This window comes from Streptomyces sp. NBC_01622, assembly GCF_045209635.1.
In the GTDB taxonomy this organism is placed as follows: Bacteria; Actinomycetota; Actinomycetes; order Streptomycetales; family Streptomycetaceae; genus Streptomyces.
On record NZ_CP109293.1, the window covers coordinates 4,695,159 to 4,810,501 of the forward strand.

Sequence of the window (115,343 nt, forward strand, 5' to 3'; positions counted from 1 at the left end):
TCAAGTAGTTGACGACGCCACAGTGCCATCTGCGCAATGCTCGGTGACGTTCCCCTCCCCCCGTTGACAGTGGCGAGGTCCTGCCCATACGTATCCAGTCCGCGCCGGGCGAACCAGACGACGAACTCGGCCCGGACCGCCACCCAGTCCGTCCAGCTGGGCGATCCCAAACCCCACACCAACACATCGACCGCCTCATCGGCCAGCCGCTCCAACTCCCCGTCGTCCACGCGCTCCCCCACACCCGAAACCGTCCCTGAGCCAACGGTACTGAGCCCAAGCCCCCTCCCCCGCACAACCCGTTACATCACACCCCGGCTCCGCCCCCCTCAGCCTCCCTGATCGCATCCCGATAAGCCCGCCCCGCCGCCCGCAAGGCCGCCTCCGGATCCACGCCGTCCGCCTCGGCACGCACCGCCAGCGCGAGCAGCTCGTAACCGATGCCGTCCCCCTCCGGCAGAGGCAGCGGCACCTCAAGTCCCGCCGTACGCACACGCGATGCCAGCTTCGCCGCGAGCGCCAGACCGGGCTGGCCCATCGGGATTCCCTCGGTGATGGAGGTTCGGCGCTTCTCCTCGGCCTTCGTGCGCAGCCAATGTGCCTTGACCTCCTCGGGAGTTGACGCGGTCTCGTCGCCGAAGACGTGCGGGTGGCGGTGGATCAGCTTGGTGACGATGCCGCCGGCCACGTCGTCGATCGAGAAGGGGGTGTCGGGGTCCTCCTCCGCGATGCGGGCGTGGAAGACGACCTGGAGGAGGACGTCGCCCAGTTCCTCGCGCAGTTCGTCGCGGTCGCCCTCCTCGATCGCCTCGACGAGTTCGTACGCCTCCTCGATGCCGTACTTCGCCAGGCCCTTGTGGGTCTGCTGGGAGGACCACGGGCACTCGGCGCGGATGCGGTCCATGACCTGGACGAGGTCGAGGAGGCGGGCGCCCGGCAGGTCGTAGGAGGCGGGGAGGAGTTCCAGCTCGGGCATGTGGACGCGGCCGGAGCCGGCGAGGCGGGCCAGGCCGTCGGTCAGCGCCGGTTCGCCCTCGCCCGTGGCCACGATCACCACCGTGTGGCCGCCGTCGCAGGCGGCGACCAGTTCCTCGGCGGTCGGGGACGCCTCGACGACGGTTATGCCGGCCTCGCTCAGATACGGCAGCTGCGGATGCGCAGCGTCCGCGCACAGCACGCGGTCGGCGGTGCGCAGCGCCTCCCAGGCGGGCCAGGACAGCAGGCCGGGGGCGACCCGGTGGCTGGTGGTGAGCAGGACGATGCGGCCAGGAGCGGGGGTGGGCGCGGGAGCGGGGGTGCTCTCGGGACCAGGCGTGGTTGCGTTCACACATCGAACGTAACCCACGCCGCCGACAGTCCCACGAGTTGTCCACAGGCCGGTGGGCAGCCCTGCGGATGCCGTTGTCCGCCGTACCCGGACCGGCCCCTCCGGAGAAGGCGCCGTACCGTTACGCCGACTCCTGCGTCTGCGCCGCCGTGACCTCGCGTACCCACGGCGTCTTCGCGTCGACGCGGCTGCTCTTCTCCACGTCCCAGGTGCCGAAGCGCGGGTTGAGGTCGACGTGGAGTTCCTTGGAGGCGGTCGACAGGGCCTTCCAGAAGGCGGGCTGGCTGGTGTCGGTGCCGAGTTTCGCGGCGAGTTTGCGGCCCTCGACCTGGAGGCGGAGGTTCTCGTCGAGGCGCTGCGGCGCGACGGCGTACTGTGCGAGCCAGGTCGCCTCCAGGGCCTTGGAGCCGCCCGCCTGCTGGGCGAGGGCGGCCCGCATGTCCTGGATGTCCTTGCGGGTGACCGTGACGTCGGCGTCCTGGGCGGCGCGGTGCACGACCTGGTCGAAGACCATGCCGTAGAGCGTCTCGCGGGTGAGGCCGCCGGTGGTGGCGATGGCCCGCACGTACTGTGCCTGGTCCTGGACGGCCGCCCGCTGTGCCACGCGCACCTCGTTGACCCGGCTCTGCAACTGCGCGACGGTGATGCGCTGCCCGCCGACGACGGCCGCCGCGCCGGGATGCGCTTCGCTTCCGCAGGCGGTCAGGGCGGGGGCCGCGGCGGCGATCACGGCGGTGAGGACGAGCGCGGTGCGACGGCGGCGGTGCAAGGGAGCCTCCCGTTGGAGATTGTGCGACGGTGCACAAAGTCTTGCGGTGATCGATGTTAGGCAGTGGGTCGCCTGTGGCCAACCCATTCGACCAACGATTCACCAGGACTTCGGGCACCGGCACGCACCGGCACGCACGCGTGCGCTAGTTCCGCGCGTCCACCGCTCGTTCCACGGCCGCGGTGACTGCCGCGCGGAGCCCGTCGCCGGTGGGTACCCAGGACACGTTCGTGGCGGTCTTGTCCGCGCTGCCGCTGCCGCCGCCCACGAGCACGAAACCGACCTTCGCGTAGCGCCCCGTCGTCTCCTGCGCCGCCTTCACCTCGACGCCGCCCACCGCGAGGACGACCTCGCAGGAACTCTGGAGCATGGCGTTGAGGAAGGGGCGCGCGTTCGCGGTGCTCTGTTCGCCGGTCACCGAGGAGTAACTCACGCGCGTGTGCGTCCTGAGTGAGGCGTCCTGCATGCCCCGCCAGACCGTGGCGGCGGTGGTGCCGTTGATGCCCTGGTGGTCGGTGAGCAGGCAGGCGTCGGTGTCGGTGTAGTGCCGGGCCCGGGTGGCGGGGATCGGCGGGCGGCTGTCGTGCCTGGAGAGGACGATTCCGGTCACGATCACCGCGAGGACGACGGCGAGCGCTGTCGCGATCATGGCGATGGTGCGACCGCCGAGCGCGCGCAGCCCGGCCACCGTGACACGCCCCACGCGCGTGAGCCGTCGCTGTCTCTCCGCCGGGACCGGACGCGCCTGCGTGACCTGCCGGACCTGCTTGCTCATGTACCGCTACTCCTCAGCCCGTTCGACCACCGGGCCTGCTGTCTGCTCGACCACCGGGCTGCCTGTCCGATCGACCACCAGGTCGCCTGCCGCCCGATCAGCCGCAAGGTCCCGCACCGGGTCGATCGCGAGGTCCTCCGCGCGGTCGACGGCCAGGCCTGCCGCCTCGTCGGCCACCGGGCCACCCGCGCGGCCGGCCGCAAGGTCCCCCGCCCGCCGCGGCCACGCCCGCCACGCGTGCGCCGAGGCGCCCGCCATGGACAGCGTGACCAGCAGCAGGTCCACGCCGAACAGCGCGCCGTGCGTGTCGACGGGCGTCAGCGCGAGTTCGGTGATCCAGGCCGCGAGGACCGCGGTGAACCCGGCGAAGGCCAGCCAGTCGGCGCGGGTGCGGCGGCGCAGGGCGAGGACGAGGGACGGGACGGGACAGAGCAGGCCCAGGCTGACGACCGGCAGCGCGGCGAACCCCACGCGCACGGCCGGCGTCCGCAGCACCGGAGCGGCAGACGCCCTCAGCACCCTCAACATCCTCATCGTCGCCCTCACCCCTCGCCCTTCAACACCCGGCGCTCAGCAGGTTCTCCGTGCTTCTGCTCAGCCGGTGATGGCCACCGGCGCGTCCCACGCGTCGCGGTCCACGGTGATCGTGTAACCGCCGCGGGTCTCCTTGCTGTTGACGAGGTACTGGTGGGCGCGGCTGTGGTTGGTGAACTGGGTGGAGCCCCACGGCCAGTCCGAGGTGGTCGTGTAGACCTTGTCCCACAGCGCGTACCAGAGGTTGCCCGGCAGGTCCGTCTTGTTGGTCGCCGTCGCGATCGCCTTGGCGCTGGAGCTGGAGAAGCCGTAGAGGCCGGTGCGGTAGATCTTGACGTGCAGTTCCTTGTCGAAGGCGCGCACGTAGGTCAGCACGGCGTTGTTGCACGACGTGTTCGTGATGTCGTACGACTCCATATCCAGGTAGATCGGGCTGCCGGCCTTGAAGCCGAGCGCCGAGGCCTTGGCGACCGCGTCGTCCGCCTCGCTCTTGCCGACGGCCGCGGCGGTGGTGGCGCTGATCTTCACCGAACCGCCGGAGCCGCAGGACGGCTGGGAGCCGACGTAGAGCGGGATGAACTTCCAGCCGACCGTGCTGAGGGACTTGACCCAGGAGGCGGTGAGGTTGGGCTGGCTGCAGCCGCGGTTCTTGCCGCCGATGTAGACGGCGGCGCCGCCGTAGAAGCCGTCGGTGTGCCAGGCCTTCATCGCCGCGAGGGAGGGGGCGGCGCAGGTGTCGAAGGCGTGGCCCGTGTAGGTCTTCTGCGCGGGCCAGGTGGTGGCGGCCATCGAGGTCTGCGCGGCGATACCGCCTCCGGCGACGACGGCGGCACCCGCGACGCCCCAAGCGATGTATCTGCGCTTCTTCGACTGCCGATGCTCGGACACGAAAAACCCCACCCCTGTTCATGACAAGCGGACGTGTACGACGTCCGCCGGAAAGTTGTCGGCCCCCTGAGGGCCCCGGAAGCTGCGCGGGTCCGGCGCGGCGACGCCGTAGGACTACGGTCGTACGGCCCTGGTACGGAACTGTCCGTGCGCGCGCGGGATTTGGGACCCCAGCGAATCGCACGATAATCGACGGTGTCCTTCGGCCTGGAAAACGGATCCTCTCGATCGCCACAAGATTCCCTCACGACACGGCAAAAACTCCCGTACCGGGGAACGCGGACCGGACAAACGCCGTACCAGTGCGCGGACATGGCGGGCGTCCGCCGGGTCGCGGGACGGTTCACATGGCCGTTCGTCCCCCGGGCGGCGCCCCGTGCCATAACCTTGGCCCGACCTTGGGGGGTTGACATGGCAAAACGGCTCGAAGCCGGCTGGGGACAGCGGATCGCCTGGGTGTTCCTCGCCTGGGGGTCGTGCGGCCTCCTGATGTGGGTGCCCTTCCTGTACGCGGCGATCCGTCGCGGGCGGGGTTCGGACTGGGGCGCGTTCGCGTCCTTCCTGCTCTACGAGGGCGTCACTCTGCCGTGGGCGGCATCCGGCGGCAGTTCCAGCGGCGACCCGTTCCTCGGCCTGGCGGTCGTACTGACCATGCTGATGGCCGCCGGACTGCTGCTGTTCGGGATGTTCGACACCCCGCCCCCGAAGCAGCAGCTGTATGTGGGCATGCCGGTGCCCCCGCAGCAGGGGAACCCGTACCTGAGGTAGATCCCGGACCTCCTGAGTCACGCCCGCCGGGTGCGCCGCAGGATCCGTACCGCGGGCCAGACGATCAGTCCGGTGACGGCCCACAGGAAGCCCGAGAGGCCGAGCCATTCGCCGGTGCTGCTGTCGGGGTCGTGGCCGAAGACTGTCGTCGCGAGCGCGATGAAGGCGAACAGCCCGCCCAGCAGGAAGAGGACGACCAGCGCGGCGGTCTGTCCGCCGGTGCGCCGGGCGGACGCGGCACCACCGCTCTCGGCGGCCGGCGCCGCCGCGGGCGCCTCCGCGCGCGGGGCAGTCTGCCGCGGCGGCAACTGCACGCGCGCGTGCGGCGGTACGGCCGCGTCGAGGACCGCCATCGTGTGCGCGTCGACTCCGTAGAGGCCGGGTTCTACGGCGACGGCGAGACCGTCGGTCCCGATGAGCCGCCGCCCGCCGTCGGGCCAGCTCAGCACGGCGGCGCAGGAACGGTACGGCACGGTCACCGCGAGGTCGCCGCCGTCGCGCCCGCGCACGGTCACGCTGACCCCGTCGTCCCCGACCACCAGCGCGGACCCGTCCTTGGCCACCGCCTCGAAGCGCCGCCCGGTGACGGCGTACGTCGAACGGACCGGCGCCTCCGCGTACCCCGCCCAGCTCGCACTGTGCCCCGAGGGCACCTGCAACAGCGCGGTCCCGGCGGCCTCCAGGGCCACCGCGTGCAGATGACCGGGCGTCACCGACCACAGCTCGTGCCGCAGTTCGTCGAGCCCGCGCGGCGCCCGTCCGGCGAGCAGGTCCTCCGCCGCCCCGGGCAGCCGCCGTACGGCCGCGTCGGCCGCCGTCAGTCCCGCGTCGGCCCGCGTGCGTACGGCCTCCAGGTCGGCCTGCGCGATACGGCCCGCCTGGAGCGCGGCGAGGACGTCGACGAAGCCGCCGAGCACCGCGTCCTGTTTGGCGGGCAGGGAGTCCGCGAAGGCGGTGAGGAGGGCGTGGCCGTCGCGGCGGGAGGCGTAGTCGGTGGCGGCGGTGTAGGAGTTGCCGTCCTCCTGACGCAGGGCGCGGGAGAGTTCGCGTTCCAGGACCCCGGCGTAGAGGCGGGCGGCGGCGGTGTCGGTGACGACGGCGTCGAGCAGGACTCCGCCCTGGCCGTCGGCGAAGTGGGCGGGTGTGGTGGGGAGCGCGGAGGTGACGGCGGGGAGCGGGTGGCGGGCGCCCGGGGGCAGCTTGAGCGCGAGTCCGGCGGGGAATCGCTCGCCGGCGATCCACAGCACGGCGTTGCCGCCGGTGAACCAGGTCTGCGTCCAGTGCCGCACGTCCTCCGGGCGCAGGTTCCTGACCCCCCACTCGGGGTAGCTGACCAGGCCGTAGCCCTGGGCGCCGTAGCGCCACAAGGGGAGTTGGCCGGGATCACGGCGGGACTCCTCCGTCCGGAGGATCTCCTTCTCCGTCTCCAGGCGCTCCATGGGGAGGTCGGCGAGGGAGGCGCAGACGCCGTGGAGGTAGTCGACGATCTCGTGTTCGGCGCCCTCCACGTGGAAGTGGGTGAAGGCGGCCTTGGTCGCGCCGTTGTAGTGGTAGTCGGCGAGGCCGTGGCGGTACAGGGCGAGGTGTTCGACGAGGTGGGTGACGCCGGCGCGGGCGAGGGTCTCGTCGGCGGTGCCGACGCGGAAGACGAGTCCGGCACGGAGGGGGCCCGGGGCGTAGGCGAAGAGGGTTGGTATGCCGTCGACTTCGGTGAGGTGGATGGCGTTCATGGTGGGGTCGGCGGCGGCGAACCGGCCGTCCTGGGAGGCCCGGTGGTCCTGGTGGTCCTGGGGGTTCATCTTCGGCCTCTCAGGGCGGTGTCGCGGTGCTGGACGTACATCTCGGCGGGCTTGCCGAGGTAACTCCACGGATATTCGGAGGCGAGATTGCCGAGGGCCTGGAAGTGCGCTGCGGCCTGCGCGGTGTCGCCGATCAGGGAGAACAGCGCGGCGAAACTCCCCTGGCCGGTGACCCAGCCGTACGGCCGCGCGAACTGCGGGTGGAACACGGACCGTTGGGCCGCCTCGACGAGCTCGGCGTGGACGTGGGGCTGCCGCAGATACTCGGAGCGCTTGTCATCGTCTCCTAGGTCGAGCCAGTGCTCGATGTGCGCCTCGGCAACGAGTCCGCCGTTCAACGCCCCCTGGGGCGCGGTGAGTAGACACTCCCGCGCGAACCCGTGGGCCTCCTCCCAGGTGCCGCCCCACTTGGGGCAGAGCTTCTGGAGGAGACGGGCCTGTCCGGTGAAGTGGTGCGGGTGGTAGCGGGCGAGGCGGTTGTAGCGGCGCCTGGACTCGTTCTGTCCGAGGGACAGGCCGCGGGCGGTGTTGAGACGGGCAGCCCAGGCGGCGTCGTAGGAAGGGTCCAAAGCCGTTGCCCGGATGAGGAGTTGCTCCGCCTCCCGCAGGTGTTCGTGGAACGCCTTGAACTGCTCACGGCTGACGTTCTTGGCCCGCGCGCCGGTCCGTATCTCCCACCCGACCTCGATGAGCCGGGTCCCGAGCACGGTGAGCGCGAGAACGTCGTGCGGTACGGCGGCCAGTTGCCGCCGCAGCGCGTGCTCGAAACCGTCGTCCTCGGCCAACACGCCCACGACGAAGGCCCGGTCGGTACCGGGCGGCAGACTGTCGTGGTACTGCCGGACGGCGGCCCAGTCGGCCGCGGCGGCGGCCTGACGCAACCAGGTGACCTCCGGGAAGGCGGAGGCGAGTTCGAAATCGGGGCCGGGATCGGCTCCCGGGGCGGATGACATGCGGCGGATCCTAGGCGAGGCCTGTGACATCGCGGGTGGCGGGGAATCGGCAGGTCAGAGATGGGGTGAGCGTGGGTTTGACTTGACCGTCGGCGAACCTTCCGTCCAACTCCCGTTCACCCGGGCCTCATAATGTCCGCACTTTTCCGTACGTACGTCCCTTAGGAGATCGCCATGTCCCTGAACGCCCGCCGCAACCGCCAACTACTCGAAGCGGCAGCCCCGTTGCTCCTCCAGGGCGAAGTCGTCGAGTTCACTTCCCTGGCCGCGATCGGCTCGGTCTCCGTCCGCAGGCAGGCCCTGACGGCTGCTGTGGTGGGGGTGTTGAGCGCGGGGACGGTGATGGCCACGGTCACGCCACGTCCCATGTACATAGCGCTCACCGACCAGAGAGTCCTGTTCTTCGACGGCAACAGAGGTGGAAAGCCAGGCAAGTTGGTGCTGAACCTGCCGCGTCCGTACATCTCGGCGGGCGGTTCGAAGAAGGCGTTCCTGGGGCTGCAGTTCACCACGAGGCTGTCGGTGGCGGGGCAGGAACAGGGGTTGAAGGTGACGTTTCCGGTGCAGCATCGGGGCGACGGGCCGAAGTTCGTGGGGGCGTTGCCGGTCACGCGGTGAGCAGTTCGCACCAGACGTATTTGCCGCGCGTGCCGTGTCTGGCCAACGGCTGCCAGCCCCAGAGGTCGGCGCAGGCGCGGACCAGTGCTAGCCCCCGACCGCCCTCGGCGTCCGTGACCAGCTCCAACGGCCGTGACGGGGGCGGGGGTTCAGGGTCGGCATCCCAGGCGCCGATCCGCAGCACTCCCGCCTCCCAGCGGACGCGCAGGTCAGCGGGCCCTTTCGTGTGCCGTACGGCGTTGGAGACCAGCTCGGCGGCGAGGAGTTCGGCGGTGTCGACGAGGCCGATGAGGCCGTGGACGGTGAGAATGAGACGGAGGGTGCGGCGGCTTACGGTGACGGCTCGGGGGTCGTTGGGGATGGAGAGGGAGTACTCCCAGGGGGCGGGGGGTTCGGTCTGGGATTGGACTGGGGCTTCGGTTTCGGGCATGGGTCAACTCCGTTCAGGTGAAGGGGAGTTCGCGCGGTGGCTCTGCCACGGCCGTCACGGCATGACGGAGTGGTGCACTTCCGCAGCGTGTGCGTTGCATCACCGACGGTAGGGGTAACCTGTAACCCCACGCAAGCCGATTGCGTAATCACCGCCGAACGAGGAGCAAGTGATGGTCCAGAGGCGCGAACCAACCGCACGTCAGATGCGCCTGGGGATTGAACTGCGCAGGCTCCGCGAGGCGGCAGGGCTCACCGCCGTCGAGGCAGCAGCACTGCTGGGGGCAAACCGCGTCCAGATGAGCCATATCGAATCCGGACTCGTGGGCGTGAGCGAGGAACGAGTACGCCGACTCGCATCCCACTACGCCTGTACGGACAAGGAGTTCATCGACGCGCTGGTCGCGATGGCAACCGATCGGACGCGGGGCTGGTGGGAGGAGTACCGGGGCCTACTGCCCACGTCGTTCCTGGACCTGTCCGAACTGAACCACCACGCCACGTTCCGGCGCGACGTCGCGATCCTGTACGTGCCCGGTCTGCTCCAGACGGAGGATTACGCCCGGGCGGTCTTCTCCGCGAGGGTGCCCGAACTGACGGATGACGAGCTTGAGTTGCGAGTCAGCCACCGACTGGCAGGCCAGAAGATCTCCATTCCCTACGAGTTGGTGATCCACGAGTCGGCCCTACGGATCAGAGTCAGCGACCGAGTCGCCTCCCGAGCCCAACTCACCAGGCTTCTGGAGCTCTCCGAGGCGAACAACATCACCGTACGTGTCATCCCCTACGACTTGGATGGCTTCGCCACAGCCGCCAGCACCATGACGTACGTGGGTGGACTCGTCCCCAAGCTGGACACGGTGGTACGTGACGTACCCCATGGCTCGGCCTTCATCGACTCCGAAGCACAGCTCGGCGCCTTTCGAACCCGTTTTCGTAAGGTAGAAGCCGCGTCACTCGACCCCGAACGGTCACGCGACTTCATCCACCGGCTGACGAAAGAGCTGTGAGGCACCCCATGGACAACTGGCGGAAGTCGTCCCACTCCGGCCCCGACGACGGCAACGAGTGCGTGGAGATCGCGACTTCCCCCACGCGCACACACATCTCCATACGCGACTCGAAGGCGCCGGCCCGCGCCATGCTCACCTTCCCCGGCGGAACCTTCCACGCCTTCATCGAGAGCCTCAAGACGGACACCGTGCAGGAGCACGTCACCCGAACCCGAACGATCGCGTGACTTCATCCGCGAACTGGCTCAGGAACTGTGAGGTACTCCGATGGACAACTGGCGGAAGTCGTCCTACTCGGGCCCGGACGACGGCAACAACTGCGTGGAGATCGCGACCTCCCCCACATGCACGCACGTGTCCGCACGCGATTCGAAGACGCCGGCCGGGGCCATGCTCACCTTCCCTGCGGGAGCCTTCGCCACCTTCTTGACGATCGCAGAGATCGACGGCCCGGCATGAACAGTCAACGGCGTGATCGAACTGTTCGGCCACAGTCACCCGCCTGGGAAGGGATGTCATGATCACCCATGCAGACCTTGCAGCTTGGGCTGGTCCGGGCAATGTCCACCGCGCGACGCGGCAGACCGTCGCCGAGTGGGACATCCCAGCCGAGGCGAAGCACATGCTGACCGGCGTCGGAATCCCGATCACCGAGCAGATCATCACCCACGTCCCCTACCAGAGCGAGCTGTCTCCGCAGCTGGTGGCCTCCGACGGTCGACGGTTCTACAAGCTCACGATCTCCCAGATACCCGGCTTGGACCACTGGCAGGCCTTCGGTGTCCAGCCGGTCACAGGCGAGGTCCACCGCATCGAGTGGACCGGTGAAGCCCGGTACACCAACGGTTCGGTCGAGCGGTGGCTCTTGTCTCTCCACCACTTCGGGCGTCACCTCAGCCAGTCCCAGGTGCTTGAGGATCCATTCGAGGACGAAGATGCCGCACTGAATGAGCTGAAGGCTCTGGCCGACGATCTCAAGGAGATCGATCCTGCGGCATTCGAGGGCTACGAGGCCTTCACCTGGCCGGCGTTCCTCGACCGGTGGCTTTGGTGATGCCGACTGCCCTCGTCGCACACGACCCAGGGGACACGACATGACCAAGCACTACTTTTAGCGGCAGTCCGATGAATCCACTTGGATTAGTCGAATCTTCCGAAGCCAGCACCACACCCTCCTCGTTCACCACATGACTTCCCTCTAGAGCGACCCTTCATAATAGTCGCCAATCGACACATCGTGAACGAATGACGGCCAGAATCCATCCGAAAACTCTAGGCACATGGGGTCAATTTTTCTGATCGAGTCAGCAACCATCTGACCAGCCTTGCGCTTTACCTCAATGGCGTCATCGAAGAAGTAGAATGGAAACTTCTCCTGAATCCACAAGATGCAAGCGACGAAAGACGTCAGGTTCTCGTTCGAAAAAACCGGACACTCGTCAGAATCGAGCCCAAAGAACACCGATCCCGTATCGATATCGACAAAGAATTGGAAATCTTCATCGAAGGCGCCGATCGAAATCAGACTCTGCCCAGAACCAGTCACAAATGGCCCAGTTCGAACCAGGTCAGCCTCAAACAGCAGAGTCTCCACAGGGAGGCCCTGGGTCATGAGATACGTCCTGGCATCACCGTTCACGACCGTCCGAGCTCGATCTTCATCCCATCGAATCGTCTCGATCATTTCCACGCTTTCTCATCTGAAAAGACCGTTGACGGCTGCATCCCTAGCTGCGGTTGAAGCTATCGCCAATGGCGTTCCCGACTTGTCCCAATCCCAACTCCATGACCTTCCCCGGAGATTTGGTAGATTATTAAGAATCTTGGAACACCGGGATATGCAGGGTTTAAATTCTGAGTACATCTCCGTTATATAGGTCTCGTCAACCCCAGGGAGCATACCGCCTCTGAGTGCCTGAACGATCCCCTGCTCCGCATGGGTCTTGCCCACGGATCGGCCTACGACAATGCCCATATCTTCGCCGGTTACCGGGTGGGTCAGTTGAGCGGCCGCATAGTTGTTACCTGTGTTCCCTTGGGCAACTCGCGCCCTTTGAACAGCCTGACTCAACTTGGTCGAACCGTAGTCGACCTGCCCACAATCAATGTTGTGTACGAGCACCGATGTGGTGCCAGCGAGAACATAGTAAGTGTGAAGGCTACCGATGGTCAGGTCGTACGTCGTGGTGTTCGCGTGGTACAGCCGAACCCCGGTGACCTCGGCCGTCCCGGTCGGAGTCTGGAGGACGTCGCCGGCCTTCAGGTCCTTGCCCTCGACGAACGCCGACTGGGTCTCGTCGTAGAAGGGGTGGTGGAAGGTCGTCGTCAGGTGCGCGCCCTGCGCATCTGACGTGGCCCCGGCGGGCTTGGCGCTCTGCTCGGGCGTTGCCGAGGAGACCGCCGCGACCGTCTTGGTCGCCGGCTCTTGCGCCGTGCCGTGGCCGTGGCTCGCACCCAGCGCTCCCAGTACCGCCGCCGACGCCGCCAGCCCGAACGCCGCCTTGCGGGCAACCTTCTTGGCCAGGGACTTTGCGCCGTCCTTCACTCCCTGCTTCGCAGCGGCTTCACCCGTTGCCTTGACTGTCAGGTCCACGAAGTCATGGTCCGTGTGCGTCACGATCACCGCGGTGACCTCGTGCGCCTGCGTACCCGCCACGCCCGGCACCGAGTTGGCGATCGTGTCACCCACCCGTACTCGGTCGATCGCCTTCGTAGAACCGTCGGCCATCAACACCCGCGTCGAACCAGTGAAACTGTGTGTCTCAGGTTTGCCGGTCTTGCAGGACGAGCCCGACTCGCTCTCGCCGGCTTCCTCCGACTGGGATTGCGACTTAGTCCCCGCCCCCTCGGACTCCGCCGCCGAAGCCGCCTCATCCGTAGCGTCCGCCGCCCCGGCCTCCCCGGCTTCACTCGCCCCCTTGCCGAACAGCCCCCCGACGACCTCCATCGCCTTCGGAGCCGCCTTGGCAAGGAGTTTTCCGCCCAGGGAACCGAGCGCACCGCCCAGCGCCCCAGTCACCGCACCCTCGACCGCCGACCCCGCGAACGCTCCCGCGCTGCAGTCCCCGCCGCCGTTCTGGGCGCACTTGAAGCCCTGCTCGACCAGTGAACCCGCCGCGCCCGCCAGCGCCGCGCAGCCGATCGTGCCCACGCCCCACGTCGCTGCCTCGCAGCCGGCGAAGACCGCCGTGGAGACCACGATGGACGTGATCGCCGCCGCGTGGTTCTTGATGAACTTGCCAGTCGTCTTCACCGCCTTGACCGTGGCGTGGTACGCGGTGCGGGTCGCATGCGCGACCGCCTTGGCCGCCTTCTTCACCGTGTGCGCGACCTTGTGCGCCGCCTTCTTCACCGCGTGGACGACGCGATGCGCGACCCTTGATGCCTTGTGATACGCCGTATGCACCGCATGGACCGCCGCGTGGTACACGCGTTTCACATGTCTGACTGTGTAGTGGTAGACGCGCCTTGTTACTCGTACCGTCGCCCGGTACACGTCCCGCACCTTGTGCACGACCTTGCGGGCCGCGTGCTTCACGGCGTGAACTACCTTGCGGGCCACGTGCTTTGCCGCGTGGTAGACCTTGTGGACCACGTGCTTGGCCTTCTTGGCCACGTGCTTGGCGGCCTTCACCTCGCACGAACCCGTCCACCAGGAACAGTGACCCGACTCGTCCGTGCCCACCATCGGGTTGTCGTCGACGTACGCGAAGGGGTTCGCCGCCACCGAGTCCGGGCTCGGGTCCAGGGACACGCTGTCCTTGTTCAGGAACTCGCCCGTGTTCGGGTTGTACCAGCGGGAAGCCGTGCCGACGTCGCCGGTGCCCGGTTCCGTCCAGCCCGACTGGAAGCCCAGGTGACCTATCAGCGACAGCGTCGCCGTCACCTTGCCGAGGGGGTCGTACGTCGCCGAGCCCGACAGGGACGTAGCACCCGACGTGAACGTGCCGACCACGTCGTCGTGCAGGTCTGTCAGGGCCAGGGCCCCGGCAGACGCGCCTGTTTGTTTGATACCTACCAGGCCGCCGCCCGGGTCGTATGTGTAAGCGTCGTCCCCGTCCGTCGCGATCGTGTTGTCCGCGCCCGAGTAGGCGAACGTACGGGTCGATGACGCGGCCGTGTTGGTGTCCGTGATGTTCCGGCCCAGGGCGTCCAGCGTGTAGGACTGCGGGCCGGCGACTATCTGGCCGCCGAAGGCGTCCGTCTTGAACGCGGCCGTGCCGTTCGCCGTCGACGACTCCTGGGTCATCGTGCCGCGGGCCGAGTAGGAGTACGAGTTGGTGCCGTCCGAGGTCAGCTGGTCGCGGGCGTCGTACGTGTAGACGTCCGCGCCGACCCGGACCCGGTTGCCCGAGGCGTCGTACTGGTACGCCGTCGTGGCCGTGCCGTTGTTCCAGGACGTCAGGCGGTCCGACCAGTCGTAGGTGTACGTGTTCGTCGACGCGCCCGTCACGCCCGCCGTCGTCTTCGACGTCAGGTTGCCGTTGTTGTCGTAGCCGTAGGTGAAGTTCGACAGCGTGGTCGCGCCCTGGACCATGACGTCGTTCGAGAGTTCGTGGGCGCTGTTGTAGGTGAACGTTCGCGTCTGGCCCGTGCTGCCGTACTTGATCGTCTTCAGGTCGTTCAACTGGTCGTACGTGTACGAGAGATGGGTGCCGGTCGCCGCGTCGTCCAGCGTGGACAGGCGGCCCGCCGTGTCGTAGCCGTAGGACTGGGTGCCTGCCGCGTCCGTGCGACTCAGCATCGAGCCGTCGTCGTTGTACGTGAAGCTCGACGCGCCCGCCGAACCCGAGGCTGACAGGACGTCGCCCCGGTCGTCGTACGTGAACGCGTCGTGTGTGGACGCCTGGTGGTCCGCGGCGCCGACCGTGCCTGCCTCGTCCGTGTCCGCCGAGGTGACTCGGCCGTCGGCGTCGTAGGAGAAGCTGTGCTTCGCCGAGGCCGCCTCCGCACCCGTGCCCGTCATCGTCTTGAGCTGGTTGTTGGAGTCGTACGTCATCGACGTCGTGACGCCGCCGGGGGCGGTGGCCGAGGTGACGTTGCCGTCCGCGTCGTAGGCGAAGGTCGTCGTGGAGTCGGCGGCCGAGGTGTATTGGCTCGTCGTCGGCTCGGTCACCGTCGCCTGCTGGCCCCAGGGGGTGTAGCCGTAGCGCCAGGAGTTGCCGCGGCCGTCGGTGAAGCGGGTGCGGTTGCCGGCCGCGTCGTAGCCGAAGGACGTGGTGATCGACGTTGTCGCGTCTACCGGCTCCACCTGCTGGGTGATCGTGCCGGCCGCGTCGTAGGTCCAGCGGGTGGTGTGCTGGTTGGCGTCGGTGGCCGCGGTCAGGTTGCCGTTGCCGTCGTACTGCTGCGAAGTGCCGTACAGATACGCGCCGATGGCGTCGTAGCTGCGGGTCGCCGTCGGGTCGTCGTTGACGTTGTAGTCGGTGGTCGTGTAACTGCCGTCCGCCAGCGTCGTCTTGGTGGGGTTGTCCTCGAAGTCGTAGGCGTACGAAGTGGAGTTGCCCGCGCCGTCCGTCGTTTTCGTGACGTCGCCCGCACGGTTGTAGGCGTACGTCGAGGTCACGCCGCCCGGGGTCGTCGTCGAGGAGACGTGGGCGCCGTAGGGGTTGCCGGTGGTGACGGCGTAGGAGTTCGTCGTGGTCAGCGTGCGGGTGGAGGGGTAGCGCTCCAGGGTGGTGGAGGTGACCTGGCGGCCCAGGTAGTCGAAGGTCGCCTGCGCCTGCGCGCCTGTGCCGTCGGTCGCCGTGCGCTGTTCGCCGTTGGTGTCGTAGGTGGCGTGCGTTTTCGTGCCGTCGGGCTCGGTTATCTGGGCCAGGTCGCCCAACTGGTCGTAGAGGTACGACGTCGTCCTGCCGCCCGGTGTGGTCTCGCCGGTCTGGTTGCCCTCGCTGTCGTAGGTCCAGACTGTCGTGCCCGCGTTGGGAGTTGAGGCTCCGGCGGGGGTGTACGACGGGAGGGTTTCGCTGACCTTGTTGCCCACGGCGTCGTAGGCGGTGGTGGTGACCAGGCCGGTCGGGTCCTTCTCCGCGACGGCCTCGCCGAAGGTGTTGAAGCCGCTGGCGGTGACCGGGTTGACGGGCGCGGCGTTCGCGGCGGTACCGTCCGGCTCCGACTGGACCGTCGGTGCGGTGGTGAGCGCGAGGTTGCCGGCCTGGTCGTAGGCGTAGTTGGTGGTGTGCTGTTCGGGGTCCGTCGTGGAGGTGGGCAGACCGCGCTTGTCGTACGTGTACTTGGTGGTCTGCTGGTCGGAGGAGCCGACCGTGCCGCCCGAACGGCCCTTGCCGTACAGGGAGGTGATCTCGCTCGTCGACAGGGCCCGCTGGTAGGTCTGGACGTTGCTGACCGCGCCGTTCACGGCGTTGCTGACCGCGCCCGAGGCGGTCTTCGCGCCGCCGATGGACAGCGGGCCCGCGCCGGTCCAGGGGGCGGGGTTGCTGGCGGTGCCCGCGAGGGTGCCGTTGACGTACAGGTTCATGGTGCCGGTCGACGCGTCGAAGGAGCCGACCAGTTGGGTCCACGTGTTGAGCGCGGGGGTGCTGGAGGCGTAGGCGTTGTAGTACGCCGACGGGGTGCCGGAGGAGTCCGTGCTCGGGGAGATGAGACGGAAGACGCCCTGGCTGGAGGCGTACTGGAGGTAGAAGGAGGAGCGGTTGGTGCCGCCCTGCGCGACGAAGGTGCGGAACGTCGAGGTGTCCGACAGCTTCACCCACGCCGAGACGGTGTAGGAGGAACTGGTGTCCAGGACCGGTCCGTTGGTGGCGGCGATGTCGCCGTTGCCGGAGGTGTCGCCGCTGAACTGGGCCGCGTCGTCCGACCAGGTCACGCCGGATCCGGCGGTGACGGTGTTGCCGGTGCCGGAGGCGTCGGTGACGGACCGGCCGGAGGTCTGGTTCAGCTTCCACCAGCCCGACGGGTGCCCTGAGGCGTCGCCGTACAGCGTCTCGCTGAGCAGGTTGCCCATGTCGTCGTAGGTGTCGGTGGTGGTGCGGTCGTAACCGGTCGCGTCGTGGTCGTTCTCCGACGCGACCTGGTCGTCCGGGGTGTACGAGACGGACGTGACCCGGTCGACACCGGTCGGGTCGACGGTCGTGGACGTGGTGCGGCTGGAGGCGTCGACCGTGAACTGGGTGACGTTCTCGCCGTTGTCGGTCGTCTGGGTCAGCAGGTTGCCGGCCGCGTCGTAGGCGTCCGACTCCAGGACATAGCTGCTGGTGCCGTCGGAGCTGGTCTTCTTCACCGTCGCGGTGAGGCCGTCGTCGGTGTAGGTGTACGACGTCGTGTTGCCCATCGCGTCGGTGACCGAGGCCAGCCGTCCGGCCGGGTCGTAGGCCCGCGAGGACTCGACCAGTTTCGCCGCGGTCTGCGGGGAGACCGGGTCGCCGGTGTACATCAGGCTCTGCGTGAGCAGGTTGCCGTTGTCGTCGTAGGTGTAGTCGGTCTCGTTGCCGGCGCTCGTCACCTCCTTGGTCTTGTTGCCGGAGGTGTCGTAGGTGTAGGTCGTCGTATTTCCGTAGGACGTGCCGGCCGCGACGTTGGCGTCGGACTCGGTCAGCAGCCGGTCGTAGGCGTCGTAGGTCTGGGTCTCGGTGCGCGGGGCGTCGCCGCCCTGGGCGTCGGAGACGGTCTGGGAGAGGACGTCGCCGTCGTCGTCGTAGACCGTGCTGGAGACAGCGGCGTGGTCGGCGCCCTGCACGCGGTCGGTGATCTTCGGGTCGTGCTCGGTGATCACCTGGCCGTTCTTGTCGTACTCGTAGCTCGTGGTCAGACCGGCCGGGTAGGTGTCGGAGACGACGTTCTGGCCCAGGACCTGGCCGACGTTGTCGTAGGTGTACGACGTGACCAGGCCGATGGCGTCGGTGGTGGAGGCGACGTCGCCGTTGGTGAAGTACGACACGGAGTTGACCGCGCCGCCGGGGCTGACCGTCTTGACCGGGAGGCCCTTGGGCACGACTCCGCCGTTGGCGGACGGGTAGGTGCTGGTGCCGTCGCTGTAGACGGTGGTCGTGGCGCGGCCGGCCGGGAAGCCGGCCACGGCCGGGCCGGTGACGGTGGTCTGGTTGCCCGCCGTGTCGTAGGTGTACGACGTCAGATAGGTGTTGTCCGTCGCGGACGTGGAACGGCCGTCGCGCTCGGTCAGCAGCTGGTCGTTGCGCGGGTCGGCGGTGGTCAGCTGGGCGGTCGTGTCGTCCGGGTAGTACGTGTAGTACTCGGTGTTGCACTTGTTGGCGACCTGGTCCTGGCAGGACGTGGACGAGACGATGTTGCCGCGGACGTCGTGACCGGTGGTGGTGACCGCGCCGTTGGGGTCGGTGACCGTGTGCTCGAAGCCGGCCGTGTCGTAGCCGAAGCTGGTCTTGTTGCCGAGGCCGTCGGTCTCGGTCAGGGCCCGGTTGCCGTTGTCGACGTCGTAGGTGTACGTCAGCGTGGACGTGGTCGGCGAGGTCACCTTGACCGTCTCGACCGGGAGCAGACCGCTGGAGTTCTTGCCCGCCTCGACATGTGCGGCGACGTCGGCCGCGCTGAGCGCCGTGTGGTAGAAGGCCGCGTCGGCGATCGAACCGGTGAAGTGGCTGACGTCTGCCGGGGAGTCGAGCCAGCTCTTGGCGAAACCGGCGCCGAGGTAGAGGTGGTTGTAGGTCTGGTCGGCCGGGGTGCCGGTGTAGCTGGACTGCTGGACACCGTCCAGGTACAGGGTCTGGGTGGCGCCGGAGGCCGTGAGGGCCACGTGGTGCCAGGTGTTGTCGGTGACCGTGCCGGTCGAGCCGAACGCCGTCGATGCGGAACCGCTGCCCGAGTAGTAGTGGCCGTGCAGTTTGTTGTCGCTGCCGACGTACAGCAGGGGCGCATAGGTGCCGGACACGGTGGTCGCGCCGGAGATCGCCGCCGACTGGGCGCCGGCGATGACGCCCTGCGAGGCGGTCTTGAACCAGAGTTCGAGGCTGCGGTCGCTGGTGCCGAACTGCACGGACGTCGGCAGTTCGACATACGAGGAACTGCCGTTGAAGGTCGCGGCCTTGGCGTCGCTGAACGGGCCGGTGGCGCCGAGCGTCACCCCGCTGTACGTGCCGTTGCCTCCGTGTACCTCGTTGAGGGCCGCGGTCGCGCCGGCCGCCTCGCCGAGCCGGTAGTAGCCGGCCGGTCCGCCGCCGAGGACCGCGCCCCGGTAGGTCTGGCTGGAGCCGGTGACGGTGGGCGCGGCGAGCTTCCAGACGCCGCCGTTCTCGTCGGTGAGCTGGGTGAGCGCCGTCGTCGCCGGGTCGTACGTCATCGTCGCGAAGGACTTGCCCGAGGGGCGCTTGATCGAGGTGAGCAGGGACGCCGAGTGAGTGCCGTACTGGTAGAGGGCGTTGACGTCGGCGGCGACCAACGGCCGTCCGTACCAGGCCGCGTCGGCGATCGAGCCGTTGAAGTACGTCGCGTACCCGGTGCCGTCGCTGGTGCTGCTGTTCGCCTCGTCGGGCCAACTGCCGCCCAGGAAGCCGGTGCCGAGGTAGTTGAAGACCTGGTTCTTGCCGAAGGCCACCGCGCTCTTGATGGAGACGGTGCCGGTGCGCGAGCCGACCTTCGTGTTGTCCAGGAACAGCGTCTGCGAGTTGCCCGCGGCGCTCAGCACCACGTGGTGCCACTTGCCGTCGGCCACGGACGCCGAGGACACGATCGGGTTGATACCGCCGCTGTACCAGAACTCGGCGTTCAGTTTGCCGTCCGAACCCACGTACACCGACGGCGTGTAGAAGCCGGCGGCCTTCCCCGAACCGATCGGCTGGGAGGCGTACGAGTAGAGCACGCCCGGTCCGGCCGAGGTCTTGAACCACAGGGACAGGGCGCCCGAGTCGGTGTCGTTGCCGGTGTTCTTCGGCAGGGCGACGTCGGAGGTGGTGCCGTTGAAGGAGGCCGCGGTGGAGGAGGAACCGGTGAGCGGGCCGGCCGCGCCCAGCGTCACGTTCTCGTAAGTCGCGTTCTTGGTGCCCTCGTTGGCGAGGACCGCGTCCTTGGCGGTGGTGCCCGAGCTCTCCGTGAGCGGCCAGGCCGCGCTCGGGTCGAGGTCGAGGGAGGCGTTCTGGTACTGCGAGCCCGTCGTGTAGCCGTACGTCGTGCACTTCGTCGTCGACAGCGGCGCGCACACGGTCGTCAACTGGTCGCCGGTGTAACCGTAGTTCCAGGTCAGTGCGGTCGTCGCGACGCCGGCGGTGACCGGGTCGGTGGTGACGGTCGCGACATGGGCGCCGAGGGCGCCGGACGGGGTGGACCAGGTGAGGGTCAGGGTGCGGCCGGACACGTTGGACTTCATCTGCGTGACGTGAGTGCCGGTCCAAGTGAGCGATATGGAGCGGCCGTTGGCGTCCGTGACGGAGGTGAGTCCGTAGTTGCCCGTGGTCAGCGGGGTGGTGAAGGCGTAGACCGTGTCGTCCTTGTCGGTCAGGCTGTAGCCGCCCGCGCTGACCGTGGTGAAGGTGGCCCAGCGGCCGGTGCCGGGCGCGAAGGTGCCGTCGCTGTTCTTGCCGTAGCCGACCTGTGAGCCGTCCGGATAGGTGACGTTGACGCTGGTGACCGCGCCGGCCGCGCTGTACTGCTCGGTGGCGCGCGCGTCGAAGATGGACGACCAGCCGGAACCGAAGGCTCCGGTCCAGCGCGGGTCACGGGAGTTGTAGTCGCGCTCGACGTCGAGGGACGGGCCGACGGTGGAGATCGAGGCGTCCGTGTCGGAGGTGGTGTAGTTGCCGATGGACGCGTCGAAGCCGTGGTCGCTGCTGTTCTGCGACAGCCCCGAGGTGATGACGGGCTGGGGCACCTGGACGGACAACTCGTAGGGATCGGCGGGCGAGTAGAGCCCGGTCGTCGCGTCGTACGCCTGCACTTCCCAGTTGTAGTTCTTGCCCCAGGCCAGCTTTCCGGTGGGGACCGTCCAGTCGCCGGTGGCGACCAGGCCGGAGTCGACGACCAGGGCGTTGTTCGCGTCGTAGACCTTGAACTGGTACTTGTTCGCGCTGCCGCTGGTGGAGTTGGCGCCGCCCGCCCAGGCGGTGAGCTCCGGGGTGGTGGTGCCGACGACCGCGTTGTCCGCGGGGAACTGCTCGTAGAGCTGCGGGGCGGTGTTCCCGGTGTAGGTGACGCTGAGCACCGGGCCGAGTCCCGGGTCGTTGAAGGAGCCGAACTGCTTCCAGTGCAGGGCGTCGGTCGTCGAGGCGTAGAGCGCGAGGCCGTAGTCGGCCGTCGTCCCGCTGAACCAGCCCTGGATCGCCGAGGTCGACAGCGTCACGGTCACCGTGTCGCCGACGGACCGGTCGGCCGCTTTGTTCGCGCAGGCGTTCGGCACGGTCGGGGTCGAGTTGCCGATGGAGGTGGTGCCGTAGGTCGGCCCGGGGTAGCTGGTGACCCCCTCGGGCGTCCAGGCCTGGGTGACGAGGGCGACGTCGAAACGCTCGGCGGTGCAGGTCGCGGCCCAGGTGTCGAACAGCTTCAACGAGGCCGCGGTGACCGTCAGACCGGTGTCGTCCCAGGCGGTGTCCCAGTGGTTGATGTAGCTCGCCGCGGAGTGCGTGCCCGAGTCGTACGAACCGACCTTGATCGTCTGCTCGTAGGAGTGGTCGCCCGTCGAGTCCGAGCCCGACTCGGCGTAGGTGGTGGTCCAGCCGTCGGTGACGGTCGGGTCGACGGTGACGGGGAAGACGCGGTGCGTGTCCTTCAGCCAGGTGTCGTCGAGGGTGATCCTCAGCGCGTAGCCGCTGCCGTCCCGCACGAGAGTGGTGGTGACGTCGTGGGTGGTGGTCGGGTCACCGGAGCGCGGATCGACCTTCGAGTCGTAGGCGTACGACGGAGGGACGCGCTCTACGGTCTTCCCGGCGGCGTCGCGCAGAACGATCGAGCCGTCCTTGTTCTGGACGGGGGTGAGTCCCTTGAGCTGGAGCGGGAAGGTCCAGGAGTTGCCGGCGTCCGCGGAGTGCAGGACGACCGCTTCCTTCACCCCGGTGGCGGTGGGGGCGACCTGGAGGTCGGTGTCGGTGAGGACACCCGGGTAGGTGACGCGTGAGCCGCCGTCGACCGTGCCCTTGACGGCCTGGGCGTCCTTCAGCCCGTAGGAGACGGTGTGCTGTGCGTCGGGGGCGAGGGAGACGAGCGCGGAGTCGTCAGCCTTGGGCGCGAAGTCGACGCCGACGGAGTTGGCCTTCTCGTGCCAGCGCCCGTCGGGTCCGGCCCGCACGTCCACGTCGATGGGCGCCCATGTGCCCTTGCCGACCTGGTAGTTGACGGGTGTCGGGGAGAGCTGTCTGGTGATCGACCCGTCGGCGTTGTCGAAGACGGTGTCGGTCCGCGAGGACTTGCCCGCGTCGCGCTTGCTCGTCTTGACGTCGAAACCGGCCTTGCCTGCGGCGCTCTTTCCCCGCTTCACGGACGCCGAGTGGGCGTGGTAGGCGGCGAGTTCGCCCTTGCCCTTCCCCGGCTTACGGCCCGCGCCCTGGTGTGCCTCGGTGGCGGCGGCGGAGACCCGGTGCCGCTTGCCGGCGGCCGTGCCGGACTTCTCCGACGGCAGCCGGCCCCAGTGCGGGTCCTTCAGCCAGGCGGTGAGCGAGGACAGGCTCGGCAACGAGACGTCCACGGCGTGCAGTTCGACCCCGTCGGCCATCGCCTGCTGCGTCGTCCACATCAGGGCGAGCGCGGTCAGCAGGAGCAGGGCGACACCACGGCGGGCGCGCCGCGTACGGCGGGGTGGGCGAACACGGCGAGCGAGCCGGATACGCACGACGAGGACTCCAACGGTCGACGGGCACGAAGCAGCCGTCGTCAGCCGATGCTTGACCGGGTCCTGACAGAACAGCCACAGAAACGCACAGATCTTGCCCATCACCAACAAAGACCGAACAGACCCTAGGAGAGATCATCGCCCGATCTTGACCATTACCCGGTGAACGCACCCGGAGTCACCCCGCATGCCCCTTTGTTCCTTGTGAACTCCTTTACCATTACAACGACTTGACCAGAACAGATCGTCATCTCCCGTGTATGTACTTCACGGGAAAGGGCTTGCCCTGACGGGCACTCAACTCACTTCGCGTGGAACCTGCTCGGCGCGCTCGTCGGGTTCCCGCCGGAGGGGAGCTTCTGGCCCGGACAGGTGGAGAGGACCTTCTTCATCGCGGCCTTCTCGGCGGCGGTGACCCACAGCCCGTACTTCTTCTTCACGGCGACCTGCGCGGCGACATACGTGCAGCGGTACGCCTTGTCGGGCGGCACCCAGGTCGCCGTGTCGCCGTCGCCCTTGCTGCGGTTGGCGCTCGCGCCGACGGTGAGGAGGTTGAGCGGATCGTTGGCGAGGGCTATTCGCTTGCCGGCGTCCCAGTACTTGGCGCCCTTCTGCCAGGCGTCGGAGAGGGCGACGAGGTGGTCTATGTCGACGAGGCTGGCTCCGCGACGGTAGGTCACCTCCTTGCCGGAGTACGGGTCGGATTCGAGGACGCCGTAGGACACCTTGCAGGTGCCGCCGGTGAACTTCACCTGCTTCAGGTCCCGTTTGAGGATGTCGTCCCTGGTGTCACAGCTGTTGGAGTCGGTGTCGGCCCAGGCGGTGCCGAACCGCTCGCGGGAGTAACCGGTCTTCGGCGCCCGCCCCTTGACGGTCAGGGACTCGGCGGCGGTGAGAGCCGCGCCCCCGCCGGTGCCTCCGCCGGTGCCTCCGCCGGAGTTCCCGCCGGAGTCACCGCCGGTCGTCGCTTCGGGCCCGGAGGCCCCTGTGGTGTCCTTGCATCCGGCGACGGACAACATGATCAGGACGGCTACGGCCGCCCCACCCCTCAGACGCATCACAGTGCGCCCCTCCCCTAGCTCACCCGGCCCCGCCCCTGCGGGGGCGGATATTGACCTGGTGCCCACGTTAGCGGCGGAGATGTCGCGAACATATGGGGCCCGGTGGCGCATGACGCGCAACTCGGGTGTATCGATACGACCTGGTCGGCGCGGGCGCCCTCACCTCGCACTCCCTCCCCACACTCTCTCCCCAAGCTCCTCTCAGACCTTGCCGATGCCCAGCGTCGACTCCGAGGGCAGCAGCCCGGAACCGAGCACGGCGACCCAGAACTCCCCCAGCAGATCGGCGAGTCGGCCGGTGTCGGCCCTGCCGAGGAACTGCCAGGGCTCGGCGGCCAGCCGGCCGGTGTGGCGCTCCACCTCCTGGCGCAGCTCGCGGCCCGCCCTCGTCGCCGTACCGAGGTCGTCCAACAGGCCGCGGGCGACCAGGCGTTCGCGGGCCGCCGCCCATTCCCGCGGGCTCCAGCCCCGGCTTTCGAAGCGTTCGACGGAGGCGGCTCCTATCGCGGCGAAGGAGACCAGGGACTCGACCGGGTCCAGGCCGGCGACGAGGAGGGCTGCGAGGTGGCCGTCGCCGCGGTGTTCGCGCAGGATCGTCGCCGCCTGCCACAGCTGGAGGTGGGGCTCCTCGGGCCAAGCCGACTCGGCGTTGGCAGCGGCGAGGGGGCGGCCGGCCGTGGTGACCGACTCGGCGGCGCGGCGGGCGAGGGCGGCGGCCTCCGCGAGTTCGGGGCTGTCGACACGGTCGCCGAATATCGCGCGGTAGGCCCGGTCCATTCCGCGCAGCCTCGCCTTCAGTACGGCGTCCGGGCTCGCGATGCGCCACGCGGGGTCGATGTGCTCGGCGACCATGCGGGGGTTGAAACTGTAGAAGGCGGAGGTCACCCGCTCGGCGCCGGCCGGTCCCAACGGGGCGGCGCGCAGCGGGAAGTAGCTCGGCCAGCGCTCCTCCGTGTCGTATCCGAGCGCGGCGGCCTCCTCGAAGACCTCCGGCGCGTAGTACAGCACCGCGTGGAGGGGTTCGAGCAGGTGCCAGAGCTGGCGCACCCGGCCCGGCTCAACGGTGGCGGGGTAGTTCGGGGTCTCCACTCCACGTACGTCTTCGGACATGGCGTAACTCCTCGTCGCGTCCCGGTCGTTCCACAACTTGACACTGACAAGATTGCCCCAGCCGCTCAAACTTGTCAATGCCTAGATTCGGCGTACGCTGCTGAGCATGAGTGCGACCAAGCCGACCAAGCCGACCAAGCCCGCCAAGCCGGCCAAGCCGGCCAAGAGCCCGTACCACCACGGCGATCTGCGCCGTGCCGTCCTCACCGCCGCGCTCGACGTCATCGCCGCCGACGGCCCGTCCGGGCTGAGCCTGCGGGACCTCGCCCGCCGTGCCGGTGTCTCGCATGCGGCGCCGGCGCATCACTTCAAGGACCGCACGGGCCTGTTGACGGCCATCGCGGCCGAGGGGTTCGGGCTGCTGGCCGCCACGATCGGGGAGGCGGCCGATCTCAAGGACGCGGGAGTGCGGTACGTGCGCTTCGCGCGCGAGCATCCGGCGCACTTCCAGGTGATGTTCGCGCCCGAGCTGCTGCGCGAGGGCGACCTCGAACTCGCCACGGCCCGCGCCCTCGCGAGCGACGCGCTGAGCGGCGCCGTCTCCGCCGTACCTCCCGAGGGCCGCGGCCCCGACGCCCGGCTCGCCGGAGTCGCCGCGTGGTCCTTGGCGCACGGCTTCGCGACGCTGCTGCTCGGCCACAATCTGGACGGGGCGGTGGGTGAGCGGGAGCCGGAGGAGGTGTTCCGGGTGCTGGCGGGGATGCTGTTCCGCGGCGCGGCCGGCTGATGCCGTGCGCGGTTGCCCCGCGCGATGGCCGGGCCGACCGCGCCGGGGCCACCCGGGCGGGGGGGGCGACCCGGGCGGGGGGCCACCTGGGCGGGGGCGACCTGGGCGGGCTCGCTGTCGCCGCTCAACTCGCCGTACGCGAAAGGCCGGTGGGCGCCTTCAGGCGGGCAGGCCCGAGCCCGCTCCGGACGTCAGGCCCGAGCCCGCTCCGGACATCAAGCCCGGGCCCGCCCCGGACATGCCGCCGGCCGATCCCGTCGGCGGACCGGGCGGCTGTACGCAACTGGAGAAGCGTGACACCTTCCCAAGAAGTGCCACGCTCTTCCCGAAGGGTGCCCCCGCCGCGCCGGACTCGCCAAGAGCGCGCCAGGCCTCCACACCGCCGCTACGACCCCAGGATCGTCGCCAGGAACTCTCCCACCCAACCCAGCAACTCCCGCCCCACCAACGGCTTTCCGCCCACCCTGGACGTCTTCGGGCGGGGGACGAGGATCTGGTGGGCGGCCGGCTTGATGACGGTGCCGGGGTAGAGGCGCTTGAGGCGCAGTTCCTGGGACTCACGCAACTCCACCGGTGCGAAGCGGATGTTGGTGCCCTGGAGGACGATGTCGGCGACGCCGCACGCGCGCGCGAGCATGCGCAGGCCCGCCACCAGGAGCAGGTTCTCCACCGGCTCGGGCAACTTGCCGTAGCGGTCCACGAGTTCCTCGCGTACGGCCTTGATGTCCTCCTCCGTGTTGGCGGAGGCGATGGAGCGGTAGGCCGACAGGCGCAGGCGCTCGCCGGGGGCGTAGTCGTGCGGGACGTGGGCGTCGACCGGGAGCTCGATCCTGACCTCCAGGGGCGGCTCCTCCTCGACCCCGCCCTCCAGAGAGGCGCGGTAGTCGGCGACGGCCTCGCCGACCATGCGGACGTACAGGTCGAAGCCGACGCCCGCGATGTGGCCGGACTGTTCGCCGCCCAGGAGGTTTCCGGCTCCGCGGATCTCCAGGTCCTTCATCGCCACATACATGCCCGCGCCCATCTCCGTGTGCTGGGCGATGGTGGCGAGGCGCTCGTGGGCCGTCTCCGTGAGGGGCTTCTCCGGGGGGTACAGGAAGTAGGCGTAGCCGCGTTCGCGGCCTCGGCCGACCCGGCCGCGGAGCTGGTGGAGCTGGGACAGGCCGAAGTTGTCGCCTCGTTCAACGATCAGCGTGTTCGCGTTGGAGATGTCGATGCCGGACTCGACGATCGTGGTCGACACCAGGACGTCGAACTTCTTCTCCCAGAAGTCGACGACGACCTGCTCCAGGGCCTGTTCCGACATCTGGCCGTGGGCGGTGGCGATGCGCGCCTCCGGGACGATCTCGCGCAGTCGCGCCGCCGCGCGGTCGATCGATTCCACCCGGTTGTGGATGTAGAAGACCTGGCCCTCGCGCAGGAGTTCGCGGCGGATCGCGGCGCCGATCTGCTTCTCCTCGTAGGGGCCGACGAACGTCAGCACGGGGTGACGCTCCTCCGGGGGCGTCGTGATCGTCGACATCTCGCGGATGCCGGTGACCGCCATCTCCAGGGTTCTGGGGATCGGGGTGGCGGACATCGTCAGTACGTCGACGTTGGCGCGCAGCTTCTTCAGCTGCTCCTTGTGCTCGACGCCGAAGCGCTGCTCCTCGTCGACGATGACCAGGCCGAGGTCCTTGAACTTGGTCTCGGAGGAGAACAGGCGGTGGGTGCCGATGACGAGGTCCACGGAGCCCTCGCGCAGGCCCTCCAGGGTCGCCTTCGCCTCCGTGTCGGTCTGGAAGCGGCTCAGCGCCCGTACGTTGACCGGGAATTGCGAGTACCGCTCGGTGAACGTCCCGATGTGCTGCTGCACAAGCAGCGTCGTCGGGACGAGGACGGCGACCTGCTTGCCGTCCTGGACGGCCTTGAAGGCGGCCCGTACCGCGATCTCGGTCTTGCCGTAGCCGACGTCGCCGCAGACCAGCCGGTCCATGGGGACCGACTTCTCCATGTCGTCCTTGACCTCGGCGATGGTGGTCAGCTGGTCGGGGGTCTCCGCGTACGGGAAGGCGTCCTCCAGCTCGCGCTGCCAGGGCGTGTCCGCGCCGAACGCGTGCCCCGGGGCCGCCATCCGGGCCGAGTACAGCTTGATGAGGTCGGCCGCGATCTCCTTGACGGCCTTCTTGGCGCGCGCCTTGGTCTTCGTCCAGTCGGCGCCGCCCAGGCGGTGGAGGGTGGGGGCCTCGCCGCCGACGTACTTGGTGATCTGTTCCAGCTGGTCGGTGGGGATGTAGAGGCGGTCGCCGGGCTGGCCGCGCTTGGCGGGGGCGTACTCGACGACCAGGTACTCGCGCGTGGCGCCCTGCACCGTGCGCTGCACCATCTCGATGTAGCGACCCACGCCGTGTTGCTCGTGGACGATGTAGTCACCCGTCTCCAGGGTGAGCGGGTCGATGGTCTTGCGGCGGCGGGCCGGCATGCGGGCGCCGTCCTTGCCGGCGGCCTTCTGCCCGGAGAGGTCGGTCTCGGTGAGGACGGCGAGCCTGAGCGCCGTATCGACGAAGCCGTAGTCGATCGAGCCGGTCGCCACGTGCACCACGGAGGGGGCGATTTCCCCGAGGTCGGTCTCCAGGCGGGCCGCGACGCCCTCGCTGCCGAGGACCTCGACGGTGCGGGCGGCGGGGCCGTGGGCCTCGGTGACGAAGACCGTGCGCCAGCCGTCGGCGAGCCAGCCCTTGGTGTCGGCGAGGGCCTTCGCGGTGTCGCCGCGGTAGGTCTCGGGGGCGTGCATGCCGAGCTTGAGAGTGTCCGCGTCCAGTTCTTCATCAGCGGCGAACGGCGAGACGGACCACCACATCATGTCCAGCTCGCGCGCCCGGTCCCGTACGTCCGCGATGGACCACAGGGAGGCCGCGTCGACGTCGATGGGCGCCTCGCCGCCGCCCGCGGTGGCCGCCCAGGAGGCCTGCAGGAACTCCTGTGAAGTGGCTACGAGATCGGCGGCACGCGTGCGTACCCGCTCCGGATCGCATACGACGGCCATCGCGCCCTTGGGCAGCACGTCGAGCAGCAGCTCCATGTCGTCGACGAGCACCGGGGCCAGCGACTCCATGCCTTCTACGGCGATGCCCTCGGCGATCTTGCCGAGCAGCTCGCCCAGTTCGGGGTGGGCCTCGGCGAGGGCACGCGCGCGCGTGCGGACGTCTTCCGTCAACAGGAGTTCACGGCAGGGGGGTGCCCACAGGCCGTGGTCGGCGACCTCCAGGGAGCGCTGGTCGGCGACCTTGAAGTAGCGGATCTCCTCGACGTCGTCGCCCCAGAACTCGACGCGCAGGGGGTGTTCCTCGGTGGGCGGGAACACGTCCAGGATGCCGCCGCGTACGGCGAACTCGCCGCGCCGCTCGACGAGCTCCACGCGCGCGTAGGCGGCGGCGCCGAGCGCGTCCACGACCGCGTTCAGGTCGGCGGACTGGCCGGACCTCAGGGCGACCGGCTCCAGGTCTCCGAGACCCTTGACCTGCGGCTGCAGCACGGACCGCACGGGCGCTACGACGACGGAGACCGGGCCCGTCTCCGGGTCGTCGTCCCTCGGGTGGGCCAGGCGGCGCAGCACGGCGAGGCGACGGCCCACGGTGTCGCTGCGCGGGCTCAGCCGCTCGTGCGGGAGGGTCTCCCAGGAGGGGTACTCCACGACGCCGTCCGCCGGGAGCAGCGAGCGCAGGGCTGCGGCCAGGTCCTCCGCCTCACGCCCTGTCGCGGTCACGGCGAGGACGGTGCGGCCGGCCTCACGCGCGAGTGCGGCGACGGCGAAGGGGCGGGTCGCCGGGGGGCCGACCAGGTCGACGTGCATGCGGTTGCCGTCGGCCGCCGCCCTGGTCGCTTCCGCGAGGGCGGGGTCCTTGACTACGGCGTCGAGCAGACCGTGCAGACTCATGGAGGGGCGCTTCCGTCCGGGGGGTGGGCAACACGAAGGGCCCGACGCGCGGTGTGGGGCCGGGGGGTTCCAGCGTACGACGACGGTGGCGTGGCCGGGGTTGGTGCTCGCGTACCAGGGGGCTCCGCCCCCTGGACCCCCGGAAAGCCTTTGCCCACCCACCACCCGTTTACCGCCAACCGAAAAGTCACCCTCAACAGACAACGAACAAACCCGGCGCCGAGAAGTCCCCCGTGACTTCTCGGCGCCGGGTTCCCCCGTGGGCGGTGGCTATTCGGTGGCGATCGCGTTGAGGACGTTCATCCGGCCCGCCCGGAACGCCGGGATCAGGGCGGCGAACAGGCCCACGAAGGCCGAGCCGACGAAGACGGCGATGATCGTGCCCCAGGGGATCTCCAGGACCTTCAGGCCCTCCAGGGCGAGGAGCTGCTGGGCGGTCGCGCCCCAGCCCATCCCCAGGCCCAGGCCGAGCAGCGCTCCGAAGAGGGCGATCACGACCGACTCCATGCGGATCATGCGGCGGAGCTGGCGGCGGGACATGCCGATCGCTCGCATGAGGCCGATCTCGCGGGTCCGCTCGACGACCGACAGGGCGAGGGTGTTCACCACACCCAGGACGGCCACGATGATCGCGAGGGCGAGCAAGCCGTAGACCATGTTCAGGAGCTGGCCGATCTGGTCCTTCAGTTCCTGCTTGTAGTCGGTCTGGTCGCGCACCTGGTACTGCGGATAAGGCTCCATGGCCTTCTTCAGGGCCGCGTACGCCTGCTTCTCCTGGCCGTCCTTGGCCTTGGCGAACATGATCTCGTTCGGCGGGATCTTGTTCGCGGGGAGGTACTTCTGCATCGTCGCGATGCTGGTGTAGCGGGCGCCCTGGTCGATGGCGACGTCGTCGTCCGTGATGGCCGCGACCTTGAGCTTCGCCGTGGAGCCGCCCTTGAAGGCGACGCCGATGGTGTCGCCGACGTGGACGCCGTGCTTCTTGGCGTACTTGGAGCCGACCGACATCGCGTTGGTGCCGTAGGCGGCGGACAGTTCGCCGGCCGTGGTGGCGCGGCGCAGGTCCTGGGCGTAGGACGGGTCGGCGGCGGTGATGCCGTCGGTGTCCTTCTGGCCGTCGGGCGAGGTGAGGGTGGCGTCGAGGTCCTTGTAGCGGGTGACGTGGACGAGGTCGGGTGCCTGTTCCATCGCCTTCTCCGCCTGCGGGACGATCCGCTGGTTGCCCTGGACGATGAAGTCGGCGCCGACGGACTTGTCCAACTCACTTGTCGCCGAGGCGACCATCGAGGAGCCGACCACCGAGAGGCAGGCGACCAGCGCGAGGCCGATCATCAGGGCCGCACCCGTAGCACCCGTACGCCTCGGGTTGCGGAGCGCGTTGCGCTCGGCCAGGCGCCCCACGGGCCCGAAGGCCCGCAGCAGGACCACGCTGATCACCCGGACGACACCGTTGGCCAGCAGCGGGCCGATGATGACGAAGCCGATCAGTGAGAGCACGACACCCGCGCCGAGGACCAGCGAACCGTCCGTCGCCTTCTTCGCGGTGGCCGCCGCGAACAGCGCGGCGACACCGGCGCCCGTCAGCACCAGGCCGATCAGGCCGCGTACCCAGCCGGCCTTGCCGTCGGCCGGCGTACCGGCGTCGCGCAGCGCGGCCATCGGGGAGACCTTGCCGGCCCGGCGGGCCGGGAGATAGGCGGCGAGGATGGTGACGATCACGCCGAGAAGCAGGCCGAGCACCGGGGTGGTCCACTTCACCGTCAGGTCCCGGGTCGACAGGTCCATGCCCGCCGCGCTCATCAGCTTCATCAGGCCCACGGCGATGCCGACTCCGGCGCCGACACCGAGGACCGAGCCGACGATCCCGAGCAGGGTCGCCTCGACCAGCACCGAACGGTTGACCTGGCCACGGGACGAACCGACCGCCCGCATCAGGCCGATCTCGCGGGTCCGTTGGGCGACCAGCATCGAGAAGGTGTTGATGATCAGGAAGATGCCCACCAGGAACGCGATCCCGGCGAAGCCGAGCATGGCGTACTTGATGACGTTCATGAACTGGCCGACGCCCTGACGGTTCTCGTCGGCGTTCTCCTTGGCCGTCTGGATCTTGTACGTCCCCGTCGACGCGAGGGTCTGCGCCACGTTCTGCTTGAGCCGCGCGTCGGTCACACCGCTCGCGGCGGTGACGCCGATCTGGGTGAACCGGCCGGTGGCGCCCAGGAGTTCGCGCTGCGCGGTGGCGGTGTCGAAGTAGACGACGGCCGCACCGGGGTTGGTCACCTTGAAGGTGGCGATGCCGACGATCCTCGCGGTGAAGTCGCCGGACTGCGAGATGGTGCGCAGCGAGTCGCCCAGCTTCAGGTGGTGCTTGTCGGCGGTGTCGGCGTCGACCATGGTCTCGGTCGGTCCGCGCGGGGCGTGTCCGGAGGTGATCTCCATCGAACGCAGGTCGTTCTTCGTCCAGTTGCCCGCGATGGTGGGCGCGCCGGTCGACGATCCCATGTTCTTGTTGGCGCTGTTGACGACGGTCACGTTCATCGAACTGACGGCGCCCTCAACAGACTTGACGCCCTGGGCCTTCGCGGTCAGCGCCAGCACCGAGGCCGGCAGCGACTCGGGCAGTCCGTTCTGCGGGGTGCCGCCGTCGGCCTTGGCCGCCTTCGGCAGGACCGTCACGTCGGACGCGGTGGCCGCGAAGAGTTTGTCGAACGTCGTGTTCATCGTGTCGGTGAACACCAGCGTGCCGCAGACGAACGCCACCGACAGCAGCACGGCTATCGCGGAGAGCGCCATCCGCCCTTTGTGCGCGAAGAAGTTGCGCATCGAGGTCTTGAGGACGGTCATGACGTGCGCCCCCGCGCGTCGAAGTCCTTCATGCGGTCGAGGACGGTGTCGGCGGTCGGCTTGAACATCTCGTCGACGATCCGGCCGTCCGCGAGATACAGCACACGGTCCGCGTACGAGGCGGCCACCGGGTCGTGCGTGACCATCACGATGGTCTGGCCGAGGTCGTCGACGGAGCGGCGCAGGAAGCCCAACACCTCTGCTCCCGCACGGGAGTCGAGGTTTCCGGTCGGCTCGTCACCGAAGATGATCTCGGGCCGGGCCGCCAACGCCCGTGCCACGGCGACGCGTTGCTGCTGGCCGCCGGAGAGCTGGTTGGGCCGGTGCTTGAGCCGGCTCGACAGCCCGACGGTCTCCACGACCTGCGCCAGCCACCCCTTGTCGGGCTTGCGGCCGGCTATGTCCATGGGGAGGGTGATGTTCTCCAGCGCGTTCAGCGTCGGCAGCAGGTTGTACGCCTGGAAGATGAACCCGATCCGGTCCCGGCGCAGTTGGGTGAGCTTCTTGTCCTTGAGGCCGGTGATCTCGGTCTCGTCCAGGTAGATCTGCCCGGAGGTCACGGTGTCGAGCCCGGCGAGGCAGTGCATGAGCGTGGACTTGCCGGAACCCGAGGGGCCCATGATCGCGGTGAACTGGCCGCGGGCGATGTCCACGTCGACATGGTCGAGGGCGACGACGCGGGTCTCCCCGGCCCCGTACGCCTTGACGACCTGCCGCGCTCGCGCGGCAACGGCCGTACGCCCTCCAGTGCCCCCGTGCCTGGGAATGGTCACAGCCGATGTCACGGTATGTCTCCTAAGTCGGTCGGCGAACGAGCGTGCCGGTGTCCGGTCGATGTGTTTCAACTGGTTACGACGATGAGTCTGGCTGCGGGAGGGGGTCCGGCGCGCTGGTGCTCAGCGCAGTCTTTCCCGGGGGAAAACCCCACCCTCCGCGGTTCGGTCTGCCGCCCCCCAGCGGCATAAAGCCAGGTTAAGGACGACCCCGGGCCCTTCTCCTCCTCCGCCGGGACGAACCGTCCCCGGGCCGTAGTGGGGAGGCACCCCTAGGGGCTCTCCACCGTCGGGTGGAGTCGATCTCGGGGTCCGGTCCACCCACCGGCCCGCTCAGCTTCCACCCTGCCGCTACGTGAGGCTCAAGTGGGAAGCTGGTGCGCGGCAGATAGGTGCAAGGGGAAAGGAATCCTGTGGACCAGGGGGACAGGGACACCGACAGCGACACCGAGATACGACCCGAGGCGGCCGAGCAGCCCACGCCGGCCCCTCCCGACCGGCGCCGGGGCGCCGTCGTAGCGGCCCTCATGCTCGCGATGGCGCTGGCCGCCCTCGACTCCACCATCGTCTCCACGGCCGTACCGCAGATCGTCGGCGACCTCGGCGGCTTCTCCGTCTTCTCCTGGCTGTTCTCCGGCTATCTGCTGGCCGTGACGGTCACCCTGCCCGTCTACGGCAAGCTCTCCGACACCTTCGGCCGCAAGCCGGTGCTGATCACGGGCGCGGCGGTCTTCCTCGCCGGTTCGCTGCTGTGCTCGGTGGCCTGGAGCATGGGCGCGCTGATCGCGTTCCGCGTCGTACAGGGCCTGGGCGGCGGGGCGTTGCAGGGCACGGTCCAGACGCTGGCCGCCGACCTGTACCCGCTCAAGGAACGCCCGAAGATCCAGTCCAAGCTCTCCACGGTGTGGGCGGTGTCGGCGGTCGCGGGTCCCGGTGTGGGCGGACTGCTCGCCGCGTACGCCGGCTGGCGCTGGATCTTCCTCGTCAACCTCCCTGTCGGAGCAGTGGCGTTGTGGCTGATCGTCCGCCACCTCCACGAGCCGCAACGCGCCCGCACCTCCCGCCCGCGCGTCGACTGGGCGGGCGCGCTGGCCGTGTTCGCCTGCGGAGGTGTCCTGATCACGGCACTCGTGCAGGGCGGGGTGGCCTGGCCCTGGCTGTCGGCCCCCTCAATCGCCTTGTTCGGCACGGGACTTGCGCTGGCCGGAGTCGTCGTCGCGATCGAACGCCGGGCGGCGGAACCGATCATCCCCGGGTGGGTGTGGCGGCGCCGTACGATCGCGGCCGTCAACCTGGCTCTGGGCGCACTGGGGTTGCTCATGGTGGCGCCGAGCGTGTTCCTGCCGACGTACGCCCAGTCGGTGCTGGGCCTGGCCCCGGTGGCGGCCGGATTCGTGCTCTCCGTATGGACGTTGAGCTGGCCGGTGTCGGCGGCACTCAGCCAGCACGTGTACCGGCGGATCGGTTTCCGCAACACCGCGATGCTCGGGATCGGGACGGCGACGCTGATCCTGTTCGCGTTCCCGTTCCTGCCGTATCCGGGCGCGGCCTGGCAGCCGATGGCGCTGATGCTGCTGCTCGGCGCGGCCCTGGGACTCTTCCAACTGCCGCTGATCGTAGGGGTGCAGTCCACGGTCGGGTGGGAGGAGCGGGGCGTGACGACCGCGTCCGTCCTGTTCTGCCGCCAGACCGGGCAGACGATCGGGGCGTCAGTGTTCGGGGCCGTGGCCAACGGCGTGTTGGCGTCCCGGTTGGGCGGGGCGAGCGATCTGGACTCGGTGACGCGGGGGTTGGACGGGGGTGCGGTGCCGGAAGCCACGCGGCGGGCGATCGCGGATGCGGTGCATGCGGTGTATGTCGGGGCGGGGTGTGCGGCGGGGGTGGCGTTTCTGGTGCTGCTGTTCTTGGCGCCTCGGCGGTTTCCGGTGCTCAAGGAGCAGTGAGGGCCGCCGGCCCGGCACGGCTCAGGAGACCGTGGCGGCGGGTGGGGTCCAACGGCCCTTCCGGGTAACCGTGTTGGAGACGCCGTAGTCCTTCTTGAGCTGTTCGGGGATGGCGTAGTGCATGACGCGTCCGCGGGTGAGGGAGGACAGTTCCAGGACGCTGGTGAGGTGGCCGAGGCGGTCCAGGGCCCAGGCGCCGAGCGGGGAGTGGTCCTCGATGGTCTCCAGGACGCCGAGGAGGTGTGGCACGGACTTGACGACGGTGTCCCACGGCGTGCGCGGCACCTGGAGCCAGTCTGCGCAGGTGTCGCCGACGAGATGGCGGATGAGGGCGGAGACGATCGGGTCGAAGAAGGTGCCGGGCACGACCTCCTCGTAGAGGTCGATGAGTTGGCGGGTCAGTAGCGCGCCCTCCTCGGACGGCCCCATGTGCCGGACCATGTACAGGTCGAGGAACTGGCGTGCCTCCTCAAGCGACTTGGGGACGGCGTCCTGGTCGACGCCGAGCATGGCGCCGACCACGCGCCAGGCGTAGTAGTAGGCCTCCGCGCCCTCCGTCGACATGTGGATGCCAAGGCGGTGCAGGCTGTCCAGCACGAGCAGCGAGAAGAACATCTGCCCGCCGATCATGTCCTCCTGGCAGATCGGTGTCCCCAACTCTCCCGCGTCCCAACGGTTTTCGCGGGCCAGGTGGTGGCGGATCGAGGCGTGCAGGAGGCGGACCTTCTGTGCGGCGGGGATGAAGCGGCTGCCGGCCTCGAAGGCGTCGGGCCGCATCAGGTAGACGGTGAACTGGCCCGTCTCCGCCATCCGTTTGGAGGGGTACTTCAGTCCGTGGGCGGCCGACAGGAGCTTCGCCACGGGAGGGACGACGTAGCAGGCGGGCATGGAGGCGAAGGACAGGGCGGTGGAGATGTGCACGTTGTTGTCGATGAAGAACAGCCGGGCCTTCTCCATCTCGCTCCAGTCGACCCAACTCGGCGGCGCGCTCGTGGCGTTGAGGTAGTCCCGGGCCACATCGGGCAGGCTGTCCGGCAGCGGGGCGCCCGCGACGGAGACGTAGCGCATGAGGGTGTTGAACTGGCCCACCTCCCCGCGGTCGAACAGGGCGGCGACGGTGGCGTCGGCGAGTTCGTCACCGGCTTCGCGCAGGCCGTCCATCGATGTCTCGGTGTACGTCACAGGGGGCTCCTCGTCGTTCACGGGTCAGGGCGTTCACGGGTCAGGAGTGGCGGACCGCCGCCGTGTGCGCCAGCGCGACCAGCGCTGCTTCGGCGGGGGCGGGAACATCCAGCTCGTGGAGAGCGTCGAGCGCCTCCTCCACCCGGGCGGTGATCATGCCCTCGACGCGGTCTGGCGCCTTCAGCCGGCGCATCACCTCACGCACCGCGTGCAGTCCCGCCCCGTCCGGGTCGCGGCGGCCCAGCAGGGCCCGCAGTTGCTCCCGGTCCTCGGCACCGGCTACCCGCCAGGTCTCGGCCAGGAGGGCCGTGGGGCGGTGGCCGCGCAGGTCGTCGGCGTTGGCCTTGCCGGTGTGTTCCTGGTTCCCGAACAGTCCGAGGACGTCGTCCCGCAACTGGAACGCCTCGCCCAGCGGCAGCCCGTACGCCGAGTAGCCCTCGCGCAGCCGTCCGCCGGCCCCGGCGAGGGCGCCACCGATCAACAGGGGTTGTTCCACCGTGTACTTGGCGGTCTTGTAGCGGATCACCTTCAGGGACGCGGCGGTGTCCGGCTCGGTCCCGGTCCGCAGGATCTCCAGGCACTCGCCCGCGATCAACTCCCTTGCCAGCACCGACCACAGCGGTCGGGCACGGGCGAGATAGGCCGCCGGCAGACCGCTGGTGGTGAACAGCTGCCCGGCCATGCCCATCAGCAGGTCTCCCACCAGCATGGCGAGGGACCTGGCCGCCGCGACGGCCCGCGGACGGCGGCGTACGGCACCGCGCAGCGCGATGTGCGCGGTGGGCCGCCCGTGCCGGAGCGGGCTGTCGTCGATGAGATCGTCGTGTACGACGGCTGCGGCATGCACCAGCTCCATCGAGGCCGCCGCCCGCACCAGCGCGTCGCTGTCGGGCTGCCCCACCGCGCGCCAGCCCCAGTAACAGAACGCCGCCCGCAGCCGCTTGCCGTCCGCGACCGCGGCCTCCAGCTGCCCGGCGACCGGCCCCAGCACCGGGTCGATCTCCGCGAACCGCTGGGCCTCCTCCGCCACGAACCGCTGGAGCACCCGGTCCACGCGGTCCTTGAAGACGGCCGGCTCCCACCGGTCAGACGTCATCGGTGGCGGCCTGCCGGGCGAGGGCGTGCCGGGCGAGGGTCTCCAGATGCGCCGGAGGCAGGGCCGTGTACCGGTCCAGCACCAGACGCCCGCGCGCCGTCAGATCCCGCTCGACGTCCGCCGCCAGCTCCGCGGCGTCCGAACGGCGCAGCAGCCCCCGTAACGCCCCCCATGCCGAACCCACGGCCGACCCCACCGTGGTCACCGCCAGCTCGGCCAGACCGGCCGCCAGCAGGACCGCCCGCTCGTCCAGGCCTTCGTACCGGCCGTCTTGTCGTTCCGCCGCTCGCGTCATACCGCTCCCCACCCACAGTGCGTCCGGGCGGCGCCGGTCACCCGCCCTCCTGTCAGGATCGCGACAGATCAGGCACGGAAGAGGCGGAACTCACGATCGGGTGATCACTTCGCTCGACCGTGCGGATCACGGTCGCCACCGGGGGAGTCTCGGGTCGCCGCGACGATCAGGTGCGCGATCCGGCGGACCGCGCGGTGGGGGTCCGCGTCTCCCGGCCAACACCCGAGGTCAGCCCCCCGTTGACACCGCAAGCGCATACCAACCGCCCAGTTCGGCGAAAAGCACCCACACCCCCCAACCGGCGAGTAACATACGTGACCCGCTCCGCCCAACTCCCTGCGGTCCGCCGCCACGGACCCGAGCCACGCAAGGAGCACGGGATGTCCTACGACCCGTACCCTCCGCATGATTCATCCGCCCCGCACGACCCGTACGACCCGTACCCCCCTCGTAGTTCGCACGCCCCGCACGACCCGTCCCCGCCCCGCCTCACCTACCCCTGGCAGCCACCCCCGCCCCCACCCGAACGCCGCCGTCCGCCCCGTCGTCCCGCCCTCGGCAACCACCGTGATCTGCGCGTCCTGCGCGGTGCGTACCGGCGGCAGCGGCGCGTGGCGTCGCTCACCGCACTCGGCTACTTCTGCCTGTTCCTGACCCTGTCCGCGTTCGCGCCCCCGCTGATGTCGAGCACCGTCGTCGCAGGCGTGCCCACCGGGCTGCTGCTCGCGCTGGCCCAACTGCCCGTCACCTGGCTGGCGATAGCGCTCTACGAGCACACGGCCCGGCGGCGCGTGGACCCTCTCGCGGACCGCATCCGCAAGCAGGCCGAACTGGACGCCAGACGGGAGGCGGCACGATGACCGGGTTCCGCGACTCCGCGTCGCAGACCATGTCGCTCGTCGCCTTCACCACCGTCGCCACCCTCACGCTCCTGCTGTGCGTGATGACCGGGCCCGACCGCGACGACCTCGACGAGTTCTACACGGGGTACGGCTCCCTCTCGCCACTGCGCAACGGCCTTGCCATAGCGGGTGATTACATCTCCGCGGCGAGTGTGCTGGGCACGGGCGGGGTGATCGCCCTGTACGGCTACGACGGGGTGGTGCTGGCGCTGAGCACGGCGCTGTCGCTGATGCTGCTGATGTTCCTGCTGGCCGAACCGCTGCGCAACGCGGGGCGGTTCACGATGGGCGACGCGTTCGCCCGCAGGATGCCGGGGCGGGCCGTGCGGATGGTCACGTGCGCGGTGACCATCACGGCGCTGATGCCGCTGATGCTGGTCCAACTCGCCGGCGCGGGGCAGTTGTTGGCGTTCATCCTCGGGTTCTCCGGCGAGTCCCTGCAGACCGGCTGCATCATCGGCCTGGGGATGCTGATGATCAGCTACGCGGCGATCGGCGGTATGAAGGGCACCGCCCTCATCCAGATCCTGAAGATCGTGATGCTGATCGGGTCGGGGGCCGTGATCGCCGTACTCGTACTGCACCGTTTTCACTGGGACTTGGGGCTGTTCTTCGATACGGCCGCGCGGCGGAGCGGGGTCGGAACGGCCTTTCTGCACTCGGGACTTGAGTTCGCGGGCGGGCCGAGTCCCCGGCTGGACATGATCAGTTCGCAGTTGACCGTCGTCCTCGGGGGCGCCTGCCTCCCGCACATCACGATGCGCATGTACACCGCGTCGAGCGCCCGGCAGGTGCGGCGGTCGATGTCGTGGGCGGTGTCGAGCGTGGCGCTGTTCGTGGTGATCGTGACGGTGGTCGGGTTCGGTGCCACGGCGCTGCTCGGGCGGGCGGCGATCGCGCGGGCCGACCCGCAGGGCAACACGGCGTATCTGCTGGGCTCGCGGGCGGTGTTCGGGGCGGACGTGTCGACGGCGGAGACTCTGCTGTTCACCGCCGTCACCACGGCCGTGTTCCTGACCCTGCTCGCCTCGGTCGCCGGGATGATCCTCGCCTGCGCCAACTCCCTTGCCCACGACGTCTTCGCGGCCCGCGTGGAGGAGATGCCGGTCCGCCGGGAGATGACGCTGGCCCGCTACTCGGCGCTGGCGGTGGGCGTTCCGGCGATCGTGCTGGCGACGCTGGTCCAGCACCGGGGCCTGCAGCCCCTGGTCACCCTGTCTTTCTGCCTGGGCGCCTCGGCCATAGCGCCCGCCCTCGTCTACAGCCTCTTCTGGCGCCGCTACACGCGAACGGGCCTGCTCGGCACGCTCATTGGCGGCACGCTCGGCGTGCTGCTGCTGATGCCGGGCACCAATCTGGTCTCCGGCTCGCCGGCCGCCGCCTTCCCGGGCGCCGACTTCAACTGGTTCCCGTTCACGACCACCGGGCTCGTCACCATCCCGCTCGGCTTCGCCTGCGGCTGGCTCGGCACGGTCGCCTCGGGACGGAAGAAGGAGGAGGAACAGCGCAGGCGGTACGAGGCGATGGAGGGCTGGATCCTGGCGGGCGCGGTACGCAGGGGCGAAGGATGACCAGTACGCGGGGGCGAAGGATGACCGACGGAAAAGACCCGCATGACCGGTGTCATAGCCGTGCATGACTCGTTCTTTGCCACACCACCACCTCGACTCCCGCTGTTCACCGCTCCTTTCCAGACTCTGCACGTCCGAGCGTGAAGGTCCCTGCATTTCAGCGGGAGTTGAACATGAGCCACGGCCACAGTCACGGCGACCACGGTCACCACCACCATCACCACCAGGGGGACGGGGACGCCACCTCGCTGCCGCCCGCCCTCGACACCTCTGTCCCCGACGAGGAGTTGACGCCCAGTCAGCTGTCGCGGCGGGGCATGCTGCGCCGAACCGGACTGCTGGGCGCTGGACTCGCGGCGGGCAGCGTGCTCGCCGGCGCGGGGGAGGCAGCCGCGTCGGTGCAGCAGAGCACGGCCAAGTCGTCGAAGGGCAACGGCGGTTACCTGTGGCTGGCCGGTGACCACCACATCCACACGCAGTACAGCAGCGACGCCAAGTACCGCGTCATCGACCACGTACGCCAGGCCAACGCGCACGGCCTGGACTGGATGGTCATCACCGACCACGGCAGCGTCACGCACGCCAAGATCGGTGTGGAGAAGGTCAATCCGGACATCGTCGACGCCCGCGACAAGACCGACGACACCCTCGTCTTCCAGGGCCTGGAGTGGAACATCCCGGGCGCCGAGCACGGCACGGTGTTCGTGCACCCCGGCTCCAACGAGGTCGCCGTACTGAAGGAGTTCGAGAACTCCTTCGACGGCAGCGTGAAGAACGCGAGCGGCAACTCCCCCGCCAACGAGGCCCTCGCCATCGCGGGCGTCAACTTCCTCGCCGACCAGGTCCGCCGCCGCAAGGTCAAGGACGCGCTCTTCCTCGCCAACCACCCGGCGCGCAAGGGCATCGACTCCCCGCACGAGATCCGCGGCTGGCGCGACGCGCAGCCCTCGATCGCGGTCGGCATGGAGGGCGCCCCCGGTCACCAGGCGGGCGGCATCCCGAAGCCGAACGGCCCGGGCGGCGGACGCGGCATCTACGACGGCAGCCCGAGCGCCGACTCCTTCCCCGGTTACCCGCTGGAGAGTTACCGCACCTGGGGCGGGTTCGACTGGATGACGGCCACGGTGGGCGGCCTGTGGGACAGCCTCCTCGCCGAGGGCAAGCCCTGGTGGATCACCGCCAACTCCGACTCCCACAACGTGTACGCGGACACCGCCGTACGCGGCCCGGGGGGCGACTTCAACGCCAACGGCCGCTACGAGGACCCCGTTTACGGCACCGGCATCAGCCTCACCGACACCGACTTCTGGCCCGGCCAGTACTCCCGCACGCACGTCGGCGCGGCCTCCTTCTCGTACAAGGCGGTCATGGACGGCATCCGCGCGGGCCGCGTCTGGGTCGACCACGGCGGCCTGATCAGCGGCCTCGACGCCCGTCTCTCGTCCGGTGGCCGCGAGGTCACCCTCGGCGGGGCGCTGCACGTCCGCCGCGGCGCCCAGGTCGACCTGGTCATCCGCATCAGCCTGTCCAACGGCCCCAACTGGGCGCAGTTCCAGCCCTCGTTGGCCCGCGTCGACGTCATCCAGGGCGATGTGAGCGGCCCGGCCAAGGACAAGGACGTGTTCTCCACCCCGGCGACGAAGGTCGTCAAGTCCTTCGAGGTGGACAAGTCCACCGGCACCGTCCGTCTCACGTACTCCCTCGGCCGCCTCGACAAGCCGGTCTACGTCCGCCTCCGCGGCACCGACGGCAACCGCTCCGCCGTGGGCGTGGGCGGCGCGGCCGTAGACCCCGTAGGCCCCGCGATGGACGTCCTCGGCGACGCCGACCCGTGGAAGGACCTCTGGTTCTACTCCAACCCGATGTGGGTCCTCCCCGCATGAGCACGTCCTACGACCCGTCCGGCGTCCACCCCGTCCTCGGGGTGGACGCCGGCACGACGACCCTCCGCGAGGCCGACCACCTGATCCGCGACCTGACGACCACCCTCGCGCTTCCGCCGGGGACGGTCGCCTGCACCCACCTGATCCGGACGGAGGCGCGCCGGGGGACGGCCGTGTCCCTGGAGTTGCCGGACGGCGCGTCGGCAGCGGACGCCTGGCGGCACCTCACGGAGTCCGAGGCTCCCCAGGGCGACCAGGAAGCCGCCGCCCAGGCAGCCGCCGAACACACCGCCCGTCGCTCGGGCCGGGCGGTCCTGTTCCCCGGCGCGGAACGCCTCACGGGGACGATCCCCCTGTCCGACCTCCTCACACTGTCGGCCATAGACCGGGTGATCGTGGTGGGCGCCACGTCGGGCGAGCCCCCGGCCCTCACAACACCCGTACACACTCAGGACCACGTACGACCCGAGTGGCGCGGGGGCGAGTTGGTACTGGCCTTGGTCCCGGCGGTGGGCAACACCCTGGCTCCGTTCGAGGTCCCCAACCCGACACCGTGCTGCGCAGACCATCCGTAACTTGGAACGCCGGGCAACTGTCCCCACTCAGGGGCGCGGAGCAGTGTCGATATGCGGCTCCGCCGCGTGGGCGCGACAAGCCCCCACCGGCCCGCGCACGACCACAACCGCGCCCCCCGTCACTCAGCCGTCGCCCGCCCGGTCAGCGCGGTCAAACTGCTCCGCACGTGATCCATATGCGCCTGCACGTCGTCCCACGTCTCTCCGTGCTCGCGCAGCACCCGTTCGGTATCCCGAGCGATGAGCTCCGCCCGCACCCGTGCATCCGCGATCACCTCGGCCGCCCGCTCCGCGGCCTCCTTCTGCCAGCGCCGGTCCGACAACTCGGCCTCGGCGTAAGCCTGTTCAGCCTCGGCCAGCGCGGCCTCCGCACGGGCCGCCCGCTCGGCGCACCGCGCGTCCACCGCGGCCAGCCGTTCCTCCGCGAAGCGCTCCGCCTCGGCCCACCGCTCGGCGTGCTCCCTGGCCTGCTCGCCCAGCATCCCGGCGGTGCGCTGCCGTACCTCGCGCAACGCGGCGAGCGCCTCCGTGCGCCCCTCCTTCACCTCGCGCCGGGCGCCGATCCGGAGGTCGTCGGCCTCGGCGCGGGCGACGAGGAGCCGCTGCCGGGCGCGTTCCTCCACCTCCGCGCGGAGCGCGTCCGCCTGTTCCCGTGCTTCTTGGAGTACGCCGGCGGCGCGTGCCTCGGCCCGCGCGACCTGTTCGCGCGCCGAACTCCGCGCGGACTCCCGTACGGCGGCGGCCTCCTCCTCGCCCAGCTGGAACAGCCGGCGCGCCCGCTCGCCGAGCGTCTCGTACGTCTGCGGGGCGAGCCGCGCCACTGTCTCCCGCAGCCGCTCGGCCTCCGCCTCCATGTCCCTGGCCAGTACGGTCAGCCGCGCGGCCCGCTCCCACGCGGCGTCCCGGTGCCGTGACAGCGCCGCCTCGTACGCGTCCACCTGGGCGGGGCGGTAGCCGCGCCCCCGTACTGCCACGAAGCCACGTGGCGACACCGATGCGCTGCTCATCCTGGAACCCCTCTCCACCCGACGGACACGAAATGATGATTTCGCGCACATCCTGATGTATCGGGCGTAAGGGTTCATAACGCGACACTCCGTGTGCAGGTCACGGGCATCACTCACGCAATAGGGGGCGGCCCCGGTCGTCCGACCGGGGCCGCCCCCTATCACTTCGCTCAGCGACCGGCTCCTACAGCAGCCCGTCCCACATCTGCTCCAGCAGCACCGACCACCAGCTCTCCGGCGAACCGAGCGCCGCCGGGTCCAGCGAGGCCAGCTGTGCCTGGAAGTCGACGGTCCAGCGGCCCGCCTGCTCCTGGTTGAGCCCGTACCGCAGTCGCCACATCCGGCCGAGCAGCGCCAGACAGCGCGCGAACTCGGGCAGCCCCGTGTTCACGAACTGCGGCGGTACGGAAGCACCGCCCGGCCCCGCCTCCACGGGCACCGCGACGATGTTCGCCGTGCCGTACTGGACGCAGATCGCCTTGCCGAAGTCGCTGCCCATGACGAGGTAGGAGCCCGCGTCGGCGGACGGCCGTACCCCGCGCTCCTGCGCGAGTTCGGCCAACGTCGGTACCGGGCGGCCCGGTTGGGCCTGCGCCCAGAAGAACGGGCCCATGTCCATCGGCAGCCCTGCCGCGACCAGCGTGTGCGCCACGACCGGCGGCACACCCTGCCGGGACACCGCCGCCTGCTCGAACCGGAACACTCCCGGCCCGAACGCGCCCGCCAGCTCCTGCGCGATCGCCTCCGGCGGGATCGGCGGCGTCGGCTGCACCGGCGGCAACGGCGCCCGCACCGGGGCGAGTCGGGCCGGTCCGTCCGCCACCTGGTGCAACTCGCCCTGGTGGGCGAGGAGTTCGCGCATCCCCTGCTGCCGGCTCGCGTGATCCGTGCCGTACGGCGCGATGCTGGCTATGCGGGCCTGGGGCCACTGTTCGCGGATCATCCGCGCGCAGTACGCGCCCGGCAGCTCGCAGGACTCCAACTCCGTGTGCAGTTCGAGGACTTGGTCCGGCGGGATGTTCATGCCGCGCAGCTCGTGGAAGATCTGCCACTCCGGGTGCGGCGTCCCCGGCGCGGACCGCCGGATCAGCTGCTGCTCGGAACCGTCCGGCGCGCGGTACCGCAACACGGCCTGATAGCCCGGTCCCACGGTCGGCTGCCCCTGCTGCGGATAGCCGTAGGCGGGCTGCTGCTGACCGGGGAACGGCTGACCGGGCCCGGGAGGCACGGGCGCCTGCTGCCCCGGGGGCGGCATCGCGCCGGGCGGCACGGCACCCGGCGGCATCAGCTGCGGCGGAGCCCCCGGAGGCATACCCGGGGCACCCAACGCACCGGGCGCGCCCGGGAATTGGGGCGCCGGAGGAGCGCCGGGTCCACCCGCCGGAGGCCCGGCAAGCATCGTCTCCGCGTGATGCACGGCACCGGGAGCACCGCCCTGGGAGGCGGAAGCGCCGGGGGTACCGGGGGTGTACGGCGGCGGTGGCGTGCCGGGGGCGCCAGGAGCACCCGGCGGCTGCGGGGCACCCGGCCCCGCGGGCCCACCCTGACCGGGGTCGGCGAACATCGTCGCGGCATGGTGAACCCCACCCGGAGGCGGACCCCCGGGAGTATTCGGCGCACCCGGCGCACCCGGAGCACCCGGACCGGCCAGCCCCTCCGGACCGAGCCCCGAAACCATCTGCGTCGGCACATACCCGCCCGCGGGCGGCGGAGGCGGCGGCCCGGCAGGCGCAGCGCCCGGTCGCGCGCCCGGCGTCCCCGGGGCACCCGGCGGAGGCGGCGGGTTCGAACCACCGCTCCGCGCCCGGCGCGGCGGAGGCGCCGCCTTGCTGGTGGCCGCGTCGGCGATGTCCCCGGCGTTGGGCGCGAGCGCCCGCCCCGGCGCACCGGGACTCCCAGGAGCGTGCGGCAGGTTGGCGGCACCGCCCGGCCCCTGGGGATACCCGTAGGCCGACGGGTCGGCCCCGGGCCCACCCTGCGGACCACCGGAGGGCGACGCGCCGGGAGCGCCAGGAGCACCCGGAGCACCGGGGCCACCCGCCCCCTGCGGGTACCCGTAAGCAGACGGACCCGCCCCGGGCCCACCCTGCGGACCACCGGGAGGCGGCGTACCGGGACCAATCGGAGCACCCGGCCCCTGCGGATACCCGTACGACGACGGAGGCGGCGCACCGCCGGAGCCACCGGAGCCACCGGAGCCGCCGGGTCCGCCGGGTCCGCCCCCCTGTCCCCGCGAACTCGCCGCTCCCCCACGGGCGTTGGCGTCCCCCAGCGCCGGTGCGACTGCCGTGGGCGGGAGTTGGCTGCCGCTGGACATCAACGCGGTCTCGGCGTCGGCCGGGGTCTCGTCCTCGCGCCGCTCACTCAGCGGCGGTGCGAACACGGTCGCGGGCAGCGGTACCGAACGGTCCTCGCCGGCGTCCGCGTTGGTGTCGGTCCCCGCCCACGGCGTCGCCCCGGCCGGCACACCGGGCGCACCCGGCGTCTCGGCGCCCCCACCGGCATCCGGCCAGGCGGAAGCGGCCGGCACCCCGGCCTGAGTCTCCGGCAGCGCACCCGAACGCGAACCCACCATCGGACCCGACGGCGAAGGCGGAGGCGAGCCCGAAGGTCCAACACCCGCGCCCGCAGCCGGAGTTCCAACCCCCGCACCGGAACTGGCCCCCGCCCCCCGCCGATCCTGAATCCCGATCTTGTCCGCCGCCTCCTGCAACCACTCCGGCGGACTCAGCAGGAACGACGTCTGGTTGAGGTCCACCCGGGCGGGAGCCGCCGGTACCGCGTCGGCGACCTCCTCGGGGCGGCCGTACTCCTCCTCGTAGCGTCGGATGACCTCGCCCACCGGCAGCGCGGGCCACAGCGTGGCCTCGCCGCTGTCGCGGGCGAGTACCAGCCGCTGCCCGCCGCCGTCGGAGCGCGGGCCGTCGGCGCGGTCCTCGGCCCAGGCCACGAAGCCGAGTTCGAACTCCCGCACCCGCACCTCGCGGTGCTGGTACGCGGGCACGTCCCCGTTGATCCATTCCTCGGCGCGCTCCTGCGCCTGTGCGAAGGTCACCATCGTTCCGCTCACTCCCCCACCGCGGCCGTCGAAGGCACCGGCACCGATCGTGCGAACCCGCCGTCCACCATCAGGTTCGCCACCGTCTCCAACTCCGGCGGATTTCCCGCGAGTCGGCCCAGGAACTGGTCGAAGTCGCCCCCGGCGGGCAGCAGCAGCCGCTCCACCCGGGTGGCCGGCGCCCAGGACGGGTCGACGTCGCGGGCGTCGTCGTAGGCGCAGAACCAGACCGAACCGAGCGCCTGGCCCTTCACCTTCACCGTGAGCAGGCCGCCCTGGACGAAGCCGACGGCCAGGTAGTCCTTGGTGAGGTGGTCGCGCAGGCATTTGTTGACGTAGACGAGGTCGTTGACGGCCGCCTCGTCGCGGACCGTGAAGAACGGCTGGTCGATCAGGAGGCCCAGCTCGGCGTCGAGCGCGGTGCCGATGGGCGCGCTCCCGCCGGCCGCCTTGAGGAACGAACGGTAGGCGCCCGGGAGTCGGTAGCCGAGGTCCTCCTCGACGCCCTGCACCTGCGCCTCGGTCACCGCGAGCGAGGACTTCGGCAGGCCGAAGTGCGCGGGGCGGGTCTCCTGGAGCGGGCGGGTGCCGCGCTTGTTGTGGTCGACGGCCGCCGTGGCGATCCCGCCGTGGTGGCGCAGCAGCGCCTTGACCTCGACGGGGACGAGTTCGAGGCGCCGGGTGCCGACCACGTGGTGCCAGGTCCAGCCGTGCGGGGTGGCGACCGCGGGCACGGTGTCCCACAGTTGGTGCCCGGCCGCCGCCAGTGCCGCGTTCGCCGACACGTAGTCGGTCAGGCGCAGTTCGTCGACCCCGAAGCCCTCCGGGGGATCGGCGATCTCCGCGGCCGCGCGCGCGTACGGCGAGAAGTCGGGGTAGCCGCGCTCGTCCATCCGCACCCCTCTCGGGTGACGGGCCGCCCGGACCGGGTCCGGGAAGTGCACGACCTGCCCGGCGTAGGCCGCGTTCGGTGGCGCGGCTTGTTGCCCGAGCCGACCTGTCGTCATGGCGGTTGCCCCCTGCGGCATTCAGTACGATTCACAGCAGGCGAATGTCCAACTCGCCCCACTGTGCCCCGTATCGACTGTCTCGTCTTCTTGACGTCTTCGTTCGACTGTCTCCACGCGTCGACCGCGTGGATCGCGGTGCGGACAGCCTATGCGGTATGGCGGCACGGGTCACCGGCAGCGGTCGTCGGCGCCCCTCACCGGACCTTCACTTCCGTGACCTGCCGTCACCCCGCCGTGACAGCCCGCCGAAGCCCTGGCGTGTCGGACCGCCCCAGCTTCCGCACCAGCCACGGCATTTGGCACTCTGAGACCCGCCGGGGGATGCTCGGGAGGGAATGACGATCATGAACGCGACGCAGACGGGACCGCACACCGGGGGGCACACCGGGCCTTCGGGCGACCCCAGGGTCGGCTGGAGCGCCGCCGAGGGACGGCACGCGCCGGTCCTCAGCCACCGCCGTGACGGCATACTTCCGACCGTCGCCGCCGCCCTCTCCGTACGCGGCGCGACCACCCTCACCGGCACCGCCGCCCGCGGTGACCAGCCACCCGCCCTGCACCCGCTCGTGCAGGACTTCCTGGACACCCTCACCAGCGCCCAGCGCGACCGGTTCACCGGCCGCTGCGCCGAGGCGATCCTCATCTCCCGCCACATCGCCGCCGCCGACGCCGAGCGCAGCAGGCGCGCCGCGCGCAAGCCGATGACCAACGGCGAGGCCCGCAAGACCCTCAAGCAGGCCAAGCTCACCGCCCGCCGCATCCGCGAGGACGGCGACCCCCTGCACGGCAGCTTCGCCGCCCCCTGCCGGGCCTGCGCGGCCCTCAGCGCCCACTTCGGCGTCCGCGTCGTGGACCCCGCGACGGAGAACGGCTGACACCCATCCCCCGCAGCACGGATCAGCACCACCGCACCTCAGCACCACCGTCCCTGACGCCGACGATCGAAGGGCAGATGCACGCCGACCGCCACTCCTCCACGCGCTTCTCCGTACCTGTGGACGCCGCCCTGCGCGCCGCCGGCTGGCAGCCCGGCCACTGGGACATAAAGCAGGCCGAGATCTGGGCGGACACCCTGCGCGAACACACCTCGCCCGCCGGCCACCGGCACGCCGTGTTCCCGGCGGCGGTCGAGGCCTGGGCCGAGTTCGGCGGCCTGCGTATCGCACCCACCGGCCCCGGCCGCCAGATCGCCCCCGCCGCACTGCACCTGGACCCGCTGCACGGCCTGCACATGGCCCGCACCCTCGGCGACCTGGGCCGCGCCCTGGACACCGACGTCAGCCCCCTCGGCGAGGAACCCGACACCCAGTCCCTGCTGGCCATCGATGCCGAGGGCCGCGTCTACTCCCTCGACCACACCGGCGACTGGTACTTGGGCCCCGACATCGACCAGGCCCTGACCGCCCTCGTCTCGGGCATAGAGCCGGTTCGGCTCACGGCGGGCTGACCCGCGACAAGCAGGCGGCAACCGGCTTCCACCACTGAGCCGAGCGGACGGCCAGGGGACCGGTGCCCACCCCAGGGCTGCCGCCACCCGCGTACGGCGCGAAGGTGACGTGTCGGGGGGTGTCCGCCCGCAGCGGTTGGCGCGTCAACACCACCGCATTCTCGAGTGACCGATTCCGCGCCGTTCCGAGGACGGACACCCCCCGACGCGGCACCGACCCACCACGACGGACCGGCGAACCACGCACCTCAAGCCGCCGGAATAACCGCCGAAACCCGAAACCCACCCGCATCCGTGGGCCCCGAAACAAACACCCCGCCCAGCGCGAGGACCCGCTCCCGCATGCCGACCAGGCCGTTGCCCCCGGACGGCAGACGTGCCGCCGAGGCGGACGCGGGCTCGGGCGGCGGTTCGTTCTCGACCTGCATCGCGATCTCCGACACCCGGTGCGCGAGCCGTACGTGCGTCTTCGCGCCGGCCGCGTGCTTGTGGACGTTCGTCAACGCCTCCTGCACCACCCGGTACGCGGTCTGCTCGATCTCCGCCGCGTACGACCGGGTCTCGCCCTCCACCGACAGGTCGACGGCCATTCCGGCCGCCGAGGACTGCCCGAGCAGCTCGTCCACGTCCGACAGACACGGCCCCTCGGCCCCGCCCTCGTCGTCCACGACCCGCGAGGCCGCCGCGGCGGCGGCCACCCCCACCGCGACCAGCGGCACGGCGGCCCGCTCCCGCGCACCCGTCCCGTCCCCGCTCCGCAGCACCCCGAGCATCTCCCGCAGCTCGGTGAGCGCCTGCCGCCCCATGTCCCCCACGAGCGCGGCGTTCTTGACGGCCTTCTCCGGATCCTTGCGCGCGACCGCCTGCAGGGCCGCCGCGTGCACGACCATCAGGCTCACCCGGTGCGCCACGACGTCGTGCATCTCCCGCGCGATCCGGGTCCGCTCCTCGCCCCGCGCCCACTCGGCCCGCTCCTCGGCCCGCTCCGCGAGGAGCTGCAACTCCCGCTCCAGGCTGTCCGCGCGCTCCCTGAGGCTCTCCATCAGGCGGCGCCGGGCGCCCACGTACATCCCGAGCAGCACGGGCGGCGCGGTCATCCCGACCGCGGTGGTGATGGAGGCGAACGGCACGAACCAGTCGCCGAGTTCCCAGGTGGTCCCGCGCTGCGTGTCCTGCCGTACCCGCACGAACATGACGATCAGCATGCCGAGGAAGGACATCCCGGCCAGCGACCCGATGATCCGGCGCGGCAGTTCGGACGCGGCGAGGGTGTAGAGGCCGACGATGCCCATCAGGTAGCCCATCTGGGCCGGAGTAATAGCTATGGACACCAGTACGACGGCGATCGGCCACTTCCGCCGCACGACCAACGTCGACCCGGCCAGCACGCCGAACACGACACCCACGGCCGCCGGAACCCCCGCGTCGTGCGCGAACCGGATCCCCTCCGCCCCGCACTCCGCCGCGGAGCCGGCGGCGAGCCCCACGTCCAGCACCGCACTACGCCACCTGGTCCACCACCACGGCCCTCCCCGGCCCGTGGTGTGCTCTTCCCCCGTCGTGGTCATGCCTCCAGCCTACGGGCGCCGGGGCCCGCTTTTCCGTCGAGTTTCGACGAGTTGCCTACACCACTGCGCGTAATCGAACAATGACGAAACCGATCACCGGCGAGAAGTACCGTCGCACGGAGGGCATCGGGTACGGCATAGTGTTGATTGCCCACTCGGCGACCAGGCTAAATGTCCGGTTCAAACGAGTTTGATCCCCCGTGGTGTAATTGGCAGCACCGTGGCTTTTGGTGCCATTTGTCCGGGTTCGAGTCCTGGCGGGGGAGCAACAACCTCTTCCAGCAACCCACTTCGGGCCCTGACAGCACTGTCAGGGCCCACTCTCATGTCCCCCATGAAACGCCCCGGTATCCTGCGAATGTCCACCCCCCAGCATTCCGAAGCCGAAGGGCATACCCGTGAGCGCCATTCGCCCGGCAGCCGTCGTCGTACTCGCAGCGGGTGAGGGCACCCGTATGAAGTCGGCCACACCGAAGGTCCTGCACCAGATCTGTGGCCGCACCCTCGTCGGTCATGTGCTGGCCGCCGCCCGCGAGTTGGAGCCGGAGAACCTGGTCGTCGTCGTGGGGCACGCCCGCGAGAAGGTGACCGCCCACCTCGGCGAGACCGACCCCGGGGTACGGACCGCAGTGCAGGCCGAGCAGAACGGCACGGGGCACGCCGTACGGATGGCGCTGGAGGAACTCGGCAACGTCGACGGGACCGTTGTCGTCGTCTGCGGCGACACCCCCCTGCTCCGCGGCGCGACCCTGCGCGAACTCACCGCCGACCACGCCGCCGACGGCAACGCCGTGACCGTGCTCACCGCCGAGGTGCCGGACGCGACCGGTTACGGGCGGATCGTGCGCGACGGCGCCTCCCGCGCGGTGACCGCGATCGTCGAGCACAAGGACGCCTCCGAGTCGCAGCGGGCGATCCGGGAGATCAACTCCGGGGTCTTCGCGTTCGACGGGCAGTTGCTCGCCGACGCGCTGGGGAAGGTGCGGACGGACAACAGCCAGGGCGAGGAGTACCTCACCGACGTCCTCGGCATCCTGCGCGAGGCCGGGCACCGGGTCGGCGCCTCCGTCGCGGGCGACCACCGCGAGATCGCCGGCATCAACAACCGCGTGCAGCTCTCCGAGGCGCGCCGCATCCTCAACGACCGGCTGCTGACCGAGGCCATGCTCGGCGGGGTCACCGTCGTCGACCCGGCGACGACCTGGATCGACGTCACCGTCACCTTCGGCCAGGACGCGACCGTCCAGCCGGGCACCCAGTTGCACGGCACCACGCACATCGGCGAGGGCGCCGAGGTCGGCCCCAACAGCCGGCTGACGGACACCGTCGTCGAGGCCGGCGCCCGCGTCGACAACACCGTGGCCGTCAGCTCGCACATCGGTCCGGGGGCGAGCGTCGGGCCGTACGCCTATCTCCGTCCCGGCACCCGGCTGGGCGCGAAGGGCAAGATCGGGACATACGTCGAGACGAAGAACGCGACGATCGGGGAGGGGACGAAGATCCCGCATCTCTCCTATGTCGGGGACGCGACGATCGGCGAGTACAGCAATATCGGGGCCGCCAGCGTCTTCGTCAACTACGACGGACAGGCCAAACATCACACCACCGTCGGGTCGCACTGCCGTACAGGGTCGGACAATATGTTTGTGGCACCTGTCACGGTCGGGGACGGCGCATACACCGCCGCCGGCTCCGTGATCACGAAGGACGTACCGCCCGGTTCGCTGGCCGTGGCCCGTGGCCAGCAGCGGAATATCGAGGGCTGGGTGGCCCGCAAGCGTCCGGGAAGCGCGGCGGCGAAGGCTGCGGAAACCGCTTCCCGTCAGGACGCGAACGAAGACTGACCGGAAACGGGTGCGTTCAGGACGGCGTACCGTGATAAACGCACACCCAGTTGAATGACCTCTGAGGAGACAGTGCTGTGACCGGGATCAAGACGACCGGCGAGAAGAAGATGATGTTCTTCTCCGGCCGCGCCCACCCCGAGCTTGCCAAGGAGGTCGCCCACCAGCTGGGTGTCGGGGTCGTCCCGACCAAGGCCTTCGACTTCGCGAACGGCGAGATCTACGTCCGCTTCGAGGAGTCGGTGCGCGGCGCGGACTGTTTCGTGATCCAGAGCCACACGGCCCCGATCAACCAGTGGGTCATGGAGCAGCTGATCATGATCGACGCCCTGAAGCGCGCCTCGGCCCGCTCCATCACGGTGATCGTGCCGTTCTACGGCTACGCCCGGCAGGACAAGAAACACCGCGGTCGCGAGCCGATCTCGGCCCGCCTCATCGCGGACCTGATGAAGACGGCGGGCGCGCACCGCATCCTCACCGTCGACCTGCACACCGACCAGATCCAGGGCTTCTTCGACGGCCCGGTGGACCACCTCTTCGCCCTCCCCCTTCTCGCGGACTACGTGGGCGGCAAGGTCGACCGCAGCAAGCTGACCGTCGTCTCCCCGGACGCCGGCCGCGTGCGCGTCGCCGACCGCTGGTGCGACCGCCTCGGCGCGCCCCTGGCGATCGTGCACAAGCGGCGCGACAAGGACGTGGCGAACCAGGTCACCGTCCACGAGGTCGTCGGCGAGGTCAAGGGCCGCGTCTGCGTCCTGGTCGACGACATGATCGACACCGGCGGCACGATCTGCGCCGCCGCCGACGCCCTGTTCGCGCACGGCGCCGAGGACGTCATCGTGACGGCCACCCACGGCGTCCTCTCCGGCCCCGCCGCCGACCGCCTGAAGAACTCCCGCGTCAGCGAGTTCGTCCTCACCGACACCCTCCCCACCCCGGGTGAACTCGGCGCCGACCTCGACAAGATCACGGTCCTGTCGATCGCCCCGACCATCGCCAGCGCGGTCCGCGAGGTCTTCGAGGACGGCTCGGTCACGAGCCTCTTCGACGAACACTGACCCCCGCGGTCGTAGATCGATTTCTTGTACGGCCTCCCCGCCGAGTAAGCTGCCCAAGTTGCTCGGCGAGGGAGGCCGTACCGATATCCAGGTACGGCGGTCCGTTATCGACGCGCTCTTCGTAGCAGGCCGATGTTCGGCCGGGTGACCACCTTCCCCCGTCTGTTCTACGAGGAGTGACCATGGCCGACGTCAAGCTCACCGCCGAGACCCGCACCGAGTTCGGCAAGGGTGCCGCCCGCCGTATCCGCCGTGACAAGAAGGTTCCCGCCGTGGTCTACGGCCACGGTGTGGACCCGCTGCACGTCACGCTGCCGGGCCACGAGCTGCAGCTCGCCCTGCGTACCCCGAACGTCCTGCTCACCCTGGACATCGAGGGCAAGACCCAGCTCGCCATCCCGAAGGCCGTCCAGCGTGACGCCATCAAGGGCTTCCTCGAGCACGTCGACCTGCTCACCGTGAAGAGCGGCGAGAAGGTCACCGTCGAGGTCTACGTCCACACCGAGGGCGAGCTCGCCCCGGGCTCCTTCCTGCTGGAGCACGTGCTGAGCACGATCACCGTCGAGGCCGAGGCCACGCACATCCCCGAGTCGGTCACCGTGTCCATCGCGGGCCTGGAGGCCGGTGCCTCCATCGCCGCCAAGGACATCCCGCTGCCCAAGGGCACCACGCTGGCCATCGACGAGGACGCGGTCGTCCTCCAGGTGCTGGCCGCCCAGGCGGAAGAGGCGCCCGCCGACGGCGAGGCCGAGGCCACCGAGGCCTGATCCTCACCTTCACCGCTGCTGTCAGCCGCTGTTCCCACCGGGAGCAGCGGCTGGCTGCTGGGGTCCGGGGGACCGCCCCGGGAGAACACAGCAAGGAGACGTGGACGTGACGACCGACGCGAATGCCCCCTGGCTGATCGTGGGCCTCGGGAATCCGGGCCCCGAGTACGCCGCCAACCGGCACAACGTGGGCTTCATGGTGGCCGACCTGCTCGCGGAGCGGATCGGCGGCAAGTTCAAGCGGGCCGGGAAGGCACAGGCGCAGGTCCTGGAGGGCCGCATCGGCGCACCGGGTCCGGCGAGCCGCCGGGTCGTGCTGGTGAAGCCGATGTCGTACATGAACCTGTCGGGCGGCCCGGTCAACGCGCTGCGCGACTTCTACAAGGTGCCCGTCGCGAACATCGTCGCGGTCCACGACGAGCTGGACATCGACTACGGCACCCTCCGTCTCAAGCTCGGCGGCGGCGACAACGGCCACAACGGGCTGAAGTCGATGACGAAGGCGATGGGCCCGGACTACCACCGGGTGCGGTTCGGGATCGGGCGCCCGCCGGGCCGGATGCAGGTGGCGGACTTCGTGCTGAAGGACTTCTCGTCCACGGAGCGCAAGGAACTGGACTTCCTCGTCGACCGCGCCACCGACTCGGTGGAGTGTCTGGTGAGCGAGGGCCTGGAGCGGGCGCAGAGCGCGTACAACTCCTGAGCCATCCGGCTTGCCCGGCTTATCGGGCCTATCCGTCCTATCCGGCTTATCGGCGGCGGGAGTTGACCGGGCGTGCGGGTATGGCCAATGATCCCGGCCATGTCTCCCGCCGCTTCCGCGTCCCCCGGCGCCTTCGCCGCACTGAACTTCGGACGGCTCGCGGCGATGGGCACGGTCGCCGTGCTGATCCTGATCGCCGGGGTGTGGGGCTCCTGGCCCACCGCCCACAACGTGATGCTGACCAAGGGCCGCGAGAGCGGCACCATCGAGGTCACCGCGTGCGGCGACGACACCTGCACCGGGCCGTACACACCGGTCTCAGAGGGGTCCAGGGCCCGCGCCGAGGTCGTCATCGAGCACACGGTCGCGGTGAAGAAGGGCCAGACGTACGCGGTGGTCGTGAAGCCCGGCACCGACGAGGTCATGCGCTCCGGCCCCGCCGGCATCCTCTACGCCTGGGTCCCCCTCGGCGGCGCCCTCCTGCTGGCCTCGGTGGTGGTCGCCGGCGGCCTGCGGCTGACCCGGGCCGCGTGGGTACTGGCCGGGTCGGGGATCGCCCTGCTGACGGCGGCGTTCGTCGCCCTCTGATCGCTTGAAAAGGCGGGTGCCCCCGAGCTTCTACGACAGCTCGGGGGCACCCACTTGCGTCTTGCTCAACCGGTGTTGCGCAGGCCCGCCGCCACACCGTTGACGGTGAGGAGGAGGGCGCGGCTCAGCAGCGGGTCGGGTTCGGCGCCGGCCGCCGCCTCGTCGCGCTGGCGCTTGAGGAGGGCGACCTGGAGGTACGAGATCGGGTCGAGGTAGGCGTCGCGGATGGTGAAGGTCTGCTTCAACACCGGGGTGGCGTCGAGGAGTTCGGCCTCACCGGTGACGCGGAGCACCTCGACGACGGTCAGTTCGTGCTCGGCCCTGATGATGTCGAACACGTGCTTGAGGTGGTCGGGGACGAGGGTGTCGACGTAGTGCTGGGCGATCCGCAGATCCGTCTTGGCGAGGGTCATCTCGACGTTGGAGATGAAGTTGCGGAAGAAGTGCCACTGCTCGTGCATCTCGTCGAGCACGGTGTCGAGGCCCGCCTCGCGCAGCGCCTTCAACCCTGAACCCACGCCGAACCAGCCGGGCACGATCTGCCGGGACTGGGTCCAGCCGAACACCCACGGGATCGCGCGCAGTCCGTCGAGCGAGACGCCCGAGCCGGGCCGGCGGGAGGGCCGCGAGCCCAGGTGCAGATCGGCGAGCTGGTCCACGGGCGTGGAGGCGAGGAAGTACGTCGGAAGGTCCGGGTCCTCGACCAGCCTGCGGTAGGCGGCGTGGGCGGCGTCGCTGACCACGTCCATGGCCGCGTCCCAGCGGGCCAGCGCCTCGTCGGACTGGCGGGGCGAGGTGTGCAGGGCGGAGGCCTGGAGGGTGGCGGCGACCGTCAGTTCCAGGTTCTCGCGGGCCAGCGACGGCACCAGGTACTTGTCGGAGATGACCTCGCCCTGCTCGGTCACCTTGATCTCGCCCTCCAGGGTGCCCCAGGGCTGGGCGAGGATCGCGTCGTGGGACGGGCCGCCACCGCGGCCGACCGTGCCGCCACGGCCGTGGAACAGCCGCAGCCGCACCCCATACCGGTGCGCCACGTCACGCAGCCGCCGCTGCGCCCGGTGGATCTCCCACTGGCTGGTCGTGATGCCACCGAACTTCGACGAGTCCGAGTAGCCGAGCATGACCTCCTGGACATCGCCCCGCAGCGCGACCAGGCGCCGGTAGGACGGGTCCGAGAGCATGTCCTCAAGGATGGTGTCGGCGGCCTTCAGCTCGTCCGTGGTCTCCAGCAGCGGCACGATGCCGACCTTCGCCCAGCCGGCGTGCAGGTCGATCAGCCCGGCCTCGCGGGCGAGGACGGCGGCGGCGAACACGTCGTCGGCGCCCTGGCACATCGAGATGATGTACGACTCGATGACCTCGGGCCCGAAGACGGCGAGCGCCTTCTTGACCGTCTCGAACACCCCGAGGGTCTTCTCACCGGCCGCGTCGACGGGTGCCGGGGTGGGCGCGAGGGGCCTGCGCGATCGCAGCTCCTTGGCGAGCAGCTTGGCGCGGTACTCGCGGGGCATGTCCGAGTAGCGCCAGGACTCCTCGCCGAGCCGGTCGAAGAGCTGGCCGAGCGCGTGGTGGTGGGCGTCCGCGTGCTCGCGTACGTCCATGGTGGCGAGCTGGAGGCCGAACGCGCCGAGCGTGCGGATCGTACGGTCCATGCGGCCGTCGGCGAAGAGGCCGCCGCGGTGGGCGCGCAGGGAGGTCTGGATCAGGGTGAGGTCGTGCAGCAGCTCGGCGGTGCCGAGGTAGTCGCGGCCGGGCTGGTGCGGGGTGCCCTTGGCGAGGCGGCTCTTGGTGTTCTCCAGCTTCTGCCGGATGCAGGTGGCCTTGAGCCGGTAGGGCTCCTCGGCGTTGAGCCGCTTGTAGCGGGGGCTGATCCCGGGCAGCAGCTCCAGGTCGGCCTGGAGGGACTCCAGCAGCTCGTCCGTCGCGCCCGTGTAGCGGATGGAGTTGGAGAGGAAGCCGCGGAGCTCGTCGATCGTCTCCAGGGCGTCGTTGATGCCGTGCTCGTGCTGGAGGATCAGGACGTCCCAGGTGACCTGGGGGGTGACGTTCGGGTTGCCGTCGCGGTCGCCGCCGATCCAGGTGCCGAAGGTGAGCGGGCGGGTGTCGTCGGGCAGCTTGACGCCGACGCGCTCCAGCTCGGCGGTGAGGTCTTCGAGGACGTCACCGACCGCGCCCGCGTGCAGCTCGTCCAGGTAGTAGATGGCGTTACGGGCTTCGTCGGCGGGCTCCGGCCGTACGACCCTGAGCTCATCGGTCTGCCACACCAGGTCGATGTTCTCGGCCAGCCGGGTGTCGTAGCGGCGGCGGTCGGACTCGATGACCGGGGTCTCCAGGAGCGTGGCGATGCGCCGGAGCTTGTTGAGGACCGACCGGCGCGCGGCCTCGGTGGGGTGTGCGGTGAAGACCGGGCGGACGTTGAGGTTCTTGACCGTCTCGCGCAGGTGGTCGGGGTCGGCGTCCTTGAGGCGGTCGGCCGTGCGGGCCAGGAGACCGCCCTCGGCGGCCCGCCGGGCGCGCAGCTCACGGCCGCGGTGCACCTGCTCGGTGACGTTGGCCAGGTGGAAGTAGGTGGAGAAGGCGCGGACCAGCTTGGCGGCGGTCTCCAGCTCGGTGCCGCGCAGCAGCTCGGCGGCGGCCTCGCCGTCCTCCCGGGTGAGGCGGCGGACCTTCTCGACCAGTTCGAGCAGTTCGGGGCCCTCCTGGCGGACGAGGGTCTCGCCCAGCAGGTCGCCCAGTCGCCGGATGTCGGCGCGCAGCTCATTGTTGGTCGTAGTGGCCTGGTCGTCGGCACTGCTCACAGGTGCGGCTCCTTGCAGTGTTTGAAGCTCGTCTGGAGGGAACCCGGACGGCGGTCCCGCGGCGGCTGTCGCATAGGGGACGGACATCCGGGAAGAAAACAGAGCGGACCGCGCTGTCCGACCGACACCAAGGATAGGTGTCCACTCTGACGCGCGGTCTCACGGGCTTCGTCCACTGGTCGACGCACTGCCATACTTACGTCGCCGTAGGTTACGGAACCGTAGGGAAGTCCATGGTGAACTCATGCTCGGTTCCCGCCGTCCGACGCTCCGCCTCCACCTCCGAACCCCACAGGGGACGCCCATGACCACGAGCTCCGATGTGATCGACGACGCCCCGCGGGCGAACGACGACGGCACTCCGCTGCCCGCCGCCACCCTCGGCGGCGAGAAGAAGGGGTCGCTGGAACAGCTGACACTCCTCCTCTTCATCACCGTCCCCTTCCTGGCGCTGGTCGCGGCGGTGCCGCTGGCCTGGAGCTGGGGCGGGGTGAGCTGGCTGGATCTCGGCCTGCTGGTGTTCTTCTACTACCTGGGCTGCCACGGCGTGACGATCGGCTACCACCGGTACTTCACGCACGGCTCCTTCAAGGCGAAGCGGCCGCTGCGGATCGCCATCGCCATCGCCGGGTCCATGGCGGTCGAGGGCCCGCTGGTCCGCTGGGTGGCCGACCACCGCAAGCACCACAAGTTCTCGGACGCGGAGGGCGACCCGCATTCGCCGTGGCGCTACGGCGAGACCGTGCCCGCGCTGCTCAAGGGCCTGTGGTGGGCGCACATCGCATGGATGTTCGACGAGGAGCGCACCCCGCAGGACAAGTACGCGCCGGACCTGATCAAGGACCGGACGATCCGCGCGATCTCCCGCCAGTTCCTCTTCTGGACGGTGCTGTCGCTCGCGCTGCCGCCGCTGATCGGCGGTCTGGTGACGATGTCGTGGTGGGGCGCGTTCACGGCGTTCTTCTGGGGTTCGCTCGTCCGGGTGGCGCTGCTGCACCACGTCACCTGGTCGATCAACTCGATCTGCCACGCGGTCGGCAAGCGCCCCTTCAAGTCGCGTGACCGCTCGGGCAACGTGTGGTGGCTGGCGATCCTGTCCTGCGGCGAGTCCTGGCACAACCTGCACCATGCCGACCCGACGTCCGCGCGGCACGGTGTGATGCGCGGCCAGCTGGACTCCTCGGCGCGGATCATCCGCTGGTGCGAGCAGCTCGGCTGGGCCTATGACGTGCGCTGGCCGTCACGCTCGCGTATCGATTCGCGCCGTATCTCCGGAACGGAAGGCTCTCGGCCCCGGAAGGAGTCGGCGGAGGCGGCATGATTGACGCCGTGGCGACCGATCCCAGCAGCACCCCGAGCAACGAGAAGCCCCGGCGCGCGCGCCGCACCCGGATGACGGGAGCCGAACGCCGGGCCCAGTTGCTGGAAGTCGGTCGCACGCTCTTCGCGGCGAAAGGTTTCGAGGCCACGTCGGTGGAGGAGATCGCGGCGAAGGCCGGGGTCTCCAAGCCGGTGGTGTACGAGCACTTCGGCGGCAAGGAGGGCCTGTACGCGGTGGTCGTGGACCGCGAGATGCGCCGCTTGCTGGACATGGTGACCAGCTCCCTGACGGCCGGCCACCCCCGCGAACTCTGCGAACAGGCGGCCTTCGCCCTCCTCGACTACATCGAGGAGTACACGGACGGCTTCCGCATCCTGGTCCGCGACTCCCCCATCCCCCAGTCCACAGGTTCCTTCGCGTCCCTGATCTCGGACATCGCGACCCAGGTCGAGGACATCCTGGGCCGCGAGTTCAAGAGCCGCGGCTTCGACGCCAAACTCGCCCCCCTCTACGCCCAGGCCCTGGTCGGCATGGTCGCCCTGACCGGCCAGTGGTGGCTGGACGTCCGCCGCCCGAAGAAGGCGGAGGTGGCGGCGCACCTGGTCAACCTGGCGTGGCACGGGCTGGACGGGCTGGAGGCGAAGCCGCGGTTGATAGGCCACCGGAAGAGCTGAGCACACAGAGGGGCCCCTGCCGGACGGCAGGGGCCCTCATCGCTTCCGGCGCCGGCGTCAGCGCTTGAAGGCGTCCTTCGCCTTCTCCTTGGCCTGCCGCACGTCCCCCTTGGCCTTCTCGGCCTGCCCCTTCGCCTTCATGGTCTCGTTGCCGACGGCACGGCCCACGGTCTCCTTGGTCTTGCCCTTGACCTGTTCCTTCTTGGCCTTGGCCTTCTCGTCCTTTGCCACGGTTCATCACTCCCGGTCGGATAGGAACTCGGCACTCGGCGCCACCGGTCGGGTAGCCGCGATACCACCGGACAAACTCCGATCGGTCATGCGTCCGACGAACCACCGGAGAACGTGAACCAATAGATCAGTAAGTACATCTTGTGCAACAATTCAGCCATGACTGAGATCGCGATCAGCGCAGCCCGTTCCCAACTCGGCGACCTCGTCCGCCGCGCGGCCCACAGCCGCGAGACCATCGCCCTCACCGACCACGGGCACGTGGCCGCGCTGCTCGTCTCGCCGCAGGTAATAGAGGATCTTGAGGATGCACTCGCCGTCTCGGACTATCAGCGGCGCAAGGCGGAGGGCACGCTCGGCGAGGGCATCCCGCATGAGGAAGTCGGCCGGATTTTGGGGCTGCGCCCGTGACCTACCACATCATCTGGGAGCCGAGCGCCACGAGCACCGCGGTCCGGTTCCTCAAGGACGACCCGGCCGGACTGGCCGCGGTCTACGAGGCCGTCGACGCACTCGCCGAGACCCCTCGCCCCGTCAACTCCGTCGCCTACGGCGTCGACATCCGGCGCCTCCGCGTCGGCGGCTACCGCGTCCTGTACGTCATCGACGACGAAGTGATCCACATCCTCGTCACCCACCTGGGCCGGACCGCCTCAACACCGGTTCCAGGAACTCCAGCCGGTTCCCCACCGGATCCTCCGAGTAGAAGCGCCGGTGCCCCGGCAGGTCGTCGTCCCAAGTGACAGACGCCCCGCGGGCTTCCAGCCGGGCCGCATACGCCTCGATGTCGGCCACCCGAAGCCCGGGGTGCGCCTTCCTCGCGGGCCGGAAGTCCGCCTCGATACCCAGGTGCAGCTGGACGGCCCCCGCCCCGAACCAGCACCCGCCCCGCGCCGCCAGCACCGGCGGCTTGGGGATCTCGACCATCCCGAGGGTGTCGACGTAGTACGCCCGCAGCGCGTCCTCCGACCCCGGCGGGGCCGCCAGCTGCACATGGTCCACGGCCGCGATCACCGCTCACACCCCCTTACGGGCCACTGCGAACAACCGCCGGAAGGGGAGCACCGTGCCGTACTCCGCCGTCGGATACGCCTCGCGGAGCAGGCCGCGGTACTCGGTGACGAAGGCGTCCCGCGCCTCCGGGTCGTCGGCGAGGGCGGTGAGAGCGGGGCGCAGGCCGGTGCCCTTGACCCAGTCGAGGACGGGGTCGGGGCCGGGCAGGATGTGCTGGTACGTCGTCTGCCAGACGTCGGCCGTGCAGCCGAGGCGGGCCAGGCGGTCGAGGTAGACGCCGGGTGTGTGCACCGAGTCCTCGTGCCGGAGGACCTCCCCGAGCCGGCTCTTCCAGCGGGCGGTGGCGGCGAGTTCGCGCATCAGGGCGTGCAGGGGCGCGTCGATGTTGTCCGGCACCTGGAAGGCGAAGGTGCCCGAGGGTGTGAGCGCGGAGACCCAGTCGCCGAAGCGGTCCAGGTGTCCCGGCACCCACTGCAGCGCCGCGTTCGACACGATCAGGTCGTACGGCTCGGCCGGCGCCCAGGTCGTGGCGTCCGCGTGGGCGAAGTCCAGCCGGCCGCCACCGGCGGTGGGGCCGGCATAGGGCTCGGTCTTCGCCAGCATCTCGGGTGAGTTGTCGTAGCCGGTGATGTGCGCGGTGGGCCAGCGGTCGGCGAGGACGGTGGTCACGTTGCCGGGGCCGCAGCCGAGGTCGGCGATGCGGGGCGGGGTGCCGGGGACGTCGGTGACGCGGGCGAGGAGGTCGGTGAACGGGCGGGCGCGGTGGCCGGCGTGCCGCAGGTACTGGGCGGGGTCCCAAGTCGTCGTCATGTCTCCCACTCTCCCCGGCCGATTATCTCGATGTCAAGAGACTTCTAAGCAAGTTAGTTGATATCAAGAGACTTCATGTCGACACAACCACTACACTGATCGTCATGGAGGACGAGGTCGATCGGCTTGTCGCAGCGTGGCGCCGGGAGCGCCCGGACCTCGACGTGGAGCCACTTGAGGTGCTCAGCCGGGTGAGCAGACTGGCCCGGCACCTGGACCGGGCCCGCCGGCTGGCGTTCGCCGAGCACAGCCTGGAGCCCTGGGAGTTCGACGTGCTGACGGCGCTCAGGCGCGCGGGCAGCCCCTATCAGCTCTCCCCCGGCCAGCTGCTGACGCAGACCCTGGTCACGTCGGGCACGATGACGAACCGTATCGACCGGCTGGCGAAGAAGGGCCTGGTCGAACGGCTCCCCGACCCCAGCGACCGCCGGGGCGTGCTGGTCCGGCTCACCGAGGAGGGCCAGGACCGCGCGGACCAGGCCCTGGCCGGACTGCTGGCGCAGGAGCGCGCGATCCTCGCGGAACTCTCCCGCGCCCAGCGGGGCGAACTGGCCGGACTGCTACGCCAGTTGACCGCCCCGTTCGACAACATCCCCGGCTAGGTCGACGGGTCCCACCCCCGCGCGCCTCGCCAGCGCCACCGCCGCGAGAGTCGAGTGGACCCCCAACTTGCCGAGCACGTTTTGCATATGCGTCCGGACTGTGTGCGGGGAGAGGAACAACCGCTCGGCAACGGCTTTGCGCCCCAACCCGGCCACCATGCAGCGCAGCACCTCGCGCTCCCGCGGAGTCAGCGACTCCACCAGGCGCTCGCTCTCGGTGCGGTGCTTGCGCGCGGCCGTCAACTCGCGCAGGACCCCGGTCAGCAGGGCGGGTGGCAGGTGCGTCTCGTCGCGAAGCACCCCTCGGATGACGGTTAAAAGCCTGGACAGCGAGCAGTCCTTGGCGACCCAGCCGGAGGCTCCGGCCTGCAGGGCCAGCGCGGCCCGGCGCGGATCGTCCTTCTCCGCCAGTACGACCATCCGTACGCTCGGCTGGGCGGAACGGACCCCGGCGACCAGGGAGATCCCGTCCACCAGCCCGTCCTCGTTGCCCGCCTGCACGGGCACTGCGGGCCGGATGCCCTGCACATTGCCGCCCAGGTCGGCGTCCACCAGCAGGACGTCGAATCTGCGGCCCTCGGCGTTCGCGCGCTCCATGCTGCGCAGCGCGGCGGGACCACTGCCGGCCGCGGACACGTCGACATCGGGCTCGGCCGCCAGTGCCGCGGCGAGCGACTCGGCGAAGATGCGATGGTCGTCGACGACCAGGACTCGGATGCGAACCACGAAACCCCCTTCCCCAGGCTCCTGGTGGAGCAGGGGATACCTCATCGTCGGGAGACGAAACGTTGGTTGCGGGTACGACGCCCGGGAGCGGCCGAAGCCGCACGGCCGCCGCCGTGCAGAGACTGCTACCCCCACATCGGGCGTCGTACCCGACTTGTCTCGCCCCCTGATCAGCACCGGCCCCCACCGGTGCTGTTCACAGAGTACGGCCGGGCCGCAGCAGCGGAACCCAATTTGCAGAACTGACTGTCCAGCCCGTTTATGGTGAGCCGCATGTTTCGTATTGAGACGGAAGTCGACAGAGAGCGACGCGATCTGCTCCGCGCCCGGCTGCTCGAAACCAACACGGCCGCGTCCCCGGTGCTGCGGGCCCTGCGCGGAACCCCTCGCGAACGTGAAGTTCCGCTTCACGTCTGGGCGTTGGACACCACGGGCGCCCTCGCGGCCGGGGCCATCTGCCACACCTGGGCGGACTGGCTCCACGTGACATACCTCTGGGTGGACGCCCGCCACCGGGGAGCAGGACTCGGCTCCCGACTGCTCGCGGAGGCCGAGCGCATCGCCCGCGAGGAGCGTGCCTGTGTGGCGGCCCGCCTGGAGACATGGGACTTCCAGGCACCGGACTTCTACAAGAAGCATGGCTACGAGGTGGTGTGCGTGATCCCGGACTATCCGCCGGGGGTCACGGAGTACACGCTGACAAAGCGGCTGGGGTGAGTCATGACCCGCGCTCTGTCGACGCCGCCCGTCATCGTCTCCGGCCTGCTCGGCGGCTCCCCCCAACCCGAACTTCCCGTCGCCGGGGGCCTGTTGCTGCGCCCTTGGGAGGAATGGGATGCACCGGCATTCCTGTCCGCCTACCAGGACGGTGAGATCCGCCGGTGGCACACGCGTCGGCCGACCTCGGAGACCCAGGTCCGGGAATGGTTCGACACGTACCGCCAGGACTGGAAACGAGAGCAGGGCGGCCACTGGGCGATCACCCGCGGCGGGGACGAGGTGCTCGGCCGGACAGTGCTGCGCGGTCTGGACTTCGACGACGGCACGGCCGTCGTCGCCTACTGGGTCCTCCCGGCCGCCCGCGATGCCGGTGTCGCTTCACGCGGCCTTGCGGCACTCAGCACCTGGGCCCTGGACGAAATCGGCTTCCACCGGCTGGAGTTGGACCACTCCACCCGCAACCACGCCTCATGCAGGGTCGCCACCAAGTCCGGCTACCTCCTGGAAGGCACCAAGCGCAGCGCCGCCGTGCATGACGACGGCCGCCACGACATGCATCTGCACGCGCGCATCCGAGAAGACTGAGCGGAATGTCTTCAGCGTGCGAGGCCGGCTTCGACGGGATTGGTGTGGTCGCGGACATCGCTCCCTGGGCCGGCCAGTCCGTCCGGGCCTGACGCCTGCCACCGGTGCAGAATGTCGCGCACCTTGGCCGCGCTGGGAAGATCTCGCAGACCAAGAGGCTCCGCGCCGGCTTGGAGCGCGTGCCGCACGGCCGACTCGGCGTCATGCAGGAGGTCGTCCGGCGTGCGTTCCCGCTGCGGACCTTGCCGCAGCGATCGCGCGGCTCTTATGACATCGGGGAAGACCGACTGGGCCCGCTCGAACGCGAGGTAGTGCGGCAGGTCTCTGTCCATGCCTTTGGTCGCGGCCGGCACGGTCGACTCCATGGCTTTGGCCCATGCGGTGATCACGGTCTTGTGCTGGGTCTCCGGGTAGCGCATGCGGACCAGGTGGGTGGCGAGGTCGAACAGCGGGTCCCCGTACGTTGCCAGCTCCCAGTCGACGGCGATCATGCGGGGATCGCCGTGGTCCGTGAGGACGACATTGTCGCGGTGCAGGTCTCCGTGGAGCAGGCCGCAGGGACGGTCGGTCATGACCGGTACGTTCTCGGCCATTTGGGTCAGCGCGTTTTCCGGAACGCCCAGCGCGTTGAACAGGCCCCCGTACACCGACCAACTGGGCTTGCGGATCTGCTCGTCGGCCAACTGCGTCAGGGCGCCCAGGTAACCCCGGCTGTCCTGGCCGTCATGAGGCCAGCCGTCGGGCGGCGCCGGCAGCTCCTCCCGGCCTACCGCGGCTGTCTGGGCAAGGAGTTGGGCCATGTCCGAGATCCACAATCGGTCCACGGGTTCCCCGTCCGGGCACTCACGGGACAGCGGGACGCCCTCCACGTAACTGAGCACAGTCGCCGTCGCCGTGCTGGCCAGGCACCGCGGTACGTGGGGCGGCGGGTGTTCGAACGAGCGCAGCAGCTGCGCCTCGGACCAGGTTCTGATCACTACCGGGACAGCATCCGGCCGCGGAACGCGCACGAGCACACGGGTACCGGGTTCACCCCCGCAGAGTCGGGCCATGTCTTCGGTAAGGGGCAGCACATAGTTGTGATTGTGGTGACCACCGCTGCCAGTGCCGATCTTCTGGGCCAGTCGCACGAACTCTTCGCCGACATCGACTGCGTTGGACACTTCACTCCTGGGAGACACCTAGCGAGCAGGGGGTGCTTCCGCAGGCCGCTCGACTCGGAGGCGACCTGGAGCATAGTGCCGAAGCGGGCCTCGTGAGTGCATTTCAGCCACTGAGGCCACTGGAGTCATGCCGTCACGTGGCGAGGTGCTCCCAGAGCGAATCGAACCAGTCCTGCTGGTCCTTCACCCAGGCAGCCTGTGCGTCGTCCTCGTCATCGGTTTTGTCGAAGTAGGTGCCAGTGGCGCCGACGCTGAGGATGTCAATCGCCTCCACCTCTTCCGTCCCGCCCAGTGCGATGCGCCGCCGGGCCAGCTTGTACATGGTCTGGAAGGCCTCCGTCCCGTTGAGCAGGAACAACTTGGACACCGGCACTAAAGGAACACGCTTGACCTCGAAGTCGACCTCCTGGACCGGGCCATTCGCCCGGAGATTCCGGAGTGTGTCCTCCAGCGACGACAGACAGCGGTCGGAGATCGCCAACAGGCGCTCGACCACTCTCTTGTCATCCGGTGCATCGATGTTGCGCGGAACTGGCAGCAGCATCTCCCTGTCCGGAAGCAGCATCCGCAGTCTGATCTTTTCCGGCGCGGTGGCCGAACGGTCCAGAATGCGTTCCGCCTGGACACGGAGATGTGCGTCGAGCGATTCGGACGTCAAGCAGAAGACGTCGAGCCTGACCTCTGCCCGCGCAAAGGCCCGCTCGACGAACCAGGCCATCCTCGCCCTCCGTATCCGGGCGGCGTCATCCGCTGGAGGAGTGGGCTGGGAGGCCTTGATGACGACACGCGAACCGCTGCCCTGGCGGGACTTGATCCAGTGATCCTCACTCAGCTCCCGCAGGGCGCGCTGCACGGTGTCCCGGGAGACACCGAACGCGGTGGCCAGTTCTCGCTGGGAGGGCAGCATGCTGCCCTCCGGGTACTCCTGGGCGACGATGCGGCGACGCAGTTCCGTCAGAACACTCTCGACCGCTCCGCCGACCTCGTCGCGTCCGTCGTCACTCACACAACGACCGTACCTCGCAAGGGCGGTGGGGAAAACCAGTTTCGGTCAGGTTGGCAGACCGATTGAACTGGTGGTTACGGGATCAAGTAGTCCGGGGATATCAACCGTGAGCCAGTTTGGTCCAATTGGCCGACTTCACTGAATCGGACGGGGGTCCTGAATGATCGCCCCGGATTTTGCGTGGTTCATAGTCCGGACTGTTGTCGAGCAGCAGATCCGGACATCGTATGGAGCCCTTGGTGCAGCACTTCTGATCCTGGTCTCCGTTCTGATCGCCTCACCCAAGACGCCGAAGAAAGAGAAGGCATCCAAAGGAGCGAAGGGGAAGAAGCTTCCCAAGGATGCAAGAGGTCGGCAGACATGGCTCCTGTGGTGGGTGGCACTGCTGCTCTTCCTGCTGGTGGTTCAGCCCTGAGACTTGAGCACGTCCCAGACCTCCTTGAGGGAGGGCACAATCCGCGACGGTTCCACTCCCGCCCGCCGAAATGCCCGAACCTTGAGGGGGTCACACGCATATCCCAGAAAGGCGACTCCGGCGGTCCGTGCCGCGTCGTAATCCGTTGTCGCGTCACCGAGCATCAGCGCCTCCGACGGGTCGGCACCCATCGCATGGAGTGCCAGCTTCAAGGAGTGGGGGTGCGGCTTCATCAGGTGGAGGTCACGCGTACGCCCGTAGACGTGCGGGAAGAAGCCGTCGAGTCCCTTGGCCGCAAGGTAAGCGGTGGCAGCCCGGGCCGAGTTGTTGGTACTGACGGCCAACCGGACGCCCAGTCCCGCCCACACCTGGATCACGTCCCCGGCATGGGGGGTCGCAACGGCGGAACCGACGGCTTTCAGTTCCTCCCCGGTCAGCCACTCCTCCAGTTTTGCGATCTGGCCGGTGTCCGGATGCCGCTGGCTGATGGTGACCAGCATGCCGTGCGGGTCCTTGCTTAAACGTTCCTCCATGGGCAGCAGCTTGAACTGCTCGTCCGGCCCGAGCGAGCTGACCAGTTCGCGGGCTATTTCGGACGCGGAGTGCCCCGCGAACAGCTGGCAGATCGGACCGTCGAGGTCCCATAAGACGTACCGAACCGAGGACATCAGCTTCCGGAGATCTTCAGCCGACGCTGTCTCCGGCTCAGTCGTGGGCGTGTCAGGGGTCATCAGGAGAGTGTCAGGTTCGCGGCGACGCTTTCCCAGAGGGCAGGGACCCGGGCCGACCCGAGTCCGCCCCGCATGCCCCGCGAACGTCCCCCGGCGTCGCCGCCCGCCCTCCGACAAGCGGGGAGGCGACGAACCCCGGATCAGCTCACCCGCCGCGCCCCCGCCGAAGGCACCGCCGGAAACACCCGAGGTGCCGTATAGCCGGCCCCCGCGAAGGCCTCCTCGATCGCCTTCGTGACCGTGTCCGTGTCCGTGGCCTCGACCAGGACGATCGCCGAGCCGCCGAAGCCGCCGCCCGTCATGCGGGCGCCGAGGGCACCCGCGCCGACCGCTGTGTCGACCACGAGGTCCAACTCGGGGCAGGAGATGCGGAGATCGTCGCGGAGGGAGGCGTGGCCCTCGGTCAGGACCGGGCCGATCGCTCGGACCTCGCCGGCGTCGAGAAGTGAGATCACCTGGTCCACCCGGTGGTCGTCGGAGACCACGTGGCGGACGTAGCGGCGGATTCGTTCGTCGGTCAGGCGGGCCAGGGACGCGTCCAGGTCCTCGTACGCCACGTCCCGCAGGAAGGGGACGCCGAGTCGGCGGGCGCCCTCCTCGCAGCCCTCGCGGCGTTCCGCGTACTCGCCGTCGCCCAGCGCGTGCTTCACGCGGGAGTCGACCACCAGGAGCGAGAGGCCCTCGGACGCCAGGTCGAAGGGGATCTGGCGGATGGACAGGTCTCGGCAGTCGAGGTGGAGCGCGTGGCCCTCCTCGGCGCAGGCCGAGGCCGTCTGGTCCATGATGCCGCAGGGGACGCCGACGAAGTCGTTCTCCGCGCGCTGCGAGAAGCGGGCCAACTCCGGTCCGGACAGGCCCAGTTCGAAGAGGTCGTTCAGGGCCAGGGCCGTGACGACCTCCAGCGCCGCCGAGGACGACAGGCCCGCGCCCGTCGGGACCGTGGACGACAAGTGGATGTCCGCGCCGGTGACTTGATGGCCCGCCTCGCGCAACACCCAGACCACGCCCGCCGGATACGCGGCCCAGCTCGTGTTGGTGCGCGGGGCCAGTTCGTCGACGTGCAGTTCTACGACCGGGCCCTCGATGTCCGCCGAGTGCAGGCGCAGTACGCCGTCCGTACGGCGGGACACCGCCGCCACCGCCGTGTGCGGCAGGGCGAGCGGCATCACGAAGCCCTCGTTGAAGTCGGTGTACTCGCCGATCAGGTTGACCCGGCCCGGCGCGGCCCAGACGCCCTCGGGAGCGGTGCCGTACAGCTCCTCGAAGCCCTCAAGTACACCCACGTGTTCTCTCCTAACCCTTCGATACGTTCTGCGCGAACGCCCACGCGTCCGCGACGATGCCCGCGAGATCCGCGCGGGTCGGGTTCCAGCCGAGGCGCTCCTTGGCGCGGGCCGCCGAGGCGACCAGGGCCGCCGGGTCGCCGCCGCGGCGGGGGGCGACGACCTCGGGGATCGGGTGCCCGGTGACCTGGCGGACCGTCTCGATGACCTGGCGGACCGAGAAGCCCTCGCCGTTGCCCAGATTGCAGATCAGGTGCTCGCCGGGAGTGGCCGCCTTGAGCGCCAGCAGGTGCGCGTCGGCCAGGTCCGCCACGTGGATGTAGTCACGGACGCAGGTGCCGTCCGGCGTCGGGTAGTCGTCGCCGTAGACGGAGATCGCGTCCCGCTTGCCCTGGGCGACCTGGAGGACCAGGGGGATGAGGTGCGACTCCGGGTTGTGCCGCTCGCCGCAACTGCCGTACGCGCCCGCCACGTTGAAGTAGCGGAGGGACACGGCTCCCAGTCCGTGGGCCTGCGCCTCGCTCGTGATCATGAAGTCGACCGACAGCTTCGACGCACCGTAGGGGTTGGTCGGGGAGGTGCGGGCGGTCTCGACGATCGGGACCTCCTCCGGCTCGCCGTACGTGGCCGCCGTTGAGGAGAAGACGAGCTTGCGGACGCCGGCCTCGCGCATCGCGGCCAGCAGGGCCATCGAGCCGCCGACGTTGTTCTCCCAGTACTTCTCCGGCTTGACGACGGACTCGCCGACCTGGGAGAACGCGGCGAAGTGGAGCACGGCGTCGTACGAGGAGTCGAGCCACTTGGCCGCGTCCCTGATGTCGCCCTCCACGAACGTGGCACCCGCGGGCACGCCCTCACGGAAGCCCGTCGAGAGGTTGTCCAGGACCGTGACCTCGTGGCCCGCCTCCAGCAGGTGCTGGGCGACCACGCTGCCGACGTAACCCGCCCCGCCCGTGACCAGGTACTTACCGCTCATCAACTCGCTACCTCTCGCAGTCGCTCGGCCGCGCGCTCCGGCGGCACGTCGTTGATGAACACGCTCATGCCGGACTCGGAACCCGCGAGAAACTTCAGCTTGCCGGAAGTGCGGCGAATGGTGAAAAGCTCAAGGTGGAGCGCGAAGTCGTCCCTGCTCACACCCTCGAACTCCTCCAGTGTGCCGAACGGCGCCTGGTGCCAGGCGGAGATGTACGGCGTCGGAGGCTCGTCCTCACCGAAGATCCGGTCGAAGCGCCTCAAGAGTTCCAGATAGACCTTGGGGAACTCTGTGCGGGCCGCCTCGTCCAGACCGAGCAGATCGGGCACGCGCCGCTTGGGATACAGGTGGACCTCGTAGGGCCAGTGCGCCGCGTACGGCACGAAGGCGACCCAGTGTTCACCCTCAAGGACGACCCGCTCACCGGCGAGTTCACGCTCCAGGACGGCGTCGAAGAGGTTCTCCCCGCCGGTCGCCTCCTTATGAGTCGCGAGTGAACGCAGCATCAGCGCGGTGCGCGGGGTGGTGAACGGGTAGGCGTAGATCTGGCCGTGGGGATGACCGAGGGTCACACCGATCTCTTCGCCGCGGTTCTCGAAACAGAAGACCTGCTCGACGGAGGGAAGATGCGACAGCTCCGACGTCCGGTCCGTCCACGCGTCGAGGACGAGGGCCGCCTGCTCCTCGGTCAGCGAGGCGAAGGACGCGTCGTGGTCGGAGGTGAAACAGACCACCTCGCAGCGGCCGGAGTCCCCGGCCAGCGAGGGGAAACGGTTCTCGAACACGACGACGTCGTACGAGGAGTCCGGGATCTCGCTCAGCCGGTCGCCCGTCGTCGGGCAGAGCGGGCACTGGTCGACCGGCGGGTGGTAGATGCGGCCCTGGCGGTGCGAGGCGATCGCCACCGAGTCGCCGAGCAGCACGTCCCGCCGTACCTCCGAAGTGGTGACCGTGCGCTCCAGCGGGCGGCGGTCCACCGCGTCGCGCACGGTGTCGTCCCGCAGGTCGTAGTAGATGAGCTCACGACCGTCGGCCAACCGGGTCGAGGTCTTCTTCACGCCGGGACTCCATCCATACGTACGTCCACGCTTCACACAGAACCAAACACATCAAACCACCGATCCCCCCAGCCGTCACCATCAAAATCAAACAAAGAACACCAAACGAAGAACACAAACAAGGTGAGCGCTTGATGCAGACTCTGCAGCCCCCCACCTCCCTCGCCGCCGGGCTCCGGCTGCCCACCAACGGGCTCGACTACACGATCCTGGCGATCTACTTCGTCGTCGTCCTCGGCATCGGTCTGGCCGCCCGCAGATCGGTGAAGACGAGCCTCGACTTCTTCCTCTCCGGGCGTTCCCTGCCCGCGTGGATCACCGGTCTCGCCTTCATCTCGGCCAACCTGGCCGCCACCGAGATCCTGGGCATGGCCGCCAACAGCGCGCAGTACGGCGCGTACACCGTGCACTGGTACTGGATCGGCGCCATCCCCGCCATGGTCTTCCTCGGCCTGGTGATGATGCCCTTCTACTACGGCTCGAAGGTGCGCTCGGTCCCCGAGTTCCTGCTGCTGCGCTTCGACAAGTGGGCACACCTGCTGAGTTCGATCCTGTTCGCCTTCGCCGCCATCCTGATCGCCGGTGTGAACCTGTACGCCCTCGCGATCGTCGTCGAGGCGCTGCTGGGCTGGCCGCAGTGGGTGGCGATCGTGGTCGCCGGCGCCTTCGTGCTCGCGTACATCACCCTCGGCGGGCTGTCGTCCGCGATCTACAACGAAGTGCTCCAGTTCTTCGTGATCCTCGCGGCCCTCATCCCCATCTCCTACCTCGGCCTGAAGAAGGTCGGCGGCTGGGACGGCCTGACCCACAAGCTGGACGCGACCCACGGCCACAACTTCACCACGGCGTGGGGCGGCACCGGCATCGGCAGCGTCAACCCGCTCGGCGCGAACTGGCTGACCATCGTGCTCGGCCTCGGCTTCGTGCTGTCCTTCGGCTACTGGACGACCAACTTCGCCGAGGTGCAGCGTGCCCTCTCCGCGAAGAACCTGTCCGCCGCCCAGCGCACCCCGCTCATCGCCGCGTACCCCAAGGTCTTCATCGTCTTCCTGGTGATGATCCCGGGCCTGGTCGCCGCCGCGCTCGTCCCGAAGATCGGCACCAGCGGCTCGGACCTCCAGTACAACGACGCGATCCCGTACCTGATGGAACAGCTGCTGCCCAACGGCGTCCTCGGCATCGCGGTGACGGGGCTCCTCGCGGCGTTCATGGCGGGCATGGCGGCCAACGTGTCGTCCTTCAACACGGTCTTCACCAACGACATCTGGGCGAAGTACGTCGTGAAGGACCGCGAGGACGAGTACTACGTCCGCTTCGGCCGCCTGATCACGGTGATCGGCGTGGCGGCGTCGGTGGGCACGGCGTTCCTGGCCTCCTCCTTCTCCAACATCATGAGCTACCTCCAGACCCTGTTCTCCTTCTTCAACGTGCCGATGTTCGTCGTCTTCATCGTCGGCATGTTCTGGAAGAGGGCCACCCCGAAGTCCGGCTTCTGGGGGCTGCTCGCGGGCACGGTCACCGCGATGGTCAACTACTTCTGGATCTACAAGCGGGGGATCATCTCCATCCCCTCCGACCAGGGCGCCAACTTCGTCTCCGCGATCGCCGGCTTCGTCGCCGGTGCGGTGGTCATGTTCGCCGTCTCCCTCTTCACCCGGCCCAAGCCGGCCGAACAGCTCCAGGGCCTGGTCTACGGCACGACGTCCCCCGGCATGACCGAGGCGCCCGCCGCGGGCGACGACGCGTGGTACCGCCGGCCGGCCCTGCTCGGCTGGGGCGCGGTGGTCCTGGCCGCCCTCTGCTACATCCCGTTCTCGTTCTAGTCGCGGGAGGATTGAGAGACCATGTCTGAACACTCCGGACACTCAGAGCCCTCAGAGCACGATCTCCAGCGCGAAGTCAGCGAGCTGGAGGGCAAGTCGACGACCGCGTCCCGGCTGTTCGATCTGCGGCTGATCATCGGGGGGTTGTTCGTCGTCTACGGCGTGATCGTCACGATCGCCGGGATCAACCCGTCGGACTCGTCGCTGGACAAGTCCGAGGGCGTCAACATCAACCTGTGGACCGGGATCGCGATGCTGCTGCTCGGGATCTTCTTCCTGGGGTGGCTCAAGTTGCGGCCGACGCCTCCGGTGGAATTGGCGGACGTCGCGGAGGAGGAAGAGGGGGCCTAGGCCGTCTGCCGGGTGCGGGTGGACTGTGGCTGGTCGCGCAGTTCCCCGCGCCCCTAGGGGGTAGGTGCCGGCCGCGCTGGACAGGTCGCGCCCGCGCGGCGGAGCCGCACTCGACACAGCCCGCGCCCCTTTAGGTGTCGGTGAGGAAAGCGGCGGGCCTGACATCCAGGAAGGCGTCTCCCCAGGGGTAGCGCCTGCGTGCGGGACTCCTCGCGCACCCATCGCTGGTCCGACACCAGAACTCGCCTACGCCTCCGGCCCCGCCGAATGGTTCAGTGGGCCTGCCCTGTCCAGCAGCCCCGTCCTCGCCGCCAGCGCTGCCGCCTCCAGCCGTGAGCCCACCCCCAGCTTCATCAGGACTCGCTGCACATGCGTGCGCGCCGTCGACGGGGCTATGCCCATGCCCGCTGCGATCAGCCGGGTGTCCTCGCCGTCGGCCACCCGGACCAGGACCTCTACCTCCCGTGGCGTGAGCATCTGCAACAGCCGTTGGCCCTCGTCGTCGGGCTGGGCCGCCGGGTTGAGGAGTTCGCTGAAGGCGCCTTGCAGGAGTTGTGGGGCTACGGCTGCCTCGCCCGCCCTTGCCTTCATGATGGCGCGCTCCACGCCCTCTATGCGCTCGTCGTGGCGGACGTAGCCCGAGGCGCCTGCCGCGAAGGCCGCCGCGATGCCGCGGGGGCTCGGGACCGGGCCGAGGACCAGGACCGCTACCTGCGGGCGTTCCCGCTTGATCTTCACCACCGGGTCGAAGATGCCCGGCTCGGCCGGTGTCGCCGTGCCGAGCAGGCACACCTCGGGTGCGCGGGTGATCACCAGTTCCGCCGCGCCCGCCGCGGGCGCCGCCGCGGCCAGCACCCGGTGTCCCCGCAGCTTCAGTGCCGAGGCCAGCGCCTCCGCGAGCAATCGGTGGTCGTCGACCACCATCAGCCGCACTCCCATCGAGCAACCCCCCAGTCCCCCCAATGGATGCCCACTATGGATGCCCACCGGTCCCCAAGAACAGAGGGCCCCCACCACCCCCGTCCTTCATGCCCCCGGAAGCTACACGCTTGTTCGACGTTGCGCTGCCCCTACTGGAGAGAAGTGCCCCGGATCGACGGACTTTTTCGCATTCCGGGGCATTCACGGGTGATGGGGGTGATGAAGGAGAGGGTGAATGGGGGTGGTGGTTCAGCCTGTTGTGCCGAAGGCGATCGCCAGGTCCTTGTCGTCCGTGGAGGACGACGAGGGCTTGTCCGCGTAGACACCCGACATGTACAGGTGGCCCTCCGAGTAGAGGATCTCCGCGTAGTCCGGCAGGAAGCTGGTCTCCGTGTCCCGTACCGTCTCGGTGCTCGGGTTCTCCAGCAGCGTCGTCTCCTTGAAGGAGTTGCCGTCGATGCTGACGATCTGGCCGCCCTTGTCGTACGGCGGGGACTTGTAGGCGAGCAGGTTGGTGCCGTCCATGCGCAGCGGGGTGATGGTGTAGCCGTCGCCCGCGTCCGCGCGCTGGCCGGTCTGCTTGCCGGAGGCGAGGTCGAAGGCGACGATCTCGTTGGTACGGCTGTAGGAGTCGCCGGAGCCGTCGTGCTCCTCGGTGGGGACGTACAACCGGTCGTTTCCTACGGCGAGTTCGGTGCAGTACTCGACGCGGGTGATGCCGTCGCAGCGGCCCGCGTACTGCTTGCCCGGGGCCGGGATGTGGGCGCGCAGGGCGCCGGTCTTGCCGTCGATGGAGAAGAAGTCGGAGACGCCGCTGCCGTCGCCCGCGCTGTCGCCGACGTCGGCCGCGACGACCAGCGGGGCGGTCGACACGATGCTGGCGTACTCGATGCCCTGGGCCATCTTGTAGTCCGAGAGCACCTTCCCGGAGACCGGGTCGATGGTCTGGATGTGCAGGGTGGGCGAGTCGTACGTTCCGCACCGGCGCACCGCGACCAGTTTGGCGCCGCCGCCGTAGCCGGCGTCGTAGCAGTCGGCGACCTTGGGGCTCCACAGGACCTTGCCGGTGGCGATGTCGAAGGCGGCGCCGCCGTCGGTGCTGCCGACGGCGACCGTGTTGGCGCTGACGGTGACGTTCTCGAAACTGATCGGCTGGTCACCGGAGTTGGCGGTCTTCGTCCACAGCTTGGTGCCCGCGTTCAGGTCGAGCGCGGCGATCTGGCTGCAGCCGTTCGAGGGCTTGGCCTTGGTCGGCATGGCGGGCTCGTAGATGATCGCCGTTTTGCCGTCGGTCGTGGTGTTCTTCGTGGCCTGGCAGACCGGGCCGGGAAGCTTGATCGTCCACAGCTTGGCGCCGGAGTCACGGTCGTAGCCGTCGACCTCGGCGGCCCCGCTCTTGGCGTACACCTTGTCGGTGAGCCAGGAGCCGGAGGTCACCATGGTGTCGCTGACCTTGGGCATCGGGACCTGGAAGAGGACCTTGGAGGCGGTGTCGGCGGGCACCTTCTCCTTGCCGCCCGAGGTGGTACCGCCCTTGCTGTCGGAGGGAGTTGAGTCCGCGGTGGTCTTCTTGTCGTCGGCCTTGTTGTCCTTGCCGGACGAGGACGAGTACCAGATCCCACCGCCGACGATCAGCGCGATCGCCACGACCGCCGCCGTGATGATCACCGCGGACGCCCCGAACTTCCGTCCGCCGCCGCCCGGTTGGCCCGGCTGCGGGTGCAAGGGCATGGTCGGCTGACCGGGTTGGCCCGGCCCCGGGTAGCCGTAACCGGGCTGCTGGCCATAGGGGTTGGGCTGCTGCCCGTACGGCTGCTGCGGGGGCTGGGCGTACGGGTTGGGCTGCTGGCCGGGGTAGCCGTAGCCCGGCTGCTGGGGCGGTGGCGGGGGCGGTGCCTGCGGGTAGCCGTAGCCCGGTGGGGGCGGTGGCTGCTGCGGGGGCTGGTCCTGGGGCGGGCCGAAGCCGCCCTGCTGCGGGGGCTGGTTCGGCGGGGGCGGCTGGGTCATGACGAGTACCTCGGGGACGGGTCGACGGAAGCGCAGGAAAGGGTCACTTGCCGTAGGCGAGCATCAACTTCTCCTTCGTGTCGTCATTGCCGTTCAGCCGGGTCGACGAGATGTAGAAGCGCCCGTCGACGTAGTCGACGTCCCGGGAGAAGAAGCTCGACTCGATCCGCGCGGTGCCCGCCGGCAGCTGCAGCAGCTTCGTCGTGGTGTGCGAGGAGCCGGTCGTCGGGACGGAGACGACCTGGCCGCCCGCGTCGTAGGCGGCCTCGACATAGGCGATCAGCTTTCCGCCCTCGACCTTGACCGGCAGCATCGACTCGTCCGCGGGGGACTTGACGCGCCACATCTCCTTGCCGGTGGCCAGGTCGATCGCGACGATCTGGTTGGGACCGGTCGTCGCGTCGGTCGGGAGGTAGAGGGTGTTCGCGTCGACCGCGACGTCCTCGCAGCCCTGCAGATCGTCGTTGAAGGTGCCGCAGCCGGGTGCGAAGGACGCCTTGGAGTCGACCTGCGAGCGGACGGAACCGTCGCTCTTCAGCGTCGAGATGTTCCAGTGCTTGTTGTCCGAGTCGGTCATGTAGAGGACGACCGGGTCCACGGAGTACACATGGGAGACCGTCCAGCCCTTGGGGATCGCCTTCGTCCACTTGGTCTTGCCGGTCGCCGGGTCGAGTTCCTGCACCTCGTCGTGCTCGGTGGCGGAGCCCGCCCCGCAGGACGAGACCACGAGCAGCTTGCCGCCGCCCGCGAACGCGGACGGGAAGCAGGCCGCGCCGTACTTCTTCTTCTCGTAGAGCTGTTTGCCGGTGGCGAGGTCGTAGGCGACACCCGACTGCGAGCGGCCCACCATCAGGGTCTTGCCGGTGATGGTCAGCCCGATGCTGAGCGCGCTGTCGAACAGGTCGCCGTCCGCGACGGTCGCGGCCCAGCCCTTCGCCCCCGTGTTCAGGTCGAGCTGCTGGAGGTGGTTGCACTTGGCGTTGTCGCTGACACCGCTCTCGTACGCCACCACGATCTTGTCGTCGGCCGATTTCTCGGGGGTGACCGCGCAGATCTTCTGCGGGAAGGTGATCGTGGCCCACGTCGGGTTGCCGTTGCCCACGTTGTAGGCGACGACCTCCTTGTACGCGGCCTTCACCGCGGTCCTGCCGGTGATCCACATGCCGGGGGCGTCGGCGCCGGAACCGGGCGCGTCCGGCGCCTCCTTGTACCAGAGCACCTTCGCCTCGCCGGACTTGCGGCCTTCGTTGAGGTTCTCGGGGTCCTTGCCGCCGTCGCCGCTGCCGTCACCGGGGTTGGCGGGGTCGTCGGCGCCGCTCGTGCCGGAGGCCGAGGGGCTGCCGCTCTGCTGCGCCACCGGCTTCTTGTCGTCACCGCCGCCGGTGACCGCCCACACCGTGCCGCCGACGACCAGCAGACCGGCGACCGCCGCCGCGATCAGGAGGGCGGGCCTGCCCTTGAAGGGGCCGCGGCCGGAGGGGGGTTGGGGCGGGGTGAACTGCGGTGGCGGGGGCGGCGGGTAGCCGTAGCCGCCGTAGGGGGGCTGCTGGCCGTAGGGGCCGGGCTGCTGCGGCTGGCCGTACGGACCTGGTTGTTGCGGCTGGGCGTAGGGACCCGGCTGCCCGCCGTACTGACCGGGTTGCGGCTGCTGGCCGTACTGACCCGGCTGCTGCTGTTGCGGGTAGCCGTAGCCGGGCGTCGGCGGGACGGGAGCGCCGAAGCCGCCGGACGGTGGCTGTGGCGGTTGGTTCGGCGGCGCTCCGTAACCGCCGGACGGCGGCTGTTCGGGCGGCTGAGTCATCAGCGGCTCCCCCTCGTTCACTGATTTTTAGCCACGCCCCGAGCTTCGCGAAGGACCCGGAGGCGCATTCAAGCAGGTCTCAGACGGCCCTTTCTATCACCCGGCTGTCCATGAACAACGGGCCGGTTCACCCCTGTACCCAAGGGAGAACCGGCCCGTGACAGCCCCGTTATGCGCCTTCACTCACCCTTCACGCGTCCTCGGCGAGTTCCAGCCACCGCAGCTCCAGCTCGTCCCGCTCGCCGCCCAAGTCCCGCAGCTGGGCGTCCAGTTCGGCCACCTTCGCGAAGTCCGTGGCGTTGTCGGCGATCTGGGCGTGCAGCTTGGCCTCCTTCTCGGAGACCTTGTCCAACTGCCGCTCGATCTTCTGGAGTTCCTTCTTCGCGGCCCGCTGGTCGGCGGCGCTCACGGCGGGCGCGGCCTTCTCCACGACGAGGACGGCAGCGGCGGCGACTTCCTCCATACGGTGGCGCCGCTCCAGGTACTCGTCGATGCCGCGCGGCAGCATCCGCAGGGTCGCGTCGCCGAGGAGGGCGTACACCTTGTCGGTGGTGCGCTCGACGAAGAACCGGTCGTGCGAGATCACGATCATCGAACCGGGCCAGCCGTCGAGGACGTCCTCCAGCTGGGTCAGCGTCTCGATGTCGAGGTCGTTCGTGGGCTCGTCGAGGAAGAGGACGTTGGGCTCGTCCATGAGGAGCCGGAGGAGTTGCAGCCTGCGTCGCTCACCACCCGAGAGGTCCCCGACCGGCGTCCACTGCTTCTCCTTGTTGAAGCCGAACGTCTCGCACAGCTGCCCGGCGGTCATCTCCCGCCCCTTGCCGAGGTCGACCCGCTCCCGCACCTGCTGCACGGCCTCCAACACCCGCAGCGTGGGCTTGAGTTCGGCGACCTCCTGCGAGAGATAGGCCAGCTTCACCGTCTTTCCCACGACGACCTTGCCGGCCACGGGCTGGGTCTCGCCGTCGCTGCGGGCGGCGTCCGCGAGGGCCCGCAGCAGGGAGGTCTTCCCGGCGCCGTTGACCCCGACCAGGCCGACGCGGTCGCCGGGGCCGAGGTGCCAGGTGATGTGCTTCAGCAGCACCTTGGGACCGGCCTGGACGGTCACGTCCTCCAGGTCGAAGACGGTCCGGCCAAGGCGCGAGGAGGCGAACTTCATCAGCTCGCCGGTGTCGCGCGGCGGCGGCACGTCGGCGATCAGTTCGTTGGCGGCCTCGACGCGGAAACGCGGCTTCGACGTACGGGCCGGGGCGCCCCGGCGCAGCCAGGCCAGCTCCTTGCGGACCAGGTTCTGCCGCTTGGTCTCCTCGGTGGCGGCGATGCGCTCGCGCTCGGCGCGGGCGAAGACGTAGTCGGTGTAGCCGCCCTCGTACTCGTAGACGTCGCCCTTCTGCACATCCCACATCTGTGTGCAGACCTGGTCCAGGAACCACCGGTCGTGGGTCACGCAGACCAGCGCGGAGCGCCGCTCGCGCAGGTGCTGGGCGAGCCAGGCGATGCCCTCGACGTCGAGGTGGTTCGTCGGCTCGTCGAGGACGACCAGGTCCTGGTCCTCGATGAGCAGCTTGGCGAGCGCGATACGGCGGCGCTCGCCGCCGGAGAGCGGGCCGATCACGGTGTCGAGTCCCTGCGGGAAGCCCGGCAGGTCGAGCCCGCCGAACAGTCCCGTCAGCACGTCGCGGATCTTGGCGTTGCCCGCCCACTCGTGGTCGGCCATGTCCCGGATGACCTCGTGGCGGACGGTCGCCTCGGGGTCGAGGGAGTCGTGCTGGGTGAGGACGCCGAGGCGGAGTCCGCCGGAGTGGGTGACGCGGCCGGTGTCGGACTCCTCCAGCTTGGCGAGCATCCGGATCAGGGTGGTCTTGCCGTCTCCGTTGCGGCCCACGACCCCGATCCGGTCCCCTTCGGAGACACCGAGCGAGACACCGTCGAGCAGGGCACGGGTGCCGTACACCTTGCTGACGTTCTCGACATTGACCAGGTTGACGGCCATTTCTCTCCTGACAGGGGGGACGGTCAGCCTCCCAGAGTAATGCGCGGCGGGAGGCCGACGATCCGTGCAGGTCAGTGGGGTGCCGTCGGTCGCCTGCGGCGCCGTTGCGGCTGGTCGCGCCCGTGGGGCGAGTGCCGATGAAGGGACAGGATGAAGATCCGTAGGCGGTGGTCAGGCTGTGCGCAGGGCGTCGAACGCGGCCCCCACGCGGGAAGGTCCGTATGCGGCGAGTGCCCAGAGGGCGGTGATCCTCGCGGCTCCGGTCCACAGGTCTTCGGCGGCCGTGGGCGGGCGGAAGGCGTGGACGTTGAGCTGTCGCTCCGCGAAGGGGCGGTGGTCGAGGTGGCGCATGCCGCCGGTGCCACAGAGATGGGTGTCGGCGCCCGGTTCCGGTCGCCCTCATCCCCCGCGTGACGCGCAGCCGCTCCTCCGCGCGGGTCAACGGGCCGCCGCTGCCCGTACCTCGCTCAGCAGGTCGTACATCGTCTGGCCCGGGCAGTCCGTCTGGAGCCAGTCCCGGTGGCCGCTGATCGTCTCGTTGTCCTTCTTCACGCCGTTCACCGGGTTGGTGTAGGTGATCTTGGCCTGGGGGTCGAGGCCCTTGAAGCGGGTGATGACCTTGATCAGGCGGATCAGGGAGGCCTTTGCCTCGTCCGTGGGGGCCTGGGACACGAGGTTGCCGATGAGGGCGATGCCCAGGTTGCCCGAGTTGAAGCCCGCCGTGTGGAAGGCGGTGACCAGGTTGCCGTCGGGGTTGAAGGCCGGGACGAGATCGTCGCCGGAGTAGCGGCCCTCGTAGACGACGCCCGTCTCGTCGATGAGGAAGTGGTAGCCGATGTCGCCCCAGTCGAGGGTGACCGCGTGGTACTCGTAGATGCCCCGGACGGTCGCGGCCGGGTCCGGGTCGGCGTTCGGGGTGTCCGTGTGGTGGACCGTGATCGACTGCAACGGGTAGTACACCTCGGGCGAGTTGACCTTGCCGTCCTTGTACCGCTTCGACTCGTCGGCGCCCCAGGCCGGGCGCGAGAGGTAGCGGACACCGCGGACCCGGGTCGGCTCGGACGGTACGTGGAAGGTGCGGCCGGGGCCTCGGGTGCAGTCGATGGCCACGGAGCGTACGTCCGTCGCGCCTGCCGGTGTCTTCACCTCGTAGGCGGTGGCCTCGTCGGCCGCGATCAGGGCCGTACCGCCGCCGTCGACGGTCGCGCAGCCGGTGCCGGTGGGCTGCCAGGGGCCGTCCGCGAGGCGGATGCCGGCGCCGTCCTGCTCGCCGGTCCAGCGGAGGCCGACGTAGGACGCGGCGAAGGCCGTGGTGGCGGGGGCGGTGCCGGTGGCGGTCTCGGTGCGGGTGGCCGGGAAGGTCTCCGGCTTCGTGCCCGACGGGGTCGTGTCGGGGGTTGAGTCCGAGTCCGAGTCCGAGTCGGTGGCCGCGAACACCACCGGGGTGAGGGCGGCCCCGGCGGCTACGGCTCCGGCGGCCCCTATCGCACCGCGACGCGAGAGGGACCGCCTTCTGCGGTGGGACGGTGTGGGGGAGGGCGATGTGGGGGTGTCGGACACGGAACTGACCCTTCCAGCAGTGCACTTGAAGTATCAAACGAACCTATCCGTCCCATCCGCCCCACCTGTACAGCGATTGCGGTACATCTGTGTGGAGATCGTGCGAAGAGCGTGGGCTCAGGCGCCGGCGCCGCGCAGTCGCTGCTGCGGGACCAGGGCCGACGCAGGTGCCAACCCCCGCCCGCCGGACGCCTGTTGCTGTTCGCCCACCGGCATGTCGTCGCGCATCAGGCCCTCGGGGATGAGCACGGCGGCCGTGACGCCGCCGCTGCGCGAGTGCCGTATCTCCACGCGCAGGCCCTGGCGTTCGCGCAGCCGGTTGACCACGAAGAGGCCGATCTGCTTGGCGTCGAGGAGGTCGACCTTCTCGGACTGGATCTTGCGGTTGGCGTCGGCCATCGCGTCGTCCTTCATGCCGAAGCCGCTGTCCTCGATCTCGATGAGGACGCCCTCCCGCAGCCGGGCCGCGCGCAGCTGTACCTGGGTACTGGGCGGGGAGAACGCCGTCGCGTTCTCGACGAGTTCGGCGAGCAGATGGATCACGTCGGCGACGGAACCGCCGGTCAGCGACACCTTCGGTACGGCCCAGATCTGCACCCGGGACGAGTTCTCGATCTCGGCGACGGCCGCGCGCAGGATGTCGGTCAGCGGGATCGGGTCGCGCCAGCCGCGGCCGGGCGCGATGCCGGACAGGATGAGCAGGCTCTCGGAGTGCCGGCGCATGCGGGTGGCGAGGTAGTCGACGCGGTAGAGCTCCTGGAGTTCGGCCGGGTCGCGCTGGCGGCGCACCATCCCGTCGAGCAGGTCGAGTTGGCGGTGCAGGAGGACCTGGCTGCGGCGGGCGAGGCTGACGTAGACGCCGGAGATGCCGCTGAGGAGTTCGGCGCGTTCGGAGGCGGCCCTGAGGGCGGCGCGCTGGACGGCGGTCAACGCGGTGCCGACCTGGGCCAGTTCGTCACCGGCGAGGCGTCGAATGGGGGCCTCGGCGTCGATGTCGACGCCCTGGCCGGCGTGCAGTCGGCGCATGGCCCGCGGGAGGCTGCGGCCGGCCACTTCGAGGGCGGAGTTGCGCAGGTCGAGGAGTTCGACGATGAGGCCGCGGCCGACGAGCACGGAGACGAGCAGCGACAGCAGCACGCCGACCAGGCCGAGGACCACGGCGATCCCGGAGGCGCCGAGCGTGTCCCAGCCGAAGGGGTCGGCGGCGGCCGTGGCTCCCGTACCGGCCTTGGTCTCGGCCGCGTCGAGCCCGGTGAGCACTCCGCTCGTGGCGGAGTCCCAGCCGCGCAGCAGTCCGGCGGACACGGCGGAGGTGCCGGGGCCCGCGCTGCGCACCCGGTTCTCGACGGCCTGGAACTGGGCGTAGCCGGTGCCGTCCAGGATCTTTCGGTACGCCGTCCGGTGCTCGGCCTTGAGGTCGGCGACCGCGGGTTCGAGCAGGGCGTGCCGGGTGGCGACGGCGCCGACGAACAGCGCGTACTGGTCCTGCGTCAGCTGGCCCCCGGTGCGGGCGGCGCCGACCAGTGCCTGTTCCTGGGCGACCGCCTCGCGGGCCCGGGACAGTTCGAGCACCACGCGTGCCTCGGAGGCGTCGGCGGCGGTCTTGTCGCCGGTGAGGGCACCGGTGACGGAGAATCCGTGCCCGACCATCGCCGAGTAACTGGCGTAGGTGGCCGTCGACTTGGCACCCTTGGCGGTGGCGCTCACGCGCAGCGCCGCGAGACCGTCGGCGTCGGCCTCCAGTTTGTCGATCCGGCCCGGCAGCGAGGAGTCGATGAGTGCCGCGTCGGAGCTGGAGTCGTTGACGCCGCCGCGCAGCGCTGCGGCGGCCGTGTCGGTGGCCTTGGCGGCGGCCTTGAAGGCGCGCGGGGCGTCCGCGTAACGCAGGGCGGCGGTCCGCTCGCCCTGCACGGCGGTGATGAACTCCGCCACGGGGGTGAGGAGTTCGGAGTTGACGTCCTTGGCGGTCTCGGTGTCGGCGATGCTCGACGCGGTCGTCACCGCGGCGAAGCCCCACAGGGCCATCAGGGACACGACGGGCAGCATCAGCAGGGCAACGATCTTCGCGCGGACAGATCTGGGGCGCAGTCGGGCCGGCGCGCGGAGGACACGCATGGGGGACCTCGTTCGGGGAAGTGCGGGGTGGTTCGTAACGCGGCTGCGGCCTGTGCGGTCGGCGGCCGTGCCGTGCGGGGAGAGCCGAAGTCGGCTCAGACCGTGGCGAGTTGGATCTCGCGCAGCAACTCGGTGGCGGCGGCCCGGGGAGTGGGACCGCCGCCGCGTGGGGAGCCGGGGTCGGCTCGGGCCGGGGTGTGTTCGACGCCGATCGGCGGCTGGCATCGGCGCCCCGGAAAGTGGGGGCCGTTGCCGTAGGGGCAGTTGAAGGCGGATCGGACCATGACGTGTTCGATATATCGATCAGCGGCCGACGCCAACACCCCAGGAGAGTGCGGGCCGTTGCCGTGAGGGCAGTTGAAATCGGGGCGGACCGCGGTCGGTTCGAAGCTCGCGCGGCGACCGGCGCCGGCAGCCCGGGGGAATCGGCGTCGAGGCGGTCGAAGTCGGTTCAGACCGTGGCGAGTTCGACCTCACGCAGCAACTCGGCCGCGAAGGCCGACTCGTGGCGCTTGCCGGTCGGGGAGAGGGCGACGTAGGCGGAGGCCAGGAAGAGGAAGGAGCCGAGGACTACGGCGAGCGGGAAGATGAACTCCGTGGCGGTGACGCCGGAGAGGCTCGCACCGCTGGGGGCGAGGGTGACGCTCACGGCGTACATCCCGGTGTAGTGCATGGTGCTGACCGCGAGTCCCATGACGAGGGCGGCGAGCGTGGCGAGGACCGGGCCCCGGACGATCAGGGTGAGGGTGAGGGCGGCGGTCGCGGCGACGACGGCGATCACGACGGAGGCGATGACGAGCCGGGGGTCGTAGTCGATCTCGCCGTGCAGGTCGAGCGCGGCCATGCCGGTGTAGTGCATGGCGGCGACGCCGAGGCCGGTGCCGAGTCCGCCGAAGGCGACCGAGGTGACGCGGGAGCGGCCGTATCCGGCGGTGAAGACGCCGGCGGCGACCACGCCGATCGACATCAGCAGGCTGAGGACGGTGAGCGGGACGTCGTAGCGGATGGGGGTGCCTTCGACGCTGAAGCCGAGCATGGCCACGAAGTGCATGGTCCAGATGCCGGAGCCGATGGCGACGGAGGCGAGGGTCAGCCAGTTCCGTTTGGAGGCACCGTCGGTCTCAAGTGCCCTTACGGTGCAGCGCAGTCCGAGCGCGGCGCCGACGCAGGCCATCGCGTAGGACAGGACCGGGGTGACCCAGCCGGCGCTGAAATGGTCCATGTGGCCCATAGGGGGGTTCCTCTCGGGCGTGGCGCGGCGAGACCGCGCGCGCAGGGAGTACCGCCGGTAACGAGGACCGGGGGTTGGCTGATCATGCCAGCCACACCTGCGGGGCATACGCCACGAAAGGGACCAGAGGGTTGATTGGCGAACATTAAATCAATGTGGTTTCGATAACACCGCACATGCGCATTTTCGCAGTTCAGGCGGGGTTTTCGTGTGCCCCATGTGAAGGTCGGGCGATCACGGTCGCGCCGGCCGCCGGACCCGCCGCCGTACGTACCGTCCGGCATGTTCCCGAGGCCGCCAGCGCCCCGGCCACCTTCGCCGCCGACCCGGGGTCGCGGGCGAGGAACGCCGTCGTCGGGCCCGAGCCGGAGACCAGCGCGGCGAGGGCGCCCGCGGCGCGGCCCGCGGCGAGGGTGTCGGCCAGTTCCGGGAAGAGCGAAAGGGCGGCCGGCTGAAGGTCGTTGGAGACGGCGGCGGCCAGCGCCTCCGGGTCGCCCTTCGCGAGCGCGTCGAGAAGCGGCTGCGAGGCGACCGGCTCGGGGATGTCGGTCCCCTCCCCCAGCCGGTCGAACTCCCGGAACACCGCCGGGGTCGACAGCCCCCGCGCGGCCATCGCGAACACCCAGTGGAAGGTGCCCCCGACCTCCAGGACCGTCAGCTTCTCCCCGCGCCCGACGCCCAACGCCGCCCCGCCCACCAGGCTGAACGGCACATCGCTGCCCAACTCGGCGCAGATGTCCAGCAGTTCGGCCCGCGAGGCACCGGTGCCCCACAGCGCGTCGCACGCCACCAGCGCGCCCGCGCCGTCCGCACTGCCGCCCGCCATACCGCCGGCGACGGGGATGTCCTTGGCGATGTGGATGTGCACGGCGTCGCTGCGGCCGTACCGCGCGGCGAGTGCCGTTGCCGCCCGTGCCGCCAAGTTCGTGCGGTCCAGGGGGACTTGGGCCGCGTCCGGGCCCGAGCAGGTGACCCGGAGTTCGTCGGCCGGGGTCACGGTGACCTCGTCGTACAGGCCGACCGCGAGAAAGACGTTGGCCAGGTCGTGGAAGCCGTCGGGGCGCGCGGCGCCGACTGCCAGTTGGACGTTGACCTTGGCGGGGACCCGTACCGTGACGCTCACTTACTCGGACTCTCCCTTGTGCTCCGCGATGCGCGCGAACTCCTCGACCGTCAACGACTCACCCCGCGCCTGCGGGGACACCCCGGCCGCGACAAGCGCCGCCTCGGCCGCCGCCGCCGAACCCGCCCAGCCGGCCAGTGCGGCCCGCAGCGTCTTGCGGCGCTGCGCGAAGGCCGCGTCGACCACGGCGAATACCTCGCGGCGGTCGGCGGTCGTCTTCGGCGGCTCCGCCCTGCGGGTGAGCGCCACGAGTCCGCTGTCCACGTTCGGTGCCGGCCAGAAGACGGTACGGCCGATGGAGCCGGCCCGCTTGACCTCGGCGTACCAGTTCGCCTTCACGGACGGGACGCCGTACACCTTCGAACCGGGCGGCGCGGCAAGGCGGTCGGCGACCTCCGCCTGGACCATCACCAGGGTGCGCTCGATGGTCGGGAAGTGCTCCAGCATGTGCAGCAGGACCGGTACGGCCACGTTGTACGGGAGGTTGGCGACCAGAGCGGTGGGGGGTGGACCGGGGAGTTCGGTCACCTGCATCGCGTCCGAGTGGACCAGCGCGAAGTGGTCCGCCCGCTCCGGCAGGCGGGCGGTCACGGTCGCCGGCAGCGCGCTCGCCAGGACGTCGTCGATCTCTACGGCGGTCACGTGGTCGGCCGCTTCGAGCAGGGCGAGGGTGAGTGAGCCGAGGCCCGGGCCTACCTCCACGACCACGTCGTCGGGGCGGACGTCCGCGGTGCGGACGATGCGGCGGACCGTGTTCGCGTCGATCACGAAGTTCTGGCCGCGTTGTTTGGTGGGGCGTACGCCCAGGGCTGCCGCGAGTTCACGGACTTCGGCGGGGCCCAGGAGGGCGTCGGGGTTGCTGCTCACGGTGACTAGGTTACGGGGCCGTTCTTCGTCTGCCGGTCCGCTGTGGCTGGGCGCGCAGTTCCCCGCGCCCCTGAGGGATGGGGGCTGCGCCCCCGATATCCCTCAGCCGTACAGCCTCGTCCCGCAGTGTGGCCATGGGCTCGAACCCCGCCGTACATACAGCCTCTTCGCTCGGAAGGTCTGTTCCTCTGCGCTCGCGTCCTGCGGGCGGCCCGAGCCGCCGAGGCTGTGCCAGGTGTGGATGTCGAACTGGTAGAGGCCGCCGTAGGTGCCGGAGGGGTCGACCGCGCCGGGGCGGCCGCCGGACTCGCAGATGGCGAGGGAGTGCCAGTTGAGCTGGTCGGCGCCCTGTACCGAGGTGGGCATTGGTCTGGTGCCGACCTTGACCAGCTGGGAGCGTGGCTCTCGGACCAGTTCCTCGTCGATGCGGCGGGGCTTCTCCTTGACGCCGTTGACCGTCCGGAGGGCGTAGGTGGCGCGGCGCAGGCCCGGGCGGCCGGCCCGTTCGACGACCTCCGTGCCCTTGAAGAGGGCGGGGTCGTCGGTGCGTTCCACCTTGAAGGGGATCGCCTCCTCGCGGACCTCGCGGGTGCCGGTGATCCGCAGGACCGTGATCGTCTGGCCGTCGCGCGGGAAGCTCTCGGGCGGGACCGAGGTGGTGTCCTCGCCGTGCAGGCCGATGCCGGCCTCGCCGACCGCCTCGCCGACCGTCGCCGCGTTGGTGCGGATCGTGCGGGCGCGGCCGTCGGCCATGATCGTGACGGTGCGCTCGGTGCGCACGTCGAGGGCGAGTCCGGCGCGGCCGATGGGCTGGGAGCGGGAGGTCGAGAGGTAGGCGCCCTCCGCGCGGACGCCGAGTTGTTCGAGGGCGCCGTCGACCGTCCGGGCCGTGGTCCACACCTCGCGCCGGTGCCCGTCGATGGTGAGGCGCACGGGTCGGCCGTAGCGGACCACGACCTCGTCGCCGCTGGCGAGGTCCGCGTCCCGGCCGGGGGCCACCACGTCGTGCTCGCCGACCTCGACGCCCTGCTGGGCGAGGAGTTCGGTGACGTCGTCGGCGAAGGTGTGCAGCTTGCGCGGGTTGCCGTCGACGCTCAGCTCGATCGCCTTGTCCTTGGCGACGAACGCGGTGGTGCCGCCGGCGAGGAAGGCGACGACCAGCGCCTGCGGCACCAGCCGGCGCACGGTCGCGGCCGTGGAGCCGGAGCGGTCGGCTCTTCGTCTGCGGTCCGCGCGCCCCGGCGCCGCGCTCGGCACGCTGGCCGTCTGGCGGGGGAAGACCGGTTCGGGCGCCTCGTAGGCGGGCCGGTACGTGTCCTCGTACACCTGGGTCGCGTCGGTGTACACATCGGCGCGCACACCGCGGTCGTACGTCTCGTAGGTCTCGTAGTTGCTCACGCCGACACGCTCCAGAAGGCCAGAAGGGTCCGGATCGGGCCAACAGAACCTAGCGGAGCGACCGTCACTCTCCAAAGCGACGCGACTACTCAGGGTTGTGTTCGAAAAGGGTCCGGACGCCTCAGCAGCCGAAGGCGCGGGCCGTGTTCCCCGCGAGTGCCGACGCCAGCGCGTCCTCGTCGATGCCCCGGACCGCCGCCATGGCGCGGACCGTGACCGGAATGAGATAGGGCGCGTTCGGCCGTCCGCGGTAGGGGGCGGGCGTGAGGAACGGGGCGTCGGTCTCCACGAGGACGAGCTCCAGCGGCGCCACGGCGAGCGCGTCCCGCAGGTTCTGGGCGTTCTTGAAGGTGACGGTGCCGGCGAACGACATGAAGTACCCGGCGCTCGCGCAGAGTTCGGCCATCTCGGCGTCGCCGGAGTAGCAGTGGAAGACGGTCCGCTCGGGAGCGCCCTCCTCCTTGAGGACGCGCAGCACGTCGGCATGGGCGTCGCGGTCGTGGATGACCAGGACCTTGCCGTGCCGCTTGGCGATCTCGATGTGGGCCCGGAAGGACCTCTCCTGCGCGGCCTTGCCCTCGGGGCCGGTGCGGAAGTAATCGAGGCCGGTCTCGCCGACGCCCTTGACGTGGGGCAGTCCGGCCAGCCGGTCGATCTCCGCGAGGGCCTCGTCCAGGGCCGTGTCGCCGCCGGGGGTCCGCGCGCCCTGCCTCGACCAGCCGTCGGGGTCGCCGTGCACGATGCGCGGGGCCTCGTTCGGATGCAGGGCGACCGTCGCGTGGATCGCGTCGTACCGGGCGGCCGTCTCGGCGGCCCAGCGGGAGCCCTTCACATCGCAGCCGACCTGCACGAGCGTCGTGACACCGACCGAGGCCGCCTTGGCGAGCGCCTCCTCCACCGTGCCGGACTGCATGTCGAGGTGGGTGTGGGAGTCGGCGACGGGCACCCGGAGGGGCTCCGGGAGCGGAGGCGCTGTCTTCTCGACGGTCTTCTCGCTGGAGGCAGGCATGCCCCGATCCTACGAAAGGGGCATGCCCGCCCGGTCGCCGGATGCGGTCAGCTCGCCTTGCGGTGGTGGAAGGGGTGCAGCAGGTCGGACAGGTGCCAGTGGTGTTCCCCGGGCTCCGGCAGCGGGGTCACGGTCTCGTCCGTGGCGTCCTCCGCTGCCGCTGCCGCGCGGGGCCGGGGCGCCTGGTACCGCTGCTGCGCCGCGTCCCGTACCGACGACACCTGGCCCGCCCGCATGATGCGCACGACATGCCCGTCGCAGTTGTGGCACGCGGGGCGGCTCAGGGGCGACGGCACGACCTGGCCGTCCGCCACGTACATCACGAACTGGTGGCCGTCGGTGTCGACGTGGTGCTCTATCTCGTATGCCTGCTCCCAGCCGTGCCCGCACCGCATGCAGGCGAAGGAGTACGACTCGTTCACCACGGCGGTGGCAGCGCCCCGGAGGCCGGTCTGCCCTGCGATCTCACTCATGCCAGCTCCTGCTTGCTTTCCGCTGGACCAGGTCCTGTCGTCACATTCCCGTCGTCCGCCCGGAGGGCGACAGGGCCTAGGCGCCCCCGCTAGGGGATTCCCCCCGGAATCCCGTTGGAGGCGAGGGACGGGTGCGTCCCTCAGTCCAGTGGACGCCTCCGGCAGGGCGAACGCACCAGTCCTGTCGACTGTTGGAGGCGATTTGGACTTTCCTTGTCGAATCACCCCTGCGACCCGGTCGGGACTTTGCATTCGGCGACCGCGCTTTGCCCCGCCATGGGGCGCCCGCTCATGGGAGGAGCGCCCTGCTCAGAGGGGATTCCGCCCCAGCTCAGAGGGGTTTTTGCGCAGTCTTCGCCGCCACCACGGCATCGAACACCTCGCGCTTGGGAACGCCTGCTTCGACCGCGACCGCGGCGATCGCTTCCTTTCGCCGCTCCCCCGCCTCCTCGCGCACCCGGACCCGCCGTACCAGCTCGTCCGCGCCGAGTTCCTCGGCCTGCTCCGGCGCCCCCTCCACCACGACGGTGATCTCGCCGCGCACGCCCTCCGCCGCCCATGCGGCCAGCTCGCCGACCGGGCCGCGCTTGATCTCCTCGTACGTCTTGGTCAGCTCCCGGCACACGGCGGCCCGCCGCTCGGCGCCGAACGCCTCGGCCATCGCGGCGAGGGTGTCGTCGAGCCGGTGCGGCGCCTCGAAGTAGACGAGGGTGCGCCGCTCACCGGCCACCTCCCGCAGCCGCGACAGCCGCTCGCCCGCCTTCCGCGGCAGGAACCCCTCGAAGCAGAACCGGTCCACCGGCAGCCCCGACAGCGCGAGCGCGGTGAGCACGGCGGACGGTCCCGGTACGGCGGTCACCCTGATGTCCTTCTCCACGGCGGCGGCGACCAGCCGGTACCCCGGGTCGGACACGGACGGCATCCCCGCGTCCGTCACCAGCAGTACCCGCGCGCCGCCCACCAGGGCCTCGACCAGCTCCGGGGTCCGCGCCGACTCGTTGCCGTCGAAGTACGACACGACCCGCCCCTTGGGCTGCACCCCGAGGGCCTGGGTCAGCCGGCGCAGCCGCCGGGTGTCCTCGGCGGCGACCAAGTCGGCCCCGGCCAGCTCCTCCGCGAGCCGGGGAGGAGCGTCCTGAATGTCGCCGATGGGGGTGCCCGCCAAAACAAGGGTTCCAGTCACGTTCCCATCCTCGCAGGGCCGACAGATCCGGACGCATCCGGACCGAGACCGCCCATGCACGGGACTCACACAGCGCTGTTCCCTACGATGGCGCGGTGACCAGTACCGCGTCCTCCACGGACACCCGGCAGGGCCAGGCCCCTCAAGAGCAGCGGCCGTCGTGGCAGCAGCGGCTGCGCCGTTTCGGCTACACGGCGGGGCCCAGAAGCGACGTACGGGACCGGCTGACGCCGCCGTACGCGGAGCCCAACCCCCGACTGTGGGCGGCGCTCGGCTTCTCGCCGACGCTCGTCGACCGCCTCACCCGCTGGTCGGGCTGGGGCGGCCCGCTGCTGGTCACGCTGATGGCCGGCGTGATGCGCTTCTACCACCTGGGCAGTCCGAAGGCGGTGATATTCGACGAGACGTACTACGCCAAGGACGCGTGGGCGCTGGTCCACCGCGGCTTCGAGGTCAATTGGGACAAGAACGCCAACGACCTCATCCTCAAGACCGGCGGGCACGTCGGCATCCCGACGGACGCGGCCTACGTCGTGCATCCCCCGGTCGGCAAGTACGTCATCGGCATCGGCGAGCTGATCTTCGGCTTCAACCCGTTCGGCTGGCGCTTCATGACGGCCCTGCTCGGCACGCTGGCCGTGCTGATGCTGTGCCGCATCGGCCGCCGGCTGTTCCGCTCCACCTTCCTGGGCTGCGTCGCGGGCGTCCTGATGTCGCTGGACGGCCTGGCCTTCGTGATGGCCCGCACCTCGCTGCTCGACGGCGTGCTGATGTTCTTCGTGGTGGCCGCGTTCGGCTGCCTGCTGATCGACCGCGACAGGGCCAGGGAGAAACTCGCGGCGGCGCTGCCGGTCGACACCGACGGCCGGGTCCGCCCCGACGCGCACACCGCCGACACCCTGTTCCTGGGCCGGCGTCCCTGGCGCTGGATGGCGGGCCTGCTGCTCGGCCTCGCGATCGGCACCAAGTGGAACGGCCTCTACATCACGGCCGCCTTCGTGGTGCTGATGCTGATGTGGGACGTCGGCTCCCGCAAGGTCGCGGGCGCCCGCAACGCGTACGTGGCCGTCCTCAAGTACGACCTCGGGCTGGGCTTCCTGGCCACCGTCCCGGTCGCCGTCGCCGTCTACCTGACCTCCTGGATCGGCTGGATCCTCTCCCCCGCGAACGGCACCGGCGGCTACTTCCGCAACTGGGCCGCGACCGACGGCAAGGGCGGCACCTGGAGCCATGTCCTGCCGGACTGGCTGCGCAGCCTGTGGCACTACGAGCACGAGGTCTACGAGTTCAACGTCGGCCTGCACTCGCCGCACACGTACATGTCCAACCCCTGGAGCTGGCTGGTCGACGGCCGCCCGGTCTCCTACTTCTACGAGTCCCCCTCGCCCGGCGCGGACGGCTGCCCGGTGAACGCCGGCGACAAGTGCGCCCGCGAAGTCCTCGCCATCGGCACCCCGCTGCTGTGGTGGGCCGCCTGCTTCGCGATCCTCTACGTCCTGTGGCGCTGGGCGTTCCGCCGCGACTGGCGGGCGGGCGCGATCGCCTGCGGGGTCGCGGCCGGCTACCTCCCCTGGTTCCTGTACCAGGACCGCACGATCTTCTTCTTCTACTCCATCGTCTTCCTCCCGTTCCTGTGCCTGGCGGTCGCGATGCTGATCGGCGCGATCATCGGCCCACCGGGCTCCAGCGACACCCGCCGCGTCACGGGCGCGGTCGGCGCGGGCGTCCTGGTCCTGCTGATCACCTGGAACTTCATCTACTTCTGGCCGCTCTACACGGGGACGTCGATCCCGATTGATCAGTGGCGGTCTCGGATGTGGCTGGACACCTGGGTCTAGGCGAGGCGGGGGGAAAGAACGACATGGACGATCACCTCGACGCCGCGCTCAGAGCGCTGTCCTGGAACGCGGCCACACCGGGCAGCGTGCTGCTGCGACTGCTCAAACTTGACCACCAGGACGTGCGGAGGGCCGTCACCCAGCGCGCCGGCCTGCCGCCGGAGGTGGTCGACGCGATCCTGGCGGACCCCGATCACAGGCTCCGGCAGGACTTCGCCGACAGTGCCGCCGCCGACCCGGCCCAGCGCGCCCGGCTCGTCGACGATCCGCACCCGAAGGTCCTTCTCGCCCTCACCATCGGTCCGACGCCGTACCGGGGCCGGGTGGAGCCGCTGCCCGACTGGGCGTACGAGCGGCTGCTGAAGAACCCGGACGAGCGCATCCGCCGCGAGACCGTCGTGTCGTACCTCGTCCCCGCCCGTGTCCTGGCCGGCCTGGCGAACCATCCCGACAGCGCCCTTCGCACGGCGGCCTGCCGCGCCTGGGAGGAACTGCCGGACACCACACGCGAGTTGCTGCTCCGGGACGACGACCTGAAGGTACGGCAGGCCGCCGCCGGGCAGGTCTGCCGCGAGGACGCGGAGCGGACGGCGTGGCTGGTCGAAAGCCTCGGCGGCTCCTACCTGGTGAACGACGTACTGCGGACCGGGCGACTGAGCCGCGAGCTCGCCGAGCAGCTGGTGGCCCAGCCACGCCCGGTCCCGGTGGCGGCAAACCCCTCCCTCCCACCGGATCTCGTACGCCGGCTGGCCGTCGACCCGGACCCGTACATCCGGCTCGTCGTCTCCGCCCGGCCGGAACTGACGGAGGCGGAACGCGCGGCCATCGACTACACCGTGGAGCCCGAGGCACGCCTGAACACGCTGGACTGGGTGCGGGACGCTTGCGAGGACGTCGAGGTGCTGCGTCGGTGTGCGACGTCCGCGCACACCTGGCTGCGCCGCAGCGCCGCGGTGTGCCCGGCCCTGCCACCGGACATGGTCGAACTCCTCGCCCAGGACGAGGACTTCGCCGTACGGCTGCTCCTGTGCGAGTTCCATCCCGAACCGCCGCCGGAGCTGCTGCTCGATCTGTATCTGCACGGCACTCACCGCGCCGTGGCGATGCTGATCGCCAAGCCCGGGTTCCCGTCGGCGGGAATGGCGGCCCGCTTCCTGGACTCCCCGGATCCGGACCACCGCCGGCTGGCGCTGCGTGATCCAGCGCTGACCCCGGAGGACCTGGACCGGCTCAGCCGTGACGGCGGGCCGCGCGGGCTTGCCGCCCGGGACCCGCGCCTGCCACTGGCCCGGATCCGTGAACTGCTCGCCGACCCCGACCTGGTCGGCTCCGTCGCCTGCAACCCCGCACTCCCGGCCGAGGAGATGCACCGACTCCTCGACACCGCCGGGGTGCCCGCCTGATCGGCCATTCACCGGTCTCCGTTAAGACAACAAAAGGCAACACCCCTCACAGCTTTCCCCCACGCCACTTACAGTTCGAAGGACTGTTAACGGGGAGGGGACCGCGCAATGCGCAAGGGGGTAAAAGCCACCGTCATCGGCAGTGTGTTCGCCGTGATGGTGTCGGGGGCGGGGTACGGGGCGTACAACCTCGTGTCCGCGCTGGGCGGGAGTTCGGGTGTGGGGGGTTCCGGCGGGCCCGCGCCCGTGAAGACCGGGCCGCCGAGCGCGTCGGAGGTCAAGGAGACGACGGCGAAGTTCCTCGCGGCCTGGGAGAAGGGGCAGGCGGTGACGGCGGCGTCGTACACGAACAACGACGCGGCGGCCGACCCCGTGCTGGAGTCCTACAGCGGGGCCGGGCACATCACCGGGGTGAAGATCACCCCCGGTACGACGACCGGGGCCACTGTGCCGTTCACGGTGAAGGCGACGGTGTCGTACGACGGGAAGTCCAAGCCGCTGACGTACGGCAGCCGGCTGACGGTGGTGCGCGGGAAGACCACCGGGCGGGCGCTGGTCGACTGGCAACCGTCCGTCGTGCACCCGGAGTTGAAGACCGGCGACACCTTCGTCACCGGTGAGTCCGCGAGCCCGGCGATCGAGGCCGTGGACCGGAACGGGACCGTGCTGACCAAGGAGAAGTATCCGTCGCTCGGGCCGATACTCGACGAGCTGCGCTCCAAGTACGGTGACAAGGCGGGCGGTTCGCCCGGTATCGAGCTGGCGATCAAGCACCAGGCCGAGGGGTCTGCCGACACCACGCTGCTGACCCTGGAGAAGGGAAAGACCGGCAAGGTGCGTACGACGCTCAGCGCGAGCGCGCAGGCCGCCGCCGAGAAGGCCGTGACGAAGTACTCGGAGTCGTCGATCGTGGCCCTGCAGCCGAGCACTGGGCAGGTGCTTGCGGTCGCCAACAACCGCAACGACGGCTTCAACGCCGCGTTCCTGGGGCAGTTGGCGCCCGGCTCGACCATGAAGATCATCAGCGCTGCCACGCTCATCGACACCGGGCTGACGACGATGAACGGCCCGGCGCCCTGTCCGCCCTCCGCGGTGTCGGAGAGTCAGACCTTCCACAACCTCACCGGTCTCAAGCCGGACGAGGGCGCGACGCTCGCCGACAGTTTCGCCCGCTCCTGCAACACGGCGTTCGTGAAGTTCGCCGACTCGGTCAAGGTGGACTCCCTGACCCGGGAGGCCGAGGACCACTTCGGGCTCGGCCGGGACAACTGGAAGACCGGCATCCCGTCCTTCGACGGCTCGGTGCCCGCCTCGGGCGGCCCGGACACCGCGGCCAACCTGATCGGCCAGGGCCAGGTGCAGTTGAGCCCGCTGAACATGGCGTCGGTGACGGCGACCGCGAAGACGGGCACGTTCCGCCAGCCGGTGCTCGTCGCGCAGAGCCTCGACGACCGCCAACTGGCCACCGCGACGGGCCTGTCGGCGAGTACGTCGGCCCAGCTGCGGGCGATGATGTACCGCACCGCGACCAGCGGCACCGCCGCCGGCATCATGGCCGGGCTCGGCCCGAACATCGGCGCCAAGACGGGTTCCGCCGAGGTGGACGGGCAGTCGAAGTCCAACAGCTGGTTCACCGGCTACCGGGGCGATGTCGCCGCGGCGGCCATGACACAGGACGGCGGCCACGGCATCGACGCCGCCGGCCCGATCGTCCGGGCGGTACTGGCGGCGAGTGGCTGAACTCACTCCGCGGGGAAAGTGGACTCACCCGCACAGGACGGGACTCTAGGGTGGGCGTGGTCGTTGGGGTGTGAGAGAGCCGAGGGCGACGGGGGCCCAAAGGGATTCGCGGAGGATCGGGAACTGTGGGCACGAGGGGCAAGAAGAAGGTCGCCGCCGAGCGACGGAAGGCGAGACCCGCCATGGTCGGCGGGGTGATCGCCGTGGCCGTCGTCGGCGCGGGCGTCGGCGCCTACGCGCTGTACGACGGCGGGGCGTCGGCCGAGGCGCGCACGTCGACCACCGCGGACCACAAGGCCATCAAGAAGGGCCCGTTGTCGGCGACGGAGGTGCAGACGACCGCGAAGCGGTTCCTGGCCGACTGGCAGCAGGGCAAGGTCGCCCTGGCCGCCGCCGCGACCGACAAGTCGACGGCGGCCGCCGCGCTGCTCACCGGCTACACGAAGAACGCCCACATGACGGGCATCACCGTCACCGAGGGCGCCCGCACGGGCACCAAGGTCCCCTTCTCCGTGAAGTGCACGGTGTCGTACAAGGGCCTCACCAAGCCGATGTCGTACGCCACTTCGCTCACCGTCGTACGCAGCGCGAAGGACGGCAAGCCGTACGTGCAGTGGCACGCCTCCGTCGTCCACCCGGATCTCGCGGACGGCGACACCCTGGTGACGGGTGAGTCGGGCACCCCGCCGATCAAGGCCTACGACCGGGACGGCGGCGAGCTGACGACGGCCAAGTACCCGTCGCTGGGGCCGGTGCTGGACGGGCTGCGGGAGAAGTTCGGCAAGAAGGCCGGCGGCAAGGCGGGCATCGAGCTGCGGGTGGTCCGGGGCAAGAAGTCCAAGGAGTCCGACAAGACGCTCGTCGAGCTGAGCAAGGGCACACCGGGCAAGGTGAAGACGACGCTCAGCCCGACCCTCCAGGCGGCGGCCGAGACACAGGTCAGCAAGCAGAAGAACTCCTCGGTCGTGATGATGCGCCCGTCGACCGGCGAGATCCTGGCCGTCGCGAACGCCTCGCACGGCTTCAACGTGGCCTTCCAGGGCTCGCTGGCCCCCGGCTCCACGATGAAGATCGTGACGTCGACGATGCTCTTCGAGAAGAACCTCATCACCCCGGACGCGTCGCACCCCTGCCCCAAGACGTACAAGCTGGCGGGCTGGACCTTCCACAACGACGACGACTCGGAGATCAAGCAGGGCACGTTCAAGCTGGCCTTCGGGGCCTCCTGCAACAACGCCTTCATCAACTTCGCGCCCAAGCTGTCCAACAGCGACCTGACGACGGAGGCCCAGCAGGTCTACGGCCTCGGTCTGAACAACTGGGCCATCGGCGTCCCCACCTTCGACGGTTCGGTCCCGGTGCAGAGCGGCGCGCAGATGGGCGCCTCGCTGATCGGCCAGGGCGGGGTCCGCATGAACCCGCTGAACATGGCGTCGGTCGCCTCGACGGTCGACACGGGCACCTTCCACCAGCCGTACCTGGTCTCCCCGACGGTCGACAACCGCACGATCGCGAAGGCCTCGCGCACGATGTCGTCGACGACGCAGTCGGAGCTGAAGGAGGTCATGAAGTACACGGCTGACTACGGCACGGCGGCGAAGGCGATGGCCGGGCTCGGTCCCGACTACGGCGCGAAGACCGGCTCGGCCGAGGTCGACGGCCAGAAGAAGCCCAACGGCTGGTTCACCGCGTACAAGGGCGACCTCGTGGCCGCCGGCGTGGTCCAGGCGGGCGGCCACGGCGGCGACACGGCGGGTCCGATCGTGGCGGCGCTGCTCAAGCTGGGCAGCAGCCTCGGCGGCTGAACCTCAGCGCCTCTGGGAGTTCAGCTCGCGATGGGTGCGGTGGCCATATAGGTCCGCCGCAGAAAGCGCAGGATCGTCTTCGTCTCGAACTGGACGACGGAGACGCCCTGTTCGGAGTGGAACTCGACCACGGCCTGCACCCGCCCGCACGGCCACACGCGCACCTCGCCGCTGCCGGCGGGGGCGCGCAGCCCCTGTTCCAGCAGCGCCCGGTCGAAGGTCCATTCATGCGGTCCGGGCAGGCCGATACGGACGGCTCGCGGATCGGAATCGGGGTCGTACCGCAGGACGACGGGCACGGCGGCGGGGTCCAGCCGGTCCACGTCCTCGTCGGTGACGATATGGGCTCGCGCGTACTGTTCGACTACGGACATCGGGCGGCCCCTTACGCTGAGTGACCTATGTGAAAGCTGTGCATCCGCTCCCACTACCCCAATGTCGCATATTTTCTCGGGAGCGCCCCTCGGGGCGACAGATCTCACATATCGGCAAGAGACTTCCTCGCTCTTGCAAAGGACTCGCAACAAGCATCTAAAATCGTCCCGTGCATGTGCCTGACGGATTCATCGACGCCCCTATATCCGCCGCGACCGGAGCGGTCGCCGCCGGCGCCATCGCCGTGAGCCTGCGCGGTGCCCGCCGCGAGCTGGACGAAAGGACGGCGCCGCTGGCGGGCCTGGTCGCCGCGTTCATCTTCGCCGTGCAGATGCTCAACTTCCCCGTCGCGGCCGGCACCAGCGGCCACCTCCTGGGCGGCGCGCTGGCCGCGATCCTCGTCGGCCCCTACACGGGCGTCCTCTGTGTCTCGGTCGTCCTGCTCATGCAGGGCATCCTCTTCGCGGACGGCGGGCTGACCGCGCTCGGCGTGAACATCACCGACATGGCGATCACCACGACGGTCGTCGCGTACGCCGTCTTCCGCGCCCTGGTCAAGATCCTCCCGCGCAACCGCCGCTCGATCACGGCCGCGTCCTTCACCGCCGCCCTGCTCTCCGTCCCCGCCGCCGCCCTCGTCTTCACCCTCCTCTACGCCCTCGGCGGCACCACCGACGTCTCCCTCGGCAAGGTCGCCACCGCGATGATCGGCGTGCACGTCCTCATCGGCATCGGCGAGGCCGCGATCACCGCGCTGACGGTCGGCGCGGTGATCGCCGTACGCCCGGATCTCGTGTACGGCGCACGCGGCCTGGAGCAGCGGCTGAAGCTGCGCGTGAACGGCGAACTCGTCGACGCCGCGCCCCAGTTGGCCCCCGTAGCCACCGCGCCTACCTCGCACCGCAAGGTGTGGCTCACCGGCCTCGCCGTCTCCCTCCTCCTCGCCGGTTTCGTCAGCTTCTACGCCTCCTCGAACCCCGACGGCCTGGAGAAGGTCGCCGCCGACCAAGGCATCGACCGGGCGGCGAAGGAGCACGCCTCGGCCGACTCCCCGCTCGCCGACTACGGCGTACGCGATGTCGAGGACGCCCGGCTCTCCGGCGGTCTCGCGGGCGTGATCGGGGTCGGCGGCACGGTCGTCGCGGGTACCGGGGTCTTCTGGGCGGTCCGCAGGCATCGCAGCACCTCGCAGGCGGCCTGACGTGGGCGCGGATGGGGGTACCTCCCGCTCGAGCGGAGCCGAGAGTGGGGGAGCCCACCGGCTCTACCGGCAGGGCCACTCGCGGGTCCACGCGTTGCCGCCGCACACGAAGCTGGCCGCCGTGTTCGCGTTCGTGGTGGTCGTGGTGTCGACCCCGCGCGAGGCGATGTGGGCGTTCGGTCTGTACGCCGTGCTGCTCGCGTGCGTCGCGTACGCGGCCCGCGTGCCGGCGGCTTTCCTGCTCCGCCGCCTGCTGATCGAGGTGCCCTTCGTCGCGTTCGCGGTGCTGATGCCGTTCGTGGCGGAGGGTGAGCAAGTGACCGTCCTGGGCCTGGAGTTGAGCGTGAACGGCCTCTGGGGCGCCTGGAACGTCCTTGCCAAGGGCACCCTGGGCGTCGCCGCCTCCGTCCTCCTCGCCGCCACCACCGAACTCCGCGAACTCCTCCTGGGACTACAGCGGTTGAAGCTCCCGCCGCTCCTCGTCCAGATCGCGTCCTTCATGATCCGCTACGGCGATGTCATCACGGACGAGATGCGGCGGATGCGGATCGCCCGCGAGTCACGGGGTTTCGAGGCCCGGGGTGTCCGGCACTGGGGTGTGCTCGCGAAGTCGGCGGGCGCGTTGTTCATCCGCTCCTACGAACGCGGGGAGCGGGTCCATCTGGCCATGGTGAGCCGGGGTTACGCGGGCTCGATGCCGGTGATCGACGAGGTGACCGCCGACCGGGCGCAGTGGTCGTACGCCCTCGCACTGCCCTGTGCCGCCCTTGTCGTATGTCTGTTGGGATGGACGCTGTGACCGATTCCCTTTCGCTGGAGGTCTCCGGGCTGGCCTTCGCCTACCCCGACGGCCATCAGGCCCTGTTCGGCGTGGACTTCACCGTCGCGCGCGGCGAACGCGTCGCCCTGCTCGGCCCGAACGGCGCCGGCAAGACCACCCTCGTCCTGCATCTCAACGGCATCCTCACCGGCGGCGCCGGGACGGTGACGGTGGCCGGACTCCCGGTCGGCAAGCGGCACATGGCGGAGATCCGGCGCCGGGTCGGGATCGTCTTCCAGGACCCCGACGACCAGCTCTTCATGCCGACGGTCCGCGAGGACGTGGCGTTCGGCCCGGCGGCGGCCGGGATGAAGGGCGCCGAGCTGGAGCAACGGGTGTGCACGGCACTGGAGTTGGTGGGGATGGCGGACTTCGCGGACCGCCCTCCGCACCATCTCTCCTTCGGGCAGCGGCGCAGGGTGGCCGTGGCAACCGTGCTGGCGATGGAACCGGAGATCCTCGTCCTCGACGAGCCGTCCTCCAACCTCGACCCCGCCTCCCGGCGCGAACTGGCCGACATCCTGCGGTCGTTGGACGTGACCGTCCTCATGGTCACGCACGACCTGCCGTACGCCATGGAGCTGTGCCCGCGCTCGCTGATCCTCAGCGACGGGGTGATCGCGGCGGACGGGAAGACCGGCGAACTCCTCGCCGACGACGCGCTGATGCGGGCCCATCGTCTGGAGTTGCCCTTCGGGTTCGACCCGCGGTCCGTGACAATGGGCGCGTGACGAACGAGGACCATACGGTTGCCGCGTCGCTGCTCCTCGACGAGCAGCTGTGCTTCGCGCTGTACGCGGCCCAGCGCGCGCTGACGGCCGCGTACCGCCCGCTCCTTGAGGAGTTGGAGCTGACCTACCCGCAGTACCTCGTCCTCCTCGTGCTGTGGGAGCGCGGCGAGAGCACGGTCAAGGACCTCTCGAACGCCCTGCGCCTCGACTACGGCACGCTGTCGCCGCTCCTGAAGCGCCTGGAGGCGGCCGGACTCGTCCACCGCGAGCGCGCCGCGCACGACGAGCGCTCGGTGCTGGTCGCCTGCACGGAGCGCGGCAGTGCGTTGAGGGAACGCGCGGCCCGGGTGCCGGGCGCGCTGCTGGCGGCGACGGAGCTGGAGATGCCGGAGGTGGTCCGCCTGCGCGCGGAGCTGCGGCGGCTGGCGGAGCGCGCGGAGGCGGCGGCGGAACGGGCCCGCTGACCTCGGGTTACCGGCGGTTGCTACCCCCTGGTGGCCATCGGCGCCCTACCGGTCAGTATCTTGTGCACGATGTAGTTGCACACTCTCGTATTTCCGTCTTGTGTTTCCGTTCTGGGGGAGGTCCCGCCATGGCCGACGACACCGCCGTCGACACCCGCCCGACGAAGATCATGTACGTCGCCGAGGCCACCGCCCACGGCGGCCGGGACGGCTATGTCAGCAGCCTGGACGGCCAGCTCGCCCTCCAGGTCGCGATGCCCCCGGCGCTGGGCGGCGACGGCAACGGCACCAACCCCGAGCAGCTCTTCGCGGCCGGCTACAGCTCCTGCTTCCACAACGCGCTGGTCCTGGTCGGCCGTAGGGCCGGCTTCGACCTGACCGGTTCCACCGTCGCCGCGAAGGTCGGCATCGGCCCCAACAAGCAGCGCGGCTACGGCCTCGCGGTCGCCCTGAGCGTCTCGCTCCCGGTGCTCGACCCGGACATCGCGGCGAAGCTGGTGGACGCGGCCCACGAGATCTGCCCGTACTCCAACGCGACGCGCGGGAACATCGACGTCACGATCCTGCTTGGTTGAGGTAGGACAGCGGATCGGCAGGATCAGGAGTGCGGACGTGGACGTGAACGGCGTGGTGGCCGAGGGCTTCGAGCCGGTCAGGGAGGCGTTCGCGGCCAACTTCGACGTACGCGGGGACCGGGGCGCGGCCGTGACGGTGTACCGGGACGGCCACCGGGTCGTGGATCTGTGGGCCGGCACGAAGGACGTCGACGGCACCGCACCCTGGCAGCGGGACACGGCCCAGATCGTCCGCTCGGCGACGAAGGGCGTGGCCGCCGCGGCGCTGCTCCTGCTCGCGCAGCGCGGGGAACTGGACCTAGACGCTCCGGTGGGCGAGTACTGGCCCGAGTACAAGACGGCCGGCAAGGAACGCACCCTGGTGTGGCACCTGCTCGCGCACCGCGCGGGCGTGCCGGTGCTGGACCACCCGCTGACCCCGGCGCAGGCCGCAGACCCGGTGCAGGGCGCCGCGGCGGTGGCGGCGCAGGCGCCGGTGTGGGAGCCGGGCACGGACCACGGATATCACGCGCAGACGTACAGCTGGCTGACCGGTGAACTCGTCCGGCGGGTGACGGGCCGGTCGATCGGTGAGTGGATCGCGGACGAGATCGCGGGCCCGGTCGGGGCGGACCTGTGGGTGGGCCTGCCGCCGGGCGAGACGGGCCGGGTGGGCCGGGTGGCGCAGACCGAGGCGGCCCCGGCGGACGCGCACGCACTCCGCCTCCGCCCCAAGCGCTCGGTCTCCGAGGCGTACGCGAACCCCGACTCCCTCACCCGGCGCGCGTTCGGGGCGATCACCCCGATGCCGGACGAGAACGACCCGGCGTACCGGGCCGCCGTACTCCCCGCGTCGAACGGCATCGCGACGGCGGACGGCCTCGCCCGCGTCTACGCCTCGCTGATCGGCGAACTGGACGGCGGGACACGGCTGTTCACCCCGGAGACGGTCCAGCTGGCCCGCACGGAACGCTCGTCGGGCCCCGACCGCGTCCTGGTGGTGGGCACCCGTTTCGGCCTGGGCTACATGCTGCACGGCGGCGCGTCCCCGCTCCTGTCGGACGGCTCCTTCGGCCACCCGGGCCGGGGCGGCGCCCTGGGCTTCGCCGACCCGGAGTCGGGCATCGCGTTCGGGTATGTGACGAATTCGTTCCGCAAGAGCGTGACGGCTGATCCACGGGCGCAGGCGCTGGTCAGGGCGGTGCGCACCGCCCTGTCGTAGCGCACTGGTACGGCTACGGCTGTCGGCGCCACGGCCGGCGTTCACGACCCTGGGGCAACAATGGGGTATGCGCTGCTGCTTCTCGGCTCCCCTCGCGGCCCTCGCCGCGCTCCCCACCCCCTACGACGTCCTGCGCTCCGGCGCGCTCCTCGCCCCGGCGCTGGTGCGTGCCGCCCACGGCCGGTCCCCGCGCGGCGGATACCGCCAACTGGCCGCCGTCCACCTGGAGTTGGTCACCCTCACCGAGGACAGCGCCATCCTCACCTGGCACACCCGGATACCCGGCACCGACGACGGCTTCGGCCACCCGCTCCCCGCGGTCACCGAGGGCGAGGTCATCTACGGCACCCACCCGGCCCGGCTCAACCGCGTCGCGGCCGAGGACCGGCCCACCGCGCACCACCAGGTGGAGCTGACCGGCCTGGAACCCGGGCAGACGTACTACTACCGGGCGCGTTCCCGGGGCGTGACCGCCGTACCGACGCCGTTGCAGCACGTGCGCGGGAACGCCGTCGGCACCTCGCGGCACGGCCTCGGCTCCCTGACCGGCACGTACTCCTTCACCACGCCCCAGCCCCCGCCCGGCAGGCACCTGTTGTCCATCGCCCTCTGCAACGACCTGCACCTCGGCGAGACCACCGCGGGCCGCATGGCGGGCTTCCCGCTGCTGCGCGGGGTGTCGCAGGCGGCGGGCCTCGCCGCCTATCCGGAGATCATGACCCGGGCCCTGGTCGAGGAGGCCAAGCGGCGCGGGGCGGACGTCCTGCTCGCCGCCGGGGACATCTCGGCGGGCGGATCGCCGCGGGACCTGGCCGAGGCCAGACGCATCCTGGACGGCTTCGGCACGCTCGGCCGGGACTACCTCGTCGTACGCGGCAACCACGACCGTGCGGGGAGCTCCGCCGACACGTTCCACGAGGGTTTCCGGGAGGGCTTCGGCGACGGGCCCGGGTACTTCGCGCACGATCTCGGCGGGCTGCGGATCATCGGGCTCGACACGTATGCCAAGGCCGGCAACGGCGGTGACGCGGGTGGGCTCGGTGAGGAGCAGTTGTCCTGGTTCCGGGGCCGGCTCAGCGCCGAGCCGGACCGGCCGACCGTCGTCTTCGGCCACCATCCGCTGACGGTACGGGACTCCGTGTTTCCGGTGACCCGGGGGCAGCAACTCGATCGGCGGCAGGCGCGGGCGATCGTCGACGCGTATGCCTCGGCGCCGGGGGTCTTTCTTCATCACGCGGGGCACACCCACCGCAACAAGAGGACGACCCTGGTGCGGGCGCCGCATGTCGTGCAGCAGGAGGTCACCGCTGCGAAGGACTATCCCGGGGGGTTTCTGCTGCTGCGCGTGCACTCCGGGGGGTATGCGCTCAACCACTACAAGGCGGGTGGTGTTGAGGCGCGTGAGTGGGGTGAACGGTCGCGGCGGGTGGCTGGGGGGTTGTGGCCGCATCATGCGCTGGGGCGGGCGGCGACGGACCGTAACAGCGTTCGGGCCCATGACCTGTCCGGTGTGGGCTCGTTGGGCGTGTCTGTTGCCTGAGGGATGGGTCGTCGGTTGGGTGCTGCGCCGTTGGGGCTGGGCGCGCAGTTCCCCGCGCCCCTAAAGGCAGGCCCTGCGGGCCGCCTTTAGGGGCGGCGTTTGTCAGCCGTCGTTTTCCGGGGACGGGAGGTAGGCGCCGGGGACGTCATCCGGCGTGTAGAGCTTCTTGTCGCCGGGGTAGGGCTTGGTCCAGTTGTGGGTCTGGTACCAGGTGTAGCGGTTCATCTGGGTGGGGTTGGCGTAGTCGGGGACCGCGTTCGGGCCCGTGAGGCGCTGGTGGGAGGCCCATGTCTTCCACTGGGCCGCGAGCGTTTTCTCGGCCGCCGGGACCGAGACCGTCGTCGGTGCGGGTGCGGCCAGGGTGTTCTGGGCCGCAGGGGTGTCCGGGCCGCAGGACGGCTGGGGGCTCACGCCGAGGGTGAGGGATGTGCGGTTGGGGACCGCGGTGAACGGGGTGTCGTCGGCCTTGCTCGTGAACGCGCCGTACATCGGGGTGGCCGCGCTGTCGAGCTGGTTCATCGGGTGGATGCCGAGGATCTGCTCGATCGTGCGGACCATCGTGATCTGCGAGTAGTAGTGGTCGTCGACCGTGCTGTGGTTGGCGTAGGGGCTGATGACCTGGACCGGGGCGCGGTGGCCGTCGACGTGATCAAGGCCTGCCTGGGAGTCGTCCTCGACGACGAAGATCGCCGAGTCCTTCCAGTACTTGCTGTGGGTGATCTGGTCGACCATCCTGCCGACCGCGAGGTCGTTGTCGGCGACCTCGGCCGCCGCGTTGGCCGGGCCTCCGGTGTGGTCGTTGGAGAACCAGAACATGTTCAGGTTCGCCGGGCCGTTCTTGTCGAAGTCCTGCTGCCAGATCTGCTCTTTGTAGATGTCCGGGACGCCGAGGTCGAAGAGTGGGAAGCCCTGCACCGACACGTCGTTGAGGGAGGGGATCGCCGAGCCCGTCTTGATGGGGTAGGCGGTCTGCGCTCCGGTGGCGGCCATGTTCTTGCTGTCGCAGTACAGGTTCTGCCAGGTCGCGCCGGCCGGCTTGGTCTCCAGCGACTGGAACTCGCCGAAGTCCTTGACGGACTTGCCGACCGCCTGCGCGCCGGTCCAGATGAACCCGGACTTCTGGTGGCCCAGGACGTCGTTCTCGGTGTCGTAGCTGCGCGTGTACTCGCCGGCCGAGGACTCGGTGTACTCCGGGTTGTCCGACTGCATCAGCCAGTTGTGGCCCTCGGCGGAGTTGGTGCCGATGTCGTAGAAGTTGTCGTAGAGCCCGAACTGCTGGGCCAGCGCGTGCTGGTTGGGCGTCACGTTCTCGCCGAACTGGGTGAGCGAGGCGTTGCCGTTGCCCTGCGGGAGGTCGCCGAAGACCTGGTCGTAGGTGCGGTTCTCCTTGACGAGCAGGAAGACGTGCTTGATCGTCGAGGGGTCGCCGAGCCGGGCGGGGACCGGGACGGCCTTCGCGTAGCTCCTGCCCTTGGCCGTGGTGACCGAGCCGGGCGTCCAGCCGTTCTGCTTGAAGACCTTGGCCGTCTGGGACCTGACGACGAGGTCGCTGGGCAGCGTGAACTGCGTCAGGCTCGACGTCGTGTCGTGCGTGTTGTGGCCGGCGGCGTCGGGACGGAGCGCGTCCACGCCACGGGTGTTGGCGACGACGACCTGCTTGCCGATGGCCGTGATTCCCGAGGGGAAGTAGTCGGTGGGGAGCAGGCCGACGTAGCGGGCGGGCTGCTGCGGGGAGCTGTAGTGGTAGACGGCGACCGCGTTGGCGCGGCCGAGCGTGACCAGCAGCCGGCCGTCGTCGGTGAGCGTCACCGCGTTCGGCTCGTAGCCGACGGACGCCTCGGGCCACGGCTGGGTGGCGATGGTCTGGACGACCTTGTCCTTGCCGGTGTCGATGACCGACACGCTGTTGTCGGCGGTGTTGGTGACGAACACCGCGCCCTTCTTGGCGTACACGGCGGTCGGGTGCAGTCCTACGGCGATGGTGCCGACGGCGGCGGACGGGTCCGCGGTGTCGATGACGCTGACCGTGCCGGTGGTGCTGGCGCCCGTCTTCGGGTTCGCGGGCACGTCGGTGCCGTAGGAGTTGATGGTGGTGTCGCCGGCCTTCGCCGGGCGCCCGCCCTCGTTGCTGACGTACAACGTGCCGCCGACCAGGGCGATTCCGCGCGGGGCGGTGCCGACTGCCCAGCTCTGCTTGATGGTTCCGGTCGCCGCGTCGATGGCGACGACCTTGTTCTGGCCGTTGACCGCCGAGTAGACGGTGGAGCCGTCGGCGGAGAACACGGCCGCGCCCACGAGAGCCTGCTTGGCACCGTCGGCCGCGATCGGGACGGCGGTGGGGCTCGCGAGGGTGCCGTCGGCGTTGACGGTGAACTTGGTGTAGCCGCCTGCCTGCCCGAGCCACAGCTGCTTGCCGTCGGGCGAGTAGGTCGGGCCCTCCTGGCCGACGGCACCGCTGCTGATGCGCAGGTCGTCCGCCGTACTGGTGCCGATCTTCTGCTTGATCTGACCGGTAGTCAGGTCCATGACCACCAGAGAGGCGTCGCCGTCGGCGACCGAGGCCGCGAGCCGGGTGCCGTCCGGGCTGACCGTCGACGACATGATCTTGCCGTCGTTGATGACGGTGCGGCTGCCGTACGGCTTGATGTACTGGTCGCTGGAGATGACTTGGCCGTTGGCCGTGGTCTGGCCGACCTGCTGGGTGCCGAACTGGTATGTCGAGGCGACCGCCGTGCCCGTGACACCGAGGGCGACGGCGATACCCGTCGTCACCAGCAGTGCCCGGCGGCCGACGTGTCTGCCGAAGAGGTTGACCTGTTTCTTCTCGATGATCCGACGTCGACGGATTACCTGCACGGAACTGTTCCCTTCACTGGGTGTCGAGCAGCTCGACGATGCCGTCGAACTGCCACAGCGGATTCGGGGCGTCACCGGTCGAAGTCCGCACCAGGAAGTAGCCGTTGACTTCCTTGGGACCGTCACCGTCCGCCACGAACCGCCCGTCAGAGGTGATGTCGAGCTGGTAGATCGCCGACCCCGTGACCGCGACCCCGGGGAGATGCCAGCTCACGACGCAGCGCCAGTCGTTGCCCGCGCCCTCCTGGGCGGCCTGGCCGTCGCTCTTGGTGCACGCCGCCGAGGTCCGCAACTGGGCCTCGGTGACGGCGGGCCGGTGCAGCTGCCCGGTCTGCAGGCGATAGAGGTGGGCGAACACCGTCGCGAGGGACTTCTGCACCTTCCCCTGCTCGATCCCGGAGCCCGTCGACGGTGTCGCCACGGCGACCGCCCCCACGGTGACGGCGGTCAGCGCGGCCAGCGGCAGCACGCCGAAGGTGAACGCGCGGCGCCCGGAGCCGTCGTCGGCCGGGTTGGTGAAGTCCCGCCGTACGAACAGGAGATGGGCGAGGACGGTGGCGAGCACCGTCCACGCCAGGCTGACCGCGACGGCGATCAGCAGCGGGGTGAGCTGGGCCGGGCTGGTGAACAGGCCGTTCCAGGCGATGAAGGCATAGCAGGGCAGGGCGAGACGCACGGCGACGGGCAGCGGCAGCATCTGGGCGACCTGCATCGCGAGCGCGACCAGCACCGGCAGCAGCAGCCCCATCGAGGACCGCCCCAGCGCGACCGACCCGAGGAGGCCGATCGCGGCCAGCGCCAGGGTCGGGGCGAGGGCACAGAGCCAGGCGAGCAGGACCCGGCCGGCCGCGTCACCCGGCGCGAGCAGGTGGCCGTCGAGACCGACCAGCGGCTGGTTGCCGACGGCCAGGAGCCCGCCGACCGTACTGGAGACGGCCAGCCCCGCCACCAGCGCCAGGATGACCGTGACACTGGCCAGGGCCTTCGCCACGAAGATCCGCGCGGGCGAACGGACCGCCACCAGCAGATGCCGCCAGGTGCCGAGCCGGTCCTCGGCCGCGAACACATCGCCCGCGACGAGCGAGGTCAGCAGCGGGAGCGCCCAACTGCCCGCGAACCCCAGCATGACCAGCGGCCCGGCCCACCCCGTGGCGTGCATCCAGCGGCCGAAGAGAGTGTCGGAGGGGAGGGTGCTCTGCCCGCTCACCCCGGCGACGAAGAGCGCGGGCGCGACCCAGCAGGCAAGCACCAGCAGCCGGATCCGCCACTGCGAGACCAGCTTGACGAGTTCGAAACGGTAGCCGCGCGCGACCGAGACACGGCGGGCCACGACGACGGGTTCGACGACGGCGGTCACGGTCACCGGCCGACCTCCTGCTGCTGTTCCTGCCGCTGTTCTTGTTCGGTGAGCGCGAGGAACGCGGCCTCCAACGGCGATACCACGGGGGCGAGTTCACGCACGGCGATGCCCGACCGCACGAGCTGGGCCACCAGTTCGTCGAGGGCGGGTGTCAGCGCGCGTACGACAAACACGTCGGCGTCCTGCCGTACGACGCTGTCGTCGACGATCCGGATGCCGGCGGTGTCGGCGGCGAGCCGGCGCGCGGCCCCGGGGTCGGACGTCCGCAACCGGTAGTCCAGTTCACGGCTCTCGGCGGCCAGCTTGCTCAACGGGCCGGAGAACACGACCCGTCCGGTGGCGAGGATGGTGACCTCCGAGCACAGCGCCTCCAGATCGTCCATACGGTGGCTGGAGAGCACCACGCCGGTTCCCTCGGCGGCGAGTCTGCTGAGCACCCCGTGCACATGTCTCTTGCCCGCCGGATCAAGGCCGTTGGACGGTTCGTCGAGGACGAGCAGCCGGGGTCTGGTGAGCAGTGCGGCGGCGAGCCCGAGGCGCTGGCGCATCCCGAGCGAGAAGCCGCGGGCCCGGTCGTCGGCGACATCGGTGAGCCCGACCTGGTCGAGCACGTCGTCGATCCCCGCCGTCCGCGCGTCATGGCCGCGCAGTGCGGCCAGCGCGGCGAGGTTCTGCCGGGCGGTGAGCGAAGGGTAGAGGCCGGGCCCGTCCACGAAACCGGCCACACCGTCGGGGGCGGCGAACGCCCGCCCGACCTGCTGACCGAGGATCTCCAGCCGCCCGCTGTCGGCGACGGCCAGCCCCAGCAGCAGACCGAGCAAGGTGGTCTTGCCCGCCCCGTTCGGCCCGACCAGACCATGGATCTGGCCCTGCGTCACATCCAGATCGACACCGTCGAGCGCGACGACATCGCCGAAGCACTTGGTGATCCCGCCGGCCCGGACCGCGTGGAGTGTCTCCATGAGCCCCTTCTTTCGAATCCTCAGGGACCCTAGGGGCACCACACATCACACACACAGACAGCCGTCTGAACGCCCATGGAACGGATCGTCAAGTCGTCGACAAGCCCGGTGAAGAAACGGTCAACCCGCCCGCAGCATCAGCCCGATCCCGGCCACCAGCAGCACGGCGGCGGCGATACGCGGCGCCCCGAACCGCTCCTTGAAGAAGACCGCCCCGATGGCCGCCCCGACGATGATCGACGACTCGCGCAGGGCGGCGATGGGTGCGAGGTCCGCGCGGGTCTGGGCCCACAGGACGAGTCCGTACGCCAGCACGGACAAGACGGCACCGAGAAACCCGACGGCGGCGAACGGCCGTAGCTCCGAGAGGAGTTGACCGCGCCGAAGGTAGAAGGCGTAGGCCGGGATCATCCACCCCTCCGCCGCCATCAACCAGGCGATGTACCCCAGCGACGACCCCGAGGCGCGCACACCCAGCCCGTCCAGGACGGTGTACGTGGCGATCGACAGCCCCGTCGCCAACGCGGCCCCGATCGCCGCCCAGTTGGGCCGCCGCCCGCGCATCCCCCACAGCGCGACACCGGTCAGCCCCGTGCACGACAGCGCGATACCCGCCGCCGCCCACCCGTCGGGCACCTCGTGTGCGAAGAGGGCGGCGAAAACGGTGACGACAAGGGGCGCGGTGCCGCGCGCGATCGGATAGGCCTGCCCGAAGTCCCCGAGCCGGAACGACTTCATCAACAGGAGTGTGTAGGCGAGATGAATGAGCGCGGAGGCCCCGATATACGGCCACGCGCCGGCTTCCGGAAAGGCCGTGAACGGCACGAGCGCCAGCCCGATGACCGTGCCGCCGCCCGTGATGAGCGTGAACCCGACCAGCTTGTCGGTGATTTGGTGCGCGAGGGCGTTCCAGCAGGCGTGCGTGACGGCGGCGAGCAGGACGGCGGCGGCGACCAGTGGCGTCACAAGGTCTGCTCGCGCACGTCCACCAAGGTGGCACCGGCGTACGCGACAAGTTCCTTCGGTTCCATGGGAAACACAGCATGCGGATTGCCGGCGGCGGCCCACACGACATCGTGCGCGAGCAGCGAACGATCGGCGAGCACACGAGTCTTCGTACGGTGCCCAAAGGGCGGCACGCCTCCGATGGCATACCCCGTCGTCTCCCGTACGACATCTGCCTTGGCCCGCGTGACCTTCTCGACGCCGAGCTCCTCCCGAACCCGCTCCACGTCCACTCGCGATGCCCCGTCCATCAGCACCAGAACCGGTACCCCGTCCGCCGCGAAGATCAGGGACTTGCAGATCTCACTCAACTCGCACCCGATCGCGGCGGCGGCCTCCGCGGCGGTACGCGTCGCGTCCGGAAAGCGCCGGATGCTGCTGAGGAGTTCCCCGAGTCCCAACTCCCGCAAGGCTTCGGCGAATCGGGGGTTGGCGCCGGAGTCTGAGTCCTGGGTGTTTTCGCTGCCGTTCGTGGTCATGTACCGCACGCTAGCGGGGGGTGTACTGGGCCTGCGACTGGGTTCTTGCCGTTGGGCCACTCGCTTCTTTGCCAGTGTCGGGCCTCCACGGACCGAGTAAAGGGCGCTCCCTGCGGTCGCGTCGGCTTCGCCGATGACCCTGCGGGCCACCCTTGACTCGCTCCGCTCCAGCCCGTTGAAGAAGCGAGCGAGCGGCCGGGAAGAATGGGGGGCCGAGGTCCGCCAGCCCCTCACGTCGGCTACGTCCGCAACCGGCGGAGAGGGACGCATCCGCGCCTCGCCAGCACGCCGGGCCGGCTTAGCGGCCAACCGCGAGTGGGTGGACCCCAGGGACAGGGCCGGGGGTGGGGGGGTGGGGTAGGGGGTCTGAAAAAGTGTGTCACTTTCCATCCAAAGCGTCACACTTTTTCAGACCCACCACCCCACCCCCCTCTCCCCACCACCGTCTTCATTGGTCATTGGCTTCGCAATGGGGGTCCCTGGCCTTTTCGCCATGCCCCAGTCACCTGGCCTGCGGGTCTGCAAGGAGAACGACTCGATCAGCCTCGACGTCGAAGCCGAGCACCGGATGGCCGTACTCACCCTCCGGGTCCATGAGTACCGGCTTGCCCAAACGGCGGTCCTGGCCTTGCAACTCCCGCAGGTCGACGTCGAAGTCGACTTCGTCGCCGGCATGGAAACGGAAGATCGCCAACACATCGGCCGTCGGCCAGACCCGCAGCTCCGGGCACTCGGCATCCGCCGCACGGGACAGCACGGCCTCCGCCCGGGGCACTGGAAGCACCCCCTCCCCCTCGGAGTACTGGCACTTCCAGCCCTTCTCCGCCACAAGGTCGAGGACCGCCTGCCAGTCCTCCACCGAGGCATTCGGGACACGCGCATCCGGCAACGACCCCACCAAGTCCAGGTCGAAGAAACACTTCACGTCATCCCACAGCACCGCGAGCACCCCCCCACCGGCCGTTGGCCGCAAGCCCACCCGGCGTGCTGGCGAGACGCTGACGCGCCCCGCTCCGCCGGTTGCGGACGAAGCCGACGTGCGGGGCCGGCAGACCTGGGCCCCCCATTCCTCCGGGCCGCTCGCTCGCTTCTCAAACGGGCTGGAGCGGGCCGGGTCAAGGGTGGCCCGCAGGGCCATCGGCGAAGCCGACGCGTAGCGCCCTTGACGCGGCCCGTGGAAGCCCGACACTGCCAAAGAAGCGAGTGGCCCAACGCTCACTTCGAAACGAACGCGACGAACTCGCCCCAAACGGGAGCGGAGAGAGCGAGCTCCATAGCCAGCTTGTTCTTGGAGTCGCGAACGTGGATCGCGGTGGCGGTGGTGGCCACTTCAACGCAGTCGCCGGGTTCGTTGTCGTCGCTGTAACTGCTCTTGAACCAGTGGAGTTGCGTGGTGCTCATAGACGCCCCAGTACTCGTTCGATGAACTCTCTTGATTCTTTGGGTGTGAGAGCCTGCGCCCGGATCATTCCATAGCGCAGCTCAAGAATCCGAAGGTCCCTGGGGTGCTCAACCGAACGTCCGTTGAACGCCCCGCAGAACGCCCGATCGCCGTGCCGTCAGCGAACTTCAGCACCTGGATCCGGCCCGATCCGCCGGCATGCTCCTCAAGGTCGGTCGGCATGACCTGAAGTGAGACCTGCCTCAACTGCGATACCTCCAAGAGGTGTTCGAGTTGTCGCCGCAGAACTTCCCTTCCTCCGATGGGGCGTTCGAGTGATACGGGCGGCTGTTTCCCGCTCCACGACCTCTTCGCTGTGTGGGGGCTGCCTCATCGCGAAAAGGTTCCGCATGTACTCCGGCGCCTGCAGCAACCCGTTGATGTTGTGGCTGCTGTAGAACATCAACTCAACGGCCCGCTCCTCCAGGTGCACCCACTCCCGGGGCTTCTTCGTGCCCCGGATCGCTCCGGAACCCGTTCCGGACGACGCGGAGTCGGGGCGGGGGCTGTTGTTGGTGGAATGCGCTGGCCGACCGTTGGGGCGTGGCCGAGGGCGCGCGTCCGCGCAAGACGGTCTGGGCCGAGGTCAGGTTGTGAGGGCGACGTCCTTCGTCGGCTCGACTCCCGCCGTGCGGCCGGGGCCGGTGTGGTACTTCCAGTAGAGGTTCGTGTGGGCGATGACCTGCTCCGGCGGCGGCGCACCCCACTTGCTCAGGTCCGTGGTGGTGTGGGCGTCGCCGACGAGTGTCACGTCGTAGCCGCGGGTGAACGCGCTGTGGAGTGTGGAGCGGATGCACGCGTCGGTGGACGCGCCTGCCACGACCAGGCGTCCGACCTGGGCGGCGGCCAGTACCTCCTCCAGGGTGGTGTCGTCGAAGGAGTCCGGGTAGCGCTTGTGGATCAGGGGTTCCTGGTCGCGGAGGGTCAGTTCGGGGACGTACTGCCAGCCCTCGCTGCCCTTCGGCACGTTCTCGTCGGAGTGCTGGACCCAGATGACCGGGACGTCTTCCTCGCGTGCCCGGTCGGCGAGTGCGGCGATGTTGGCGACGACCGCGTCACGCTCGTACGCGTCGGCCACGACGGCGACCTGGACGTCGATCAGCAGGAGTGCGGTGTGGGGCCGTTCTGCGAGTGTGGTCATGTCCGACACGCTAGTCCGGCCCACTGACATCGGCCCGGTTCAGATCGGTCTGAAGCTCGGTTCCACGGATTCCGGTTCATCCAGTTCGTCGAGTTCATCCAGGTCATCCAGATCGAACTCGCCGTCCGGGTCCACGTCCCGCAGTCGCTCGATGAAGTCGAGGACGAACGCGGTGAACGGCCCCTCAAAGACCTCCAGTTCCAGGCCGTGGCTGTCGGTGACGACCTTCCACTGGTCGGGGTCCGGGTCGCAGGGCCAGAAGAAGTGCTCGTTGCCGGAGTGGTCGTAGCCCCAGGAGATCAGGCCACCGGGTTCCGGGTGGACGGGGAAGGAGTGCAGGTCCGGTGCGCGGCGCCGGGCCGCGGCGCGTCTCTCGTGGACCTGGCGCATCCGGTCCAGGAGCGGGCTGTCGCCGCGCGGGTGGAAGACCACCAGCTCGTCGCAGATCACGCCCGTGCCGTAGGTGTCGAGGAGCGTCGTGAAGTCGGTGGGCAGTGGCGAGGCGACGTACGCCTCGATCTCGGTCCAGTCGTCGGGGGACGGGGGCCTTGCCTCGGTCGACGGGCCGAGCAGCCGTACCAGATCGTCCAGTGCTGTCACGGCCGTAACCCTGTCACCGACGCGATCTGCCGCGCCATCCGAACTCGGTGGCGCGGCAGATCAGTTGTCCGGTGCCTCAGTGCCTCGCGGCAGCCGCCTCAGGCCCGGACCAACTCCCGGTCCTCGTCGGGATCCGAGTCCTTGGAGTCGAGGTCGCGCAGGCCTTCGCCCTCGACGTCGACGTTGGGCAGTACCCGGTTCAGCCACTTCGGCAGCCACCAGGCCTTGTCGCCCAGCAGGGCGAGGACGGCCGGGACGATCGCCATGCGGACGACGAACGCGTCGAAGAAGA

99 protein-coding genes, 1 tRNA gene and 3 pseudogenes (2 of these 103 cut by a window edge) are annotated in these 115,343 nt (G+C 69.9%); 42 read left to right on the plus strand and 61 right to left on the minus strand.

From position 1 onward, the window contains the following. The 6 genes from OH768_RS21070 to OH768_RS21095 form a co-directional block, all read right to left on the minus strand. Positions 1-242, minus strand: partial view of a hypothetical protein gene (locus OH768_RS21070; protein WP_406455802.1) — the start only. 2,128 nt of this gene lie to the left of the window's left edge; only the first 242 of its 2,370 coding nucleotides appear in the window; it begins with the start codon at positions 240-242; its stop codon lies off the left edge, out of view. A gap of 65 nt (positions 243-307) precedes the next feature. Next, positions 308-1,327 carry a nucleoside triphosphate pyrophosphohydrolase gene (locus OH768_RS21075; RefSeq protein ID WP_406455804.1) on the minus strand — a complete coding sequence of 340 codons (1,020 nt, stop codon included), beginning with the start codon at positions 1,325-1,327 and terminating at the stop codon, positions 308-310. A 121-nt stretch (positions 1,328-1,448) separates the two neighbouring features. Continuing rightward, the gene (locus OH768_RS21080; protein ID WP_406455806.1) at positions 1,449-2,096 is read right to left on the minus strand and encodes a SurA N-terminal domain-containing protein; all 648 of its coding nucleotides are present in this window, start codon (positions 2,094-2,096) and stop codon (positions 1,449-1,451) included. Positions 2,097-2,241: 145 nt separating this feature from the next. Beyond that, entirely contained in the window at positions 2,242-2,871 is a 630-nt protein-coding gene (locus tag OH768_RS21085) for a hypothetical protein (protein WP_406455808.1), read from the minus strand. Positions 2,872-2,877: 6 nt separating this feature from the next. Next, complete coding sequence (locus OH768_RS21090; RefSeq protein ID WP_406465380.1) at positions 2,878-3,399, minus strand: hypothetical protein; 522 nt, start codon at positions 3,397-3,399, stop codon at positions 2,878-2,880. A gap of 66 nt (positions 3,400-3,465) precedes the next feature. After that, positions 3,466-4,293 (minus strand): glycoside hydrolase domain-containing protein, encoded by an 828-nt coding sequence (locus OH768_RS21095; RefSeq protein WP_359603475.1) that lies wholly within the window; start codon positions 4,291-4,293, stop codon positions 3,466-3,468. A 411-nt stretch (positions 4,294-4,704) separates the two neighbouring features. Between OH768_RS21095 and OH768_RS21100 the strand changes: the two genes are divergently transcribed. Further along, complete coding sequence (locus OH768_RS21100) at positions 4,705-5,061, plus strand: hypothetical protein (RefSeq protein ID WP_406455810.1); 357 nt, start codon at positions 4,705-4,707, stop codon at positions 5,059-5,061. 17 nt (positions 5,062-5,078) lie between these two features. Here OH768_RS21100 and OH768_RS21105 read toward each other — a convergent pair whose 3' ends face one another. Together OH768_RS21105 and OH768_RS21110 are read right to left on the minus strand one after the other, a co-directional pair. Continuing rightward, positions 5,079-6,860 carry an insulinase family protein gene (locus tag OH768_RS21105; protein ID WP_406455812.1) on the minus strand — a complete coding sequence of 594 codons (1,782 nt, stop codon included), beginning with the start codon at positions 6,858-6,860 and terminating at the stop codon, positions 5,079-5,081. Then, positions 6,857-7,813, minus strand: coding sequence for a hypothetical protein (locus OH768_RS21110; RefSeq protein WP_406455814.1), 957 nt, complete (start codon positions 7,811-7,813; stop codon positions 6,857-6,859). Before OH768_RS21110 ends, OH768_RS21105 begins: the two co-directional genes overlap by 4 nt. 174 nt (positions 7,814-7,987) lie before the next feature. Here OH768_RS21110 and OH768_RS21115 point away from each other — a divergent pair, with 174 nt between their 5' ends. After that, positions 7,988-8,431 carry a hypothetical protein gene (locus tag OH768_RS21115; protein WP_406455816.1) on the plus strand — a complete coding sequence of 148 codons (444 nt, stop codon included), beginning with the start codon at positions 7,988-7,990 and terminating at the stop codon, positions 8,429-8,431. On the opposite strand, the gene OH768_RS21120 is transcribed toward OH768_RS21115, so the two are convergent. Continuing rightward, positions 8,421-8,861: an ATP-binding protein gene (locus OH768_RS21120; protein WP_406455818.1), complete on the minus strand. Its 441-nt coding sequence runs from the start codon at positions 8,859-8,861 to the stop codon at positions 8,421-8,423. The genes OH768_RS21115 and OH768_RS21120 overlap by 11 nt on opposite strands. A 172-nt stretch (positions 8,862-9,033) precedes the next feature. On the opposite strand from OH768_RS21120, the gene OH768_RS21125 reads away from it, so the two are divergent. From OH768_RS21125 to OH768_RS21140, 4 genes are read left to right on the plus strand one after another with little or no spacing between them, the layout of a single operon-like run. Continuing rightward, positions 9,034-9,870, plus strand: a complete 837-nt coding sequence (locus tag OH768_RS21125; protein WP_406455820.1) for a helix-turn-helix domain-containing protein — start codon at positions 9,034-9,036, stop codon at positions 9,868-9,870. An 8-nt stretch (positions 9,871-9,878) separates the two neighbouring features. Next, positions 9,879-10,100, plus strand: a complete 222-nt coding sequence (locus tag OH768_RS21130) for a DUF397 domain-containing protein (protein WP_406455822.1) — start codon at positions 9,879-9,881, stop codon at positions 10,098-10,100. 40 nt (positions 10,101-10,140) lie between these two features. Beyond that, a complete protein-coding gene (locus OH768_RS21135; protein WP_406455824.1) occupies positions 10,141-10,332 on the plus strand; it encodes a DUF397 domain-containing protein in 192 nt (63 codons plus the stop codon). A 58-nt stretch (positions 10,333-10,390) separates the two neighbouring features. Further along, entirely contained in the window at positions 10,391-10,927 is a 537-nt protein-coding gene (locus OH768_RS21140) for an SUKH-4 family immunity protein (RefSeq protein WP_406455826.1), read from the plus strand. Between the two features lie 144 nt (positions 10,928-11,071). On the opposite strand, the gene OH768_RS21145 is transcribed toward OH768_RS21140, so the two are convergent. The 4 genes from OH768_RS21145 to OH768_RS21160 form a co-directional block, all read right to left on the minus strand. Next, complete coding sequence (locus tag OH768_RS21145; RefSeq protein ID WP_406465381.1) at positions 11,072-11,557, minus strand: SUKH-4 family immunity protein; 486 nt, start codon at positions 11,555-11,557, stop codon at positions 11,072-11,074. 12 nt (positions 11,558-11,569) lie between these two features. Beyond that, positions 11,570-22,618, minus strand: a complete 11,049-nt coding sequence (locus OH768_RS21150; protein WP_406455828.1) for a LamG-like jellyroll fold domain-containing protein — start codon at positions 22,616-22,618, stop codon at positions 11,570-11,572. 302 nt (positions 22,619-22,920) lie between these two features. Continuing rightward, complete coding sequence (locus tag OH768_RS21155; RefSeq protein WP_406455830.1) at positions 22,921-23,676, minus strand: HNH endonuclease family protein; 756 nt, start codon at positions 23,674-23,676, stop codon at positions 22,921-22,923. 204 nt (positions 23,677-23,880) lie between these two features. Beyond that, positions 23,881-24,789, minus strand: coding sequence for an SCO6745 family protein (locus OH768_RS21160; RefSeq protein WP_406455832.1), 909 nt, complete (start codon positions 24,787-24,789; stop codon positions 23,881-23,883). A 106-nt stretch (positions 24,790-24,895) separates the two neighbouring features. Between OH768_RS21160 and OH768_RS21165 the strand changes: the two genes are divergently transcribed. Continuing rightward, the gene (locus OH768_RS21165; RefSeq protein ID WP_406455834.1) at positions 24,896-25,516 is read left to right on the plus strand and encodes a TetR/AcrR family transcriptional regulator; all 621 of its coding nucleotides are present in this window, start codon (positions 24,896-24,898) and stop codon (positions 25,514-25,516) included. 385 nt (positions 25,517-25,901) lie between these two features. On the opposite strand, the gene mfd is transcribed toward OH768_RS21165, so the two are convergent. The 3 genes from mfd to OH768_RS21180 form a co-directional block, all read right to left on the minus strand. Continuing rightward, positions 25,902-29,432 (minus strand): transcription-repair coupling factor, encoded by a 3,531-nt coding sequence (gene mfd, locus OH768_RS21170; RefSeq protein WP_406455836.1) that lies wholly within the window; start codon positions 29,430-29,432, stop codon positions 25,902-25,904. A 270-nt stretch (positions 29,433-29,702) separates the two neighbouring features. Continuing rightward, positions 29,703-32,276: an ABC transporter permease gene (locus OH768_RS21175; RefSeq protein ID WP_406455838.1), complete on the minus strand. Its 2,574-nt coding sequence runs from the start codon at positions 32,274-32,276 to the stop codon at positions 29,703-29,705. Then, complete coding sequence (locus tag OH768_RS21180; protein ID WP_033284318.1) at positions 32,273-33,061, minus strand: ABC transporter ATP-binding protein; 789 nt, start codon at positions 33,059-33,061, stop codon at positions 32,273-32,275. Before OH768_RS21180 ends, OH768_RS21175 begins: the two co-directional genes overlap by 4 nt. 440 nt (positions 33,062-33,501) lie before the next feature. On the opposite strand from OH768_RS21180, the gene OH768_RS21185 reads away from it, so the two are divergent. After that, entirely contained in the window at positions 33,502-34,992 is a 1,491-nt protein-coding gene (locus OH768_RS21185; RefSeq protein ID WP_406465383.1) for an MFS transporter, read from the plus strand. 21 nt (positions 34,993-35,013) lie between these two features. On the opposite strand, the gene OH768_RS21190 is transcribed toward OH768_RS21185, so the two are convergent. From OH768_RS21190 to OH768_RS21200, 3 genes are read right to left on the minus strand one after another with little or no spacing between them, the layout of a single operon-like run. Continuing rightward, the gene (locus OH768_RS21190) at positions 35,014-36,174 is read right to left on the minus strand and encodes an oxygenase MpaB family protein (RefSeq protein WP_406455840.1); all 1,161 of its coding nucleotides are present in this window, start codon (positions 36,172-36,174) and stop codon (positions 35,014-35,016) included. Between the two features lie 40 nt (positions 36,175-36,214). Then, complete coding sequence (locus OH768_RS21195) at positions 36,215-37,270, minus strand: polyprenyl synthetase family protein (protein ID WP_406455842.1); 1,056 nt, start codon at positions 37,268-37,270, stop codon at positions 36,215-36,217. Beyond that, positions 37,260-37,565 (minus strand): polyprenyl synthetase, encoded by a 306-nt coding sequence (locus tag OH768_RS21200; RefSeq protein ID WP_406455844.1) that lies wholly within the window; start codon positions 37,563-37,565, stop codon positions 37,260-37,262. Before OH768_RS21200 ends, OH768_RS21195 begins: the two co-directional genes overlap by 11 nt. Positions 37,566-37,945: 380 nt before the next feature. Here OH768_RS21200 and OH768_RS21205 point away from each other — a divergent pair, with 380 nt between their 5' ends. From OH768_RS21205 to OH768_RS21220, 4 genes are all read left to right on the plus strand, one after another. After that, a complete protein-coding gene (locus OH768_RS21205; RefSeq protein WP_406455846.1) occupies positions 37,946-38,425 on the plus strand; it encodes a DUF485 domain-containing protein in 480 nt (159 codons plus the stop codon). Beyond that, the gene (locus tag OH768_RS21210; protein WP_406455848.1) at positions 38,422-40,038 is read left to right on the plus strand and encodes a cation acetate symporter; all 1,617 of its coding nucleotides are present in this window, start codon (positions 38,422-38,424) and stop codon (positions 40,036-40,038) included. The genes OH768_RS21205 and OH768_RS21210 overlap by 4 nt, the downstream gene beginning before the upstream one ends. Positions 40,039-40,211: 173 nt before the next feature. Next, a complete protein-coding gene (locus OH768_RS21215; RefSeq protein WP_406455850.1) occupies positions 40,212-41,921 on the plus strand; it encodes a PHP domain-containing protein in 1,710 nt (569 codons plus the stop codon). Further along, positions 41,918-42,496, plus strand: coding sequence for a hypothetical protein (locus OH768_RS21220; RefSeq protein WP_406455852.1), 579 nt, complete (start codon positions 41,918-41,920; stop codon positions 42,494-42,496). Before OH768_RS21215 ends, OH768_RS21220 begins: the two co-directional genes overlap by 4 nt. Before the next feature lie 119 nt (positions 42,497-42,615). Here the strand turns inward: OH768_RS21220 and OH768_RS21225 are convergent, their stop codons facing one another. The 3 genes from OH768_RS21225 to OH768_RS21235 form a co-directional block, all read right to left on the minus strand. Beyond that, positions 42,616-43,503 carry a DivIVA domain-containing protein gene (locus OH768_RS21225; protein ID WP_406455854.1) on the minus strand — a complete coding sequence of 296 codons (888 nt, stop codon included), beginning with the start codon at positions 43,501-43,503 and terminating at the stop codon, positions 42,616-42,618. 184 nt (positions 43,504-43,687) lie between these two features. After that, entirely contained in the window at positions 43,688-46,561 is a 2,874-nt protein-coding gene (locus OH768_RS21230; RefSeq protein ID WP_406455856.1) for an SUKH-4 family immunity protein, read from the minus strand. 8 nt (positions 46,562-46,569) lie between these two features. Then, positions 46,570-47,568, minus strand: a complete 999-nt coding sequence (locus tag OH768_RS21235) for an SMI1/KNR4 family protein (protein WP_406455858.1) — start codon at positions 47,566-47,568, stop codon at positions 46,570-46,572. Between the two features lie 338 nt (positions 47,569-47,906). Here OH768_RS21235 and OH768_RS21240 point away from each other — a divergent pair, with 338 nt between their 5' ends. Together OH768_RS21240 and OH768_RS21245 are read left to right on the plus strand one after the other, a co-directional pair. Next, positions 47,907-48,446 carry a YwqJ-related putative deaminase gene (locus tag OH768_RS21240; RefSeq protein ID WP_406455860.1) on the plus strand — a complete coding sequence of 180 codons (540 nt, stop codon included), beginning with the start codon at positions 47,907-47,909 and terminating at the stop codon, positions 48,444-48,446. 77 nt (positions 48,447-48,523) lie between these two features. Then, a complete protein-coding gene (locus tag OH768_RS21245) occupies positions 48,524-49,018 on the plus strand; it encodes an SUKH-3 domain-containing protein (protein ID WP_406455862.1) in 495 nt (164 codons plus the stop codon). A 248-nt stretch (positions 49,019-49,266) separates the two neighbouring features. Here the strand turns inward: OH768_RS21245 and OH768_RS21250 are convergent, their stop codons facing one another. Then, positions 49,267-50,586 carry a sensor histidine kinase gene (locus OH768_RS21250; protein WP_406455864.1) on the minus strand — a complete coding sequence of 440 codons (1,320 nt, stop codon included), beginning with the start codon at positions 50,584-50,586 and terminating at the stop codon, positions 49,267-49,269. A 194-nt stretch (positions 50,587-50,780) separates the two neighbouring features. Between OH768_RS21250 and OH768_RS21255 the strand changes: the two genes are divergently transcribed. The 6 genes from OH768_RS21255 to OH768_RS21280 all read left to right on the plus strand — a co-directional run bounded on the left by OH768_RS21255 (position 50,781) and on the right by OH768_RS21280 (position 55,546). Next, positions 50,781-50,852, plus strand: a tRNA-Gln gene (locus tag OH768_RS21255). A gap of 132 nt (positions 50,853-50,984) precedes the next feature. Beyond that, positions 50,985-52,430 carry a bifunctional UDP-N-acetylglucosamine diphosphorylase/glucosamine-1-phosphate N-acetyltransferase GlmU gene (gene glmU / locus OH768_RS21260; protein WP_406455866.1) on the plus strand — a complete coding sequence of 482 codons (1,446 nt, stop codon included), beginning with the start codon at positions 50,985-50,987 and terminating at the stop codon, positions 52,428-52,430. Between the two features lie 77 nt (positions 52,431-52,507). Next, positions 52,508-53,488: a ribose-phosphate diphosphokinase gene (locus OH768_RS21265; RefSeq protein WP_359607301.1), complete on the plus strand. Its 981-nt coding sequence runs from the start codon at positions 52,508-52,510 to the stop codon at positions 53,486-53,488. A 182-nt stretch (positions 53,489-53,670) separates the two neighbouring features. Beyond that, the gene (locus tag OH768_RS21270; RefSeq protein WP_359607299.1) at positions 53,671-54,255 is read left to right on the plus strand and encodes a 50S ribosomal protein L25/general stress protein Ctc; all 585 of its coding nucleotides are present in this window, start codon (positions 53,671-53,673) and stop codon (positions 54,253-54,255) included. A 100-nt stretch (positions 54,256-54,355) separates the two neighbouring features. Further along, positions 54,356-54,958 (plus strand): aminoacyl-tRNA hydrolase, encoded by a 603-nt coding sequence (gene pth, locus OH768_RS21275; protein WP_359607297.1) that lies wholly within the window; start codon positions 54,356-54,358, stop codon positions 54,956-54,958. A gap of 87 nt (positions 54,959-55,045) precedes the next feature. Beyond that, entirely contained in the window at positions 55,046-55,546 is a 501-nt protein-coding gene (locus OH768_RS21280) for a hypothetical protein (protein WP_406465384.1), read from the plus strand. Between the two features lie 65 nt (positions 55,547-55,611). Here OH768_RS21280 and ppc read toward each other — a convergent pair whose 3' ends face one another. Next, a complete protein-coding gene (gene ppc / locus OH768_RS21285; protein WP_406455869.1) occupies positions 55,612-58,344 on the minus strand; it encodes a phosphoenolpyruvate carboxylase in 2,733 nt (910 codons plus the stop codon). A gap of 304 nt (positions 58,345-58,648) precedes the next feature. Here ppc and OH768_RS21290 point away from each other — a divergent pair, with 304 nt between their 5' ends. Together OH768_RS21290 and OH768_RS21295 are read left to right on the plus strand one after the other, a co-directional pair. After that, positions 58,649-59,665: an acyl-CoA desaturase gene (locus OH768_RS21290; RefSeq protein ID WP_406455871.1), complete on the plus strand. Its 1,017-nt coding sequence runs from the start codon at positions 58,649-58,651 to the stop codon at positions 59,663-59,665. Next, positions 59,662-60,339, plus strand: coding sequence for a TetR/AcrR family transcriptional regulator (locus OH768_RS21295; RefSeq protein ID WP_019066628.1), 678 nt, complete (start codon positions 59,662-59,664; stop codon positions 60,337-60,339). Before OH768_RS21290 ends, OH768_RS21295 begins: the two co-directional genes overlap by 4 nt. Positions 60,340-60,396: 57 nt before the next feature. Here OH768_RS21295 and OH768_RS21300 read toward each other — a convergent pair whose 3' ends face one another. Beyond that, complete coding sequence (locus OH768_RS21300) at positions 60,397-60,570, minus strand: CsbD family protein (RefSeq protein ID WP_406455873.1); 174 nt, start codon at positions 60,568-60,570, stop codon at positions 60,397-60,399. A 159-nt stretch (positions 60,571-60,729) separates the two neighbouring features. Here OH768_RS21300 and OH768_RS21305 point away from each other — a divergent pair, with 159 nt between their 5' ends. Continuing rightward, positions 60,730-60,981 (plus strand): type II toxin-antitoxin system Phd/YefM family antitoxin, encoded by a 252-nt coding sequence (locus OH768_RS21305; RefSeq protein ID WP_406455875.1) that lies wholly within the window; start codon positions 60,730-60,732, stop codon positions 60,979-60,981. Continuing rightward, a pseudogene (locus tag OH768_RS21310) lies at positions 60,978-61,223 on the plus strand (type II toxin-antitoxin system RelE/ParE family toxin); the annotation flags it as partial. The gene OH768_RS21305 and the pseudogene OH768_RS21310, both read left to right, overlap by 4 nt. On the opposite strand, the gene OH768_RS21315 reads toward OH768_RS21310, so the two are convergent. Both OH768_RS21315 and OH768_RS21320 read right to left on the minus strand, forming a co-directional pair. After that, positions 61,201-61,584 (minus strand): VOC family protein, encoded by a 384-nt coding sequence (locus OH768_RS21315; protein WP_406455877.1) that lies wholly within the window; start codon positions 61,582-61,584, stop codon positions 61,201-61,203. The pseudogene OH768_RS21310 and the gene OH768_RS21315 overlap by 23 nt on opposite strands. Positions 61,585-61,587: 3 nt before the next feature. Next, positions 61,588-62,394, minus strand: coding sequence for a trans-aconitate 2-methyltransferase (locus tag OH768_RS21320; protein ID WP_406455879.1), 807 nt, complete (start codon positions 62,392-62,394; stop codon positions 61,588-61,590). 104 nt (positions 62,395-62,498) lie between these two features. Here OH768_RS21320 and tamR point away from each other — a divergent pair, with 104 nt between their 5' ends. Then, the gene (tamR, locus tag OH768_RS21325) at positions 62,499-62,996 is read left to right on the plus strand and encodes a MarR family transcriptional regulator TamR (RefSeq protein ID WP_019066624.1); all 498 of its coding nucleotides are present in this window, start codon (positions 62,499-62,501) and stop codon (positions 62,994-62,996) included. Here the strand turns inward: tamR and OH768_RS21330 are convergent. After that, on the minus strand, positions 62,955-63,722 hold the full coding sequence (locus tag OH768_RS21330) for a response regulator transcription factor (RefSeq protein WP_019066623.1): 768 nt from the start codon (positions 63,720-63,722) through the stop codon (positions 62,955-62,957). The two genes, tamR and OH768_RS21330, sit on opposite strands and share 42 nt — an antisense overlap. A 261-nt stretch (positions 63,723-63,983) precedes the next feature. On the opposite strand from OH768_RS21330, the gene OH768_RS21335 reads away from it, so the two are divergent. Further along, positions 63,984-64,439 (plus strand): GNAT family N-acetyltransferase, encoded by a 456-nt coding sequence (locus OH768_RS21335; RefSeq protein ID WP_406455882.1) that lies wholly within the window; start codon positions 63,984-63,986, stop codon positions 64,437-64,439. A 3-nt stretch (positions 64,440-64,442) separates the two neighbouring features. After that, positions 64,443-65,027 carry a GNAT family N-acetyltransferase gene (locus OH768_RS21340; RefSeq protein ID WP_406455884.1) on the plus strand — a complete coding sequence of 195 codons (585 nt, stop codon included), beginning with the start codon at positions 64,443-64,445 and terminating at the stop codon, positions 65,025-65,027. Positions 65,028-65,038: 11 nt separating this feature from the next. On the opposite strand, the gene OH768_RS21345 is transcribed toward OH768_RS21340, so the two are convergent. Both OH768_RS21345 and OH768_RS21350 read right to left on the minus strand, forming a co-directional pair. Beyond that, positions 65,039-66,079: a phosphotransferase gene (locus tag OH768_RS21345; RefSeq protein WP_406465386.1), complete on the minus strand. Its 1,041-nt coding sequence runs from the start codon at positions 66,077-66,079 to the stop codon at positions 65,039-65,041. A gap of 244 nt (positions 66,080-66,323) precedes the next feature. Further along, entirely contained in the window at positions 66,324-67,196 is an 873-nt protein-coding gene (locus tag OH768_RS21350) for a winged helix-turn-helix domain-containing protein (protein WP_406455886.1), read from the minus strand. A 160-nt stretch (positions 67,197-67,356) separates the two neighbouring features. Between OH768_RS21350 and OH768_RS21355 the strand changes: the two genes are divergently transcribed. Then, positions 67,357-67,611: a hypothetical protein gene (locus OH768_RS21355; protein WP_406455888.1), complete on the plus strand. Its 255-nt coding sequence runs from the start codon at positions 67,357-67,359 to the stop codon at positions 67,609-67,611. Here OH768_RS21355 and OH768_RS21360 read toward each other — a convergent pair. From OH768_RS21360 to galT, 4 genes are all read right to left on the minus strand, one after another. Continuing rightward, entirely contained in the window at positions 67,602-68,279 is a 678-nt protein-coding gene (locus OH768_RS21360; RefSeq protein ID WP_406455890.1) for an HAD family hydrolase, read from the minus strand. The two genes, OH768_RS21355 and OH768_RS21360, sit on opposite strands and share 10 nt — an antisense overlap. Before the next feature lie 203 nt (positions 68,280-68,482). Next, positions 68,483-69,625 carry a galactokinase gene (galK, locus tag OH768_RS21365; protein ID WP_406455892.1) on the minus strand — a complete coding sequence of 381 codons (1,143 nt, stop codon included), beginning with the start codon at positions 69,623-69,625 and terminating at the stop codon, positions 68,483-68,485. Positions 69,626-69,635: 10 nt separating this feature from the next. Further along, on the minus strand, positions 69,636-70,601 hold the full coding sequence (gene galE / locus OH768_RS21370; protein ID WP_406455894.1) for a UDP-glucose 4-epimerase GalE: 966 nt from the start codon (positions 70,599-70,601) through the stop codon (positions 69,636-69,638). Beyond that, positions 70,601-71,659 carry a galactose-1-phosphate uridylyltransferase gene (galT, locus tag OH768_RS21375; protein ID WP_406455896.1) on the minus strand — a complete coding sequence of 353 codons (1,059 nt, stop codon included), beginning with the start codon at positions 71,657-71,659 and terminating at the stop codon, positions 70,601-70,603. Before galT ends, galE begins: the two co-directional genes overlap by 1 nt. A 134-nt stretch (positions 71,660-71,793) precedes the next feature. Here galT and OH768_RS21380 point away from each other — a divergent pair, with 134 nt between their 5' ends. Both OH768_RS21380 and OH768_RS21385 read left to right on the plus strand, forming a co-directional pair. Next, complete coding sequence (locus OH768_RS21380) at positions 71,794-73,482, plus strand: sodium:solute symporter family protein (RefSeq protein WP_406455898.1); 1,689 nt, start codon at positions 71,794-71,796, stop codon at positions 73,480-73,482. 21 nt (positions 73,483-73,503) lie between these two features. After that, positions 73,504-73,833, plus strand: a complete 330-nt coding sequence (locus OH768_RS21385) for a hypothetical protein (RefSeq protein ID WP_406455900.1) — start codon at positions 73,504-73,506, stop codon at positions 73,831-73,833. A gap of 246 nt (positions 73,834-74,079) precedes the next feature. On the opposite strand, the gene OH768_RS21390 is transcribed toward OH768_RS21385, so the two are convergent. The 15 genes from OH768_RS21390 to rsmI form a co-directional block, all read right to left on the minus strand. After that, a complete protein-coding gene (locus OH768_RS21390; protein ID WP_406455902.1) occupies positions 74,080-74,772 on the minus strand; it encodes a LuxR C-terminal-related transcriptional regulator in 693 nt (230 codons plus the stop codon). Positions 74,773-75,003: 231 nt separating this feature from the next. Next, positions 75,004-76,761 carry a PQQ-binding-like beta-propeller repeat protein gene (locus OH768_RS21395; RefSeq protein WP_406455904.1) on the minus strand — a complete coding sequence of 586 codons (1,758 nt, stop codon included), beginning with the start codon at positions 76,759-76,761 and terminating at the stop codon, positions 75,004-75,006. A 43-nt stretch (positions 76,762-76,804) separates the two neighbouring features. After that, positions 76,805-78,562, minus strand: a complete 1,758-nt coding sequence (locus OH768_RS21400; RefSeq protein WP_406455906.1) for a PQQ-binding-like beta-propeller repeat protein — start codon at positions 78,560-78,562, stop codon at positions 76,805-76,807. 190 nt (positions 78,563-78,752) lie between these two features. Continuing rightward, entirely contained in the window at positions 78,753-80,555 is a 1,803-nt protein-coding gene (locus OH768_RS21405; protein WP_406455908.1) for an ABC-F family ATP-binding cassette domain-containing protein, read from the minus strand. 171 nt (positions 80,556-80,726) lie between these two features. After that, positions 80,727-80,906, minus strand: coding sequence for a hypothetical protein (locus OH768_RS21410; protein ID WP_406455910.1), 180 nt, complete (start codon positions 80,904-80,906; stop codon positions 80,727-80,729). A gap of 87 nt (positions 80,907-80,993) precedes the next feature. After that, positions 80,994-81,995, minus strand: a complete 1,002-nt coding sequence (locus OH768_RS21415) for a peptidoglycan recognition family protein (RefSeq protein WP_406465388.1) — start codon at positions 81,993-81,995, stop codon at positions 80,994-80,996. Positions 81,996-82,232: 237 nt separating this feature from the next. Further along, a complete protein-coding gene (locus OH768_RS21420; protein ID WP_406455912.1) occupies positions 82,233-84,230 on the minus strand; it encodes a nitrate- and nitrite sensing domain-containing protein in 1,998 nt (665 codons plus the stop codon). A gap of 95 nt (positions 84,231-84,325) precedes the next feature. Further along, positions 84,326-84,514 carry a hypothetical protein gene (locus OH768_RS21425; RefSeq protein WP_406455914.1) on the minus strand — a complete coding sequence of 63 codons (189 nt, stop codon included), beginning with the start codon at positions 84,512-84,514 and terminating at the stop codon, positions 84,326-84,328. 167 nt (positions 84,515-84,681) lie between these two features. Continuing rightward, the gene (locus OH768_RS21430) at positions 84,682-85,461 is read right to left on the minus strand and encodes an MHYT domain-containing protein (protein WP_406455916.1); all 780 of its coding nucleotides are present in this window, start codon (positions 85,459-85,461) and stop codon (positions 84,682-84,684) included. Between the two features lie 193 nt (positions 85,462-85,654). After that, complete coding sequence (locus OH768_RS21435; protein ID WP_406455918.1) at positions 85,655-86,584, minus strand: 4-(cytidine 5'-diphospho)-2-C-methyl-D-erythritol kinase; 930 nt, start codon at positions 86,582-86,584, stop codon at positions 85,655-85,657. Continuing rightward, the gene (rsmA, locus tag OH768_RS21440; protein WP_406455920.1) at positions 86,585-87,451 is read right to left on the minus strand and encodes a 16S rRNA (adenine(1518)-N(6)/adenine(1519)-N(6))-dimethyltransferase RsmA; all 867 of its coding nucleotides are present in this window, start codon (positions 87,449-87,451) and stop codon (positions 86,585-86,587) included. 102 nt (positions 87,452-87,553) lie between these two features. Then, the gene (locus tag OH768_RS21445; protein WP_406455922.1) at positions 87,554-88,849 is read right to left on the minus strand and encodes a ubiquitin-like domain-containing protein; all 1,296 of its coding nucleotides are present in this window, start codon (positions 88,847-88,849) and stop codon (positions 87,554-87,556) included. Positions 88,850-88,970: 121 nt separating this feature from the next. Further along, the gene (locus OH768_RS21450) at positions 88,971-89,858 is read right to left on the minus strand and encodes a TatD family hydrolase (protein ID WP_406455924.1); all 888 of its coding nucleotides are present in this window, start codon (positions 89,856-89,858) and stop codon (positions 88,971-88,973) included. A gap of 47 nt (positions 89,859-89,905) precedes the next feature. Continuing rightward, entirely contained in the window at positions 89,906-90,331 is a 426-nt protein-coding gene (locus tag OH768_RS21455; RefSeq protein WP_406455926.1) for a hypothetical protein, read from the minus strand. 331 nt (positions 90,332-90,662) lie between these two features. After that, positions 90,663-91,514, minus strand: coding sequence for a 16S rRNA (cytidine(1402)-2'-O)-methyltransferase (rsmI, locus tag OH768_RS21460; RefSeq protein ID WP_406455928.1), 852 nt, complete (start codon positions 91,512-91,514; stop codon positions 90,663-90,665). A gap of 95 nt (positions 91,515-91,609) precedes the next feature. Here rsmI and OH768_RS21465 point away from each other — a divergent pair, with 95 nt between their 5' ends. From OH768_RS21465 to OH768_RS21480, 4 genes are all read left to right on the plus strand, one after another. Beyond that, entirely contained in the window at positions 91,610-93,352 is a 1,743-nt protein-coding gene (locus tag OH768_RS21465; protein ID WP_406455930.1) for a dolichyl-phosphate-mannose--protein mannosyltransferase, read from the plus strand. Positions 93,353-93,375: 23 nt separating this feature from the next. Next, the gene (locus tag OH768_RS21470; protein ID WP_406455932.1) at positions 93,376-94,755 is read left to right on the plus strand and encodes a hypothetical protein; all 1,380 of its coding nucleotides are present in this window, start codon (positions 93,376-93,378) and stop codon (positions 94,753-94,755) included. 108 nt (positions 94,756-94,863) lie between these two features. Next, on the plus strand, positions 94,864-96,495 hold the full coding sequence (locus tag OH768_RS21475; RefSeq protein ID WP_406455934.1) for a penicillin-binding transpeptidase domain-containing protein: 1,632 nt from the start codon (positions 94,864-94,866) through the stop codon (positions 96,493-96,495). Between the two features lie 182 nt (positions 96,496-96,677). Continuing rightward, positions 96,678-98,300 (plus strand): penicillin-binding transpeptidase domain-containing protein, encoded by a 1,623-nt coding sequence (locus OH768_RS21480; RefSeq protein WP_406465390.1) that lies wholly within the window; start codon positions 96,678-96,680, stop codon positions 98,298-98,300. A gap of 20 nt (positions 98,301-98,320) precedes the next feature. Here OH768_RS21480 and OH768_RS21485 read toward each other — a convergent pair whose 3' ends face one another. Continuing rightward, positions 98,321-98,674 (minus strand): SsgA family sporulation/cell division regulator, encoded by a 354-nt coding sequence (locus OH768_RS21485; protein ID WP_406455936.1) that lies wholly within the window; start codon positions 98,672-98,674, stop codon positions 98,321-98,323. Positions 98,675-98,844: 170 nt separating this feature from the next. Between OH768_RS21485 and OH768_RS21490 the strand changes: the two genes are divergently transcribed. The 7 genes from OH768_RS21490 to OH768_RS21520 all read left to right on the plus strand — a co-directional run bounded on the left by OH768_RS21490 (position 98,845) and on the right by OH768_RS21520 (position 105,207). Beyond that, positions 98,845-99,876 (plus strand): energy-coupling factor ABC transporter permease, encoded by a 1,032-nt coding sequence (locus OH768_RS21490; RefSeq protein ID WP_406455938.1) that lies wholly within the window; start codon positions 98,845-98,847, stop codon positions 99,874-99,876. A 1-nt stretch (position 99,877) separates the two neighbouring features. After that, on the plus strand, positions 99,878-100,675 hold the full coding sequence (cbiQ, locus tag OH768_RS21495; RefSeq protein WP_406455940.1) for a cobalt ECF transporter T component CbiQ: 798 nt from the start codon (positions 99,878-99,880) through the stop codon (positions 100,673-100,675). Then, entirely contained in the window at positions 100,651-101,427 is a 777-nt protein-coding gene (locus tag OH768_RS21500; RefSeq protein ID WP_406455942.1) for an energy-coupling factor ABC transporter ATP-binding protein, read from the plus strand. Before cbiQ ends, OH768_RS21500 begins: the two co-directional genes overlap by 25 nt. Further along, on the plus strand, positions 101,424-101,891 hold the full coding sequence (locus OH768_RS21505; RefSeq protein ID WP_406455944.1) for a MarR family winged helix-turn-helix transcriptional regulator: 468 nt from the start codon (positions 101,424-101,426) through the stop codon (positions 101,889-101,891). The genes OH768_RS21500 and OH768_RS21505 overlap by 4 nt, the downstream gene beginning before the upstream one ends. A gap of 128 nt (positions 101,892-102,019) precedes the next feature. Further along, complete coding sequence (locus OH768_RS21510; RefSeq protein WP_406455946.1) at positions 102,020-102,466, plus strand: organic hydroperoxide resistance protein; 447 nt, start codon at positions 102,020-102,022, stop codon at positions 102,464-102,466. 37 nt (positions 102,467-102,503) lie between these two features. Beyond that, complete coding sequence (locus OH768_RS21515) at positions 102,504-103,667, plus strand: serine hydrolase domain-containing protein (RefSeq protein WP_406455948.1); 1,164 nt, start codon at positions 102,504-102,506, stop codon at positions 103,665-103,667. Positions 103,668-103,734: 67 nt separating this feature from the next. Continuing rightward, complete coding sequence (locus OH768_RS21520) at positions 103,735-105,207, plus strand: metallophosphoesterase (RefSeq protein ID WP_406455950.1); 1,473 nt, start codon at positions 103,735-103,737, stop codon at positions 105,205-105,207. Between the two features lie 102 nt (positions 105,208-105,309). Here OH768_RS21520 and OH768_RS21525 read toward each other — a convergent pair whose 3' ends face one another. The 8 genes and pseudogenes from OH768_RS21525 to OH768_RS21560 form a co-directional block, all read right to left on the minus strand. After that, positions 105,310-108,063: a phosphoesterase gene (locus OH768_RS21525; RefSeq protein WP_406455952.1), complete on the minus strand. Its 2,754-nt coding sequence runs from the start codon at positions 108,061-108,063 to the stop codon at positions 105,310-105,312. Positions 108,064-108,076: 13 nt separating this feature from the next. After that, a complete protein-coding gene (locus OH768_RS21530) occupies positions 108,077-109,426 on the minus strand; it encodes an ABC transporter permease (RefSeq protein WP_406455954.1) in 1,350 nt (449 codons plus the stop codon). Continuing rightward, entirely contained in the window at positions 109,423-110,385 is a 963-nt protein-coding gene (locus tag OH768_RS21535) for an ABC transporter ATP-binding protein (RefSeq protein ID WP_406455956.1), read from the minus strand. The genes OH768_RS21530 and OH768_RS21535 overlap by 4 nt, the downstream gene beginning before the upstream one ends. Before the next feature lie 120 nt (positions 110,386-110,505). Continuing rightward, on the minus strand, positions 110,506-111,351 hold the full coding sequence (locus OH768_RS21540; RefSeq protein ID WP_406455958.1) for a DMT family transporter: 846 nt from the start codon (positions 111,349-111,351) through the stop codon (positions 110,506-110,508). After that, a complete protein-coding gene (locus tag OH768_RS21545) occupies positions 111,348-111,869 on the minus strand; it encodes a YbaK/EbsC family protein (protein WP_406455960.1) in 522 nt (173 codons plus the stop codon). Before OH768_RS21545 ends, OH768_RS21540 begins: the two co-directional genes overlap by 4 nt. Before the next feature lie 502 nt (positions 111,870-112,371). Continuing rightward, positions 112,372-112,818 (minus strand): hypothetical protein, encoded by a 447-nt coding sequence (locus OH768_RS21550; protein WP_406455962.1) that lies wholly within the window; start codon positions 112,816-112,818, stop codon positions 112,372-112,374. A gap of 266 nt (positions 112,819-113,084) precedes the next feature. Further along, positions 113,085-113,270: a DUF397 domain-containing protein gene (locus tag OH768_RS21555; protein WP_406455964.1), complete on the minus strand. Its 186-nt coding sequence runs from the start codon at positions 113,268-113,270 to the stop codon at positions 113,085-113,087. 64 nt (positions 113,271-113,334) lie between these two features. Beyond that, positions 113,335-113,713: pseudogene (locus tag OH768_RS21560) on the minus strand (Scr1 family TA system antitoxin-like transcriptional regulator). Between the two features lie 76 nt (positions 113,714-113,789). Between OH768_RS21560 and OH768_RS21565 the strand changes: the two are divergent. After that, a pseudogene (locus OH768_RS21565) lies at positions 113,790-113,907 on the plus strand (ATP-binding protein); the annotation flags it as partial. On the opposite strand, the gene OH768_RS21570 reads toward OH768_RS21565, so the two are convergent. The 3 genes from OH768_RS21570 to OH768_RS21580 all read right to left on the minus strand — a co-directional run. Next, positions 113,897-114,451 (minus strand): cysteine hydrolase family protein, encoded by a 555-nt coding sequence (locus OH768_RS21570; protein ID WP_406455966.1) that lies wholly within the window; start codon positions 114,449-114,451, stop codon positions 113,897-113,899. The pseudogene OH768_RS21565 and the gene OH768_RS21570 overlap by 11 nt on opposite strands. 39 nt (positions 114,452-114,490) lie before the next feature. Then, positions 114,491-115,051 carry a hypothetical protein gene (locus tag OH768_RS21575; protein WP_406455968.1) on the minus strand — a complete coding sequence of 187 codons (561 nt, stop codon included), beginning with the start codon at positions 115,049-115,051 and terminating at the stop codon, positions 114,491-114,493. A gap of 98 nt (positions 115,052-115,149) precedes the next feature. Continuing rightward, positions 115,150-115,343 carry the final stretch of an MMPL family transporter gene (locus tag OH768_RS21580; protein ID WP_406455970.1) on the minus strand. The gene runs 2,029 nt beyond the window's last position, so only the last 194 of its 2,223 coding nucleotides appear in the window; the start codon falls outside the window, past its right edge; it ends in the stop codon at positions 115,150-115,152.

Excerpts from the sequence above, each read along its gene's own strand:
- OH768_RS21085 (WP_406455808.1), bottom strand. The coding sequence starts at position 2,871 with ATGAGCAAGCAGGTCCGGCAGGTCACGCAGGCGCGTCCGGTCCCGGCG.
- OH768_RS21090 (WP_406465380.1), bottom strand. The coding sequence starts at position 3,399 with ATGTTGAGGGTGCTGAGGGCGTCTGCCGCTCCGGTGCTGCGGACGCCG.
- OH768_RS21100 (WP_406455810.1), top strand. The coding sequence starts at position 4,705 with ATGGCAAAACGGCTCGAAGCCGGCTGGGGACAGCGGATCGCCTGGGTG.
- OH768_RS21105 (WP_406455812.1), bottom strand. The coding sequence starts at position 6,860 with ATGAACCCCCAGGACCACCAGGACCACCGGGCCTCCCAGGACGGCCGG.
- OH768_RS21110 (WP_406455814.1), bottom strand. The coding sequence starts at position 7,813 with ATGTCATCCGCCCCGGGAGCCGATCCCGGCCCCGATTTCGAACTCGCC.
- OH768_RS21115 (WP_406455816.1), top strand. The coding sequence starts at position 7,988 with ATGTCCCTGAACGCCCGCCGCAACCGCCAACTACTCGAAGCGGCAGCC.
- OH768_RS21120 (WP_406455818.1), bottom strand. The coding sequence starts at position 8,861 with ATGCCCGAAACCGAAGCCCCAGTCCAATCCCAGACCGAACCCCCCGCC.
- OH768_RS21125 (WP_406455820.1), top strand. The coding sequence starts at position 9,034 with ATGGTCCAGAGGCGCGAACCAACCGCACGTCAGATGCGCCTGGGGATT.
- OH768_RS21130 (WP_406455822.1), top strand. The coding sequence starts at position 9,879 with ATGGACAACTGGCGGAAGTCGTCCCACTCCGGCCCCGACGACGGCAAC.
- OH768_RS21135 (WP_406455824.1), top strand. The coding sequence starts at position 10,141 with ATGGACAACTGGCGGAAGTCGTCCTACTCGGGCCCGGACGACGGCAAC.
- OH768_RS21140 (WP_406455826.1), top strand. The coding sequence starts at position 10,391 with ATGATCACCCATGCAGACCTTGCAGCTTGGGCTGGTCCGGGCAATGTC.
- OH768_RS21145 (WP_406465381.1), bottom strand. The coding sequence starts at position 11,557 with ATGATCGAGACGATTCGATGGGATGAAGATCGAGCTCGGACGGTCGTG.
- OH768_RS21155 (WP_406455830.1), bottom strand. The coding sequence starts at position 23,676 with ATGCGTCTGAGGGGTGGGGCGGCCGTAGCCGTCCTGATCATGTTGTCC.
- OH768_RS21160 (WP_406455832.1), bottom strand. The coding sequence starts at position 24,789 with ATGTCCGAAGACGTACGTGGAGTGGAGACCCCGAACTACCCCGCCACC.
- OH768_RS21165 (WP_406455834.1), top strand. The coding sequence starts at position 24,896 with ATGAGTGCGACCAAGCCGACCAAGCCGACCAAGCCCGCCAAGCCGGCC.
- mfd (WP_406455836.1), bottom strand. The coding sequence starts at position 29,432 with ATGAGTCTGCACGGTCTGCTCGACGCCGTAGTCAAGGACCCCGCCCTC.
- OH768_RS21175 (WP_406455838.1), bottom strand. The coding sequence starts at position 32,276 with ATGACCGTCCTCAAGACCTCGATGCGCAACTTCTTCGCGCACAAAGGG.
- OH768_RS21195 (WP_406455842.1), bottom strand. The coding sequence starts at position 37,270 with ATGACGTCTGACCGGTGGGAGCCGGCCGTCTTCAAGGACCGCGTGGAC.
- OH768_RS21200 (WP_406455844.1), bottom strand. The coding sequence starts at position 37,565 with ATGACGCGAGCGGCGGAACGACAAGACGGCCGGTACGAAGGCCTGGAC.
- OH768_RS21205 (WP_406455846.1), top strand. The coding sequence starts at position 37,946 with ATGTCCTACGACCCGTACCCTCCGCATGATTCATCCGCCCCGCACGAC.
- OH768_RS21210 (WP_406455848.1), top strand. The coding sequence starts at position 38,422 with ATGACCGGGTTCCGCGACTCCGCGTCGCAGACCATGTCGCTCGTCGCC.
- OH768_RS21215 (WP_406455850.1), top strand. The coding sequence starts at position 40,212 with ATGAGCCACGGCCACAGTCACGGCGACCACGGTCACCACCACCATCAC.
- OH768_RS21220 (WP_406455852.1), top strand. The coding sequence starts at position 41,918 with ATGAGCACGTCCTACGACCCGTCCGGCGTCCACCCCGTCCTCGGGGTG.
- OH768_RS21225 (WP_406455854.1), bottom strand. The coding sequence starts at position 43,503 with ATGAGCAGCGCATCGGTGTCGCCACGTGGCTTCGTGGCAGTACGGGGG.
- OH768_RS21230 (WP_406455856.1), bottom strand. The coding sequence starts at position 46,561 with ATGGTGACCTTCGCACAGGCGCAGGAGCGCGCCGAGGAATGGATCAAC.
- OH768_RS21235 (WP_406455858.1), bottom strand. The coding sequence starts at position 47,568 with ATGACGACAGGTCGGCTCGGGCAACAAGCCGCGCCACCGAACGCGGCC.
- OH768_RS21240 (WP_406455860.1), top strand. The coding sequence starts at position 47,907 with ATGACGATCATGAACGCGACGCAGACGGGACCGCACACCGGGGGGCAC.
- OH768_RS21245 (WP_406455862.1), top strand. The coding sequence starts at position 48,524 with ATGCACGCCGACCGCCACTCCTCCACGCGCTTCTCCGTACCTGTGGAC.
- OH768_RS21250 (WP_406455864.1), bottom strand. The coding sequence starts at position 50,586 with ATGACCACGACGGGGGAAGAGCACACCACGGGCCGGGGAGGGCCGTGG.
- OH768_RS21270 (WP_359607299.1), top strand. The coding sequence starts at position 53,671 with ATGGCCGACGTCAAGCTCACCGCCGAGACCCGCACCGAGTTCGGCAAG.
- OH768_RS21280 (WP_406465384.1), top strand. The coding sequence starts at position 55,046 with ATGATCCCGGCCATGTCTCCCGCCGCTTCCGCGTCCCCCGGCGCCTTC.
- OH768_RS21290 (WP_406455871.1), top strand. The coding sequence starts at position 58,649 with ATGACCACGAGCTCCGATGTGATCGACGACGCCCCGCGGGCGAACGAC.
- OH768_RS21295 (WP_019066628.1), top strand. The coding sequence starts at position 59,662 with ATGATTGACGCCGTGGCGACCGATCCCAGCAGCACCCCGAGCAACGAG.
- OH768_RS21305 (WP_406455875.1), top strand. The coding sequence starts at position 60,730 with ATGACTGAGATCGCGATCAGCGCAGCCCGTTCCCAACTCGGCGACCTC.
- OH768_RS21320 (WP_406455879.1), bottom strand. The coding sequence starts at position 62,394 with ATGACGACGACTTGGGACCCCGCCCAGTACCTGCGGCACGCCGGCCAC.
- tamR (WP_019066624.1), top strand. The coding sequence starts at position 62,499 with ATGGAGGACGAGGTCGATCGGCTTGTCGCAGCGTGGCGCCGGGAGCGC.
- OH768_RS21335 (WP_406455882.1), top strand. The coding sequence starts at position 63,984 with ATGGTGAGCCGCATGTTTCGTATTGAGACGGAAGTCGACAGAGAGCGA.
- OH768_RS21340 (WP_406455884.1), top strand. The coding sequence starts at position 64,443 with ATGACCCGCGCTCTGTCGACGCCGCCCGTCATCGTCTCCGGCCTGCTC.
- OH768_RS21345 (WP_406465386.1), bottom strand. The coding sequence starts at position 66,079 with ATGGCCCGACTCTGCGGGGGTGAACCCGGTACCCGTGTGCTCGTGCGC.
- OH768_RS21355 (WP_406455888.1), top strand. The coding sequence starts at position 67,357 with ATGATCGCCCCGGATTTTGCGTGGTTCATAGTCCGGACTGTTGTCGAG.
- OH768_RS21360 (WP_406455890.1), bottom strand. The coding sequence starts at position 68,279 with ATGTCCTCGGTTCGGTACGTCTTATGGGACCTCGACGGTCCGATCTGC.
- galE (WP_406455894.1), bottom strand. The coding sequence starts at position 70,601 with ATGAGCGGTAAGTACCTGGTCACGGGCGGGGCGGGTTACGTCGGCAGC.
- OH768_RS21380 (WP_406455898.1), top strand. The coding sequence starts at position 71,794 with ATGCAGACTCTGCAGCCCCCCACCTCCCTCGCCGCCGGGCTCCGGCTG.
- OH768_RS21385 (WP_406455900.1), top strand. The coding sequence starts at position 73,504 with ATGTCTGAACACTCCGGACACTCAGAGCCCTCAGAGCACGATCTCCAG.
- OH768_RS21390 (WP_406455902.1), bottom strand. The coding sequence starts at position 74,772 with ATGGGAGTGCGGCTGATGGTGGTCGACGACCACCGATTGCTCGCGGAG.
- OH768_RS21395 (WP_406455904.1), bottom strand. The coding sequence starts at position 76,761 with ATGACCCAGCCGCCCCCGCCGAACCAGCCCCCGCAGCAGGGCGGCTTC.
- OH768_RS21400 (WP_406455906.1), bottom strand. The coding sequence starts at position 78,562 with ATGACTCAGCCGCCCGAACAGCCGCCGTCCGGCGGTTACGGAGCGCCG.
- OH768_RS21405 (WP_406455908.1), bottom strand. The coding sequence starts at position 80,555 with ATGGCCGTCAACCTGGTCAATGTCGAGAACGTCAGCAAGGTGTACGGC.
- OH768_RS21410 (WP_406455910.1), bottom strand. The coding sequence starts at position 80,906 with ATGCGCCACCTCGACCACCGCCCCTTCGCGGAGCGACAGCTCAACGTC.
- OH768_RS21420 (WP_406455912.1), bottom strand. The coding sequence starts at position 84,230 with ATGCGTGTCCTCCGCGCGCCGGCCCGACTGCGCCCCAGATCTGTCCGC.
- OH768_RS21425 (WP_406455914.1), bottom strand. The coding sequence starts at position 84,514 with ATGGTCCGATCCGCCTTCAACTGCCCCTACGGCAACGGCCCCCACTTT.
- OH768_RS21430 (WP_406455916.1), bottom strand. The coding sequence starts at position 85,461 with ATGGGCCACATGGACCATTTCAGCGCCGGCTGGGTCACCCCGGTCCTG.
- OH768_RS21450 (WP_406455924.1), bottom strand. The coding sequence starts at position 89,858 with ATGCCTGCCTCCAGCGAGAAGACCGTCGAGAAGACAGCGCCTCCGCTC.
- OH768_RS21455 (WP_406455926.1), bottom strand. The coding sequence starts at position 90,331 with ATGAGTGAGATCGCAGGGCAGACCGGCCTCCGGGGCGCTGCCACCGCC.
- OH768_RS21470 (WP_406455932.1), top strand. The coding sequence starts at position 93,376 with ATGGACGATCACCTCGACGCCGCGCTCAGAGCGCTGTCCTGGAACGCG.
- OH768_RS21475 (WP_406455934.1), top strand. The coding sequence starts at position 94,864 with ATGCGCAAGGGGGTAAAAGCCACCGTCATCGGCAGTGTGTTCGCCGTG.
- OH768_RS21480 (WP_406465390.1), top strand. The coding sequence starts at position 96,678 with ATGGTCGGCGGGGTGATCGCCGTGGCCGTCGTCGGCGCGGGCGTCGGC.
- OH768_RS21485 (WP_406455936.1), bottom strand. The coding sequence starts at position 98,674 with ATGTCCGTAGTCGAACAGTACGCGCGAGCCCATATCGTCACCGACGAG.
- OH768_RS21500 (WP_406455942.1), top strand. The coding sequence starts at position 100,651 with ATGTCTGTTGGGATGGACGCTGTGACCGATTCCCTTTCGCTGGAGGTC.
- OH768_RS21510 (WP_406455946.1), top strand. The coding sequence starts at position 102,020 with ATGGCCGACGACACCGCCGTCGACACCCGCCCGACGAAGATCATGTAC.
- OH768_RS21520 (WP_406455950.1), top strand. The coding sequence starts at position 103,735 with ATGCGCTGCTGCTTCTCGGCTCCCCTCGCGGCCCTCGCCGCGCTCCCC.
- OH768_RS21535 (WP_406455956.1), bottom strand. The coding sequence starts at position 110,385 with ATGGAGACACTCCACGCGGTCCGGGCCGGCGGGATCACCAAGTGCTTC.
- OH768_RS21545 (WP_406455960.1), bottom strand. The coding sequence starts at position 111,869 with ATGACCACGAACGGCAGCGAAAACACCCAGGACTCAGACTCCGGCGCC.
- OH768_RS21555 (WP_406455964.1), bottom strand. The coding sequence starts at position 113,270 with ATGAGCACCACGCAACTCCACTGGTTCAAGAGCAGTTACAGCGACGAC.
- OH768_RS21570 (WP_406455966.1), bottom strand. The coding sequence starts at position 114,451 with ATGACCACACTCGCAGAACGGCCCCACACCGCACTCCTGCTGATCGAC.